The sequence below is a fragment of the Leisingera sp. ANG-M7 genome (genome assembly GCF_000813965.1).
In the GTDB taxonomy this organism is placed as follows: Bacteria; Pseudomonadota; Alphaproteobacteria; order Rhodobacterales; family Rhodobacteraceae; genus Leisingera.
This window is the reverse complement of record NZ_JWLI01000007.1, coordinates 280199-393924: the sequence shown is the minus strand read 5'-3', so window position 1 is coordinate 393924 and position 113726 is coordinate 280199. Positions and strand designations below refer to the sequence as shown.

The window sequence follows — 113726 nt, the reverse complement described above, 5'->3', positions numbered from 1 at the left end:
GTCATAGGACGGTTCGCTTATTGCGGGATGTCGCCTTCGATGCCTTCGACATAGAAGTTCATGCCGGCCAGGGTACCGTCATCAGCGACTTCGCCCTCTGCCAGCCAGGCGGAGCCGTCCTGCTTGTTAATCGGACCGGTGAAGGCGTGGTAGGAGCCGTCAGCCTGCGCGTCCTTGATTGCCAGTGCCGCGGCCTTGACGTCCGCCGGAACCGCATCCGAGATTTCGCCGATGCCAACCATGCCGGCCCCGATGCCGTCCCAGGTGTCTGCGCTCTCCCATGTGCCGTCCATCACGGCGCGGGTGCGGGCGATATAGTAGGGCGCCCAGTCGTCGATGATGGAGGAGACGCGCGGCTTCGGCGCATACTCCGACATATCGGAGGCCTGGCCGAAGGTGATCACGTTGCCTGCGGCCTGTGCAGCTGCCTGCGGCGCGGTGGAGTCGGTGTGCTGCAGGATCACGTCAGCGCCCTGTTCGATCAGCACCTTGGCGGCGTCAGCCTCTTTCGCCGGGTCGAACCAGGTGAAAGCCCAGACGATCTTGAACTGGACGTCGGGGTTTACCTTCTTGGCATGGAGATAGGCGGAGTTGATGCCGCGGATCACTTCCGGGATCGGGTAGGAGCCGATATAGCCGATGATGTTCGACTCAGTCATGTGGCCTGCGATGGTGCCCTGCACCGCGCGGCCCTCATAGAAGCGGGCGGAATAGGTCGAGACGTTGTCGGCGCGCTTGTAGCCGGTGGCGTGTTCGAACTTCACGTTCGGGAATTTCTTGGCGACGTTGATGGTCGGATCCATGTAGCCGAAGGAGGTGGTGAAGATCAGGTCAGCGCCTTCCAGTGCCATCTGGGTCATCACACGCTCGGCATCCGGACCCTCGGCGACGTTTTCCACATAGACGGTTTCGACCTTATCGCCGAACTCAGCTTCAACCGCCTTGCGGCCCTGGTCGTGCTCATAGGTCCAGCCGCCATCGCCGACGGGGCCGACATAGACAAAGCCCACCTTGGTGGTATCGGCCATCGCCGCGCCTGCGGCCAGGCCAAGCGCCACGGCGGCGCTGGTCAGAAGATTGGTCAGTTTCATCAGGTTCTCCCCAGTTTGATCTTTTGGCCCCGGCAGATGGGGCAGTGAAAAGCCCCCCGTCTAGCGGGAGGCGTGGAAGTTGCGGCCAAGCGAGGCAGGAGCGCTGCTTTTGTCCGCCGAAAGGATAACAAGCACAATGATTGTAATCAGATAGGGCGACATTGCCAGATACTCGACCGGAATGGCAACGCCTGCTGCCTGCAGATTGAGCTGCACCACGGTGACGCCGCCGAAGAGATAGGCACCCAGCAGCGCACGCCAGGGTTTCCAGCTGGCAAAAACCACCAGCGCCAGCGCAATCCAGCCGATGCCGGCGGTCATGCCTTCGGTCCATTGCGGCACGCGGATGAGGCTGATGTAGGCGCCGCCCAGGCCTGCGCAGGCGCCGCCGAACATGATCGCAGCCAAGCGGATTTTCAGCACCTTGTATCCCAGCGCATGGGCTGCGTCGTGGTTTTCGCCCACCGCGCGCAGCACCAGACCGAGCCGGGAGTATTTCAGCACCCACCAGACCGCGGCGGTCAGGGCGATGCCGAAGTAGAGGATGATGTCATGGCCGAACAAGATCGGGCCGACGACGGGCAGGTCGCTGAGGACCGGGATGTGGATATCGCCCATCTGCGGCGGCTTGATGCCGACATAGGACTGACCCATCAGTGCTGACAGGCCGAGGCCAAAGAGCGTCAGCGACAGGCCGGAGGCCACTTGGTTTGCCTGGGCAAACTGGGTGAGGATGGCAAACAGGATCGACAGCGCCGCGCCTGCGATGGCGGCAGCAACGAAGCCGAGGAGCGGCGAGCCGCTCTCCACCGCGGTGGCGAAACCGGCGATGGCGCCGACGATCATCATCCCCTCGACACCGAGGTTCAGGACGCCGGCCTTCTCGACCACCAGTTCGCCGATGGCCGCCAGCAGCAGCGGGGTTGCCGCCACCATCAGCGAGGCGATGAGCAGGACCGGATTGATTGCAGAAAGATCCATGTTACGCCACCTCCGGCTTGCCGATTGCGATGCGGAAATTGGTCAGAAGGTCGAAGGCCAAGAGGAAGAACAGCAGCATCCCCTGGAAGACCTGAATGGCGGCTGCGGGCAGCTGCAGGTTCGACTGGGCGATGTCGCCGCCGATGTAGGTCAGCGCCATCAGCCCGCCTGCCAACAGGATGCCGACCGGGTGCAGGCGGCCCAGGAAGGCGACGATGATTGCGGTGAAACCATAGCCCACGTTGAAGTCGATGGAGATCTGGCCGGAGGGGCCGGAGACCTCAAACAGGCCGGCAAGGCCTGCCAGCGCGCCGGAGGTGCCGAGGCAGAACAGCACCAGGCGGGTAGGGTTCACGCCGGCGAATTTGGCGGCGCGCGGCGCCTCGCCGGTCAGGCGGATGTGGTAGCCGGTCATGTGGCGGTTCAGCAGCACATAGGCAAAGATCACCGCAATCAGCGCCGCCACCACGCCCCAATGCATGCCGGTGCCGGTGAGCAGCTCAGCATTATGGGCGGCGTCCCAGGACTGCAGGTTGCGGGAACCGGGGAAGCCGAAGCCCTCGGGGTTCTTCAAAAGGCCCAGCGAGACCGAGGCGAGGAACTGCTCGGCCACATAGACCAGCATCAGCGAGACCAGGATTTCGTTGGTGCCGAAGCGTGTCTTGAGGATCGCCGGGATCATCGCCCAGATCCAGCCGCCGAAGGCGCCTGCGAGGACCATGAAGGGGAAGATCAGGAAGGACTCGGAGGGGTAGAAGGCAAGGCCGGCGCCGGCGCCGAAGATGGCCCCCATGATGTACTGGCCCTCGGCGCCGATGTTCCAGATGCCGGCACGGAAGCCAAGGCTGAGGCCGATGGCGATCAGCACCAGCGGCGCGCCTTTGACCAACAGTTGCGGCCGGTAGTAGAAGGAGAACTCGCCAAACAGCGGTTCCCAGAAAATGGTGCGGATCGCCTCAACCGGCGGTTTGCCAAGCGCCGCGAACAGCAGCCCGCCGACGATCATGGTGGCAATCACCGCCACCAGCGGCGTGGCCATCGACCAGGCGCGCGACGGCTGCGGCCGTTTCTCAAGCCGGATCATGAAGCGGCTCCCTGTTTCATCTTTTGTTTTCTGTTGCGGAGGTCAGACATGCGCCACCTCCATGCCGTGGGCGCCGCCCATCATCAGGCCGATTTCGTCCACCGTCAGGCCTGCCGCTTCGCGCGGTGCGCTGAGGCGGCCTTCGTTCAGGGCGGCAAAGCTGTCGGAGATTTCCATCAGCTCATCCAGATCCTGGCTGATGCAAATGACCGCCGCACCCTTGGCCGCGAGATCCAGCAGCGACTGGCGGATGGACGCGGCGGCGGCGGCATCGACGCCCCAGGTCGGCTGGTTCACCACCAGCACATCCGGGTCCTGCAGCACCTCCCGCCCGATCACGAATTTCTGCAGGTTGCCGCCGGACAGCGACCGGGCTGCATTGCCGGGGCCCGGTGTGCGGACATCAAACGCCTTGATGATGCGTTCGGCAAAGTCCTTGGTGGCACCCCAGTCGAGGAAGCCGTTCTTCTCCAGCCCCTCGCGCACCGAACCGGTGAGCATTGCGTTCTCGGTCAGGCTCATGTCCGGCGCAGCGGCGTGGCCGAGGCGTTCTTCCGGTGCGGCCAGCACACCAAGCTTGCGCCGGGCGGTTGGGCCCAGTTTGCCGATTGGCTGCCCATGCAGTTTCACTGCGTCGGGTTCGGTCAGGGTTTCGCCGGACAGCACGCCCAGCAGTTCGTCCTGGCCGTTGCCGGCAACACCGCCGATGCCGAGGATCTCGCCCTTGCGCACGGTCAGATGCACGTTTTTGAGCGCGGTGCCAAAGGCGGAAGGCGCAGGCACCGACAGGCCGGAGATGTCCATTGCGACTTCGCCGAACTCACGGCTGCCGCGTTCAGGCGTTTGCAGGGTGCTGCCAACCATCATTTCGGCCATGTCCCGGGCGGAGGTCTCAGAGGGAGTACATTCGCCCACATTCTTGCCCAGCCGCAGGATGGTGGCGTGGTCGCACAGCGTGCGGATTTCTTCCAGCTTGTGGGAGATATAGAGGATCGAGGTGCCCTCGGACTGCAGCTTCTGCAGGGTCTTGAACAGGATCTCCACTTCCTGCGGCGTCAGCACCGAGGTCGGCTCATCCATGATCAGAAGCTTGGGGTCCTGCAGCAGGCAGCGGATGATCTCGACCCGCTGGCGCTCCCCTGCCGACAGGTCGCCGACGGTGCGGTAGGGATCGAGCGGCAGGCCGTAGGTTTCCGACACCTCTCGGATGCGGGCAGCAAGGTCACGCATTTCCGGCGGGTTTTCCATGCCCAGGGCGATGTTTTCGGCCACGTTGAGCGCGTCGAACAGCGAGAAGTGCTGGAACACCATGGCGATGCCGTCGGCGCGCGCCTGGCGCGGCTCAGCGGGCTCATAGGGCTGTCCGCGCAGCAGCATCTTGCCGCTGTCGGGTTTGACCAGCCCGTAGATCATCTTGACCAGGGTCGACTTGCCGGCGCCGTTTTCGCCCAGCAGGGCATGCACTTCGCCCTCGCCAATGTCAAAGGAGACAGTGTCATTTGCCACCACTCCGGGATAAGCCTTGGTCAGGCCCTGAAGGCTCAAAAGTGGTACAGTCACGTGCGCCGGTCCTCTTTCATTGTTCTGATCCCCCACTCAGCCGCCGCCGCGGCGGGCATCCCGGTCTCCGTTTCATTGCGGATGGCCGGATGCAGTGCCGCCAAGGGATACTGCTGGTTTCCCGCCATGGGAATAGTGTTTGGGCAAATGCCCTGCGATTTCAGGGGTATGGCCGCGGGGATACCATGGTGGAACGGCACCAGCGGTACGCGCGCCGGGCTGCATCGGCCCTGAGCACAGGTCAAGCTGACCCACATTGCATTGCGAGTTGCGCATCTTCCCGATACCGCCGCTTTACCCTGTTGACCCGGAATGCCGTCCCCTCGATGCGGCGCAGAAGGGAGGCGGGCTGTTTATTGCTTGCTGCCAGCAGCCTAGGGAGCGGTCCGTTGCCAAAGCAAGGAAAACCGGTGCTGCGCTGCAGTATTCTGCGGAGCAAGAAAATTGCGACACATACGGGTAGGTCGTTAATATTTATGCGTTTTATCTGCAGGTTTGCGGAGGCTTTACGCGCTGGATGCGAAAGAGTTTCAACAAAATGGATAAAATGCACTGCCCACCGCACCGGTTTTGGCGGGTGTTCATCGCACAGATCGCTCTTTCGCCTCTGCGTGTCAATAAGATAGCGTGGCGCCATGACAAGCTCTCCCCGATTCATTCACCTGCGCACCCATACCGAATACTCGCTGCTGGAAGGCGCCGTGCGGCTGAAAAAGCTGCCGGACCTGTGCAAGAAGCATGAGATGCCCGCAATTGCGGTCACGGACACCAACAACCTGTTTTCGGCGCTGGAGTTTTCGGTGTCGGCAAGTGGCGCCGGTGTGCAGCCGATCATCGGCTGCCAGGTGGATCTGCGGTTCACGGAACCGGCGCCGGGAGAGCGGCCCAAACCGCCCGCGCCGCTGGTGCTGCTGGCGCAGAGCGAGGCGGGCTATGAGCATCTGATGAAGCTGAACTCCTGCCTGTATCTGCGGCAGGGGGGCGAGCTGCCGCATGTGACGCTGGAGGAGCTGGAAGAGAACGCCGGTGACGTGATCTGCCTCAGCGGCGGCCCGGACGGGCCGGTCGGGCGGCTGCTGCAGATGGGCCAGCGCCCGGCGGCGGAAGCGCTGATGCAGCGGCTGAAGGCCATCTTCCCGAACCGTCTGTATGTGGAGCTGCAGCGCCATCCTGGCGAACACGGCCAGCCGGAGGCGGAGAAGCAGACCGAGCGCGGCCATGTGGAGATGGCCTATGCGATGGATTTGCCGCTGGTCGCCACCAATGACGTCTATTTCCCCAACACGGAAATGTTCGAGGCGCATGACGCCATGATCTGTATCGCCGAGGGCGCCTATGTCGATCAGGTGGAACCGCGCCGGCGGCTGACCGCGCAGCATTACTTCAAGAGCCAGGAGGAGATGGTTGCGCTGTTTGCTGACCTGCCCGAGGCAATTGAAAACACAGTGGAGATCGCCAAACGCTGCGCCTTCATGGCTTACCGGCGCGACCCGATTCTGCCGAAGTTCGCCGATGACGAGGTGGCCGAGCTGCGCCGCATCGCCAACGAGGGCCTGCAGCAGCGCCTGGCGGTGATTCCCCATGCGGTGAGCGTGGAGGAATACCAGGAGCGGCTAGATTTCGAGCTGGGCATCATCGAAGGGATGGGGTTCCCGGGCTACTTCCTGATCGTTGCCGACTTTATCCAATGGGCCAAGGACCACGACATTCCGGTCGGGCCGGGGCGGGGCTCCGGTGCGGGTTCGCTGGTGGCCTATGCGCTGACCATCACGGACCTTGATCCGCTTCGCTATTCCCTGCTGTTCGAACGCTTCCTGAACCCGGAACGGGTGTCGATGCCCGACTTCGACATCGACTTCTGCATGGACCGCCGCGAAGAGGTGATCAAATACGTGCAGGAGAAGTATGGGCGCGACAAGGTGGGGCAGATCATCACCTTCGGCGCGCTTTTGTCCAAGGCAGCGGTGCGCGACATGGGGCGGGTTCTGCAGATGCCCTACGGCCAGGTGGACCGGCTGTCCAAGCTGATCCCGGTCGAGGGCGTGAAGCCGATGTCCATCGCCGATGCGCTGAAGGAAGAGCCGCGTCTCAGCGAAGAAGCCCGCAACGAGCCGGTGGTGGACCGGCTCCTGACCTATGGCCAGCAGGTCGAGGGGCTCTTACGCTCTGCCGGCACCCACGCCGCGGGTGTGGTGATTGGCGACCGGCCGCTGGACGCGCTGGTGCCGCTCTACCGCGATCCGCGCTCCGACATGCCGGCAACCCAGTTCAACATGAAATGGGTGGAGCAGGCGGGGCTTGTGAAGTTCGACTTCCTTGGCCTCAAGACCCTGACGGTTATTCAGAACGCGATGGACCTGATCTTCCAGTCGGGCCGCGACCTGCATATCGCCGAGGACGGCACCCAGCTCTATGATCCGCCGGAGGGCGCCGAGAACCAGATCAACGCCATCCCGCTGGATGATAAGGTTACCTATGACCTATATTCTCGCGCCAAGACGGTGGCGGTGTTCCAGGTGGAATCCACCGGCATGATGGATGCGCTGAAGCGCATGAAGCCCACCTGTATCGAGGACATCGTGGCGCTGGTGGCGCTGTACCGTCCCGGCCCGATGGAAAACATCCCGGTCTATTGCGAGGTGAAGAACGGCCAGCGCGAGATCACCTCGGTGCACCCGCTGATCGACCATATCCTGGAAGAGACCCAGGGCATCATCGTCTATCAGGAGCAGGTGATGCAGATCGCCCAGGTGATGGCGAACTATACCCTTGGCGGTGCGGACCTGCTGCGCCGGGCGATGGGTAAGAAGATCAAGGAGGCGATGGACGCCGAGCGCCCGAAATTCGAGAAGGGCGCGGCAGAGAACGGCGTCGACAAGAAGAAAGCCAGCGAGGTTTTCGACCTCTTGGAGAAATTCGCCAACTACGGCTTCAACAAATCCCACGCCGCGGCCTATGCGGTGGTCAGCTACCAGACCGGCTGGCTGAAGGCGAACCACCCGGTGGAGTTCATGGCCGGTGTCATGAACTGCGATATCCATCTGACCGACAAGCTGGCGATCTACTTCGAGGAAGTGAAGAAGGGGCTGGGGCTGAAATACGTGCCGCCCTGCATCAACCGCTCGCTGGCGACCTTCAACGTGGTGAACGGCGAACTGGTCTATGCGTTAGGCGCGCTGAAAAACGTCGGCCTGGACGTGATGCGGCTGGTGGCCGAGGCGCGCAACGAAGACGGCCGCGAGCGGCCCTTTGTCAACGTCTACGACTTTGCCCGCCGGGTGAATCTCAAGAAAGTGGGCAAGCGGCCCTTGGAGATGCTGGCGCGGGCGGGGGCCTTTGATCAGCTGGACAGCAACCGCCGCCGGGTGTTTGAGAGCCTGGGCGCGCTGGTGGATTATTCCGCCGCGGTGCATGACCAGAGGAATTCCTGCCAGGTGTCGCTGTTCGGCGAGGCGGGCGAGGACCTGCCGGAGCCGCGGCTGCCCAATGTGCCGGACTGGCTGCCGGCCGAACGCCTGTCTGAGGAATTCAAGGCGATTGGCTTCTACCTCTCAGGCCATCCGCTGGACGATTACATGCCCGCGCTGAAGCGCAAGAAGGTGATGACGCTGGACGAGGTGACAGCCAAGGCCGAGCGCGGACCGTTCATGGCCAAGATGGGCGGCGTGGTCGCGGGGCGGCAGGAGAGGAAGTCGGCGCGCGGCAACCGCTTTGCCTTTGCCCAGTTGTCGGACCCCTCGGGGGCCTATGAGGTGACGCTGTTCTCCGAAGTGCTGGAGAAGAGCCGCGAGTTTCTGGAGACCGGCGCCAAGGTGGTGATCACGGCTGAGGCGACGATGGAAAGCGACCAGCTGAAACTGCTGGTGCGATCCGTCGGTCCGGTGGACAGCGCCATTGCTGATGCCGGGCGCAGTTCTTTGCGGGTGTACCTGAGCGATGCGGCAGCCGTGGGCACCGTGGCGCAGGTGCTGGAGGACGCCAAGGCGGCGGCCCGCAATGCGTCCCGCGGCGAGGTCTACATGTACCTGCAGGACCCCGGCCTGCCGGGGGATGTGGAGATGGACCTGGGGCAGGCGTTTCCGATCAACCCGCAGATCAAAGGTGCCCTGAAGTCGCTAGACGGGGTGATGGATGTGGAGGAGATTTGAGGGGTCGAATTTCTTTTCGAAGCTAGGCCCGTTCGAGGCGGGAGCGGGCTTAGGCCTCCTTGGGCACCGGTAGCTTGGCGACATCCTTCAGCAGGCGGATGGCATCCTTCATTTCCAGCCGCAGCGTTTTCACCACTTTCTTCAGCATCCCCTTTACCTTCTTCACGCCGGCCAGGATCGCGGTCAGCTCCTTGATCCAGCCAAAGACGATCTGCAGCACCGAGGCAAAGCGGTTCAGGATCATCAGGGCGGTGTCGAGCACGCCGATCTGCTCCCAGATCTCCTGCACCCAGCCCCAGACCTGGCGGAACATTTCGACGTATTTGCGGACCACGGTCTTCAGCACACGGACCAGGCGGGAACGGTCGGTGTTCTTGCGGATGGTGTCGAGGATGCGCTGGCCCAGTTTGATCATGGTCTTCAGCATCTGCTCCACCCGGTCCAGGAGGTTGAGCACCGCCTGCCCGGCGGATGTGACCTGCGCGACCGCTTTCTTGCCGGCGGTCTTGGCGATGGACTTGGCTGCCGAGAGCATTCTCTTCATGAATTTGCGCAGCGGCATTAGCAGCGAGCGGACGCGCTTCCAGACTTTTTTAAGGTAGAAGATCATCCGGGTGTGGAGTTTATCGATGCCTTTTTCGACGAATTCCACCGGGTCGTTGGATGGTGCCATGGCGCTGTCCCCCAATCACTTGTCACAAAATACCTGCGTGACAGCCTGCGCGGGGCAGGCGTTTGGATCAAGGAAAACCGTAGTTTGCAGGGTAGGGGTCAGTAGTGCGGCGGGCGTTCGTCGGCAAAAACCACACCGCCGCCGCCGTCCTGTTCGCGGGTGGCTTCGCGCTGCATCAGCATGGCGACACGGCGGGTTAGCACGTCGATCTCCTGCTGCTGGCGGGCGATCACGTCGCTCATTTCCTCCACGCTGCGGGTCAGGTGGGCGATTTGCTCTTCCAGATGCTGCATGGGTCAGGCCTTTGAGTGCGGATGTGCTTAGATAGGCGTGTTGGCGGTCAAGGTCCATGGCCTCTGCATCAGAACGAGGGCCGGGACTGCCTGGGCTGGCGCGAACGCGCCTGCCGGGGGGGGCAGGCAGGCGCGGCCCGGCCTATCGGCCGGGTGAACCATCGGAAATGCTTCCTGCGTCATTGCCTCCCGCGGCTCCTTCTTGCTGTTGCGGCCTGCTTCCGCTAGACCGCCGGGCGAGTGAAACCGCTACCCGTGAGGAGGCCTCAGATGGCCAAATTGAAGAAACAGCCCCGCCCCAAGGCGCAGACGCCGAAGGGGTTCCGTGACTATTTCGGTGCGGAGGTGACCCAGCGCAGCGAGATGCTGCGGGCCATCGCGGGTGTGTATCATCATTACGGGTTTGAGGCGTTGGAGTCTTCGGCGGTGGAAACCGTTGAGGCGCTGGGCAAATTCCTGCCCGATGTGGACCGCCCGAACGAGGGCGTGTTTGCCTGGCAGGAGACAGAAGAGGACGGGAACGGCGACTGGATGGCTCTGCGCTATGACCTGACGGCGCCCTTGGCGCGGGTTTACGCGCAGCACCGCAACGATTTGCCGACGCCCTACCGCCGCTATGCGATGGGGCCGGTCTGGCGCAACGAGAAACCGGGGCCAGGCCGGTTCCGCCAGTTCTACCAGTGCGATGCGGATACCGTCGGCACCGCCTCGATGGCCGCCGACGCGGAGATCTGCGCGATGCTGTCCGACACGCTGGAGACCGTCGGCATTCCGCGCGGCGATTACCTGGTTCGGGTCAACAACCGCAAGGTTCTGAACGGTGTTCTGGAGGCAATGGGCCTGGGTGACGGCGACACCAAGCGCGACGACGTGCTGCGCACCATCGACAAGTTCGACAAGGTGGGCGAGGCCGGGGTGTGTGAGCTGCTGACCAAAGGGCGGCTGGATGCCTCCGGCGCCTTCATCGACGGGGTTGGCCTCAGCGATGATCAGGCAGCGCCGGTGCTGGCGTTCCTGACCTCCAAGGCGGCGGATGCGGCGGGCACAATTGCCAACCTGCGCGCCGCGGTGGGCGACAGTAAGGTCGGCCAGGACGGTATCGCCGAGCTGGAGCAGATCGGCGAGTTGCTGGCCGCAGGCGGTTATGGCAAGGATCGGATTGAGATCGACCCTTCCGTTGTGCGCGGACTTGGCTATTACACCGGGCCAGTGTTTGAGGCAGAGCTGACCTTTGAAATCCTGGACGAGAAAGGCCGCAAGCGGCAGTTTGGCTCGGTCTCGGGCGGCGGCCGTTATGACGGGCTGGTCAAGCGGTTCACCGGGCAGGAAGTGCCGGCGGTGGGCGTGTCTGTTGGTGTCGACCGCCTGCTGGCGGCGCTGCACGCCAAGGGGCGGCTTTCGGCGGAGGCCACCGGGCCGGTTGTTGTCACCGTGATGGACCGCGATCGGATGGCGGATTACCAGGCGATGGTGGCAGAGTTGCGCAACGCGGGTATCCGGGCCGAGGTCTATCTGGGCAATCCCAAAAACTTTGGCAACCAGCTGAAATACGCGGACAAGCGGAACTCTCCGGTCGCCGTGATCGAAGGCGGCGACGAGAAGGCGAACGGCGTGGTGCAGATCAAGGACCTTATCCTGGGAGCCAAGATCGCTGAAAGCGCCACCTTGGAAGAGTGGAAGGAACGCCCCAGCCAGTTCGAGGTGCCGCGCACGGAATTGGTTGCCAAGGTGCGTGAAATCTTGGGCGGGCAGGGCTGATCATGGCATTGCGTTCTGACATTCAGGCCCGTGCCGCTCAGCTGCGGGTCCGGTTTGAGGCCGCTGGCGCGCAGGTGGTGGACACGCCGCTTCTGCAGCCTGCCGGCACTTTGCTGGACTTGTACGGCGAGGACGTCCGCGCCCGCGCCTATGTGACTTCTGACGCGCTGCGCGGCGAGCAGATGCTGCGCCCGGACTTTACCGTGCCGGTGGTGGAGGCGCATATGCGCCACGGCGCCGAGCCTGCGCGCTATACTTACTCCGGCGAGGTGTTCCGGCGTCAGGAGTTGGATCCGGACCGGCCCAACGAATATCTGCAGGTTGGTTATGAGGTGTTCGAGCGTGACGATGCCGCTGCCGCGGATGCGGAAGTCTTCTCGCTGTTTGCGCTGCAGGTGCGCGGGCTGCCCTTGCGGGCGGCGACTGGCGACATCGGCATTCTTATGGCAGCGGTCGAGGGGCTGAACACCACGGGCAAGCGCAAGACGGCCCTGATGCGCCATATCTGGCGGCCGCGCCGGTTCCGTTCCTTGCTGGACCGCTTTGCCGGCCGCTGCCCTGTGCCGGAGAGCCGCAGGAAACTGCTGTCGACGGAGGGCGACCTGACCGGTTCCGCCGTGGAGATCGGCAAGCGCCGCGCGGCAGAAGTGCAGGCGCGGGTGGAGGCGCTGCGTGCAGATGCCAAGGAGCCGCCGATTGCCGAAAACGAACTGCTGGCGCTGGAGGCCCTGATGGCTGTACGGGAAACCGTGCCCTTTGCCACCGAGCAGATGCGCGACATCGCGGTGGACCTGCCGCAGATCAACCCGGCGCTGGACCGGCTGGATGCGCGCACCGCAGCGATGAAGGCGCGCGGCGTGGATGTTGACAACCTCGATTTCGAAGCTTCCTACGGGCGCACCTCGATGGAGTATTACGACGGGTTTGTCTTTGGCTTTTATGCAGAAGCACGCCCCGATCTGCCGCCGGTTGCCAGCGGTGGACGCTATGATGCGCTGACCCGTCAGCTGGGTGAGGGCGAGGAGATCCCGGCCGTGGGCGGTGTGCTGCGCCCGGACCTGATGCTGCAACTTGAGGAGGCGCGCAAATGACCCTGAAGCTGGGTGTGCCGTCCAAGGGGCGGCTGATGGAAAAGACCTTTGACTGGTTTGCCAAACGCGGCGTGACGCTGTCGCGTACCGGGTCGGACCGAGAATACGCGGGCGCGGTCGAAGGTGTGTCGAATATGGAGCTGGTTCTGCTGTCGGCGGGAGAGGTCCCGCGCGAACTGGCTGCGGGGCGCATTCACCTGGGTGTGACCGGCACCGATCTGGTGCAGGAGAAGCTGCCGCGGTTCGAGCAGCAGGTGGAGGAGTTGGCGGAAATGGGCTTCGGCCATGCCGATCTGATCCTGGCCGTGCCGCAGTTCTGGATCGACGTGGACACCCTGGATGATCTGGACGCTGCCGCATCGGCGTTCCGCGCGGCGCATGGCCACCGGCTGCGGATCGCCACCAAATACCACCGGCTGGTGCGGGAGTTCCTGACCGATGCCGGAGTGGCGGATTACCAGCTGGTCGACAGCCAGGGCGCGACCGAAGGCACGGTGAAGAACGAGACCGCCGAGATGGTGGCCGACATCACCTCCACCGGCGAAACGCTGCGAGCCAATCACCTGAAGCTTCTGAACGACGGTCTCGTGCTGAAGTCGCAGGCGACGCTCTGGCGCAGCCGGGTAGCGAAATACGGGCCTGATGAGAAGGCTGCGCTGAACACGCTGCTGGACCTGCTGGAACACCGCAAGTAAGCGCTGCTGCCCGCGCGTCTGCGCGGGCTTGGCCCAACGCCTTCAAGGCATCAGTGATGCCTGCAAAGGGGGGCGGGAGCGCTTTTGTTTGTTCCGGATGTATGCTGTCCGCTGGGGTGCTCCCGCTCGGAGCTTGAAGCATCAAGAGTTGCTTCCGCCCCAGTAGGGCCGTGCGCCGGGCTGACGCCCGGCGCTGGCGAGGCTGCCGCGGGGGGAGCGGATAGCCTCAGATAACCCCGATTTCCGCCAGTGCCTGGGAAAGTTCCAGCGGCAGAGGCTCCTCCTGTTTTTTACCTGCGGGCAGGTCGGCAGGGGAGTCTTCAGTTTTCAGGTAGCGCCAGCCCTGAAACGGGCGTTTCGGTGCTGTGTGGGTGCGGTGCAGTTCAGGGTCCAGAATGATGGCGCAGCGGCGGATGCCGTCTTCGCCGGTGACTTCATCCAGCCGCAGGATGCGCTGGCGGCACTGGATCAGCCCCTTGATCACCCAGTAGATAGAACCGCCGTTCAAAATCTCCGCCTCGCGCTTGGGCCACATGCGGGTGACGTGGCGCGGCAGGCCCTCCGGCAGTTCCGCGCGGCGCATCTCCTGCCAGGCCATCAGGCTGTCGACGCTTTCAGTGCCGACCGAAAGCTTCAAAAGATTCACGCGCTTATCCACAGGTTCCCCACAGAGTCGTCCAGAGCTTTGACAGTATATAGTAGTTTACGGATCACTGACTTCAAGGTATTGTGTTTCTCCACGCTATTGCTGCAAGTAAGCCTTAACAAAAAATGGATTCGCCACGGTGCCCGGAAAGAGCTGCCGCAGCGGAGCCGTTTTCATGAAGCCCGAACGAGCCGAAGGACCGACACATGAGCCGCTTTGCCGCCCCCATCGCCGAGCAGATCTGGGATATGAAATACCGTTTCAAGCAGGCCGATGGCGCGCCGATCGACGTGACCGTCGAAGATACATGGCGGCGCATCGCGCGCGACCTGGCGCGGGCGGAAAAGAAACCGGACGTGTGGGAAGAGAAGTTCTTTGGCGCGCTGGAGGATTTCAAATACCTGCCCGCGGGCCGGATCACTGCAGGCGCCGGCACCGCGCGCCAGGTGACCCTGTTCAACTGCTTTGTGATGGGCACAGTGCCGGACAGCATGTCGGGGATTTTCGACATGCTGAAAGAAGCGGCGCTGACTATGCAGCAAGGCGGCGGCATCGGCTATGATTTCTCCACCATCCGGCCGCGCGGCGCCGACGTGAAGGGCGTGGCGGCAGATGCTTCCGGTCCGCTGTCGTTCATGGATGTGTGGGACGCGATGTGCCGCACCATCATGTCCGCCGGTTCCCGCCGTGGGGCGATGATGGCGACCATGCGCTGCGACCACCCGGATATCGAGCAGTTCATCACCGCAAAATCCGACTCTGCCCGCCTGCGCATGTTCAACATGTCGGTCTTGGTTACCGATGACTTTATGGATGCGGTGAAATCCGACGGCTCCTGGGAACTGCAGTTCGACGGCAAGGTCTATCACACCGTTGAGGCGCGCGACCTGTGGAACAAGATCATGCAGGCGACCTATGACTATGCCGAGCCGGGCGTGATCTTCATCGACCGCATCAACAAGGCCAACAACCTCAACTACATCGAGAACATCTGCGCCACCAACCCTTGCGGCGAGCAGCCGCTGCCGCCCTATGGCGCCTGCCTGCTGGGCTCGATCAACATGGCGCGGCTGGTGTCCAACCCGTTCGAGGGTGACGCGCAGCTGGATCAGGCCGCAATGCAGGAGCTGGTCGCCACCGCAGTCCGGATGATGGACAATGTGGTGGACGTCTCCAAGTTCCCGCTGGAGGCGCAGGCGCAGGAAGCGAAGAACAAGCGCCGGATCGGCCTGGGCGTCACCGGCCTGGCTGATGCGCTGCTGATGCTGGGACTGGAATACGGCTCCGACGAGGCGGCGCGTCAAACCGACGAATGGCTGCACGCGATTGCCCGCGCCGCCTATCTGGCGTCGGTGGACCTGGCCAAGGAAAAGGGCGCCTTCCCGCTGTTTGACGCTGAGGCGTACCTGAAATCCGGCAATATGCTGAACATGGACGAGGACGTGCGCGACGCGATCCGCGAGCATGGCATCCGCAATGCGCTGCTGACCTCGATCGCGCCGACCGGCACCATCTCGCTTTATGCAGGCAACGTGTCCTCAGGCATTGAGCCGGTGTTTGCCTATGCCTATACCCGAAAGGTGCTGCAGAAGGACGGCTCGCGCACCGAAGAGGAAGTGGTCGACTACGCAGTGCAGATGTACCGTGAGAAGTTTGGCGCGGACGCCAAGCTGCCGGACTATTTCGTGAACGCCCAGACATTGAGCCCTGCGGCCCATGTGAAAATGCAGGCGGCGGCGCAGAAGTGGATCGACTCTTCGATCTCCAAGACCATCAATTGCCCGGAAGATATCTCCTTTGATGACTTCAAGGACGTTTACATGCAGGCTTGGGACCAAGGCTGCAAGGGCTGCACCACATACCGTCCGAACGATGTGACCGGCTCGGTACTGTCGGTCAGCGAAAGCGCCGACACCGCGCCGGGCGAAACCGCGCAGGCACCGCACGAAAGCGACAGCGCCGAAGTGGTCTACATGTCCGAACCGCTGGACCGCCCGCAGTCGCTGGAAGGCCATACTTACAAGCTGAAGTGGCCAGACAGCGAGCACGCGATCTACCTCACCATCAACGACATCATCATCAACGGCCACCGCCGCCCGTTCGAAGTGTTCATCAACTCAAAGAACATGGAGCATTACGCCTGGACGCTGGCGCTGACCCGAATGATCTCTGCCGTGTTCCGCCGCGGCGGCGACGTGTCCTTTGTGGTTGAGGAGCTGAAAGCAGTGTTCGACCCGCGCGGCGGCGCCTGGGTGCAGGGCAAGTACATCCCCTCAATTCTGGCAGCCATCGGAGGTGTGATCGAGACCCACATGGTCAAGACCGGCTTCCTTGAAGGCGAGGGCATGGGGTTGAAATCCGACCCGCAGGCGCAAGTGGTGAACCTGAACGCCCCGCGCGGCAAGGCCTGCCCCAGCTGTGGCCAGTTTGACATGCAAATGGTCGAAGGCTGCATGACCTGCCGCAGCTGCGGCCATTCGAAGTGCGGCTGAGCCGGTTGGCCCACGTTGTTTGATGCACCAAGCAATTGAGACCCAAATCGGCGATTTTTTCGCCCAAAAACAAGGTCATTGCCGCCCAAGGTTCGAATAGACCTTGTTTTCATAGCGTTGGGAAAGCGTCTGAAGTTTCCTTCAGGCGCTTTCCGTCTTCTCAGCCTGTGGCGCGAGGGTATTGACGCGTTTATTCTTTTCGTGCTGTTTCATTCTATGACCTCAATGCAGCAAAACTTTCTCATACGGTTCTTCTGATCCGCCCCTCTTCGGGCCGACCGTTGGCTGCTTCTGCACCTCTTTCACGCACAAATTTCGGTCGGTTTGTCTCACTGGATAGATGAGGAAACTGCTGTGAAGACTATCAAACTCCTGCTCGCTGCTGACCCCAATTTTGAGAAAGATGCTCTCACGCGCCGGCTGACTGAATACCTGAAAAACCTGCGCAAGACCCGGCTTGCCAAGGAACTGATCGGTGATGATGAGCACGCGGTCGATCTTGGTGGAGATGATTTCGAAAAAATTGCCACCGAGCTGTCCGATGGGGTCGCGCTAACCTGGGACGACAAGCGGCGTATCAAGAAACGGGTTCAGAGGATCCTGCAACTTAGAACCGAAGCCTCCGGCCTTGGGCATCTGTCGGAAGAGGAAATCCAGCGACTGCGCCCGCTTATGAATGAGGTTCGCCTGGTCGAGCCGAGAGATGAGCATTGGGTGGACGAAACTGTGTCGGCCCTACATGAAGAGATGCCATGGATGGCAGCTGCAACCAATGAGGTTTGGAATGCATTGCGGCAAAGTTCCAGTGCCAAAGAGACAATCCGATTGCCGCCTCTTTTGCTGAGTGGACCACCTGGAATTGGTAAGTCGGTGTGGGCTAGACGTCTAGCCGAACTACTCGAAATTCCGAGATGCGAGATCGATGCCAGTTTAGGAGGCGTTGGCTTTAGTGTCGCAGGAACGGAAAGGGGCTGGTCTTCAGCACAGCCCGGAAGACCGCTTGAAACCATCCTCCAGCACCGTGTTGGCAATCCTCTGATTGTCGTCGATGAAATCTGTAAAGCTCAATCAGGTACTTCAGATAGGGGTGCCCGTCATGCCCTTTCGGGTACCTTGCTAAGCTTTCTGGAACCCGCAACGGCCGTTGCTTGGGAATGCCCGTGCTACCGGACCAAATTCGACATGTCTCACATTTCATGGATTCTGACTGCGAATGATGTTTCTCGTGCGCCAGAGCCTTTGATCAACCGATGTACCGTTATCGAGTTGCAAACACTCACTTGTAAGCAGCTAAGAGGATTTGCTCGCAGCCAAGCTGCCCGAATGGAGTTGTCAGAGGCTTCTGTAGACGCAATTGAGCGGGTAATCGAACATTCTATGGATGAACGAGGGCATTCATTGAGCCTTCGCAATGTCATCCGCATGTTGCACCGAGCTGTGGCTCTAGAGAACCGGGCAACTCATCACTAGATTGTGGTTGTGTAAAGCGGGTGTTTACCGGCGGTAGAGACCTCCAAAACAACTCGTTGTCCAAGGCTGTCCTCAAATGTCAGCTCCCACTTTCAAAATTTTGAAAAGTGGCTACATGGGCTGTATCAGGAAAGGATTTGAGAAAGGTTATCCGTCTAGTTCTCGTGCCAAGCTGGTCTCCATCGCAGATACCAGCTTGAATCACGTTCAGTGCTGCCTGTGAATCCCTTTTGTCAACACAACCTAGTAGACCTCTCCCTGAAGAACGGCCGTTTCTGCCTACGGCGAAGCTCTATCCACCGGGGGCGGGACGTTTTTGCCTCATGGTAAACGCGACGAGCCCAACAGTGGTTCGAGAAGCAGGTTGCAGAGCTTTCCAATCGCATTGGTGTGACCGTGAAGGAGGTCAAAGTCCAAGATCTTGGTTTCAGATGGGGGTCTTTCGGTACGGACGGTCGTGTTTCCTTTCACTGGAAGGCAATCCTTCTCCCTCCAAGAATTGCCCAATACGTTGTGGTGCATGAATTGGCACATGCTCATCACCCAGACCATTCAGCAAATTTCTGGATAAAAGTGGAACAACATCTGCCAGATTGGCGCTGGCGAAAGACTTGGTTGGCGGAAAACGGAATTCAGGTTGAAGGCCTTTGATGCCCCTGATTGTGAGGCGAGGGAACAGTGCCTCCGCGGTCGTGATCACCCTTGGGGCAGTGGAACTTTGGCTCGAACTGCAGCTCGCCTAGCACTGCAAAGTTCTTGGGGGGGGCGACACGGGGGTAATCCTATCGAAAAAGTTGAGTATCTGTATGTGCTTCTCCGGACCATGGTATCGCTACTCGACTTATATGTGGACAAGGTCGTGACGAAACATAAGAAGGTTTCTGCTCCATCGCCCCCTCACCCGTCCATTCCGTTGGCCTTGCGGCGCAAGGCGTCGCGTTCGGCGGCGTCGCGGTCGAGGAAGGCCTGGATCAGCCGCTCTGTGCGCCGCGGCCACCAGGCGGGCAGCAGAGACAGGTTGAAGGCGCCCATCAGGAAGCGGTCGAACCAGCTGTAGGGTGGCTGCTGTTCCAGAGCATCGCACCAGTCAGGCCGGTTGTGGCTGGTCAGGAAATCGCTGATCGCATAGGCGATCTGGCTGTTCTGGCCCTCGTGGCTGGGGGGGAAGACGCCAAGCGCCCAGCGTTCCTTCCAGCTTTGGCGGCGGTGGTGGCGCAGGCGGATCACCAGCGGGCCAAAGCCCATCAGTTGCGGGTTACGCATGTTTTCAAATGGGTCGATGGAGGTGCCGCGCAGGGCCATGTCCAGGTCGCGGGTGTTGTAACCGATCTTGGTCAGGAAAAAACGGCCCCAGGACCAAGTATAGGCGATGCCATGCTTGCGGTTGAACCGCAGCGGCCGGTAGCGCGGCCAGACAAAGGCGCAATAGAAGAAGAACGCCGGCAGGGAGAGGAAAATCAGGCCGCCGATCCAGCGGTTGCCGTGCATTTCCATCATGCCGACATACCAATCCGGAAATTCGCCTACGATCTGCGTGCCGCCATCGCGTAAGACCCAGCGATCATATTGCTCACGAAAATATTCCTGTGAATCCAGCCAAATCCGTACGTTGTCCCACAGCAGATTTTGCTCCCACCAGGACTGCACCACAAAATACGCAGTCAGCCAGAACATCCCCCACATGATGGCGCGGATGATGCCGTTATCCATGCGGGTGACTTCCAATGTGTCCTCATCCACCATGCGCAGAGAATAGCGCAGGCCGGGCAGATACAGCCCCTGCATGGAGGTTGGAGCGTCCTGCTCTCCAAGAGTTTCGAGACGGCGGAAAAGTGACATTAGAGTTTCCAGGCTTTGATGGTGAGGTCCCCTTACTCATCCATTCCGTTGGCCTTGCGGCGCAAGGCGTCGCGTTCGGCGGCGTCGCGGTCGAGGAAGGCCTGGATCAGCCGCTCTGTGCGCCGCGGCCACCATGCGGGCAGCAGCGACAAGTTGAAGGCGCCCATCAAGAAGCGGTCGAACCAGCTGTAGGGCGGCTGTTGTTCCAAGGCATCGCACCAGTCCGGGCGGTTGTGGCTGGTCAGGAAATCGCTGATCGCATAGGCGATCTGGCTGTTCTGCCCCTCGTGGCTGGGCGGGAAGACGCCAAGCGCCCAGCGTTCCTTCCAGCTTTGGCGGCGGTGGTGGCGCAGGCGGATCACCAGCGGGCCAAAGCCCATCAGCTCTGGTTTGCGCATGTTTTCAAATGGGTCGATGGAGGTGCCGCGCAGAGCCATGTCCAGGTCGCGGGTGTCGTGGGTGATCTTGGTCAGGAAAAAACGGCCCCAGGACCAAGTATAGGCGATGCGGTGTTTGCGGTTGAACCGCAGCGGCCGGTAGCGCGGCCAGATAAAGGCGCAATAGAAGAAGAATGTGGGCAGGGAGAGGAAGATCAGGCCGCCGATCCAGCGGGAGCCATGACCTTCCATCATACCAGAGTAAAATTCAGAAAACGATGTGCCTTTCATTCCTCCTGTTTCAACCCAGTAATCATACTGTTCTCGAAAATACTGCTCTGAGTTCAGCCAGATCTGAATATTGCCCCACAGCAGATTTTGCTCCCACCAGGATTGCGCCACAAAATACGCCGTCAGCCAAAACATCCCCCACATGATGGCGCGGATGATCCCATTGTCCATGCGGGTGACTTCCAGAGTGTCGTCATCCACCACTCGCAAAGAATAGCGTAGGCCGGGCAGGTACAACCCCTGCAGGGAGGTCGGTGCATCCTTCTCCCCCAGTGTTTCGAGACGGCGAAAAAGAGACATCAGAGCTTCCAGGCGTTGATGGTGAGACGATTGCTCACCCTTCCATTCCGTTGGCCTTGCGGCGCAGGGCTTCGCGTTCGGCGGCGTCGCGGTCGAGGAAGGCCTGGATCAGCCGCTCTGTGCGGCGCGGCCACCAGGCGGGCAGCAGAGACAGGTTGAAGGCGCCCATCAGGAAGCGGTCGAACCAGCTGTAGGGAACCTGCTGTTCCAGCGCATCGCACCAGACGGGGCGGTTGTGGCTGGTCAGGAAATCGCTGATCGCATAGGCGATCTGGCTGTTCTGCCCCTCGTGGCTGGGCGGGAAGACGCCAAGCGCCCAGCGTTCCTTCCAGCTTTGGCGGCGGTGGTGGCGCAGGCGGATCACCAGCGGGCCAAAGCCCATCAGCTCTGGTTTGCGCATGTTTTCAAAGGGGTCGATGGAGGTGCCGCGCAGGGCCATGTCGAGGTCGCGGGTGTCATGGCTGATTTTGGTCAGGAAAAAGCGGCCCCAGGACCAAGTATAGGCGATGCCATGCTTGCGGTTGAACCGCAACGGCCGGTAGCGCGGCCAGACAAGGGCGCAGGAGAAGAAGAACGTCGGCAGGGCGAGAAAGATCAGGCCGCCGATCCAGCGGGAGCCGTGCATTTCCATCATTCCAGCATACCACTGGTCAAATGGAGGCCTTAGTAAACCTCTTTCCAGTGCTCGATCATATTGAGCCCTCAGCAGCCCCTCGGAATCGAAAAGAAAGCGCACATCGTCCCACAGCGGATTCTGCTCCCACCAGGATTGCACCACGAAATACGCAGTCAGCCAGAACATCAGCCACATAATCGCGCGGATGATACCGTTATCCATGCGCGTGACTTCCAGCGTATCCTCATCCACCATGCGCAGGGAATAGCGCAGGCCGGGCAGGTAAAGCCCCTGCATGGAGGTTGGAGCGTCCTGCTCTCCAAGAGTTTCGAGACGGCGGAAAAGTGACATTAGAGCTTCCAGGCTTTGATGGTGAGGCGGTCAGAGAACTCCCCGCCAGTAAGTTTGGGAAAAGACGCATCCACACGCAGATCAGACATGCGGTCCTGTTCGGAAACTGGAGGAGCTTCCAGAACCAGATGCACCAGCCCCGGGTTGATGAAGTGTTTGGCTGCCGGGACGACCGGGCCGCTGAATCCTCCGCCGCCCATGCCAAACCCAGGGGTGATTTTACGCACCGTTGCGGTCAGGCGGTTCAGGTCGGCGATGCTGTCCACCGCCGGGCAGAAGATTTCAAAGCGCATATCGCCTTCTGTCTCATTCTTGATCTTAAGTGTCCCAGTCAGGTCCTTGTAGTCTTTAAGCTCTTGTTCAAAGGCAGATCTTTGAGGCTCTGCCCCATAAGCTAAGCGCCTTGCATCGCTGAGTCTCTCATCAATTTGTTCGCGTTGTTCTCCCCAGTAGTTCTTCGACCTCCCCCAGAACCCATGCCGGACCCAGTAATCCACATCGCTGTCGGTAAAGAAGGTGGAAACCGTGCCTGCAATGATCATCAGCCCGCCGATGATGGCGCCGGGGGCGGCCAGCGCGACGCTGCCGCCGGTGATCAGAAGGACCAGCCCGCCCGCAGCCACCAGGGAATTGCCGATGCCCGCGGCCATGTCATCGGCCTTGTAGCCCTCATATGCCTGGGCACCGGCAAGTGCAATGCCAGCTGCGCCGGCTATGTTGCCGATCGTGACATAGCGCATCAAACCGCCGGAGGTTGCGTTGATCCCGTTTTGCGCCTGGGCCGCGACGGATTGCGGGGTAAAGAACCCATCCGCCCCGGTGGCAAACATGCGGGAGAAAATCTTGGAACTGACCCCCTGGCTGAATGTCGCGGCATTGGAGGCCTTTTGCAATCCGCGGAGGCTTGCTGCCGAATCCAGCAGAGCGGAGGCAATCTGAATCCTCGGGTCGCGCGCAACCGCCCCTGCTCCGGTAAAGCTGGGTCGAACATTGTCCCAGTTCTGAAGTGTCTGGAAGGCAGCGTAGAAGGACAGAAACAGCCCGGCGCCTTCCGTGCCGATGGCACCTGCCCGGTAGTATTCACTCATTTTTTGGCCCTGTTCGGTCAGGGTGCCGGTGCCGGTGATTTCGAAGTACTGCACCCCGACCAATTTCTCTGGTACCGCCGTGCCGCCATCCATTGTTACTGTCAGCGCATTCTTGTCAAAGGAATAGGAACGAGGGGTGCTTCCCTTCAGTCTGGCGTCGGCGCTATCGAAGACTTCCCGAAGAGTATCGCCGATATTGTCCGGAGAAACATGAACAATACGCAGGTCCAGTCCTAGAATCTCGGGCACGGCTTCCTTGTAGAACACCCCGCCCGGGCTTTTGACCCAGGCCATTGCCAGCTCTTTGGACGCTACGGTAAACAGCATGTTTATATGGGTGCGGTATTTCTGCAGCAGATTTGGTGCAGCGGTTGCCGCTGCTCCGAGGGCTGTCTTGAAGATGGTGAGCCATTCTTTGGATCTGTCCGAGGCGGTGCCGCCAAGCATCGCAACCATAGACGCAGAGCCATAGGCGGATGTTCCGATGGTCTGAAACGCCTTGCTGAGCAGAAAGAAGACATAATCCACCCGCCGGGCCTCAGCCTCGCCGCTGACTTTCTCCAGTCCGTCCATGCAGGCTTTGATCTCGGCCATAACCGTGCCGGGACCGGTGCGCGTGCTGATGGCCCAGTAGCTGCGGACCAGCGCCTTGAGTTCAGCGTTCAGGACCTGCTGCCGCACCTCGATCGCGTCAAAAGCGCCCAGATAATCCCCGCTGAGCGGGGTGCCGTTAAAGTCGAGAAAGTCCCAGGTGCCACCGGCGTGGTCGATGTGTTCCCAAAGGTTCTTGACCCCTTTGCCGATCATTAGAGGGTACTGGTATTCAGCGCTGAAGGTTTTCAGGCTGTGCGACTTGGCCAGGTGCGCGGCCTGAATGTCCATCAGCTCGCCCAAGTGGTCTTGAATGGCCACCAGACGCCCGTTTTCCCGGCTGTTCTGGCAAATAACAACCTGGCTTTCGGCTTCCGGCTGAAAGGCGGTGTAGCGTATCGCGTTTCCTGGCGGATTTGCCTCGGCAGCGGAATTGAACTCCGCAACCTTGGCAGAAATCTGTGCCAGCGGGGCTGAGTGCTCCGTGCTTTCCTGGATTACGTTCACAGGGGTCATCAACTGGCTGCGCACGGAAGAATCCAGCTGCGCCATCAGGAAAAGATGTCCCGGCCACCGCTCCTCGCTATAGGCGATTTCGATCTCAGAGACCTGCTTGTTCACAAAGGCGTAGGGATAGCGGCGGGTGTCTTTGACTTCCCATTGCCCGTCGGCTCCGCCACCCGTCCATTCAAGCTTGTAGAACTGATAGCGCCCGTTTGGGTTGTTGACGTCCGCGCGAATGTGACTGGAACTGTCATCCAGATCCGGGCGGCTGACATAGCGAAAGACCAGCCAGGTACCGTCACTGTCTGAGCCAAGGTTTTCGGGATGCCCGTTTCGGGCATAGATGTAGATGTAGCCTTGACGGATCCGGCGCAACTCATGGTCGGACGAGGCGCCGATGTTCTTCGGGTTGCCCGGGGTGTGGCCATCCCGTGTGATATTGAAGAGAGCGTCTTCTGTCAGCGCATGGCGTACGGGAAAAATCGGCCTGATGTTCTCATCGCAGGGGCTTGCAATTTCATCAGCGTTGCGCGTCTCGGAAAGCGGGGCGGGTGAGGTGCTCATTCAGGTTCCTCGGGCGTTAATTCTAGTGTTTTCAAAAGCTCACGCGATCGGTCCAGCTCGCTCAGCATGGCCCATTTGGGGATTTTGTTTATTAAGTCTCTGATGCCGTCTTCCCGCCCGCCACAATGCATCCTCGCCACGACAAAATTGAAATTGGCTTTTTCGATTCGGAAGCCCATTGACCGGCCTTCGTCGCTCCAGCCCAAAAGCAGTTCGTTGCCTGCCTCCTGGGCTTTCCTGGGGTAGGCTTGGAGCAAATGCAGAAGGAGGTTTTCCTGAAACCGGCTCCAGCGGGCAGATGCATAGGCTGCCCGGTCTGCATTGGAGAACACGATTGCCGGCGGAGCAGCTTCTGCAGCAGGCGCACTCGATGCCGTCACACGTTTGGCACCGCCCCTCTCGACCCATAGAATCGAGAGAGGGGCACCCGAAACCGCCATGAACCTGCCAAGCGCGCGGGCATCCGAGGCATTTGACTGCAAATACCCCAGCAAAGCCATTGCCTCCCAGAACCGGAAGAAGAACCATTTTCCGTTTTCGTCGCGGATGCGAGTGAACTTTCTGAAGTGTTTCCAGACCGCGACAAAATCCGCGCTGGAACGGATGAAGATGCCGGGGTTCCTGTGCCACAGGTGCAGGGTCGACAGGCGGGCCGGGGCGTTCGGGATGTGGGTGAACAGAGCGCGGGTGAAGCGGGCATCAGATTCGAGCTGGATCAGATAGGGCGCGGCGTCTTTCAGCTCCTCTGCGGCCTCGCCCTGGAACAGGCAGCGGAACGGCAGCCCGCAATCTTGAATTTCGTCGAACCCGCCGTGCAATTTTGCGGCGTCGATCAGAGCATAGGTTTTCAGCAGCGCCGGTTCCTCTGCCCCGCCGTTGTCTGTGGCCCCGGCAGGACCGGCTTCCGGCTGGCCGAACAGCGGCTCAAGCAATGCGCCCGGCACGGTTTTCAGAGGCCAAGCGCCGAATTGAGCATCCAGCGGATCGACGCCTGGGATGTCCTCGATATGCAGGCGGGGGTCACGCGTCTCCGGGGCTGCGGGCGCCGCGTTGATGCCCAGCCAATAGTCATCTTCTGCCGGAATGCCCGGTTGCTTTAGCGGTTTGGTCATTGCAGGCTTCCAAGCTGGTTCATCAAGGTGCCGGATACGGTGGTGACAGAGGGGCGCCTCACGGCATGACCTTGTGGTTTGGCGATCCGCTGGCGATGGTGCCGCCTATGGAGGTCGGGGAGCCCACGTAGGCGATGGGGCGGCCGTCGTCCGTTGACATGGACGACCCGGCGGTGATCACTGCGCCGCAGCTGGTCTTGTCGCCCACGCGCGCGACGGGGCGGCCGTCGACGGTGGCGCTGCCGCCGCTGACGATCTTGCAGCTTCGGCATCTGGGGCAGGCATGGGTGTCTCCGATCCGGGCTACCGGCTGCATGGCACTGCCTCCTGCGGCGGACCGGAGATTGGGCGCGCCATCTGCCTCAATCCTTCTGTTTCACGCATTCTTCGACCAGCGGCAGCGCCTCGCGGGCGGCGTTCTGCAGGGCGGGCACCTGGGCGCCGCCGCTGCCGCCCATGCTGACCGCGCCTTTCAGGTTGATGCTGGCGGCCTCCAGCGTGATCCCGCTCGCATCGATGGTGATCTTGCCGCCCGGCCCCTTGATGGTGAACTTCTCAAACGCCATCAGCGTGTGGCTGCGGGTGTTGTTGGTGATCGCCTCGGTCACGTTGAGGGTGGATTTGCCGAACACCGTTTCCTCGTGGTTGCGGCCGATCTGCACCAGATGGTCGGCATAGATATCCTGCTTGTGGATATTGCCCACCACATGCACATGGTCCTTGCCGTATTCCTCCTGCTGGTTGCGGCCGACCTTGTAGAGCACGTCCTGGCCCACGGTTTCGCGCTGGTCGCGGCCCACCGACAGGGTTTCGTCCTGGCCGACGCTTTGGGTGCGGTCGCGGCCGATGGCGTTGTTCTCATCGCGGCCGATGGTCTTGGAGCGGTCATTCTCGATGACGATCTCCTGATCCTTCTGGCCGTGCATATAGATCTTTTCCTGATCCCGCTCGTCCTCGAAGGTCAGCTCGTTGAAGCCGCTGCCCTTGTGGGTGTCGGTCTTAAACACCGATTTGGTCTTGTTCTGCGGCAGCGGGTAAGGCGGCTTGTTGCGCCCGTTGTACACACATCCCGTCACCAGCGGTTTGTCGGGGTCGCCTTCTAGGAACTCGACCACCACCTCCATGCCGATGCGGGGGATCACCATGCCGCCCCAGCCCTGGCTGGCCCAGTTCTGGCTGACCCGGCAGCGCATGGAATGCGCCTTCTCCAGGTCCCAGTGGAAATGCACCAGGATGCGGCCGTGCTCATCGCAGTCGATCTCGCCCTCGCCAACCACCACGGCCGTTTGCGGGCCCTGCACCACCGGCACCGGCGTCACCCGCGGCGGCACCATCGGGGCGGTCACGGGCATCAGCCGGTAGTCGGCGGTGAAGGGGCGGTCCGCCAGGGCGCCTTCCCGGTTCGATCCATAGCTTTGGCTGACAAAAGAATAGCGGGCCCAGAGGCAAAGGTGTTTGGCGCCGTCGCCGGGCACTGCATCTCCGCCCCCCAGCGGCACCACGCCGCCTGGCCGCAAACCGGTGATGTCGCCGCTGGCGAACTGGCGCGCATCCTGGCCGCGCTCCTCTTCGCAGCGCAGCTGCGCCACCGTCTTGCCGCGTCCCAGATCCGGGTAATCGCCGGGATAATCATAAGCTTCCAGCTGACCCTCGGCATATTGCGCATCGCCGATGCGGTCGCTTTCCATCGCTGCCATCGGCGTCTTGAAGTTGTAATCGGTGAGCCGGGTTGCGCCCGTCGTCAGCCGCCGCTCCGGCCCCCAAGCCCAGAAATGCTCGCCCGTGGCACCCTGGTTCTGGGCCGCGCCGTAATAGGGGCGGGATGGGATTTCCGCATGGTTCAGCACGTCGTCCGTCAGCACCAGCGTGTGGCTGGCCTCCTGGTGGCGGATGTGAAAGGAGATCCCGAACCGCTCCATCAGGCGACGGGCGAAATCCAGGTCGCTTTCCCGGTACTGCACCGTGTATTCCAGCTCCGGGTAGTCGTTGCTCAGAGCGGTTTCCAGATGCGGATTGCCCAGATGGCCGTAGTCCGCCAGCAGCTCCTGCAGGATCTCAACCACGGTTTTATTGTGAAAGATCCGCTGGTTGCGCCGTTTTCCGGCCAGCCAGAACCAAGGCCGGAGCCGCAGATCATAGCGCCAGCCGTTCTCACCCGGGCCTTTCCAGCGGGCCTCGGTGATAATGCCGTCAAACAGCGCAGGCCCTTCCGCACCGGCGATCGTGACGGTGGCATGGGTGCCCAGGAGCACATCGAAATCCAGATCATCCCGTGTGGCCAGCGCCTCGACGGAATAGTCAAACAGCCCGTTCAGCGCCTCGGTTCCGTCAAAGCGCATCAGCACCAGCGCTTCCGGCCCCAAAACGGTTTTCAGACGCCCCAGCCGGGCGTCTTGCACAAATGCGTTCATCAAATAAAACCCTTAAAAGTTGTGCTGGACACTAAGGGTTTCCGCACAAGGGTCAAGAGACAGGCAAGCCGCAGCGAGGGGGAATTACCCGGCAACTGCGGCAGGAGGGAGCTCATTGCTTTAACCGCGTCAGGATCAGACCTCGGGAGGTCAATATTCAGTCCGTGCCGCCCGCAACAGCTGACGCCGCAAGGTCTGCCTGGCAAAGAGCGCTGAAATCAGCCGGAAGAAAATGCAGCTGGTCCTTTCCACTGTGTTTGGCGGCCGACTGCAGAGGGTCATGCGGTTCGAAAGTGAGCCCGGCTTCAGCTGCCTCCTGGTCGATCCGCGGGAGGTGAAATCCCTTACTCCGCGGCCGGCCCGGCATGAGCGCCGGTCTTGCGTTCATGATGCTGGGCATCGGATCGGCTGCTGGTAAGCGGCTGAACTCAGGCCAGTACAACGGGACAGTTCTGAAATCTGTCAGCGATCCTGGCGAAGAAGACGCGTGGGTCATGCCAGCCGCCATGGCCTGCTTCCGCAGCAGATATGCGACCTTCAAAAGCCTTCTGATAGAGGCGAAATGCAAGCATCCTCAGTTGAAACGGATGCTGGCTGCTCACGATGTTAAACCGGCTTTCGACCCGAAGACTCTGGGCGCGTTTCTTTGTCGAAGGGCGGACCTGCCGGACTCCTTTGAAATCTGACGTCCCAACGCATGCACCACCCAGATTGCTGCCTTCGGGCGGCTTTTTTGAACTTTCGATGGCAGATAATCCCGTGGAAAGTGGCAGAGAAGCCGCCCTGGCTAGTTTTGCGCAGATGCGGTCATTTAAAAACAATGACTTACATAGCGGCCGCTGGCACCAATGGCATTTTTCAGTGGTCCCGACATCGGTGATGACGCACTCGCTCCGACTAGTTCGCTCAGTTGACCAAAGCGTCCTTGTTCAGCAGGACTGAAGCGCAAACTTGGCCAGGTTCTTTCCTTCAATTCCCCGAACGCAAGATGTGCAATCGGGAGCCAAACGGCGCGGCGCACCGGGAAAGGAACAGTTATGTCTAAGATCAAATTCATCGAAGCAGAGTTCCACAATGCCGACAAAGACCGGCGGGCAATACGGCAGCGCCTGGAACGGTTCCTGAAGACGCGCCGCGCGCTCGAACGCGGTATCTTGCCTCCGCATTCCACGGGAACTTTGAAAACACGCCGGCCAAATCGAAGCTAAGGAAAGCGTTCTCAGATCCGTGCAGTTCACTCTCGGCACTCAAAAAACACTGCCCGCCGGTGAACTCCTTCACTGTGACGCAATGCCAGAGAGCAAGAACAGCGTTCTCCAACATCCGGAAAAATGACTTTCAAAGTTGTGAGTGTACCCTGGCCCGCGGGGTCTCGGCGGTGCTGCAAAAAGCTCTTCTAGTGCGCTTTGCCATGGTTTAATTCCTGCGCCGTCAACCAATACGGCTCCATGAGGTAAGTGATCCGTAAGCCCATCGACGTTGCTGACAAGCAGCCTGCGTCCTGCTGCCAGGGATTCAATCGCAACCAGCCCGTAGGCCTCCCATCGCGATGGCATCATCACCGCGTCAAGACTGGCCATGGCCCCAACCAGGTTAGAAGAAAAGCCTTCAAAATGTATTCGGGGATCCCCGGCGGCGAGGTCACGGAGTGGCTTCTCCTCCGCCCCCTGACCAAAGATATGAAGGGCAATGCCGGGGTCGCTGATTTCGCGGAAAGCCTTGATCAGGATATCAAACCCCTTCTGCGGTTCCAGCCGTCCAATGGCACCGATTGTCTTCACCGCGCCCTCTGGCGGTGCCAGTTTCCGGAAAGCAGACAGATCAACGCAGGAGGGAATGACATGCAGAGCGTCCGGCCGCACGAAGCCCTCATCCCTCAGCCACTTCCCCTGCGCTGCACTGACGGCAACGACATCGTGGAAAAGGGCATATGAAAGTTTGAGTAGAGCGCCGAACCGCCGTTTCCGTCTTACATTTATTACGGTGAAACACTTGGTGTAACTGTGCTCGACATGAACAAGCCGCGCTGCGGGGTTCAAGACACGTAATGCGGCCAGCAAGGGTAGAAGGCGCCAGCTTATTGCAAGATGCGAAATGATCACATCAGCTTCCACCCGCCCTATACAAAGACTGTTCCGTTTAACCTCCAGCAAACTGTGATCAGCCTCGCGCGTAAGATCAGGCGTTGTCATCATGTGGCCGACAACGCGCATCACACCGCCTGCCGTGGTGTCATCAACCAGATGGATTACGCGAATAGCATTCATGTCAAAGCCTCGGTCCGGTGTGCCCGTGCGGCCAGGTCCATTGTTTTCCGCAAAGCCTTCGGCCCAGTCACGGCAAGCAGCGCAGTCGCCGCCAGGGTTGCCACGGACTTCAACGGCTCCTCCCAAAGCGGCCGCAGGGAACAGGCAAGCCACACCCTGGCAAGATGTACAGCGCGGCTGCTGTCCAGATCACTGATGGCGCGACGGTTGAGGTAGCGGATCTGATATGCCCGCGCCACTTCTGTTTCTTCCGCAAAGAAACCGGAGTTAAACTTTGAGAGCTTTCGAACCATCCGCTCCCACGCGGCAAGCTGGCGGTCTGTCGCCGCCGAAAGCCCGCCTGAATTGATCCGGTAGCGTGTGAGCAGGCCCGGGATCCCTTCGAATGCCCAGTTGGTCGTTAAGGCAATCCGCAGCCAGCATTCGATGTCCTCGGATTGGCGGAAAGTCTCGTCGAAATACCAGTCGCGCTCGGTCTCGGACCGGGGCCGGAAGGCGATTTCGTCAAACACTGCCCGCCGGATCACGGCCGCAGATCCGTTTCCGACCGGGTTGCGCTTGAAAATGTGTTTGGCGTCGATGTTTTGCAGCCGCGGCCGCTGCGACTGGCCCGTAAGGGCGCCATCTTCTGAGATGAAAGCAGATCCGGCATAGCTTATGCCTACATGGGGCTTGGCCTCCAGATGGCTGATATGGCGGGCCAGCTTTCCCGGCTCCCACATGTCGTCTGCGTCGCAAAACGCCACTACATCGCCCTGTGCGCCAGCAATACCCGAGTTGCGCGCTCCAGCAAGGCCGCGGTTTTTCTGGTGAATCACGCGAAAGCGCGGGTCGCTGCAAAAGCCCGCAGCAATCGCGGCGGTTGTGTCTGTGGAGCCGTCATTGACCACAATGACCTCAAACTCCGTACAGGTTTGCCTCTGCAAGGAAAGAAGAGTGTCAACGAGCGTTTTCTCGGCATTGAAAGCTGGAACGACAATTGATGTGAAGGCCATGGTTGTGAACCTCGAAAAAGTTAACGGGAAAACAGGTTCCGGCGCAGCGGCCGGGGCAGGAACGGCGCCAGCAGTGAGCCGACCAATGTAAGGCCGCCCCTGCGGAACGGGGAGAAAAATCCGCGCGGGCTTTTGAGAATGCCGGACACAGCTTGTTTCAGCGCATAAGCCGGAGCCCCATTCAGACGAAGCGCCCGGCGGGCAAGGTAGCGGTGGTAAGTGGCATGAGAGGCGGCGCTTGGAACCACACCAAAACCGGCGGCGGTTGCAATTGCCTGTTCACGGCCTGCCCGCATTGCCTCAAGATCTGTCGACAATCCGCCAACGGAAGTTCGGTAGTAGGTATGCAGGCTGTCTATTCCGGTCACCCGCGCGCCGCCGCCGACCAGGCGGATCAGCCACTCCAGATCTTCGTTGTGGACCATTGCCTCGTCGAAGCCGCCGGTCGCAGCAAAGACGCTGCGCCGCACGGCAAAATTCGACATAGTGCAAATCGGGTTTTCTCCCAGCAGCATGCTGATTGTCACATCGTTCTCGGGCACGGTTGAAAACACATGAGCATCCGATGGTGTTGTGCGGAAAAAGCCGATCTGGCCAAAGACACCATGCACCGACCGGTCTTTGAAACAGCTCGAAAGCCCAGTGAGTTTTCCGGGATGCCAAATGTCGTCCGCATCGCAGAACGCAACCACGGCGCCACGGGCATGTTCCTTAACGCCGAAGTTGCGGGCCGCACTGGGGCCTTTTCCTGGGTTGCGGACCAGCCGGATCCGGGTATCCGACCGGCCCGCGTGCCGCACCAGGGTGCGGGTCTCATCCATTGATCCGTCATCAACCACGACCGCTTCCCAGTCGGTGCAGTGTTGGGCCTGGAGCCCAGCCAGGGTTTTCAGGATTGTGGCGGCAGCGTTGAAGCTGGGAATGATTACGGAGAAATACGGCATGTCTCAAACCTCAACGGTGCGGTGGCGGAAGGCCATGGAAAGGGTGGGCAGCGATGCCAGGGTCATCATCAGCGCGGCGACGGCGGCATAGCCGGCGGCAACGGCTGTCAAGCCGTAGGGTGCAAGCAGGCAGGTGTTCAGGATCAGCGCCCCAGTGGTGGCAAGCGTGACCCGGAATTCCTGGCCTGGCTTGCCGTTTGCCCGCAGCCAGCCAGCGGCTGCGGACCAAAGCGTGGTCGGGATCGCAACCAGGCAAAGGATCGACACAACACCCTCGATGCCTGCCCAGCCCGCCCCGAACAGGACTGGGACATAGAGCGGGGCCAGCAGCGACTGCGCGATGACAGCCGGTGCGATGATCCCGATTGCCAGCAGCACGCTTTGACGCAGCGCCTGCAGCTTGTCCGCGCTAGCACAGAGATGCGGGAACAGAACGGTGGAGAAAGCCACGGTGAAGGAGTTGGACAGGCTGAGACCGGCATTGAAGGCCATGAAATAAAGGCCAAGCGTCTCTGCCCCCATCAGGGCGCCCACGATAACCTTGTCGGCCTGCAGGCGCAGCGCCTTGACCAGTTCGACGCCCAGAACCGCCCATCCATAGGCTAAGAACGGGCGTAGCGGCGCATAGCCTTGGGACGGATCCGGGTTCCATGGGTGCAGGCGGCGCATGGCAATCAGCCAGAACGGCGCGGTCAGCAGGCGCGGCAGCACCAGCACCAGGGCAGAAGGCCAAATCAGCGCCAGCAACACCGACAACAGGTTTGACGCCACGATCTGCGTGCCCGAAATGGCGGCAGTCTGGCGCAGCTTTCCTGCCCGCATGGCGAGGCCTGCCTGCACCAGTCCGGCGGGCATGAACAGGTATTCACCTGCCAGAAGAAGCACCAGTGCCAGCAGCATGGCGCTGCCGCCGCTGGCAAAAAGCACAAGCCCAGCTAGCGACTGAAGCAAAAACAATCCGACGCACCAGACCCAGAAAATGCGGTGCGCGGTGGCACAGGTCTGCTGCAGCTGAGCCTGCGGGGCCGCGATGATCTTTTGAATGACGCCGTTTTCCGTCAGCGATTTGACAATATCAGCCGCCGCCAGTGCCGCCGCGGCAATGCCAATCTGATCCAGGTCGAGCGTGCGTGCCACCGCGACAACCACCAGAAGCCGCGATACCTTGGCTGCCGCCTCAGACGCGCCGTAGGCCAAGAGGTTCTTTGCGAAGGAGGGAATTTGCAAGGTACGGGGCATCGGGACCTGTCCAAAGGGCTGTTGGATCAAGTCATACCGGGTGTGCGAACCTGCTGTCCCTTGCCCCCTGGGACAGGGCAACGGTGCAACAGAACTGTCGCATATCCGAACGGATAGCACCGCAATATCAACGGGCTCTCGACCGCTGAGGCCGAATTCCGTATCACCGGTACAACCCGCAGTGATCGCGTGAGCAGTAGAATGATAAAGCCCCTCAAAAATGGAACGGCAATTCTGGCGGTCTTGTCCTTGAGCGGCTGTGCGCAAATCGATCCGCCGGACAACCTGGAGCCAATTGCCTCTGGTGACGGGTATCAGGCACAATACCGTGAACCGGTGGTGTCCCGCAGCGAAGCCGGTTTTCTGCAGTCTCAGACAATGAATGAGTCCAGGTGCCGCCCCGCTGCCGGCGGAACCGGCGGTAAGGGAGCCGGAACTGCGCAGGCTGCACTTGCGGGAGAACGGTTCACCCGCAATGATCTGGTGAACGTGCGTATCGGCGATGATGAAACTTTCAACGGCGACTATGTGATCTCGCGGGATGGCACGCTGAAGCTTCCCTTCCTTTCACCGATCCGCGCGCAGGGCCGAACGGCCATCCAGATTGAGAATGACATTGCCGCGAAACTGATCGCCGAAGACTTCTACTCTGACCGGCCGCGTCTGTCGGTCCGGGCCGCTGATTTTGCCTCAGTCACGGTGGGTGTTTCAGGAGCTGTTTTTGAGCCTAAAGCCGTGGAAATCGGCGGTGTGCCTGGTGACGAAGTGGATTCCCGCAGGCAGGGCGCGCTGGGGGCCTCGACCGAGGCGCGCAACCTGTCAGCGGCATTGCGTGCGGCAGGCGGGGTGCGCCCGGATGCGGATATCTCGGCAGTCGAGGTGCGGCGCGGCAGCAGCCTCTACCTGCTGGACATGCGTGGAGTGTTCGAAGGCCAGAACGCCGTCGACATCATGCTGCTCACAGGCGACCAGGTGCATGTGCCCAGCCGCGGGTGCTTCCAGGAAGACCTGATGCGGCCCAGCCCCATCAGCCCGCCGGGGGTGACACTTTTCTTGTCGAACCTCACCCAGCCGGCAGCAGGCAACGCGCTTTCTGCTATTGGCCGCGAGGTGCGTGAGTTTCCCTATGGCACGCGGTACCTGCAGGCGGTGGTGGACACCAACTGCGTAGGCGGCGCTCGCGCCACCAGCGCGCACCGCTCTTCCGTCCTTTTTTCCCGAAACCCGGTCACCCAAGTGTCGGTTGTGATCGAACGGAGGATCGAAGACCTGCTGCGCCGCGCTGACCGGGACGATTATGACCCCTTCCTCCTGCCCGGGGATGCCATTGCCTGCTATGACAGCACAATCACTAATCTGGGAGAGGTCGGCCGCCTCATCGGCGCCTTCAACTACTAAGTCAGGTTGAGCACCGGCTTGGTGGCGGTCCAGGCCTTCCTCAAAGGGCTCAGCGCGTATTCCGCCGCCTGAATGTCCTGGCTGAGCGCCGCTTTTTCGAGACGGATCAGAGCACTTCGCAACTCCGGAAGCCCAAAGGTCGCTGCACTGCCGGCAATCCGGTGGGCTTCGACTGCGGTTTCGTTCGCAGCCAAATCCTGCCCGTTCTCAAGACCTTTGAGGAAGGCTTCCATTTCAGCTGCAAAGCGGTTCAAGAGGGGGAGCAAAGCTTCTGCACCAACCGTTTCCTCCAGTTCAATAAGCTGCTGCGACCGCAGTGCAGCTCCTGCCGGTGCTGACGGAGCCGGGGAAGGGTGGTCTGCAATCAATTGCAACAGGCCTTCACGTGTCAAAGGTTTGGTCAGCACATCATTCATGCCATCCTTCAGAAAGGCTTCCTGCTCCTCGGCCATCGCGTTTGCTGTCACGGCAATAATCGGCGTGCGCGCTGACGCGCCGCCGCCGGTCCTGATCGCCCGTGCGGCACTGCGACCGTCCATGACCGGCATGCTGATATCCATTAGGATCAGGTCAAAGCCCGTTTCTTCTGCGATCTCGACCGCTTCCCGGCCATTGTGCGCTTCGGTCACAAAATGCCCCTGTGCTGTCAGCATCTCCCGGGCGACATGGCGATTGATCTCGTTGTCTTCCACCAGCAGGACATTTGCCCGCCTCCTGGCAGGTGCAGCAAACCGGGCCTTCGCCGTCGGCTCAGGTGCCGCAATGGCCTGAACAGGCAAGCTGACATTAAAGACACTGCCTTCACCCGGAGTGCTTTCGACAGTGATGCGGCCACCCAGCGCTTTCACAAACCGCTGGGCAATCCCCAGACCCAGTCCGGTTCCCCCGACTTCCCGGTCATAGGAGCTGTCTCCGGTCGCGAAATCATCGAAGATATGCGGCAGCAGGCCCGGGTCGATGCCTGTACCAGTATCCCGCACCGAAATTTGCAGAATGGTCTTCCCCTCGTCAGCGGCACTGGACTGAGCGGTGATGGATATCCGCCCGTCTTTCGTGAACTTGACTGCATTGCCGACGATGTTCATCAGAATGTGCTGAATGCGGTCCCGATCCGCGTGAACCCAGTTGAGTGGCGCCCCTGCCCAGCCCCACTCCAAAGTGCTGCCGTTGCCCGCCGCTGCACCGCTTAGGCTGTCCACAATGTCTTTCAGCAGTGTGCTGATATTCATGTCCACCATGTGCAGCCGCAGTTTGCCCGCGTCGAATTTGGTAATGTCCAGAACATCCGAAATATGGCTCATCAGCAGTTTGCCGGACGTCTGCATGTTTCTTATGTAGCGGGACTGCTTGGCACTAAGCCGGGTTTCCTCGAGAAGGGTCAGATTACCCAGCAGCCCATTCAACGGGGTTCGGATCTCATGGCTCATGGTGGCCAGAAAATCGGTTTTTGCTTTCTCGCCGGCCATTGCACGGTCGCGGGCCAGAACAAGCTCGGCCTCTGCCTGCACCTGACTGGAAATATCACGCAGGAATGCGATGAAGATTTCCCCATCCTTGGTGTCCGCCGCCTGTATGGCAAGCTCCACGGGAAAAACTTCTCCGTTCGCCCGTTTCGCTTCAAGCTTGAAGCGCCCGCTTCCCACAACACGCTTTTCGCCCGTTGCGCGCAGGCGGGCCATACCGGCCTGATGCGCAGCCCGGTGATGTTCAGGCACAATCAGCTCCCCCAGATCGCAACCCACTGCATCTTTCGCGGAATAGCCGAAAATCTGTTCGGCAGCGGCATTGAAATCCGTAATGCGCCCTGCCGTATCCGCCACGACCACCGCGTCAAGAGACGTGTTTGTCACGATGTTCATCCGCTCACTGGCTTCGGTGACCTGTGTCCTGCGCCGCACGTTCTGAGCGTTCAGCACAGCCAGGTAACAGGCAAGCACGGCGAGCGCTGCCACCAGCGCGGCAATGGCAATCGCCAAATGCATCAGCGTGCCCGAAAAAGCCTCGCGCCGGAAGTCGGACTCCACAGCAAAATAGTTGAGGCCGGAAACGGACAGCCGCCGCACATCCGGGCGGACAGCCCCGGTTTTTTGTTCCAGCGCAGGCAATAGGGCAAGCAAGGCACCTTCATCGCTGTCAATCACAGGGACGGCGCGGTCTAGGAAGGCTGCAACCGCCGCCAGATTGGCCGCGAACTTCGGCACTGCGCGCAAATCGCTGTAGATGGATGCCTGCTGCAGCGTGCGTATTCTGCTGAAAAAGACGTCGAACTTCCGCCGGAGGCTGCGAGTATCCGGGCTGTCGCCCTGCAGCGCCTGCGCCAGTTCAAGTTCGAACTGGAGAAACTCCACCTCGGTCTGAGACAGGTTCCATTGAATGTTGTCGGAACTGGCAGAGTTCAGCCGCGTGATATCGCGGGACACATTCAACGCCAGAAAGGCAATGGCTGCCAGGCCCAAAAGGGCTGGCAGCACAAAGGCAGTGACCTGTAACCACATCTTTCTGCGTTTTGTGCCGGCCATTGCCATCATCCTCAAATGCAGGCAGCCAAGCCAAAGGCGCTGGATTCAGCGCTCGCTACTCAATCACTTCGATGCGGTCGAGCTGCCAAATGCTGCGGGAATAAACCACCTCTGATTGATATTCGGTTTTGCTGTCATAAGGGTAAACAATCCAGAGCGGCCCCTTGTCACGCACCGACATTTCCTCGCCGTTGTGCTTGTAGGCAATGATCGGGCCCCCTTCGACAGCATCCGCCAGCGGGATGTCCACCGAATAGTCGTTGATGGCGGTGGCCCGAAGCGTGGTTCCGGTGATGCCCAGATGGTCAACCAGCTGATCCAGCGGCACGCCTTCAAAATGCTGCACTCCCTGCGTCCAGATTGTGGACGTTTCAAACTCCACGGCACCCAGTCCTTCCAGCATGGCCAGATCGAAATGCGCCGCTTCCCCGGCGTTTTCCGCTTTCGGCGCTCCAGATACCGTCAGCACTACCTCTCCGGCTGGCTGGCCCAGATGTTCCGCTGCCAGCGGCTGCGCGGCGAACACGGAAATTGCAACTATCTTGAGCGCTTTAAAAAGCATTGCGCGGCCTCCTTTGCTGGCTGAGCCAGATATGACACGGCGCGGCGCGGGCGCCAAAAGGTTAGACGGATACCCGCCTATCCTTTCGAATAGGTCCCGCATTCATGCCGCCCGCGGAACCGGGGCAACACGCCCGGCAAGAAAGCCGGACAATTCGTGGGCCAGTTCCGGCCGGTCCAGAGCAAAGGCCGCCGTCGCCTGCACAAATCCTTGTACACTGCCGCAGTCAAACCGTTCGCCGTCAAACCGGAACCCGGTTACGCCGGCTGTGGGAAGGTCCGCGTTGATGGCGTCCGTCAGTTGCAGCTCTCCGCCAGCGCCCGGGCAAATGGTGCATAGAGCCTCAAAAATCGAAGGCTCCAGAATGTACCGGCCAACGACGGCGTGTGTTGACGGCGCCAGCGCAGGATCCGGTTTTTCAACCATCCCCCGGGCGTGTGCGAGTTTTCCGTACTCCCTAGCGACATCCAGGATGCCGTAGGAAGAGGTCTGCTCGCGCGCAACTTTCATGGTTGCCACCATGTGGCCGCGGCTCACGGCATGCTCCTCCACCATCTGGCGCAGCGCCCCGCGCGGCGCGCGAATGACATCATCGGGCAACAGCACAGCAAAGGGTTCGTCCCCAACCAGACGTGCGGCCAATCCCACAGCGTGGCCAAGGCCCAGCGGCTTGCTTTGGCGCACAAAAGACAGGGCGCCTTCCGGCATCCGGGTCCGTGCGATGGCCGCCAAAGCCGCTGTTTTGCCGCGTGCTTCCAATGTGTTCTCCAGCGCGGCGGCAGTGTCGAAGTAGTCCTCCAATGCTCCTTTGCCTGCGGCAGTGACAAAGATGAACTCTTCGATTCCTGCTTCGCGAGCTTCGTCCACCGCGTATTGGATCAGCGGACGGTCCACCAGCGGCAGCATTTCCTTGGGGATGGATTTGGTGGCGGGAAGAAAACGGGTTCCCATGCCGGCTACGGGAAAAACAGCTTTGCGAATATGTGTCATTGTATATCTCCTGAAGTGAGGGATCAGTAAGCGCCGCGGCCGGAAATCACCGCGCCGAAGGTTCTGAGAATGAGCTGGAGGTTCAGCTTGAGCGAGCGCGCCTGAATGTAGCTGAGGTCCATCTCGATCATTTCCTTGAAGCCGACAGAGGCCCGGCCTGACACCTGCCACACCCCAGTGATGCCCGGTTTGACCCTCAGGCGGCCAAGCGCACGGGGCGGGTAATCTGCAACCTCGCACGGCAGTGCCGGGCGGGGGCCGACGATAGACATATCCCCGCGCAGCACGTTGAGCAGTTGCGGCAGCTCATCAATGGAGGTCCGGCGCAGCCAGCGGCCGACGCGGGTGATCCGCGGATCCTGGCGAGACTTGAAGCAAAGCCCGTCCCGGTCTGAGACGTTCAGAATCCCCGCCCGCCGGGATTCGGCATCAGCCGTCATCGAGCGGAACTTATACATGGTAAAGGTTTTGCCGTTCAGCCCGACTCTCGTCTGTTTGAAAATCGCCGCCCCCTTGCTGTCTGCCCTTACTGCCAGCGCTGCCAGCAGCAGCAAGGGTGACAGCAGCAGCAGCGCCGAAAGTGCAACTGTGATATCAAGCGCGCGCTGCTGGACGTCGGCGAGGCGCTTCTGCCGCAGCGCAGCCAGTCCGGCATGTGCCAGGAAGCTGACGTTACCGGTCAGGTAGCGGCGTGCCATCCGGCGCGGCTCCATCGCCAGCCGCCAGACCCACTCCATCCTTGCCGCCCTGACCGGTTCCGGCGCCCGTGCAACCGAGCCCGACAAAAAGTCGAACAGCGCACCCACTCCAAGGGTAAGATCGGCCTTAAGATCATCAGCATGGCGGTGCAGCCAAAGCTCCTGCATTGGCACGCCAAGCGCGACCAGAACGATGTCGGCACCGCTTTCGTTGATGTCAGCAACAACCGCCCTGGTGTCCTGCGCTCCGGTATATCCGTCGCGGGTGCCAGCAATACGTAGGCCGGGAATGTCGTAGACCAGCCGCGCCGCGGCTGCATCCGCAACTCCCGGCCGCCCGCCGAACAGGTAGACCGATTTGCCCATGCTGGCCGCACGCTGCAACAGCTGTGGAACAAAGTCGGTGCCGTTCAAATTGGCCGTCAGCGAATGACCGGTGAACTTGGCCGCCAGTTCAACTCCGATGCCATCAGGCAGAAGGGTATCCGCCCCGGCGACAGCCTCGGCATAGTGCGGGTCTCGGCGGCGGATATTGCAGCAATGCGCGTTCATGAAGAAAACGCGCCGGCGGCCAGGCGACAGCAGCTTGGCAACAGCCTGATCAGTGCTGCTGTCAAACAGATGGAGGTCCAGCGCAGGCAGGTAAGCCGTGTTCAGAATTTCGGCTTTGACCGCAGGCGCAGCACCGAAACTGGAAGAAGAATATGCAAGTGTCATCTGCTAAGTCCTTGAGCTGTCATTGGTTGCTCTCAGGCTGTTGCAGGCGGCCGCTCTTCTCAACGGAGCGGGAGGACAGGTCGCAGGTCCGTTGGAAACCCTGGCTTGCCTTGCGGCGTGCGAACCTATCCGCCCGGATCAGAAACTATCCAAATGCTTTCCAAGCTGCGGCGAATACGCGCGACTTTTGCCGTGCAAGCGCCGCATTCACGCGTTACGTGTAGATGTAGGGATCTAGGAGCATGTTATGAGAGTACTGATAGCCGACGACCACGACCTGCTGCGCGATACGCTTGTTTTGTTCCTGGAAGGCCAAGGTTCCATCAAGACCAGCACCGCGGCGGATCTGGATCAGGCTTGCAAGCTGATCGAGACCGAAGATCCCTTTGATCTCATCCTGCTGGATCTCAACATGCCTGGTATGAACGGTTTGGCTGGACTCAAGCGGGCGATGGCCATGAGAAACGGGCAGCGGGTTGCGCTGATGTCGGGTGCTGCCACCCGCCAGATCGCTGAACAGGCGCTTGAGGCCGGCGCCGCAGGGTTTGTGCCAAAGACCCTGCCGGCAAAATCAATGATCAATGCAGTCAAGTTCATGGCGATGGGGGAGCAGTATGCACCCATTGATTTCATGACAGCCGCAGATCCGGAATTGGACCACCCGCTGGCGGAAAAACTCTCGCCGCGCGAGCTTCAGGTTCTGAAAGGCCTGACCGAAGGCAAGTCCAACAAGGAAATCGCCCGCGATTTGGACATTACCGAACCGACCGTGAAGCTGCACATGAAAACGCTGTACCGAAAGCTGGAAGTTGCTAACCGCACTCAGGCAGCACTGGCCGCGCGCGAGGCCGGGCTGTTCTGACTACCTGCAAGGGGCGCAGTACAGAAACCTACTCCATCGGATAGCCGCGAATACGGATGCGCATCGGGATAACCTTGCGCGCAGGCGCAGCGGGCAGGTGGCCGGGATAGTCTCTGGTTGAAGGAGACTGACATGCTGCAAAAACTTGCCGGAAAATTTGATGCTCCGCGGCGGCTTTGGCACCGGATATCACTCCGCCGCATCATCGTCGGCGGGCGCTTGGGCGACACCAGCCGCATCCGCCGCTACCTGGCATTCTTGCTGCTTGGGCTGGCGCTGATATGGGCGCCGATCAACGGATATTTGCAAACCGCACCGCTTGCCTTCAAATCGCATGCCTCGCTCATCCTGCCGGGGTCAGGTGCCTCAGCCTCGATGAACCTCAATGGCATCGGGCAGGCGTCCTCCTACGCCAATTCGGCTTTTGCCAGCAACTCTGTCAGCCCGACAGAAACATTCAAGCGCCTGATCGGTGCCGACCGTATCCTCGCCGCGGCTGCTGGCACGATGGGGCTGACACGCATTGAGTTCGGCAAACCGCGGATCCGGCTGGTGGATCAGACCAGCCTGATCCATGTGGAGATGACCGGCACCAGTGCCGAAGATGCCCAGCAGCGCGGCGATGCCTTGCTCCAGGCGTTCTTCGAAGAACTGGACGCACTGCGTAAGGATGAGCAGGCCACCCGCGAAGACAGCGGATTGGCCGCGATTGGTGATTACCAGCGTTCTGTAGCGGTCACACGCTCTGACATCGGCAAACTTCAGAAGTCCTCCGGACTGCTGTCTGGCGCGGAGTTCGATGCAATGGTCGAAGACACTCGCCAACTGGAAGGCCGGGTTGAGGACATTGCCGGTATTCTTGAGGAAAAGACACAAAGCGTTGCCGCGCTTGAGCAAACCTTGGGCATCCAGGCCTCCGCCGCGGCCGCAACCCTGAAACTTTTTGCCGATGCAGACTTCCTCGCTCTTGAGGAAGAAAGCGCCATCCATGCTGCAAAACTGGCCGAAGCCCGTGCGTCTTACGGCGAAGGGCACCCCAAGGTGCAAGCCGCCCGTGCCGCTCAGGCAGCGGCGGAACTCAGTGCAAGCCAACAGGCAGCGGCAGTGACAGGTATCCAAATTGACGAGCTGAAGAGGCTTGATTTGGCCCCGGACGGAGCGCGGGCAGAGCTGCTGGCTCAGCTTGTGCGGATGGACGCAGAACGCATGGGCACAGCCCGGCAGTACCAGACTCTGTCACAGCGGCTAGTGTCGGAGCGGACCCGGCTGCAGCAGCTATCTGCCAGTGCGGCTCGGCTGAAGGATCTGCAGCGCGACTTTTCCGTCGCCGAAGCAGTTTTCGCTTCTGCAATCGCCCGCGCCCAATCGACGAAATCTGATGTTTATGCTTCCTACCCGCTGGTTCAGGTGCTTGAAAACCCGTCCCTTCCGGAACGTCCCTCGTCGCCCGACCGAAAAATCGCCTTGGCCGCGGGGGCCGCGGCCACCTTCATGCTGCTGATCGCGCTGATGCTGGGTTGGATCAGATCCGCGGTCATCGGCCGACTTTTGGCCGCCCCCAAGGCAGCCGAAGCATGACCCCGCAAAACCCGGCAGAGCGGATCATCTACCGCTCCATGGTTCTGACTTGGCCCTTCTACGCCGTTGGTGCGCTGTACGTCGTGGGTCCGGTTCTGGCTTGGGTTCTCGGCGCGCTAGCGGTACTGGCTCTCTACCTTGGCCCGGCGTTCCGGCCGGATCTGCGTGCAACCGGTCCGGTTCCGGTGCTGATCTGGGCCTGGATCATCGGCATGGCGATTATGCTGGTGGCCCTGTGGATCGGTCACCTCGACTGGGGGCTCGGTCTCAAGAAGACAATCAAGTCCTCGATCGGCTGGGCCAAGGGCTGGGCGCTGCTGGCGCTGTTCCCGCTGGTCGGCGCGGTGCTGCCGATCCGCCGCGAAGTTCTGATCCGCGGTCAGTGCGTGATCGGGGCGTGGACCCTGGCGCTGGCACCAGTCCTGCTGGCAGCGCCCTACCTTGGCCTTCCCGAACGTATCTTCACCTCACCGCTGAAGGCAGTTGGCGGGCCGGGGCCGGAGTATTTCAGCCTTTACCTGTTCACCTATGATCCGGCCAGCTGGACACCGCGCTGGCAATTCTATGCCCCCTGGTCGCCCTTCGCGGCCCTGCTGGGGGTCATCATGGTGCTGTTTGCGCTGGAAGAGAAAAACCGAAAGTGGATGCTGGCAGGCGCGGCTGCCGGGGTCCTGATGATTTTGGCGTCAAAGTCCCGAATGGGGCTGGTGGGGCTGGTGGCCTGTACAGTTGCGCCGCGCATGATGCCCCTGATCCTGCGCGGCTGGGCCTGGCATATAACGGCAGGGCTAACGGCCTCACTGGCGGTGACCGGCAGTACATTGGCGGCGCTGGCTGGCGATGCAGTGGCCGCATTCAAGGGTGCCAGGGCCGACAGCACCCGGGTCCGTGAAACACTGCAGCGGATCGCCAGCGAGCGCTGGCAGACCGAAGCCTTCTGGTTTGGTCACGGCACGGTACAGCCTGGCTCCCATGCCGTTGAATACATGCCCATCGGCAGCCATCACACCTGGTACGGACTGCTGTTCGTCAAAGGTGCTGCCGGTTTTGCCGCACTGCTTATTCCGCTGGTTTGGCACATCGGCTTTGTCATGGCGGATGCAGCAAAACACATGCGGGGCCGCCTGCCGCTGGGAATACTGATGACAATGGTGCTGCTCTCTTTCGGGGAGAACATTGAAATCGAAGCCTATATGCTTTGGCCAGGCCTGATCCTGCTGGGCGTGCATCTTCGCGAAGCCGGGGCGGCTTAGGCCAGCAGCGGTTTCCTGCCGGAAAATTCGCCCGGCCCGCTGATGTCGTCGCAACTTCAGCATCGATCGCGTGACTGTGGCGAAAGACCGGTTTGCCCCGCATTGTGTGAGCACGAGCTTCCGGGAAAATTGCGGCTGAGGCGAACGGCTGGTTCGACGGGTTGCACTGCAGCATCAGGGACCCATATCGAGTGGCTGGTCCGGGGCGGCTATGTCGTTCGTGAGTGCTAGCAGTGAGCCCAGCCTGTCTGTGGGAGTATCACCAACAGTCGGTAAAGGAGCAAACCCTGAACAGAGCAAACTAATAAACGCGAGCCCATAGGGGAGCACGTTAATGTCACTCGCGAGCTCTTCGGCTTCTGTGGCCGGGGCGCCCTGGTCCAGCTCAAGGTCTTCAGCCTCCGCTGCTTCCTTTTCTGCGATGTCCAGACCAGTGCCGCTCGTTTGCCAATTTTTCAAGTCCGGGAGCGGCGGGTTACTCCGCAGCCATCGCGCGGGGGGGCTCGGAGCGCTCGTTGAAGCGTACCCATTTCAGGCCGGGGCGGTAGCGCCAAGCCATTTTTCCTTCGCCGTCCATTGCGATCAGGTGCAGCCAGCCGTTGTCAAACAGTTCGCGTACTCCGGGGTGGCGTTTCAGGATTTCCGACATCGCCTCGCGCGGCGCTTCGATGACTACGGTCAGGCGCAGCGGGTCGTGCTGCAGACCGGTGCCGTCGTGGACGGATTGCCACGGCAGCCCCGGACGCGGCGCGCCGGTGTTGCCCTCAAGAACGCCGATCCCGCCGACCACGTTGTGAAGCAGTTTGTTGCCGCCGCCGAACACGGACGGCGCCACGGTTGAGCCGTAGTATTGGAGGCTGATCCAACTGGCGACCACCACGGGCGCTGTCATGATCAGCTCAAGCACACCGAACCTTTCGTCCCGCTGCCAGTCGTAGTTGTGCAGGAAGGCCTGTCCGGACAGGTCCGCGCTGCCGGTCCGGTGGCGCGGCGCCGCGACAAAGGCACGGCAGCCCGCCAGTCCCCATTCGGGGCGTGTCTCAGCCCAATCACGGGCCCGGCGGGCAATTGCAGCGGCGTGGTCCGCGCGCGGCAGGTGCGTTGCGCGCTCGGCACGTGCCAGGCTGCCGGCTGCGGCGACCCATGTCTTCAGCTGTTTCAGGTCTTGCCGCGGCATCCCATCCGGCAGGTCCTGTTCAAACAGGATCAGATCGTCAGTTGTTGTATGATGAAGCGCCGGCACGAAGACGGTATCGGAGGGGATGCTGATCCCCTTGTCCCGCAGGCCGGCCTGTACGCTCGGGTCGTTCAAAAGGCTGGCCAGCAGGCGGGCATTCACATCTCCGGCGTAACCGCCGCAGGCACCGCAATGCAGCGCGCTTTCATGCGGATTGTTGGTCACCCGGGCGCCGTGGCCTGCCAGCAGCACGATCCGTGCGAAATTCTCCGTCAGCGACATGGCTGTCAGCACCGACCGGGCCATGCCCACGCGGCTCTCCAGATCGATTTCCGGGTCCATCACGGGGGCGGGATCTGCGGCCGGCTGGCCATTCAGCCCCAGTGCATCCCGGAGCAGTTTGCCCACATAGATCGGGCCAGCGGCCTCCACAAAGGCAAAGGAGGAGACAGCGGCAAGCTTGAACCGGCCCCAGGCGCGTTTGGCCCGTGCCGAGTAACGGCGGTTGAGGTCGGCTTGCCCTGTTTCGCCTGCCTGGGAGGCCATGCCGGGCTGGAGCAGCACCGGGTTGCGCCTTTCGGTCACATCCGAGCCTGCGGCCTTATGGGCGCTGGCCAGGCCGAAGAAGCCGGCAAAACCGATGGTCTGGATGCTGCTGCTTTGCGCCTCCAGCGCGCGGCGGAAGACTTCGGAGCGCACGTCGATGCAGAAGGCAGCTTGCACCTCCGGGCGCCCTTCGGTTTGCAGCGGTTTGCCTTGCAGCAGCTTGGCTTCCAGGGCGCGTTGTCCGGCCCGTTCTGCGGCCTCCTGCAGAACAGCGTCGATGACCAGGTCCGCAGACGGGGTGACCGGGGCCTGATGGGCCGCAACAGCCTCTGCCCAGCGAGCCTGGATTTGGTCTTTGTAAAGCTCGAACAGGGCTTCATCAAAGACCATCCGGATGGCCAGAAGCTCTGTCACCGTGCTGTCCTGCTTGCCCTCCAGTTCCGCTTGCCACAGGAGGTAGCGGCTGTACTGTGCCCAGCCGCCCAGCGTCATCAGCCAGCGGTGGAATGCAGTTGTGGCGGCGCTAGAGTTCACGCCAAGGGTTTCCGACGCCCGGCCGATGGCCCGCCAATGCGACCTGTTGGTGTCCGCAGCAAAGGCGCAGAAACCCGTCAGGCCGTGGATCTCCGGTGTCAGGTCACGCGCGGCAAAGTCCCGCCAGGCACTGAAAGCACCGCCGGTGCCGTCCTGCTGCCACAGGGCCTGCCCCTGATCGAAATGACTGGCGGCCCATACGCTGACGCGGTCTTCGACCAGTCCGGGCCAGTCGATGCCTGAAACCTCTGCGGCTAGTTCGGCCACAGTGGGAAGGGCTTTGGGTTCAGCGGTCTCACTGGCCAGGGCGGCCTTGATGTTTTGCAGGTTTGGCGCATTGAAGCGGCCTTCGACCGCAGCCAGAGCGTCCTGCAGGTCGGCTTCAGTGATGCTGCCTGCCTCCAGCTTCTGCCGCCAATACGTGCGCGGCGGTGTAATCCGTGCACCTCCCGCGCGCTCAAGACGCGCAGCAGTGACGGCCAGGGGTTCGCCCGTCTGGCCAAGGAACGGGTTCACCGCAACATTGGCAGAGAGCGGGAAGAGCGGCGGGATCGCCTTGGCAGCAGTGTTGGCTTTGGCAACAAGTTCCAGCAGGGCGGCGGGGTAGGACTCGAGTTTCGCAAACATGAGCGGGTTTCCTTTCAGGCAGCAGCGCGCTTGGACCATCCGTCCAGCAGCTTGTCGAAGATCGCATTGGCGTAGAGACCGTTGGTCAGGTGGACGCGCAGTCCGGCGGCCGCTGGGTGAGATGCCCAGAGCGGGAAGGTTGCCTGCGCCACGGCCACCAGGCCAAAGCTTACGAGGGCAAGGAGGATGAGCGCCCATTCCAGTGGCCCGGGGTTTGGGACCGGCGGCAGGCTGCCGGCGGTCAGATGCTGGGTGATGACCTGCAGGGCAAAGTAGCTGACCGAAGCTGCCAGGGCATAGGCTGCGGTCCGCTGCATCAGTGCCCGTGGCGCCGCATCGGCAAAGCCCTGTGCCAGCAGGTAGGCGACACCGAAGATCAGGATCACACCCAAGGCTATGGCCTGGACCGACTTGCCGTCAAATCCCAGAACCGCACCCGCGCCGCAGTAGATCACGATGGCGATGGCAAAGGCCTGCAGCACGTTGCGCGCGCTTGCGACCGCAACCGGGCCGGGGCGGCGGATCGCGGCGACATTGCGCACCGCTTCGCCTGAGCTGAGGAAGGCATGCGCCTTGTAGAGCGAGTGCGCCACGATGTGCAGCAGGGCAAGCGGGAACAGCGCCAGGCCGCATTGCATGATCATGAAGGCCATCTGCGCGATAGTAGACCAGGCCAGCGACGTTTTAACTGCGGGCTGGGTCAGCATCACCAGGCCGCCGAACAGCGCGGTGAACCCGCCGAGCATGACCAGCAGCGCCATCACGCCCGGTGCCAGCAGCATCACGTCGGCAAAGCGGATCAGCAGGAACCCGCCCGCGTTGATCACACCTGCGTGCAGCAGGGCGGAAACCGGTGTGGGCGCCTCCATCACCTCGGTCAGCCAGCCGTGCAGCGGGAACTGCGCCGAAGCCAGAACCGCCGCCGCGGCGATCAACAGGGCGGCCGCGGCCATCAGCCAGCCTGCCCCGGCCGTGGACAGGATCGTTTCGATATCCGTCGTCCCGGTTGCGGCGATCAGCAAAACAACGGCACCGGCTAGGGCGCCCTCGCTCAGACGTGCAACCACGGCCTTCTTACGGGCAGCCCGCCGGGCTGTCGCGCGTTCGGGATAAAACAGCAGCAGCTGGTTCAGCGCCAGGCTGGTCACTGTCCAGGCCGCAATGAGCTGAATGAGGTTGCCGGACATCACCAGCAGCAGAACAGAGGCCAACGCAGTGCTGACCCAGCCCGTGAAGGCGCCCTGCCGGTCTTCGCCGTCCAGGTAGGTCCTGGAAAAGCGCAGGACGATCCAGCCGATGAAGCTTACTAGAACCAGCATCACCGCACTTACCGCGTCCAGCCGGACCGAAAGCCCGGCCCCTAAAAGCCCGATCAATGCCGAGGTGCCGGAGCCATTCAAAATCAGCAGCGCGGCAGCCGCCGCCGCGATGGCAAAGGCGGCAAAGGCAGCGGCCTCGGCCAACTCCGGCACCCGCCCGGGGCGTTTGCCGGGATGGCGGAACGCATAGAAGGCTGCAGCCAGCAGGACCAGCGGGCTGAGGAGGGGCAGAAGAAGATAGGTCATGATCGGAACCCTTCAGTTTTCTTAGTCAGAGACATTTGGAAATGCATAAGGCAGAGCTTCACTTGATAAAAATTCATTGTTTTAGAGATATTGTTCTAATAAATAGAACGAATGCCATTGAACTATCATCATCTCCGGTACTTCTGGGCGGTTGCGCATGACGGCAATCTGACCCGTACCGCGCAACGGCTGAACCTGTCGCAGTCGGCGCTGTCAGTTCAGATCAAGCAATTGGAAGAGCGCTTGGGGCACGACCTGTTCGAGCGCCGCGGGCGGCAGCTTCATCTGACTGAGGCCGGACGTATCGCGCTGGGCCACGCGGATGCGATATTTTCAACCGGACAGGAGCTTGTCGCCACTCTGTCGGGGACGGTTCAAAGCCGGAAGGCCTTGCGTGTGGGAGCGCTCGCGACTCTGTCCCGTAACTTTCAGATCGGGTTTCTGAGGCCGATCCTGTCCCGCAGCGATGTTGAGGTTGTCCTGCGCTCAGGCAGTCCGGCGGAATTGCTCGAAGGCCTGGGAACGCTCAACGTTGACCTGGTGCTGATGAACCAGCCGCCGCCGGACGACAGCCTGACACCCTATGAGGCACACAAGATCGGCGAGCAGGACGTCAGCATTGTCGGCAGCCCCACGCGGCTGGACCCGGACCGCCCGCTGCGTGAGCTTCTCCTTGAGCAGCCCTTCATCCTGCCCACCGCCGGCAGCAGCGTGCGCACGGCTTTTGATGCCTTAGCCAGCAGGTTGTCGGTCCGCCCGCAGATCGCCGCAGAGGTGGATGACATGGCAATGATGCGGCTTTTGGCACGGGAAGATATCGGGCTGGCCCTTGTCGCGCCCATTGTCGTGACGGATGAGTTGAACTCCGGCCGACTCAGAGAGGCCAGCGAGCACCCCCGGATTCAGGAAACATTCTATGCGGTCACGCTCCGCCGCCGGTTCCCGAACCCTTTGGTCCAGGATCTGCTCGAGCGGCATGCCGCTTCGGCGTTCCTGTCCTGACGACTGCACTGAAACGCGTCCCCGGGGCCGGATGCAGGGCAGGCCATGGCTGATCCGGTACTTGCACCAAGGGTTGCCAGGCCGTCACACCCGTTGCGAGGGAGGATGCAGGACCTCGTGCGTTGCCTTGATGGCCGGGCAGCAGAGATGGTCCGGGCTGAGCTGGCAAATGCTCGGCCGTGTACAGGCAACGATCACGGGGCGGAAAGGAAATTTTGACTATCGCAACTTAAGGTGTCGTTCGTGTGAGTTTATGCTCCTTATGAGGGTTGTTGAATGTCTGAAGCTGATGCCATCTGGATCCTGCTCTCTGCGCTGCTGGTGCTTGTTCTGCAATCCGGGTTCCTATGCCTGGAATCTGGTACTGTACGGGCCAAGAATGCTGCCAATGTGGCCCTCAAGAACCTGTCGGATGTTTGTGTCGTCAGTACAGCCTTCTGGCTGACCGGTTTCGGTCTGATGTTCGGCCCCAGCTTTGGCGGGCTGTTCGGTGCCGGCGGTTTTTGGCCCCGGCTCGACAATTCCGCAGGCCATTCGGCCGCCGTTTTCCTGTTTCAGATGGCCTTTGCCTCCACTGCAGCCACAATTGTGTCCGGCGCTGTGGCAGAGCGCGAAAGGTTCCTCGGTTACATGGTCATGTCGGTTATGCTGGGGGCTTTCATTTACCCGGTTGCGGGCCATTGGGTCTGGAACGAGGCGGGCTGGCTGCGGCAGGCCGGCTTCATCGATTTTGCCGGCGCGACGGTAGTGCACAGCGTCGGCGGCTGGACCGCGCTGGTGGTTGTGGTCTTCTTGGGGCCGCGGCTGGGCCGCTACGGCCCGAAAAAACGGTTCTTCGAGGAGAACTCCATTTCCCTTGTGACCCTGGGCGGGCTGCTGCTGTGGGTCGGCTGGGGCGCCTTCAACGGCGGATCTGCCCTTGCTTTCAGCGCGGATGTCGGGCCAGTGATTGCCCGCACCATGCTGTCGGCCGCCGGGGCGGGCGTCGCCAGTATTGCCATCGGCCTCGGGCTGTTCCGCTGTGTCCGGGCGGAGATTCTGGTCAACGGCTTTTTGGGCGGGCTGGTTGCGGGCACGGCGGGGATTCATCTGGTGACGGGGCCGATGGCCTTTCTGGTCGGGATTGCGGGATCGGTAACTGTGATCGTCGCCCGGGACATTCTCGATGCATTGAAGATCGATGACGTGGTGGGCGCGGTTCCGGTGCATCTGGCCGCGGGGCTCATGGGGACATTGGCAGTTGCGTTCACGGTCCCGCTGGACCTGTTGCCGGCGGGCAGCAGGCTGGGCCAGCTGGGGGTTCAGGCGATGGGAGTTGCTGCCGTTGCTGCCTGGGTTACTTGCTGCACCGTGCCGCTGGCAATTTTCCTCAAGGCGGCGGGGCTGCTGCGGGCGCGCCCCAGGGACGAAGTGCGGGGGCTGAATCTTGCGGAAAACAACCAGCGAAATGCATTGCTGGAACTGCTTGAGGAAATGAAGCGGCACCAGCGGTCCGGATCTTTCAGCAGCCGCGTGCGTGTCGAACGGTCATCAGAGCTGGGCGCGCTGGCGTTCCGCTACAACCGGGTTCTCGACCGGGTGGAGGATGAGATCAGTTTGCGGATGGACTCGATCCGCAAGGAGCGGATGAGCCGGGAACTGGCGGAGGAAGCGTTTGAAGCCATGCGCGAAGCTCAAGAGGAGAGCGCCTGGTCAGCCCGGCACGACAAGCTCACCGGACTTGGCAACCGCAAGCACCTTGAAGAAATCGCGGCGGCGCCTGCAGCGGAGCAGCAAGCCGGGACGCTGGTCATCGCGCTGGATCTGGACCGGTTCAAGGAAATTAATGATACCTACGGCCACGAGGCCGGAGATCTGGTTCTCGAACATGCTGCCAAGCGGATTTCATCCCATATCAAGAACGGACGGGATTTTGCCTTCCGCATTGGCGGCGATGAGTTCGCCGTGCTGATGGAGTTTTCCGGCAGTGAGGCAGAGGCCTATGAATTCTGTTCCGACCTGTTGTTCGCGCTGCTTCAGCCGGTCACTTACAAGGATGCCGGCCTTCAAGTTGGCGCCTCCATCGGGTTTGCGCTTTGCGCGCCGGAGGAACCCCTGCAATCAGCGCTGCGCCGCGCCGATCTGGCGCTTTATGCCTCCAAGGCGGACGGGCGGTCCTGTGTTAACGCCTATTCCGACTCCATCGGTTCCGCTCATGACGAGAAGATGGACCTGATCCGTGATTTCAAGCAGGCGTTCGAGAGAAACGAGATTGAGGTCACCTTCCAGCCCCAGATTGACGGTGAAACAGGGGTGCTGGCGGGATGTGAGGCGCTGGCCCGCTGGCACCATCCCCGCCGCGGTATTGTCGGTCCGGATGTCTTTGTGCCGATCGCCAAGGAGGTGAACATGCTAGCGGATCTGGATCGTCGGGTTCTGGATATTGCCCTGTCGGCCTATTGGGAATTTGCGCGCCAGGGGACTACCCTGCCCAGCATCTCGGTGAATGTCTCAGCTGAGCGGCTGGGCCATCCGGGTCTGATCGAAGAGCTGCGGCAGCGGACCGACATCCCGCCCAGCGGACTGGCGTTTGAGCTTCTGGAGACTGTCTTTCTGGATCACGTGAACGATGACTACTCCAAGCAGATCGACGCGATCAAGGCAATGGGCATCGGTATCGAGATTGATGACTTCGGCACCGGCCACGCCAGTATCGCAGGTGTGCTGGCGCTCAAGCCGGACAGGCTCAAGATCGACCGCATGTTCACCACCGGAATCGACAAGAAGCCGGCGCGCCGCGACCTGATGCGGGGGCTGATCGAAATGGCTGCCAGCGCTGGTGCAGCGGCGGTTGTGGAAGGAGTTGAAACCGCCGGTGAGGCGGAAGTCCTGTCCGGGCTTGGTGCTGCCATCCTGCAGGGCTATGCCTTCGGGCGCCCGATGAGCAGCACAAAGTTCCTGGCCTGGGCCCGCGAGTGGCAGGCTGAAAACAGGCCGCTTCAAGCCGGGTAGGCAAGGGGGCTGGCAGGCTTCGCAGTTGCTTCGCACCGTGGCAGCAGTGCTGGGCTGCGCTGTGCGGTGGTACCGGACAGGCATAGCAGTTACAGTGGCTGGCACAGGTCCCAGGCCCCATTGCGGCCAAACCGCGAAAAGCCGGAAGTCTGTCATTGCCACCTTCCGGCGACTCTGCTAAACGCCATCCATCCTGCAGACCCCGGATTCGTTTCCGGGGTCGTTATGTTTGTCAGGACACTCGAACTCGGGGACCTTCGGGGCCCTATATCTCAGGCACCTACGGGGGCCTTCAACATAGCTGGGCCAAAGACAAGAACCTAAGGCCTGGCACGCTAAACGGAAGACAGAAAGCATGGCACTCAAGTCGTATAAACCGACGACGCCGGGCCAGCGTGGGCTGGTTCTGATCGACCGTTCGGAGCTTTGGAAAGGGCGTCCGGTCAAGTCTCTCACTGAGGGTCTGACCAAATCGGGCGGCCGGAACAACACCGGACGGATCACTGCACGCCGCCGTGGCGGCGGCGCAAAGCGCCTCTACCGGATCGTTGACTTCAAACGGAACAAATTTGATGTAGCGGCCACCGTTGAGCGGATCGAATACGACCCGAACCGGACCGCATTCATCGCGCTGATCAAATACGAAGACGGCGAGCAAGCCTACATCCTGGCGCCGCAGCGTCTGGCAGTTGGCGACAAGGTCATCGCATCCGCGAAGGCCGACATCAAGCCGGGCAACGCAATGCCGTTCTCGGGCATGCCGATCGGTACCATCGTTCACAACATCGAAATGAAGCCCGGCAAAGGCGGCCAGATCGCCCGTGCAGCCGGTACCTACGCTCAGTTCGTTGGCCGTGACGGCGGTTACGCTCAGATCCGCCTGTCGTCGGGCGAACTGCGCCTGGTCCGCCAGGAATGCATGGCCACCGTCGGTGCCGTGTCGAACCCGGACAACTCGAACCAGAACTTCGGTAAAGCCGGCCGTATGCGCCACAAGGGCAAGCGTCCTTCCGTGCGTGGTGTCGTCATGAACCCGATCGACCACCCCCACGGCGGTGGTGAAGGCCGGACCTCCGGTGGCCGCCACCCGGTGACCCCCTGGGGCAAACCGACCAAGGGCAAACGGACCCGCAACAAAAACAAGGCGTCGCAAAAGCTCATCGTTCGCTCGCGCCACGCCAAGAAGAAAGGCCGCTAATCCATGGCACGTTCCGTATGGAAGGGCCCCTTCGTTGATGCTTACGTCCTGAAAAAGGCCGAAGCAGCGCGTGAATCGGGCCGCAATGAAGTGATCAAGATCTGGTCGCGCCGTTCCACCATCCTGCCGCAGTTCGTCGGCCTGACCTTTGGTGTGTACAACGGCCAGAAGCATATCCCCGTCAACGTCTCGGAAGACATGATCGGTCAGAAGTTCGGTGAATACTCGCCGACCCGCACCTATTATGGCCACGCCGCAGACAAAAAAGCGAAGCGGAAGTAAGTCATGGGCAAGGAAAAGAACCCCCGCCGCGTGGCAGACAACGAAGCAATGGCAAAACTGCGCATGCTCCGTACCTCCCCGCAGAAACTGAACCTGGTGGCTCAGATGATCCGCGGCAAGAAAGTCGAGAAGGCCCTGACCGACCTGACTTTCTCCAACAAGCGGATCGCGCAGGACGTGAAGAAATGCCTTCAGTCCGCCATCGCGAATGCTGAAAACAACCACAACCTGGACGTCGATGAACTGATCGTCGCCGAGGCATGGGTTGGCAAGAACCTGACCATGAAGCGCGGCCGTCCGCGTGCCCGTGGCCGGTTCGGCAAAATCCTGAAGCCGTTCGCGGAGATCACCATCAAGGTGCGTCAAGTTGAGGAGCAAGCCTAATGGGTCAGAAAGTCAATCCGATCGGCATGCGCCTTCAGGTGAACCGCACCTGGGACAGCCGCTGGTACGCCGACACCAAAGACTACGGTGATCTGCTGCTCGAGGACCTGAAAATCCGCGAGTTCATCAAGGAAGAATGCAAGCAGGCTGGCATTGCGCGCGTCATCATTGAACGCCCGCACAAGAAATGCCGCGTGACCATTCACACCGCCCGTCCGGGCGTCATCATCGGCAAGAAAGGCGCGGACATCGAAGTCCTGCGCAAGAAAATCGCCAAGATGACCGACTCCGAGCTGCACCTCAACATCGTTGAAGTGCGCAAGCCGGAACTGGACGCTCAGCTGGTCGGCGAGTCCATCGCTCAGCAGCTGGAGCGCCGTGTGTCCTTCCGCCGTGCCATGAAACGGGCCGTGCAGAACGCCATGCGCATGGGCGCCCTGGGTATCCGGGTGAACGTCGCTGGCCGTCTGGGCGGTGCGGAAATCGCGCGTACCGAATGGTACCGTGAGGGCCGCGTGCCGCTGCACACCCTGCGTGCCGACATCGATTACGCACACTCCGAAGCGATGACCCCCTACGGGATCATCGGGATCAAGGTCTGGATCTTCAAAGGCGAGATCATGGAGCACGATCCTTCGGCGCGTGACCGTAAAGCACAAGAAATCCAGGACGGCCCTGCACCCCGTGGTGCTGGTGGCGGCCGTCGCTAAGGAGGATTTGAGATGCTTCAGCCAAAGCGCACTAAATTCCGCAAAATGCACAAAGGCCGGATCCACGGCCTGGCAAAAGGCGGCTCCGACCTGAACTTCGGCACCTATGGCCTGAAGGCAACCCAGCCTGAGCGTGTGACTGCACGCCAGATCGAAGCTGCCCGCCGCGCCATGACCCGCCACATGAAGCGTCAGGGCCGTGTCTGGATCCGTATCTTCCCGGACACTCCGGTGACCTCGAAGCCGACCGAAGTCCGTATGGGTAAAGGTAAAGGCTCCGTGGACTACTGGGCAGCCAAGGTTAAGCCTGGCCGCGTGATGTTCGAGATCGACGGCGTCAGCGATGAAATCGCTCGCGAGGCCCTGCGCCTAGCCGCGATGAAGCTGCCGGTCAAGACCCGCGTCGTGGTCCGCGAAGACTGGTAAACGGCGGCTCTGCTGCCGTGTGTGCCAGCCGCTCTTGCCTGCAAAGGCGGCAGGGGCGCACCCGGTCTGTACAAATTAAAGGCCCCCGCTGAGTGATCAGCGGGGGCTTTTCTTGTCAGCAGTATGGGGGGCTTACAGCCGTACCGTCCTGTCAGGGGTGAGCTGGTAGACCTCGGAGGCCAGGTTCTTGGACCGCAAATAACGTGCCAAAGAGCCGAAGGTCACGGTTGCGACGCCCTTGCCATGGTCGGATGTTGTCAGCGCAGCAGAGGCGGCGGGGGCCAGAAACCGTTTCAGCCCGTTGATGCGGATCGGCTGGGGGTGAAACTCGGCGGCGATCCGGGCCTTGATCCCGGATTTGTCCGTCGTGCCATAAATACTGGCAATCAGCAGGTCCAGGGTCAGCTCGTTGCAGTTCTGGAACTGCGTCGTGTTGGGATTGGACAGCACCGAATAGCTGGGGTTGTGCAATGCGGGATAGACCGGGCTGGCGATGGCCTTCAGAAGTTTGCGCTGCAAGTGCGGGGCAGGGATGATGATGCCCGTATCCAGCGTATGGGCGCTTCTGAAGAAGTCTGCGGGCGCCTCTTGCACCAGGGAGCTGCGGGTCAGGTCATCCTGATCTTGATAGAGATTGTACACCCGGTACCCTTTGGCGCTGCTGCCGTCCGGGGTTTTGATCGTTGAATAAACCCACAAGGCGGTATGCGTATAGTTTACCCCCTGCGGCAGCGTGTGCGGCGGCCGCCCGGTCCGTGCGACAATTGCGATACCGGCGCCGCGGGCTGCCAGGTCCAGCTGCACCTGATTGGAAAAGGCGGCGGTATCAGAAATAAGCAAATGCGTCTTGCCGGTTTCGCTGCTGCCAGCTGCAGCAGGGGCGGCATGGAGGGCGGCCGCAGCAGCCATCGCGATGAATATCCTGCGGATCATCGGTTGCCTCCTTGTGCCGGCTGCGGGATTTGTCCCGGGGCAGGGTGGCTTTGGGCATGGCTGTGCGGATGGGGGGAGGCCAGCGCGTCTGCGGACACCACGAGCCCGGCGCCCACGGCCAGAACAGGAATGGCAACAATTGCCACAGCGGTGGTAGCCGCAGCTTCACTGCTGGCGGCGGCGCTGTGGCCGGAATGCTGAAGACTTTGTGCCGAATGCTGGGTGCTGGGGCCTGCTGCGGCCTGGGATGCGGCGCAAAACGCCGCAACTGCTAGCAGGGTTTTGGGAATAGGCATGATCTGAACTCCGTTCATGAACGACGTTCAAATCATGTCGCGACCCGCATGGCTTTGTCAAACGTTTTTTGAACGCCGTTCAAGCTCCCTCGGCCGACTTGATGGCCTCATCCGGTTAGTCAGCGCCTGTCAGGCCGGAGCTGCTGGCAAGGCCGGGCAGGGCAGCCTGGCCGCCAGCGGAACCAAATGGCTGGGGGCGGCGGCAGGGCTAAGCCGTTCGCAGGCCTGCGAAAAGCTGAGCATCGTGTCCCCGGCAAGGCTGGACTGAATGCAGTTGTCCAGTTCGCCCCGCTCCTTGAGATCTGCCGCCAGCGAATGGACGGCGCCGGAAAAGACCCAGTGGTGAATATTGGCACCTTTGGGAAACAGCTGGGCGTGCTGGCCGTCCATTCCCGTGCCGCTGGAGAAGATGAAATACTCGGTCTCCGGCACAAAGTAGTGGCCCGCAGGCTTCATCGGAAAGCTCTTGATGCTCTTGGAATACACGCGCCACCTCCTGTCCCCGGGCGCGGCTTCCGGATCGACGCTGAACTGCGGCACAAAGGCGACCGACCTGGCGATTGGCAGGAAGGCGCTTGCAACGATGGCCAGGTAACCGCCCATGCTGTTGCCGATCGAAAACAGGGTGCAGCCCGCTGCCGCCTCCAGAACGGCTCTGGTCAGCGCGTCCCAGTCCAGCCGGTTCCCCCAGGACCGGGTCTTGTCGTAGCAAAAGATGACATTGCTGCAGTTGCGCCCCGACCCGGCAAATTCAGGCTGCTGGACATCGATCAGCTCCACCGCCTGACCAATGCCGGGAAAAGACAGCAGCACTGTTCCTCCTGCCGGTGCGGGGCCCGGTTTCAGGGTTTCCAGCCGCAACGTATCGTCTTCATAAATAATGTGCATGACCCAATGCCTTCGCTTCTGCGGTTCCCGATGGATCTTGCATAGGGTTGGTTAAATTGCGGTAAGTCCGGGGAGCGGAAAGCCTGGCTTCCTGCATGTTGCGCAGTGGCACATTTGCGGCTGGTTACGCAGGATCAGGTCTCCGTACAACAGCCGGGTGCTGGCATGACTGGTGCCGCGCTCCAGTTTCGCACATCGCTTGAACTTGAAGCTAAGGCATATGCCGTGTCCAAGCGTCAATTAACGATATGTACAGCTTTTGTTCCCATACTCTTCCTGTGATTGATTGCTGCCTTAAATGCCGACTCTTCTGGGTGTTTTGCAGCAGCGTGAGTAACGAGGAAAGGGAAGCTCCATAATGCGAATGATCGTTCCTGCAGCCCTGTGTTTCGGCCTGTCCGCTTGCGGCGGGATGGAATTTGACCGCAATGATTTGTCCAATATGTATGGCCCTGCGACGAACTACCGGAATCCGGTGGCGACACGCCAGATATCCAACAGTTTTGTTTCCCAGGAAACCGTATCCCCCGGCGGCAATGCCACGCATTGGACGTCGCCTGACGGGTGCACGTATTCCCGCACCCAAGCTCCGGGGTATGCGCCGGTCTGGTACCTGGTGCAAAATCCCTTTCACATAGGAATGCCAAACGCGCACCGTGACTGCCCGATTTCCGTGGTGGACGGGTAGGGGCGGCAAAACCTCGGGAGCGGAGTGGAATCCTTGGCCTCATGCAGGAGGTGTCTCGCCTCTTGCCCGGTGCTGCGCTAAGACGGCGCCATGGCCCAGATTGAATCGCTCTTCGTGACCCGCCTCTACCGCGCGCAACTGTCCGAATACGGACCATCGGTTGACGCGCATGAACTGGAAAACTCCTGCCTTGTCATCGCTGGCGATGATGATGCCGGCCAGGACTGGTGCGAGGATAACGGCTATCCCGGATATACCTCCTATGCGTCGCTCACCGATCTGCCCTGGCGGTTCCCGGTCTTTGCCGATCTGGTGAAATCGCTGGACCAGCACGTCGCAGCGTTCGCAAAGGATCTGGAGTTCGATCTGGACGGGCGCGCGCTGAAGCTGGAAGATCTCTGGATCAACATCCTGCCCGAGGGCGGCACCCATTCCAGCCACCTGCACCCCCATTCGGTGATCTCCGGCACCACCTATGTGTCGATGCCCGACGGCGCGAGCGCGCTCAAGCTGGAGGATCCGCGCTCTGCCCGGATGATGGCCGCACCCACCCGCACCAAAGAAGCCCGGCGCGAGCTGCAGCCTTTCATCTACATGAAGCCAGACGTGGGCGACGTGCTCTTGTGGGAAAGCTGGCTGCGCCACGAGGTGCCGATGAACATGGCTGAGGACGAGCGGATTTCGGTGAGCTTCAACTACAAGTGGGAATGATTTGCGTTTCCCTGCGGTTCACCGGCAAACCGGGCATTGCCGATGTATGACCACGCGCCGATTGAGCTTCATGAGGGTGAGCAACTGGTGCATGCCGTCCATGCGCGCATTGCACCCACACTGTCCGAAATTCTGGCCATCGTTCTTTTTGCGCCGGTTGCTCTGGTGATCTGGCTGGCTGTTCACCGCGCTTTCCGCTCCACCACCTACGTGATCACTACGCAGCGTGTGCTGGCGGTGGAAAAGCAGGGGCAGTGCGGTGAGGTCTCCATTAAAGACATCCAGCGTCTCAGGACTTTCCGTGGCGCCATGATGATCCATGCAGCAGAGACGCGCCTTTGGCTCCCCCGCCTCCCGGACGGCTGGCAGTTCGAAACCATCCTCAACAGGGTACGGCAATTGTAAAAGCCCCCAAACCCGCTTAGCTTCCCGGAACAGCTCTGCGGGAGGTATAGATGGCGCGGCGTTCCCCTTTTGAAATCGGCGGCTTCCACATCCCGCCCGGCACCCGCCGCACGGTGGATATGCCGGTCAGCGTGCTGTCGGACCACACGCCGGTCACCATGTCCGCCCATGTGATCCACGGCGCGGAAGAGGGGCCTGCGCTGTTTGTCTCGGCTGCCATTCACGGCGACGAGGTGATCGGGGTGGAAATCGCCCGCCGCCTGCTGCGCAGCCGCCAGTTCTCGCGCCTCAAGGGCACGCTGATCGTGGTGCCGATCGTCAACACCTTCGGCTTCCTGAACCACTCCCGCTACCTGCCGGACCGGCGCGATCTGAACCGCTCATTTCCAGGCAGCGAGGGCGGCTCGCTGGCCAGCCGCCTGGCGCATCTGTTCATGATAGAGGTGGTGGCGCGCTGCGACCTGGGCATCGACCTGCACTCCGCCGCGATCCACCGCACCAACATGCCGCAGATCCGGGTGTCGCCCAAGGCCAAGGAGACGCTGGAATATGCCGATGCCTTCGGCGCGCCGGTGGTGATCCGGTCTTCCCTGCGCGACGGCAGCTTGCGCAAGGAGGCGCAAAAGGCGGGCGTTGATATCCTGCTTTATGAGGCGGGGGAGGGGCTGCGGTTCGACGAGCAGTCTGCCCGCGTCGGCGTGGCCGGCATCCTGCGGGTGATGCACGCGCTGGGCATGATCCCTGACGACGGCGTGCCGCTGGCCGAGGCGGTGCCGGTCAAGGCCAGCGACAGCAGCTGGGAGCGTGCGCCTGCCGGAGGGCTGTTGCGCGCTTACAAAACCACCGGCGAGATGGTGGAGGAGGGCGACGTGCTGGGCATCGTCGCCGACCCCTTCGGCGAGGAGGAGGTGGAACTGACCGCCAGCCAGCCGGGCCTGATCATCGGCCGCGCCAACATGCCCATCGTCAACGAAGGCGACGCGCTGTTCCACATTGCCAAAGTCTCCGCGCCGGAGGAGGCCGAAGGCCGCATCGAAAGCCTGAACGCCCAGCTGGACGGGGCTGCCATGTTCGATGAGGATGAGATTATTTGAAGGAAACCGGACAGTCGGCAAAACAGGACGTTACGGCGTGTTTAGTTGAGTTCGCGAAAGTCCGGCAATCTATTGTTGAGGGAAAGTTGTTCTGCTACGTCGTTGCGCCCAACGCTGCGTTGCATTGGGTTAGCTTGAATAATCTCAAAGGACTCCAGTTTTGAAGACCAAACTCATTCTATTGGCCGCAGCCATTGCTTCGGTGGCAGCCTGTTCCAAAGATTTGGGCAAAGTACATGAGCGGCGCGCTGCCCTTGTTGCCCGTGTTTTCCCTGCGGAAGCCGACCGCACTGGTATCTCTCTGGCCTTCCCCGTCGAAAGCCACCTCGAAATCATCTATTTCCCGGACGAAGTTTCTCATGCGGCTATCCAGTCAAGAGCAGCTGCTTATTGCAAACGTATCGGTCATCCGACGCTGAAGGTCGCCAGACCGCTGAAGGATACGCAAACCACCTTGGCGGACGGTACAGTGCGGGCGTCCAAGGGTATCCTCTACGATTGCGATTAATGGTTCGACGGCAGCAGGGCAGAAGAGGGGCAAACTCACCCTTGCCCCTCACCCCCGTCTCCTCTATAGGGACCCATCGCTTGAACCCAATCCGTCTTGGATCCGGGTCAGGTGATTCTTTTTTGCCGCGTCTTCGGCGCGGTTGACATAACCCACCAGGTAACAAGGTGACCCTCGGGGCCTTCTGGTGCTTTGGACAAGGAACAAAGGCGATGAACGCCAATGATCTGCGCGAGAAGACCGTGGATGAACTCCGCGATATGCTCGCATCCCTGAAAAAAGAGAGCTTCAACCTGCGCTTTCAGCAGGCAACCGGTCAGTTGGAATCGACCTCCGGCATCAAAGCGGCCCGCCGCAACGCTGCCCGCGTCAAGACCATCCTGAACGAAAAAGCTGCAGCAGCAGCCGAATAAGGAGCGACACAATGCCCAAACGTATCCTGCAAGGCGTTGTGACCAGCGACGCAAACGCCCAGACCGTCACCGTCTCGGTTGAACGCCGCTTCACGCACCCGGTTCTGAAGAAAACCATCCGTAAGTCCAAGAAGTACCGGGCTCACGATGAAAAGAACGCTTTCAAGGTCGGCGATTCCGTACGCATCATCGAATGCGCGCCGAAATCGAAAACGAAACGCTGGGAAGTTCTGGAAGCCTAAGAGTCTCATCCGAGACTCCTGGCGGCTAGACTTAACAGTCAGTCGAAACCCTGGGGGATACCAGCACGCATCGCTGCCCCATAGGTCGGGAGAAACCACATGATCCAGATGCAAACAAATCTGGATGTTGCTGACAACTCCGGCGCCCGCCGAGTTCAGTGCATCAAGGTTCTGGGTGGCTCCAAGCGTAAATACGCTTCCGTTGGCGACATCATCGTCGTCTCGGTTAAAGAAGCCATCCCGCGCGGCCGCGTGAAAAAAGGCGACGTCCGTAAGGCCGTTGTCGTGCGCACCGCCAAAGAAGTCCGCCGCGAAGACGGCACCGCGATCCGTTTTGACCGGAACGCAGCTGTCATCCTGAACAACAACAACGAGCCGGTCGGTACCCGTATCTTTGGCCCGGTTGTTCGTGAACTGCGCGCGAAGAACTTCATGAAGATCATCTCGCTGGCTCCGGAGGTGCTGTAATCATGGCTGCGAAACTCCGTAAAGGCGACAAGGTCGTCGTGCTGGCAGGCCGCGATAAGGGCAAGGAAGGCACCATTGCTTCCGTTGACCCGAAAGCCGGCAAAGCCGTCGTCGAAGGCGTGAACATGGCCATCCGCCACACCCGCCAGACTCAAAACAGCCAGGGCGGCCGTCTGCCCAAGGCACTGCCGATCGACCTGTCGAACCTGGCACTGCTGGACAGCAACGGCAAAGCAACCCGCGTCGGCTTCCGCGAGGAAGACGGCAAGAAGGTGCGCTTCGCCAAGACCACCGGGGAGACTGTCTGATGCTTGACGCTGCAACCTACACCCCGCGCCTGAAAACTCTCTACAAGGACACCATCCGTGGCGCCCTGAAAGAAGAGTTCGGCTACAAGAACGACATGATGCTCCCCAAGCTGGAGAAAATCGTTCTGAACATCGGCTGCGGCCGCGCTGCTGTCAAAGACAGCAAGAAAGCCAAATCCGCCCAGGCCGACCTGACCGCGATTGCGGGCCAGAAGGCTTTGACCACCGTGGCAAAGAACTCCATCGCCGGCTTCCGCGTTCGCGAAGGCATGCCGATGGGCGCCAAGGTGACCCTGCGCGGTGACCGGATGTACGAATTCCTCGACCGTCTGATCACCATTGCGATGCCCCGTATCCGCGACTTCCGCGGCGTTTCGGGCACCTCCTTCGACGGCCGCGGCAACTATGCCATGGGCCTGAAAGAGCACATCGTGTTCCCGGAAATCGATTTCGACAAGATCGACGAAGCCTGGGGCATGGACATCGTGATCGCCACCACCGCGAAAACCGACGCGGAAGCAAAGGCGCTGTTGAAAGCTTTCAACATGCCCTTCAACAGCTAAGCGCGGGAAGGATAGAGACCATGGCTAAGAAAAGCATGATCGAACGCGAGAAGAAGCGCGAGCGCCTGGTGGCTAAATACGCCGCAAAGCGTGCCGAGCTGAAAGAAATCGCAAACGACGAATCTCGCCCGATGGAAGAGCGCTTCAAGGCGCGTCTGAAACTGGCGAAACTGCCGCGCAACTCGTCGGCAACCCGTCTTCACAACCGTTGCCAGCTCACCGGCCGTCCGCACGCTTACTACCGTAAGCTGAAGGTCAGCCGTATTGCGCTGCGCGAGCTGGGTTCTGCTGGTCAGATCCCCGGCCTGGTGAAATCGAGCTGGTAAGGGAGAGACTGATATGAACGATCCTATCGGCGATATGCTCACCCGTATCCGTAACTCTCAGATGCGCGGCAAATCCACCGTCATGACCCCGGCTTCCAAGCTGCGGGCATGGGTGCTGGACGTGCTGGCGGACGAGGGCTACATCCGCGGTTATGAGAAGATGACTGGTGAAAATGGCCACCCGGCCATCGAAATCAGCCTCAAGTACTTCGACGGCGAACCTGTCATTCGCGAGCTCAAGCGGGTCTCCAAGCCCGGCCGCCGCGTTTACATGGGCGTCAATGACATCCCGTCGGTCCGCCAGGGCCTGGGCGTGTCGATTGTCTCCACCCCCAAAGGTGTGATGTCGGACGCAAACGCACGCGCAGCCAACGTTGGCGGCGAAGTGCTTTGCACCGTCTTCTAAGGAGGCCTCGCAATGTCCCGTATTGGTAAGAAACCGGTCGAACTGCCCAGCGGCGTTTCCGCTTCTGTGTCCGGCCAGACCATCGAAGTGAAAGGCCCGAAAGGCGCCCGCAGCTTCACCGCAACCGACGACGTCACCCTGACCGTGAACGACAACGTTGTCACCATCGAGCCGCGCGGCAAGTCCAAGCGTGCCCGTCAGCAGTGGGGCATGTCCCGCACTCAGGTGGCCAACCTCGTGACCGGCGTGACCCAGGGCTTCAAAAAAGAGCTGGAGATCCAGGGTGTGGGTTACCGGGCTCAGATGCAGGGCAACACCCTGAAGCTGAACCTGGGCTACAGCCACGACGTCGACTTCGTTGCACCCGATGGCATCACCATCACCGCACCGAAGCAGACCGAAATCGTTGTGGAAGGTATCGACCAGCAGCAGGTGGGCGAAGTGGCGGCGAAAATCCGCGACTGGCGCCGTCCCGAGCCGTACAAAGGCAAGGGCATCCGCTACAAGGGCGAGTTCATCTTCCGCAAGGAAGGCAAGAAGAAGTAAGGACCAGCAAAATGGCAAACAGCAAACGTACCCTGTTTCTGAAGCGCCGGCTGCGCGTCCGGAACAAGCTTCGCAAAGTGAACGCAGGCCGTCCGCGTCTGTCCGTGCACCGTTCGAACAAGAACATCTCTGTTCAGCTGATCGACGACCTGCGTGGCGTGACCCTGGCAGCAGCGTCGACCCTGGAAAAAGATCTCGGTGTTGTCGGCAAGAACAACATCGAAGCAGCGGCCAAAGTTGGCGCAGCAATCGCAGAGCGCGCGAAAGCGGCTGGCGTGAGCGAAGCCTACTTCGACCGCGGCGGCTTCCTGTTCCACGGCAAGGTGAAGGCTCTGGCCGACGCTGCGCGTGAAGGCGGCCTGAAGATCTAAATCCCATGCGGGCAGCCTCTTGGGGCTGCCCCGATGATCCGGGAGACCGGCCTTTGGGCCGGTTCTCACCAAGGATCGGAAAAACAGGCGCCTAGCGCCCTATGAAAGGAATGCCTGATGGCAGAACGTGAAAACCGCCGCGGCCCCCGCCGCGAGCGTGAAGAAGCACCGGAATTTGCAGATCGCCTGGTCGCGATCAACCGCGTGTCGAAAACCGTAAAAGGCGGTAAGCGCTTTGGCTTCGCAGCCCTGGTTGTCGTTGGCGACCAGAAAGGCCGCGTCGGCTTTGGCAAGGGCAAGGCGAAAGAAGTGCCCGAGGCGATCCGCAAGGCGACCGAGCAGGCGAAGCGCCAGATGATCCGCGTGCCGCTGAAAGAAGGCCGCACCCTGCACCACGACATGGCCGGCCGTCACGGCGCAGGCAAAGTTGTGATGCGGACCGCGCCTGAAGGTACCGGTATCATTGCCGGTGGTCCGATGCGTGCCGTGTTCGAGATGTTGGGCATCAAGGACGTGGTCTCCAAGTCGATCGGTTCGCAGAACCCCTACAACATGATCCGCGCTACCCTGAACGGCCTGCAGAAAGAGCAGAGCCCGCGTTCGGTGGCTCAGCGCCGCGGCAAAAAGGTCGCCGACATCCTGCCCAAGCGGGACGACGCACCGGCAGCTGCCGAAGCTGAAGCGTAAGGAGTAGAGAGACATGGCAAAAACCATCGTCGTCAAGCAGATCGGCTCGCCGATCCGCCGCCCCGCCAAACAGCGCGCAACCCTGGTTGGCCTGGGCCTGAACAAGATGCACAAGACCCGTGAGCTGGAGGATACTCCTTCGGTCCGCGGCATGGTCAACTCGATCCCGCACCTGGTTCAGATCATCGAAGAGCGCGGCTAAGCCCCTTTTCGAGCACTGACTTTGGAAAACGCCTCAGGGAGACCGGGGGCGTTTTTCGCGTTTGGAGCGCAGCCTCGCAGGACGGACGGGCCGGTAATCCGGCAGCAAGCCCCTTGCAGCGCGTGCATAGCGGCTTGCCGGTTGCGTCAGTTGTTCGACTCATTCCCCGGTCCTATCTCGGTGTCACATCGAAAGACTGAACAAAGACCGCCGGGAATAGGCCCGGCATCAGACACGAAGGACCTGAACGATGGCACATGTTATCTCCGCTGCACACACCGGCCACAGCCTGACCGCCCGCATCCGCGCAACCGTCGAAGGCCTGGTGGATTCCTGGACCAAAGCCCGCGAATTCCAGCGCACCTACAACGAGCTGGACGCGCTGTCCGACCACGAGCTCTCGGACATCGGCGTCCGCCGCAGCGACATCGCCGACATCGCGCGCCAGCACGTCTACGGCTAAGAGTTTCTTTTTCCCGGGCGCTCCTCTCCTCCTCCTCTTCATGCCCGGGCCAAAGCGCCTCTGCCCCTCGCGGGGCGGGGGCGTTTTCTATTGAGGGCTTTCAAGATATCTCACGCATTTGTGCTATGCGCCCGCCGCATAGCCGCCAGACCGAAGCAGCCGTTGCGGGCTTGCCGGACCATCCTTATCTCCCTGTCACTTCAGACGAACAGATCAAGCGACGCGCCGGAAGCACGTTCCGGCAGCGCAGCGAAGGAACAAGAACAATGGCTTATTCAACTCTCACCGCGCCGGTCTCTGCCGGCATCCCCGCCCGTTTTGCAGGCATCCTGTCCGGCCTGTACCGGAACTGGCAGCTGCGCCGCGAATACCGGCAGACTGTGCACGCTCTGCGCGCCCTCTCGGCCCGCGACCTGGCGGACATTGGCCTCAGCCGCTGCGCCATCCCCGGCGCCGCCCGCGAGCACGTCTACGGCAAGTGATCTCCCTGGCCGGCTGACGGATCCTCCTCCCTCTCCGAAAACCTGGCCCAAATGCGCCCCTGCCATCCCGGCGGGGGCGTTTTTGTTGGTTGTCCGGGCAAGAACAAAAAGTCACCGCCTGGCGGCACGCCGGGCAGCGCCCGAACCGCCCCGTCAAACCGAAGGTTTGCCTCCGGCAAAACGGGGCGGGCGCTCCTCGCCCCCCCCCACGGTTCGGGCACTGCACTCCGTGATCTTCAAAACCGGGGTCGCCAGCCCGTTGCGCACCCACCGTACGCACCGCCTACGGGGTTTTAACCCCGCTCTGCCAAAATCATCTCCGGTCATGATCAACCGCCGGGACTGACACCCCCGGCACCTGGAACTGGGCTCCGGTTTGGCAGCCGGAGCGCGCATACGCGTTTTCGCATGGGGGAAACCCCATCCCATCTCCACCCCGGCGGCGCCGCCACCCTTTAACGGACGGCCCTAAGCGGAACGGAAACAGAGACAGACGGCAGGACACGCAACCGGCAGGGCAGGGGCCTTGGCGGCCACTGGTGCCTTTCCCCTTGCCTGGCTCGCCCGCAGGGCTTGATCCCATCCCCCAACCCGTCTATAGGCACCCGGTGGCGTTCTGCGCCACGGAATCACCAATCAAGAAACGCCGTGTTTGGCCCATCACGCTTCGGGGGCCACATCCGGCAAGGAGAAGCGACATGAAACTTCACGAACTGCGCGACAATGCAGGCGCCGCCAAGAAACGCACCCGTGTGGCCCGTGGCCCGGGTTCCGGCAAAGGTAAAATGGGCGGCCGCGGCATCAAAGGCCAGAAATCCCGTTCGGGTGTCTCGATCAATGGCTACGAAGGCGGTCAGATGCCCTTGTACCAGCGTCTGCCCAAGCGCGGCTTCAACAAGCCGAACCGCAAGGCATACGCCGTTGTGAACCTGGGCCTGATCCAGAAGTTCATCGACGCAGGCAAGCTGGACGCAGCCTCCATCACCGAGGATTCGCTGGTTGCTTCCGGCCTGGTCCGCCGCAAACTGGACGGCGTCCGCATCCTGGCCAAAGGCGAAATCACCGCCAAAGCAACCATCGCAGTCACCGGCGCATCCGCTGCAGCTGTTGACGCTGTTGCAAAAGCTGGCGGCACTCTGACTGTGGCAGCCCCCGCCGCCGCAGAGTAACGGCTTGTGAGCGGCGCCAATGCCGCTTACATAGTCTCCGAGTTTTCCTAGAACGCCGCCCGAGCCGGAAAACGGTTCCGGGCGGCGTTTCGCTAAAGAAGAGACCTTTTCATGGTATCAGCAGCAGAACAAATGGCGGCAAACACCAGCTGGGCTGCCCTTGGCAAAGCTACGGATCTGCGCAACCGCATCCTGTTCACTATCGGCCTTTTGATCGTCTACCGCCTGGGCACCTTCATTCCGGTTCCCGGCATTGATGCAGCCGCCCTGCGCCAGTTCATGGAGCAGGCAGGCCAGGGCATCGGCGGCATGGTGTCGATGTTCACCGGCGGCGCGCTTGGCCGCATGGGGATCTTTGCCCTCGGCATTATGCCTTATATCTCCGCCTCCATTATCGTTCAGCTTCTGACCTCGATGGTGCCCTCGCTTGAGCAGCTCAAGAAAGAGGGCGAGCAGGGCCGCAAGAAGATCAACCAGTACACCCGCTACGGCACCGTGGCGCTGGCGACCGCGCAGGCCTATGGCCTCGCCGTGTCGCTGGAGCAGGGCGACCTGGCGACCGATCCGGGCATGTATTTCCGCATGGCCTGCATGATCACCCTGGTTGGCGGCACCATGTTCCTCATGTGGCTGGGCGAGCAGATCACCCAGCGCGGCATCGGCAACGGCATCTCGCTGATCATCTTCGTCGGCATCATCGCCGAGGTTCCGGCAGCGATTGCCCAGTTCTTCGCCTCCGGCCGTTCCGGCGCGATCAGCCCCGCCGTGATCATCGGCGTGATCCTGATGGTTGTAGCGGTGATCATGTTCGTGGTGTTCATGGAGCGCGCGCTGCGCAAGATCCATATCCAGTACCCGCGCCGCCAGGTCGGCATGAAGGTCTATGACGGCGGCTCCTCGCATCTGCCGGTCAAGGTGAACCCGGCGGGCGTGATCCCGGCGATCTTCGCCTCCTCGCTCCTGCTGCTGCCGACCACCATCTCGGCGTTCTCCTCGGGCGCGGCGACCGGTCCGGTGATGTCCTGGCTGCTGGCGAACTTCGGCCCCGGCCAGCCGCTGTACCTGTTGTTCTTCGTCGCGATGATCGTGTTCTTTGCCTATTTCTACACCTTCAACGTCTCCTTCAAACCGGAGGACGTGGCGAACAACCTGAAGAACCAGAACGGCTTTGTCCCCGGCGTCCGCCCCGGCAAGAAGACCGCTGAATACATCGAGTATGTGGTCAACCGAATCCTGGTTCTGGGCTCCGGCTACCTGGCCCTGGTCTGCCTCCTGCCGGAGGTCCTCCGCGGCCAATTCGCCATCCCGGTATATTTTGGCGGCACGTCCGTTCTGATTGTGGTATCCGTCACCATGGACACAATCCAGCAGGTGCAGAGCCACCTCCTCGCGCATCAGTATGAGGGCCTTATCGAGAAGAGCCAGCTGCGCGGGCGCAACAAGAAACGGACAAAACGGGGACCCTCTCGCCGATGACCAACATTATTCTCCTTGGCCCGCCTGGTGCGGGCAAAGGTACGCAAGCGCGCTACCTGGTTGAATCCCGCGGCATGGTGCAGCTCAGCACCGGCGATATGCTGCGGGAGGCCCAGACCTCCGGCACCGAAATGGGCAAGAAAGTTGCCGCCATCATGGCCGAAGGCAAGCTGGTCACCGACCAGATCGTCATTGGCCTGATCCGCGAAAAGCTGCAGGGCGGCGCTGAGGGCGGCTTCATCTTCGACGGCTTCCCGCGCACCCTGGCCCAGGCCGATGCGCTGGCCAAGCTGCTGGATGAAATGGATCTGAAACTCGACGCCGTGATCGAGATGCAGGTCGACGACGACGCGCTGGTCGCCCGCATCACCGGCCGCTCCACCTGCGGCGGCTGCGGCGAGGTCTACCACGACCAGACCAAACCCTGGCCTGCAGACGGTAAATGCGCCAACTGCGGCAGCGACAACGTGCAGCGCCGGGCGGACGACAATGAGGACAGCCTCAAAACCCGCCTGATGGAATACTACAAGAAGACCTCGCCCCTGATTGGCTACTACTACGCCAAGGGCAACCTCCAGCGCCTGGACGGCCTCGCCTCGATCGAGGAAGTCCGCAAGAGCATGGCCTGGATTATGGGCGAATAAGCCGCCCGTTTACCGGATCGAAGTGCCCCGTGCTGCATAAGCACGGGGCATTTTCATTTCCGGAGACCCCGATGCCCGCACTCCGCCTGCACTTGTCCGCCGCCTGCGCTGCGGTGATTGCCATATCCGGCCCGCTGTCTGCGCAGCAGCTCTATCTTGATGATGGTGCTGCCTGCGACCGGGTGCTGATCAGCGAGGACGGCATGCTGGATTATGCGGCCGGGGGCGGCTTGATCCTGAACAGCAGCGGCTTCAACTCGCTGGAGTACTTCTGCAGCTTCCAGCCTCCGATCCGCTTTGGCCAGCGCAGCTACAGCGCAACCGACCACACGGGCCGCTGCGAACTGCCCGGGCCGCAGTATTTTCCGCAGCTGTTCACGATTGTTCTGGATCCGGAGGAGCCCGGCACCGTATCCATCTGGATGGGCGAGCCGGAGCCGCTGCGCTTCTTTGCCTGCAGCAGCTGATGGGGCAGGGCACCCAGGCCCCGGGTTTTCGCAGATCACGGGTTGACCCTTGCGGCATTTCCACATAGGCAACCCCATCCCTTCTGGGAATGATTCCCGGCGGATGGATTCGTCTGTCTGCCTTACCACCTCGAAATGCTGGACCCTCTGGCCACACTGCCACGGTCAAGTGTTGTGAAAAAAGGTTCCGGCGTTACGGAACCGCAACGAAAAGGAAAGTGACACGTGGCACGTATTGCCGGCGTTAACATCCCGACTGCAAAGCGGGTTCCCATCGCCCTCACCTACATCACCGGTATCGGCAACACCTCGGCGAAAGCCATCTGTGAGGCTGTTGGCATCGACGCAACCCGTCGTGTGAACGAACTGTCCGACGCTGAAGTTCTGGCCGTGCGCGAGCACATCGACGCCAACTACACCGTCGAAGGCGACCTGCGCCGTGAAGTGACCATGAACATCAAACGCCTGATGGACCTGGGCTGCTACCGTGGCCTGCGCCACCGCCGCAACCTGCCGGTCCGCGGTCAGCGTACCCACACCAACGCCCGCACCCGCAAGGGCCCGGCCAAGCCGATCGCCGGCAAGAAGAAGTAAGGGAGGGTTTGATCAATGGCACGTGATAAGACTCGCGTTAAGCGCAAAGAGCGCAAGAACATCGCCACCGGCGTTGCTCATGTGAACTCCTCGTTCAACAACACCAAGATCCTGATCTCCGATGTGCAGGGCAACGCGATCTCCTGGTCGTCCGCCGGCACCATGGGCTTCAAAGGCTCCCGGAAATCCACTCCTTACGCGGCTCAGATGGCTGCTGAGGATGCGGGCAAGAAAGCCCAGGAACACGGTGTGAAGACCCTGGAAGTCGAAGTTCAGGGCCCCGGCTCTGGCCGTGAATCGGCTCTGCGCGCACTGGCCGCTGTCGGCTTCAACATCACTTCGATCCGTGATGTGACCCCGATCGCGCACAACGGCTGCCGCCCGCCGAAGCGCCGCCGCGTCTAATTCGAATTTTTTGCTGGGGCCCCGCTTGATTCGCAGGGCCCCAGTGCGTCATTTAAACCTCGGGCGTCCTTGGCCTTCCGGACATGGGGCAGGGACAGGAATGGAGGGAACGCATGATCCATAAGAACTGGGCAGAGCTGATCAAGCCGGCACAGCTGGAAGTGAAGCCGGGCAACGATCCTGCACGCCAGGCAACTGTCGTCGCAGAGCCGCTGGAACGCGGTTTCGGCCTGACCCTGGGCAACGCGCTGCGCCGCGTCCTGATGAGCTCGCTGCAAGGCGCGGCCATCACCAGCGTGCAGATCGACAACGTCCTGCACGAGTTTTCGTCCGTGGCCGGTGTCCGTGAAGACGTCACCGACATCATTCTGAACCTCAAGGGCGTGTCCTTGCGCATGGAAGTCGAAGGCCCCAAGCGCCTGTCGATCAATGCCAAGGGGCCGGCAGTTGTCACCGCTGGCGACATTGCTGAAACCGCAGGCATCGAGGTTCTGAACCGCGACCACGTGATCTGCCACCTGGACGACGGCGCCGACCTGTTCATGGAACTGACCGTGAACACCGGCAAAGGCTATGTGTCGGCAGACAAGAACAAGCCGGAAGACGCACCGATCGGCCTGATTCCGATCGACGCGATCTACTCGCCGGTCAAGAAGGTCTCCTATGACGTTCAGCCGACCCGTGAGGGCCAGGTTCTGGACTATGACAAGCTGACCATGAAGGTGGAAACCGACGGCTCCATCTCCCCTGACGATGCCGTGGCTTATGCCGCCCGCATCCTGCAGGACCAGCTGTCGATCTTCGTCAACTTCGACGAGCCGGAATCGGCTGGCCGCCAGGACGAGGACGATGGTCTGGAGTTCAACCCGCTTCTCTTGAAGAAAGTGGACGAACTGGAACTGTCTGTCCGTTCGGCAAACTGCCTGAAGAACGACAACATCGTCTATATCGGCGACCTGATCCAGAAGACCGAAGCCGAGATGCTGCGCACCCCGAACTTCGGCCGCAAGTCGCTGAACGAGATCAAAGAAGTGCTCTCGGGCATGGGCCTGCACCTTGGCATGGACGTCGAGGACTGGCCGCCGGACAACATCGAAGATCTGGCCAAGAAGTTCGAAGACAGCTTCTAAAGGTTTCGAGGAGGGCTCCGGCCCTCCTCTTCAATGCCCGGACTGCCGGGGACGACATGGGCACCCGCCCCAAGGTGAGCGGCTGACACGCATCAGCCGCCTGACAAAGCAAAACGCAAGATAAGGAATTGAAAAATGCGTCACGCACGTGGTTACCGCCGCCTGAACCGTACTCATGAGCACCGTAAGGCCCTGTTCTCCAACATGGCCGGTTCGCTGATCGAGCACGAGCAAATCAAGACCACCCTGCCCAAAGCAAAAGAACTGCGCCCGATCATTGAAAAACTGATCACTCTGGCGAAACGCGGCGACCTGCACGCCCGCCGTCAGGCAGCTTCCAAGCTGAAAGAGGACAAGGACGTCGCGAAGCTGTTCGAGGTTCTGGGCCCGCGCTACAAGGACCGTCAGGGCGGCTATGTCCGTGTTCTGAAGGCCGGCTTCCGTTACGGCGACATGGCTCCGATGGCGATCATCGAGTTCGTCGACCGCGACGTTTCCGCCAAAGGCGCTGCCGACAAGGCCCGCCTGGAAGCAGAAGAAGCAGCTGCTGAAGCAGACGAATAAGACGCACTGAACCTCTCAAGGTTCACTGTCTGGCCCCCGCTCCAACAGGAGCGGGGGTTTTTCTTTACGTCCCGGCACTTCCCGGGCGTTTAAGATTCACTTTTCAGGTGAAAGGGAATCGTAATTTTCTTCTGGCTTAACTCTGCCATCCGAAATTTCCGGGACAGATGTGATGGCAAAGAAGAAGACATCCGCGGCCAGGCGGTTTTCACTGGCAAATCTCAGTACCAAGGTGAAAATCGTTTCCGTTGCGGTGCTGCCGCTTCTTTTGGTGCTTGGGGTGGGGGTGCTTGCCGTCTTCAACCTGGGCCGGATGGATCAATCGGCCAAGGCGGTGGATCACACCCAGGAAATCCTGACCAGCTCGCAGACCCTGGCTGAGGCTGCCTCGCAGATGGAGGCTGGCCTGCGTGGCTACCTTCTGGCAGGCCGGGAGGAATACCTGGTCCCGTTCGAGGCGGGAAAGAGCCAGGTCGCTGAAACTCTCGCCAGCCTGCGCAGCCTGGCAGCAGGTGATGCAGAAATGCTTGCCACCCTGGACGAGGCGGAACAGACCCTGACTGGCTGGCAGGAAAACGTGGCTGCCGGCGCCATCGCGCTGCGCCAGGAAATCGGCGACGCCATGACCATGAATGACATGGCCGCCGAGGTGAAGAAATCCAAGGGCCGGGTCTATTTCGAGCAGTTCCGCACCGAGATGACCAATGTCATCGAGGAAGAGGAGGTCGAGCTCAACAACCGCCGCAATACCTTCATGTCGCTGGTCAATGCCGGCATTGCCGATGCGGACTATCTGAACACCTCTCTGCAGGCGGTGGAGCAGACCCACAAGGTGATCAGCCGGGCCAAGGACCTGCTGGCCGCCGCGGTCGACATGGAAACCGGTATGCGCGGCTTCCTTCTGGCGGGCGACCGGGAGTTTCTGGAACCCTACATGGAGGGCAACGGCCGCTTCAACGAGGTTCTGGCTGACCTCCGGCTGGCGCTTGCGGACAATCTGATGCAGTCAAACCGCCTGAACAAGGTGGCGGGGATCATTGACGAATGGCGCAATGAAGTGGTGGTGCCGATGCTGCAGCTGCGCCGGGTGATCGGCAGCGCCGCCACCATGGACAACATGGCCGACATGGTGGCCGAGGGCCGCGGCAAGGAATATTTTGACAGCTTCCGCGCCACCATGGAAACCCTGCAGGCCGCCGGCACCGCGGCCATGTCTGAACGCCGTGCCGCGAACGAGGAACTGGGCGCACAGACCCGCACCATGATCCCGGCGGCCATCGGCGGCGCCATCCTGATCGGCGGTATTCTGGCGCTTGTGATCGCCTCCGGCATTGCTTCCGGCATCCGCCGCATCGTGATGTCGATGCGCGGCCTGGCAGAGGGTAACAACGCGGTTGAGATCCAGGGCCAGACCCGCGGCGATGAGGTTGGCGACATGGCCCGCGCGCTGGAAAAATTCCGCGACGAGCTGGTGCGGATGCAGGAGGCGGAAGCGCAGAAGGCGGAGAGCAAGGACGCCGAACTGGCGGGCGTTGTGCGCGAGCTGAGCGAGCGTCTGTCGCGGCTGGCCCATGGCGATCTGACCATCCGCATTGCCGAGGAGTTCCCCGAGGAATACGAACAGCTGCGCGCCGATTTCAACGGCTCGATCGACAATCTGAACGCCACGGTCCAGCAGGTGATCGAGGCTTCGACGAGCATCCGCAGCGGGGCCGCCGAGATCAGCCAGGCCTCTGACGACCTGTCGCACCGCACCGAAAGCCAGGCGGCAACGCTGGAAGAAACCGCCGCTGCCATTGATGAACTGACGGCGAGCGTGAAATCGGCAGCCGAGGGCGCCCGCAACGTGGAAAACACCGTCCGCGAGGCCCGCCAGGAGGCCGAAACCAGCGGCGAGGTTGTGCAGGATGCGGTTGCCGCCATGGGCGGGATCGAGGAAAGCTCCAACAAGATCAGCCAGATCATCGGGGTGATCGACGACATTTCCTTCCAGACCAATCTCCTGGCGCTGAACGCCGGGGTGGAGGCCGCCCGTGCAGGCGAAGCCGGCCGCGGCTTTGCCGTGGTGGCGTCAGAGGTGCGGGCGCTGGCGCAACGCTCCTCAGACGCGGCGATGGAAATCAAGACGCTGATCTCCGACAGCTCCCGTCAGGTGGATCAGGGCGTTGATCTGGTCGGCCGCGCGGGCCAGGCGCTGCAGTCCATTGTGGGCCGCGTCAGCCATATCTCGCAACTGGTCTCGGAAATCGCCGAAGGCGCAGAAGAACAGTCCACCGGCCTGCATGAGATCAACACCGGCGTCACCCAGCTGGACCAGGTGACCCAGCAGAACGCTGCAATGGTGGAGGAAGCCACCGCCGCAGGACACATGCTGAACAGCGACGCGATGAAACTTGCCGACTTGGTGACGCGGTTCCAGGTGGACGGCAGCAGTGCCGCATTGGCAGCCCCGGCCGCGCCAGCAGCGCAGCCCTCGGCACATGGCGATGACGACTGGGGCAATGAGGATTGGGCGGCCGAGCCCAGCCCGGCGCCGGTTGCAGCCGCCGCCAGTGACGGCAATGCCGCCCGCGACATGTGGCAGGACTTCTGAGGTCTGCGCGCAGGAAACTGCCAAGGGCTCTCCCGCAGCGGAGGGCCCTTGCGCTTTATTGGGCGCGGGATTTTCAGGGGTGACAGCCCCGCGAATCTCCGCTAGCGTCCGGCCCATGACCCGTAGCTATGCCGCATTCTGGTATTTCTTTTATCCGCGCCACATGGCGGACGGAGGGGTCAGCGCGTTCTGAACACAGACAGGAAACGCACCAGGATACCACCAACCGCCCGCAGCCCGCAGGCGGTTTTTTTGTATCCGCCGCAGCGCCACGGGCCTCCCGCCAAGGAAGCTGAAAACATGACACCGCAAACCGAAAACCTCCGCATCACCGGCATACAGGAACTCATCTCGCCCGAGGACCTCGCCGCCCAGATGCCTTCCACGGCTGCCGCCACTGATACCGTGCTGGCCAGCCGCACCGCCATCCAGGACGTGCTGCACGGCCGCGACGGCCGCGTGGTGGCTGTGGTCGGCCCCTGTTCGATCCACGACCCCAAGGCGGCGATGGAATACGCCGAACGGCTGGCCCCGCTGCGCCAGAGGCTGGCAGGCGAACTTGAGATCGTGATGCGGGTCTACTTCGAGAAGCCCCGCACCATCTCTGGCTGGAAGGGGCTGATCAATGATCCTGGCCTCGACAACTCCTTCCGCATCAACGAGGGGCTGGGGCTGGCGCGCCGCCTTTGCCTCGACATCAACGCCCTGGGCCTGCCGGTCGGGACAGAGTTCCTGGATACTGCGGTGCCGCAATACATCTCCGACCTGGTCGCCTGGGCCGCCATCGGCGCCCGCACCACCGAAAGCCAGATCCACCGCGAGATGGCCTCCGGCCTCAGCTGCCCGGTGGGCTTCAAGAACGGCACCCGCGGCAATGTGCAGATCGCGGTGGATGCGGTGCGCTCTGCCGCCCATCCGCATCATTTCATGGCGCTGGCCAAATCGGGCCGTGCGGCAATTGCGGCCACCAGCGGCAACCCGGACTGCCACCTGATCCTGCGCGGCGGCGGCGGCACCAACTATGATGCGGCTTCCGTCGATGCGGCCTGCAAGCTGGCGGAAAAGGACGGCATCCGCGGCCATGTGATGATCGACGCCAGCCACGCCAACAGCGGCAAGGATCCGATGCAGCAGCCCGCGGTGCTGCGCGATGTGGCGGCGCAGATCGCCGGCGGCGACAGCCGCATCACCGGCGTGATGATCGAAAGCCATCTGGTGGCGGGCCGACAGGACCTGGGCAAGGGGGAGCTTACCTACGGCCAGTCCATCACTGACGGCTGCCTGGGATGGGAGGACACCGTGGCAGAACTGGAGCATCTGGCCGCAGCCGTTGCCAAACGCCGCACGCTCGCCGCGCAGAGGGACCTGGCCGACGCATAAAGCTGCCATCGGCGCGCGCCTTGCGGCGCATGCCTTCGGCATTGAGTATTTTGGCAAAGAAGAAGACCCTGCTTTAAATTGCCGCCTCTTCTTCTTTGCGGAAAATACTCCGGGGTGAATTGGCCGTCAGGCCAAGAGGGCCAGCGCCCCTCTGCTTCCGGACCTGCTGATGCCTTGCAATCCGGGCGCGCGCTCCGCATATCCTTCACGCAGCAACAAACGGGAGCCCCCATGATCCGCCCAGCCCTGACCGCCTTTGCCCTGTGCCTTGCCCTGCCTGCGCTGGCCTTGCCCGCCGCCGCTGAAACCAGGGTGCCGCAGTCCCAGGCAGAGATCGCGCTGGGGTTTGCGCCGCTGGTCAAAGAAGCCTCTCCGGCGGTGGTCAACATCTATGCCAAGGTGGTGCGCCAGGTGCAGCAGCGCCGGCGGTCGCCCTTCATGAACGATCCGTTCTTCGATGATTTCTTCCGCGGTTTCGCCAAGCCGCAGCCGCGGGTGGAGAATTCGCTGGGGTCGGGGGTGATCCTGTCGGCGGATGGCATCGTGGTTTCCAACTACCACGTTGTCGGCAGCGCCACGGAAATCCGCGTGGTGACCAATGACCGGCGCGAGTACAATGCGCGGGTAATCCTGGGCGACAAGGCCAGCGACCTGGCGATCCTGCAGCTGGATGAGGCCGAAGACCTGCCGCATCTGGACCTGCGCGACAGCGATGAGGTCGAGGTGGGCGAGCTGGCGCTGGCGATCGGCAACCCGTTCGGGGTCGGCCAGACTGTCAGCAGCGGCATCATCTCCGGGCTTGCGCGCACCGGCATGGGGGCGGGTGACGGTTTCGGCTACTACATCCAGACCGACGCGCCGATCAACCCGGGCAACTCCGGCGGCGCGCTGATCGACGTGAATGGCGATCTCATTGGCATCAACACTCGCATCCTGTCCCGCTCCGGCGGCTCCAACGGCATCGGCTTTGCGATCCCCGCCAACCTGGTCAAGCAGTTCGTGGAACAGGCGCAAAACGGCGCTGAGGAATTTCAGCGCCCCTGGGCCGGCATGGCCGGGCAGCCGGTGGATGCGGACCTTGCGGCCTCAATGGGTATGGACGTGCCGGAGGGCATGGTGGTCTCCGACCTGCACCGCGAAAGCCCCTTTGCCAAGGCGGGTTTCAAGGTGGGTGACGTGATCACCCATGTGGATGGCGAGGTGGTGAATTCGCCCTCCGAAATGGTGTTCCGCATGTCGGTCTCCGGCCTGGGCGGCACGGCGGAGATCACCCGCCTGCGCGGGGCGGAGCGCGATGTGGTGGCGGTGCCAATGATCACCGCGCCGGACCAGCCGCCCGCCAACCCGGTGCAGCTGGATGAAAAGACCGCGCTGCCCGGCCTGACCGTGGCGCAGATCAATCCGCAGGTTATCGCCCGCCTCGGCCTGCCGCTGTCGGCGGAGGGCGTGGTGGTGACCGATCCCGGCCCTTATGCGGGCCGCGGCGGGGTGCAGCCCGGCGACGCGCTGCTGGCAGTGAACGGCCAGCCCGTCACCGGCACTGAGGACGTCTATGCCATCCTTGCCAACAGCGGCCGCTGGATTCAGCTGGACCTGAACCGCCGCGGCCAGCGCGTCACCCTGCGGTTCCGCACCTGATGGCGGACCTGTTCGGCAGTCCAGAGCCTGCCAAGGGCGAGGCGCAGCAGGCCAGCAAGAACCGGCCGCTGGCCGATCGGCTGCGGCCGCAGTCGCTGGCGGATGTGATCGGCCAGGAACAGGTGCTGGGGCCGGAGGCGCCCTTGGGTGTGATGCTGGCTTCGGGGTCCTTGTCGTCGCTGATCTTCTGGGGGCCGCCGGGGGTGGGCAAGACCACCATTGCGCGGCTTTTGGCGCAGGAGACGGATCTGCATTTCGTGCAGATTTCGGCGATTTTCACCGGCGTGCCGGACCTGCGCAAAGTGTTCGAGGCCGCGAAAATCCGCCGCCAGAACGGGCAGGGGACACTGCTGTTCGTGGATGAGATCCACCGCTTCAACAAGGCCCAGCAGGACGGCTTCCTGCCGCATATGGAGGATGGCACCATCCTCCTGGTGGGGGCGACAACCGAGAACCCCTCGTTCGAGCTGAACGCCGCTGTTCTGTCGCGCAGCCAGGTGCTGGTGCTGGAGCGCCTGCAGCTTGCCGATCTGGAGCGCCTGACCCAGCGCGCGGAGAAGGAGCTGGGCCGCGCCCTGCCGCTGTCGGGCGATGCCCGCGACGCGCTGCATGAGATGGCCGATGGCGACGGGCGGGCGCTTTTGAACCTGATCGAACAAGTTGCCGCCTGGAAGGTGGAGGCCCCGCTGGGGCGCGAGGCGCTGTCCGGCCGGCTGATGCGCCGCGCGGCCAAATTCGACAAGTCCGGCGACGAGCACTACAACCTGATCTCCGCCCTGCACAAATCCATCCGCGGCTCTGATCCGGATGCGGCGCTTTACTGGCTGGCGCGGATGCTGGAGGGCGGCGAGGATCCGCGGTTTCTGGCCCGGCGGCTGACAATGATGTCGACCGAGGACATCGGAATGGCCGACCCGCAGGCCAATACGGTTTGCCTCAATGCCTGGCAGACTTATGAGCGCCTTGGCAGCCCGGAGGGCGAGCTGGCGCTGGCGAATGCCGCCGTCTACCTGGCGCTGGCGCCGAAATCCAATGCGGTCTATGTGGGCATCAAGGCCGCCCGGCGGCTGGCCAAGCAGACCGGCAGCGCACCGCCGCCCAAGCACATCCTGAACGCCCCGACCAAGCTGATGGCGGAGCAGGGATACGGTGACGGCTATGCCTATGACCACGACGCCGAGGACGGCTTTTCAGGCCAGAACTACTTTCCAGACGGTGTAAAGCGGCCGGTGCTTTATCAGCCGGTGGAGCGCGGGTTTGAGCGCGAGCTGAAGCGGCGCACGGATTATTTCGCGAACCTCAGGCTGAAGCGGAACAAGTGAAGCGGCTTTGCCGGCAAAGCCGCTGCCTCCGGCGGGAGTATTTGGGGAAAGATGAAAGGGCGGGAGCCTTTTGCTGGCAGCCCTGCGCGCCGTGCAATACGGGCAAAACTTGACATCCCTGCCTGCGCCGGCGACAGGACGGGGATGATTTCTTCGGTTTCCATGGTGGCCCTTGGCGGCGCAATCGGGGCGGTGTGCCGCTATCTGGCCGGGCTGGGCATCATCCGGCTGCTGGGGCATCACGATTTCCCGGTGGCGATCCTGACGGTGAACATCCTCGGCTCTTTTCTGATGGGGATGTTCGTGGTGGCGGCGGCGCTGCGGGACCTGACGTGGTTTAGCCCGCTGGTGATGACCGGGCTGCTGGGCGGGTTCACCACCTTCTCGGCGTTCTCGCTGGAGACCGCCAACCTGATCGAGCGCGGCGCCTTCGGGCAGGCGGCGCTCTATGTAGCTTTGTCCGTGGGCCTGTCGGTCGGCGGATTGTTTCTGGGCCTGATGGCCGCAAGAGGAGTGTTCGCATGAGCGGCGTTCAGATGATTACCGTCAGCGAAGACGATGGCGGCCAGCGCATTGACCGCTGGCTGCGGCGGCTGTTTCCGCATGTGAACCAGGGCCGCATCGAGAAGATGTGCCGCAAGGGCGAGCTGCGGCTGGACGGCACCCGCGTGAAGGCCAATACCCGCGTCGAGGCGGGGCAGGTGGTGCGGGTGCCGCCGCTGGCGGACAGCGACCTGAAACCTGCCGCCCCGCGCGAGATGCGGGTTTCCGATGCCGACGCCAAGATGATCCGCGACTGCGTCATTTACCGCGACGATGACGTGATCGTGCTGAACAAGCCCGCCGGGCTGGCGGTGCAGGGCGGGTCTGGCACCACCAAACATGTGGACGGTCTGGCAGAGGCGCTGAAGTTCGGGCTGGAGGATAAGCCCAAGCTGGTGCACCGGATCGACAAGGACACCTCCGGCGTGCTGGTGCTGGCGCGCAACCGCAAGGCGGCGCATGGGCTGACCGCTGCGTTCCGCCACAAGAACACCCGCAAAATTTACTGGGCCTTGGTGGCCGGCGTGCCGACGCCCTATCTGGGGGAGATCAAGAACGGGCTGGTGAAGGCGCCGGGGCATGGCAAATCCGGCGAGGGCGAGAAGATGATCAACGTGCATCCGCACGACATTGACGACACGCCCGGCGCCAAGCGGGCGCATACGCTTTATGCCACGCTTTACCGGGTGGCCAGCCGCGCCGCATGGGTGGCGATGGAGCCGATCACCGGGCGCACCCACCAGCTGCGGGCGCATATGTCCGGCATGGGCCATCCGATTGCGGGCGACGGTAAATACGGCGGCTCCGGGCAGGAGAACCTGGGCGACGGATGGGGGGCCTCGATCGGCGGCGTGATCTCCAAGAAGCTGCATCTGCACGCGCGCCGGATGGTGTTTGAGCACCCGGTGACGCACAAGCAGGTCTCGGTGGTGGCGCCGCTGCCGGAGCATATGAAGGAAAGCTGGGAAACCTTCGGCTGGACCGAGGACCTGGCAGCGGACGACCCGTTCGAGGATCTGAAGTGAGCGCGGACCTGCGGCTGATCCTGTTTGACGTGGACGGCACCCTGGTGGACAGCCAGGGCGCGATCACTGGCGCGATGGATGAGGCTTTTCAAGGGGTTGGGCTGGAAACACCGCCGCGCGAGATGATCCTGTCCATCGTTGGCTTGTCGCTGCCTTTGGCGATGGCGGAACTGGCGCCGGAGCAGGACGCCGCTACACTGGACGCGCTGGTGGAGGGCTACAAGTCCTCTTACATGCTGGCGCGCGAGGCGGCCGGCGCGGCGCATTCGCCGCTTTATCCCGGCACGCAGGAGATGCTGGCGGAGCTCAATGAGGTGCCGGAATACCTGCTGGGGGTCGCCACCGGCAAATCCCAGCGCGGCGTGGAGGCGCTGATCGCGGCGCATGGGCTGAATTGTTTCGTAACTCGCCAGGTGGCGGATCACCACCCGTCGAAACCGCATCCGTCGATGGTGCTGACGGCGATGGCGGAGACCGGTGTGGAGCGGGCAAGCACCGTGATGATCGGCGACACGCGGTTTGACATTGAAATGGGGCGCGCAGCGGGAGTCACCACCATCGCCGTGCCCTGGGGCTATCACCCGGCAGAGACATTGGGCGCCGACTACCTGATCCGCGATTTCGCGGAGCTGCGCCCGCTGCTGGCAGAGATCTGGAAGGGCTAGGATATGAGCGGCTGGGCACAAAAGCGGTTCTGGAAAGAGGTCACCGTGGCAGAAACCGTAGAAGGTTTCGCAGTGGAGCTGGACGGCCGCCGGGTCAAGACCCCGGCCAAGGCGGCGCTGGCGGTGCCAACACGGGAAATGGCAGAGGCGATTGCCGCGGAATGGGACGCCCAAACCGAATCAGTTGACCCGAAAACCATGCCCTGCACCCGCTCTGCAAATGCCGCAATCGACAAGGTGACACATCAGCACACCGAAGTTGCGGCGATGCTGTCTGAGTACGGCGACAGCGATTTGTTGTGCTACCGGGCGGACTCTCCGGTTGAGCTGGCGTCCCGGCAGGCCGCCGAATGGGACCCGGTTCTGGACTGGGCGGAAGCGGAACTGGGGGTGCGCCTGCAGCCCCGGACCGGGGTTCTGCACCAGCCGCAGGAGGCCGCCGCCCTGGCGGTTCTGGCAGAAAAAACCCGCGCCATGACGCCTTTCCAGCTGGCCGCATTTCACGACCTGGTAGGCATTTCAGGCTCTTTGATCCTTGGGTTTGCAGCTGCTTCCGGCTGGCGCAGTGCCGATGAAATCTGGCAGCTGTCGCGCCTGGATGAACGCTGGCAGGAAGAGCAGTGGGGCGAGGACGAGGAAGCCCAGGCTGCAGCCGAGGTGAAACGGCAGGAATTCCTGCACGCCAAGCGATTCTACGATTTCTCCTGACCGGATAAGAAATTACTTATCCACAGCCGGACCTGAAATAAAATTCCGCGCGGACCCCGTTCGTGCGGAATTCGTACATCGAAATTCCTGATACCGCACTTGACGTTTGCTGATGAATGCGCCCAAACTCAGCCACGAATTAGGGGCAAACCCTTCTTCAGTCTCATATCCGGCGGGGGATCGCCGGAAAATAAGAACCGCCGAATGGCGGGCTATCAGGAAGAGGTAAATATGAAAAAATCCGTTATTTTGGGCGCAATGACCTTTGCCGGTCTTGCGGCTGGCGCAGCATCTGCTGGCACGCTGGACGATGTGAAGGCCCGCGGCAAGCTGAACTGCGGCGTCACCACCGGCCTGGTCGGCTTTGCGGCCCCGAATGCAAACGGTGAATGGGAAGGCTTTGACGTTGCCGTCTGCCGTGCTGTGGCTGCAGCCGTGCTGGGCGACTCCAACGCTGTCGAATTCGTGCCGACCACCGGCAAGACCCGCTTTACCGCGCTGGCGTCTGGCGAAATCGACATGCTGGCCCGCAACACCACCTGGACCTTCAGCCGCGACGTTGACCTGAAATTCGAATTCGTGGGCGTCAACTACTATGACGGCCAGGGCTTCATGGTCCCGAAAGAGCTGGGCGTGTCCTCGGCCAAGGAACTGGACGGCGCAACCGTCTGCATCCAGACCGGCACCACCACCGAGCTGAACCTGGCGGACTTCTTCCGCTCCAACAACATCAGCTACGAGCCGGTTCCGATCGAAACCAACGCCGAAGCGCAGCAGCAGTACCTGGCAGGCGCCTGTGACGTCTACACCACTGACGCTTCCGGCCTGGCCGCAACCCGCGCCACCTTCGACGATCCGGCCGGCCACGTGATCCTGCCGGAAATCATCTCCAAGGAGCCGCTGGGCCCGCTGGTCCGCCATGGCGACCACGAGTGGGGCGACGTTGTGCGCTGGAGCCTGATGGCGCTGATCGCGGCAGAAGAGCTGGGCATCACCTCGGCCAACCTGGGCGAAATGGCAGCTGGCACCGAGAACCCGGAAATCAACCGCTTGCTGGGCAGCGAAGGCACCCTGGGCGAAATGCTGGGCCTGTCGGCTGACTGGGCCAAGAACGCAATCGCGTCGCAGGGCAACTACGGCGAGATCTTTGCCAAGAACATCGGCGAAGACACTCCGGTTGGCCTGGCCCGCGGCCTGAACGCTCAGTGGACCGAAGGCGGCCTGCTGTACGCTCCGCCGTTCCGCTAAACACACCACCGGGAGGGGCGCAGGATTTTCCTGCGCCCTTTTCCTATCATGAAAAAAGCTCTGGCAAGCTGCGGAGCGGGGACAACCCCGCCAGGATCAGAACGCCAGAGTCAGGGGATCACAATATATGTCAACGTTGACTGACCCGCCGAACGAAGGCTTTCGGCTGTCTATGCTCATCAACGATACCCGCTACCGTTCACTGACCTTCCAGGTGATCGCGGCTATCGTCCTTGCCCTGTGCATTTGGTATCTTGGAAACAACCTGATCCAGAACCTCCGCGCTGCCGGGCTCAACATTTCCTACACATTCCTGGGCGACCCGTCCGGCTATGACATCAACCAGCGCCTGGTTGAATACGACAGCCAGTCGAGCCACGCCAAGGCGGCTCTGGTCGGGCTGCTGAACACGCTGCTGGTGGCCTTCCTGGCCTGTATCACTGCGACTGTGTTCGGCGTGATCGCAGGTGTTCTGCGGCTGTCCAACAACTGGCTCGTCTCCAAGCTGATGGCGGTCTACGTTGAGATCTTCCGCAACATTCCGGTACTGATCTGGATCATCATCATCTTCACCATCATGACAGCCGTGCTGCCGGGACCGCGGGAATTCCGCGGCGACAACGCAACGGCAAGCATGGTGTTTGACTCTTTTGCCTTCACCAACCGCGGCATCTATATCCCGATGCCCTGGTTCGAAAACGGCATCTTTGCCAGCACAGCAATGAACTGGCTTCTGGTGCTGGCCGGGTTTGCAGGCTCCTGGATTGCGGCGCATCAGATCAACGTCTGGGCCAACACCAAGCAGGAATCCACCGGCGTACGGCCCAAGACCACGGCACTGATCCTCGCCGCGTGGCTGGTGCCGTTTCTGGCGCTGATGCTGATCATGGGGCTGACCTGGGAATATCCTGAGCTGAAGGGCTTCAACTTCAGCGGCGGCATCAAGGTCGGCGGCCCGCTGATCGCGCTGTGGTTTGCGCTGTCGATCTACACCGGCGCCTTCATCGCGGAAAACGTCCGCGCGGGTATCCAGGCTGTGTCCAAGGGCCAGACCGAGGCCGCATCGGCCCTGGGGCTGCGTCCGCGCCGGGTGATGAACCTTGTGGTTCTGCCGCAGGCGCTGCGGGTGATCATCCCGCCGCTCATCTCCAACTTCCTCAACATCACCAAGAACTCCTCGCTGGCGATTGCCGTGGGCTATGCGGATATCACCGCAACTCTGGGCGGGATCACCCTGAACCAGACCGGCCGCGCCATTGAATGTGTTCTGCTTCTGATGCTGTTCTACCTGACCGCTTCGCTGACCATCTCGATGGTGATGAACGTCTACAACGCATCTGTTAAGTTGAAGGAGCGCTGAGACATGAGCGATACGCACGCACACTCCATCGCCTTTGTCCGCGATACCGAAATCCCGCCGTCGCCGCCGCCAGCCGGTGAAACCGGCGCTGTCAAATGGCTGCGGGAAAACCTGTTCTCCAATGCGGTGAACTCTGCCCTGACCATTGCATCGCTGCTGGTCATCTACATTCTGCTCAGCAAGACCCTGCCGTGGCTGCTGAACGGCGTGTGGACCACCAACTCGCTGGCGGAATGCCGCGAGGTTCTGCAGGGCAAGACCGGCGCCTGCTTCTCGGTGCTGACCGAACGCTGGAACCAGCTTCTGTATGGTTTCAAATACCCGTCAGACCAGTACTGGCGCCCGAACCTTGCCTTGGTGCTGCTGCTGTTTGCCATTGCGCCGGTTCTGTTCTTTGACCTGCCGCGCAAGCTCTTGGCCTTTACCGCGATCTACCCGTTTCTGGCCTTCTGGCTGATCTGGGGCGGCACCATCCTGGCGCCCATCGTGGCACTGGTGGGCTTTGCTGCAGGCGCATTTGTGTTCCAGACCTACGGCAAGAGCAGTTTTGCGGTCGGCTTCTTCGGGGCGATTGCCGCAGCCTTTGCTGTGTGGATCATCGGCGGAATGCTGATCCCCGACGGGGCGTCCGACAACGCCATGCTGCAGGCCGTGCCTTCGCGCGACCTGGGCGGCTTCATGCTGAACCTGATGCTGGGCGTGACCTGTGTGTCGCTGTCGCTGCCTTTGGGCATCGCGCTGGCGCTGGGCCGCCAGTCAGACATGCCGCTGATCAAGTGGATGTGCGTCGTCTTCATCGAGTTCGTGCGCGGCGTGCCGCTGATCACCCTGCTGTTCGTGGCATCGGTGATGCTGGCCTACTTCTTCCCACCGGAAAGCACCGTCGACCTGTTCCTGCGCGTGGTGATCATGATCACCATGTTCTCGGCAGCCTATATCGCCGAAGTGATCCGCGGCGGTCTCGCGGCCCTGCCGAAGGGACAGTACGAAGCGGCTGACAGCCTTGGCCTGGATTACCCCCAGGCGATGCGGCTGATCATCCTGCCGCAGGCGCTGAAGATCTCCATCCCGGGCATCGTGAACGTGGCCGTCGGCCTGTTCAAGGACACCACCCTGGTTTCGGTCATCTCGATGTTCGACCTGGTGGGCATGATCCGCGGCCCGATCCTCGCCTCCACTGAGTGGAACGGGGTCTATTGGGAGCTTCTGGGCTTTGCTGCGCTTCTGTTCTTCGTCGTCTGCTACGGCATTTCACAATACTCACAGTGGCTCGAGCGCCGTCTCGCCACCGACCACCGTTAAGGAGTTCAACATATGTCTGAACTTATGTCCGACCGCGCAATCGACCGCTCCAAAATGCAGGTGAGCGACGAGGTTGCCATTGAAATCACCAATATGAACAAGTGGTACGGGTCCTTCCACGTGCTGCGCGACATCAATCTGACCGTCAACCAGGGCGAGCGGATCGTGATCGCGGGTCCCTCGGGCTCCGGCAAATCCACCCTGATCCGCTGCCTCAATGCGCTGGAAGAGCACCAGCAGGGCAAGATCGTGGTGGATGGCACCGAGCTGTCCAACGACCTCAAGAACATCGACAAGATCCGGTCCGAGGTCGGGATGGTGTTCCAGCACTTCAACCTGTTTCCGCATCTGACCATTCTGGAAAACTGCACCCTGGCGCCGATCTGGGTCCGCAAGACCCCCAAGAAGGAAGCCGAAGAGCGGGCGATGCACTTCCTGGAGAAGGTGAAGATCCCCGAGCAGGCCCACAAGTACCCGGGCATGCTGTCCGGCGGCCAGCAGCAGCGTGTGGCGATCGCGCGCTCGCTCTGCATGATGCCGCGCATCATGCTGTTCGATGAACCCACGTCGGCGCTGGACCCGGAGATGATCAAGGAAGTCTTGGACACCATGATCGAACTGGCCGAGGAAGGTATGACCATGCTGTGCGTGACCCACGAGATGGGCTTTGCCCGTCAGGTGGCGAACCGGGTGATCTTCATGGATGCCGGCCAGATCGTCGAACAGAACGAGCCGGAAGAGTTCTTCAACAACCCGAAGAGCGACCGCACCAAGCTGTTCCTCAGCCAGATCCTGGGCCACTGAGGCGGCTGCACCACCAAACAGAAAGGCCGGGCAATGCGCCCGGCCTTTTTTGTTTCGGAACCTGTGTTCAGGAATGGCTGGCGAATACCTCAGTCGTGCCGTCCGCCAGGATCAGCAGGGTGTCAAACGCCTCGCGCTCGTCCCCCATCTCCATGCCCGGTGAGCCGATCGGCATTCCCGGTACGCTTAGCCCCAGCGCCTTGGGCTGTTCGGCCAGCAGCCGCTGGATGTCTCCGGCAGGCACATGGCCCTCGATCACGTAAGGCCCGGCCATCGCGGTGTGGCAGGAGGACAGATCACCGCTGACGCCAAGCCGGTCCTTCATCGCCCACAGATCCTCGTCTGCGACATTGCGCACCTCGGTCTGGAAACCGGCAGCGGCCAGATGATCGGCCCAGGCAGTGCAGCAGCCGCAGCTGGGCGACTTCATGATACGGATGGTCTCAGCTGCCGCGGCAAAACCGGGCAGGGAAGCGAGGGGGAGGGCAGCTGCGGCCAGCAGCAGGGAACGGCGGTGCATGACGGTCTCCAGTCCGGCAAATGTCTGGCAGGCAATCTAAACAGGCGCGCGCGGCTTTGCCAGTGGCCTCCTGCGCGGGATGCGCCAGCGTGCCGCAGGGGTTATTCGCCCAGCAGCTCCCTCGGTACCGCAAAGTCGATCACCTTGCCGCTGCTCCAGCTCAGCTCGCGCCAGCTGCCGATATCGAACTCAGCCACCAGCGTCGCGCCGGTGGGATAGTCGTCGAACCGGGCATGGTCGGGCGGGCTGGAGACGATGGTATGGGCAAAGGCGGCAATGCCGGGGTTGTGGCCGATCACCATGACCCGCTTCTGCTCGGCCTCGCTCAGCACCTTGAAGATCATGTCGGAATTGGCGTGATACAGCCGCTCTGTGAACGTGGCAGGAACCCCCAGGTCCATCAGTTCGCAGGTCTCGCGGGTGCGCTGCGACGAGGAGGAGATCACCTGATCCGGCAGGTAGCCGCATTCGCGCATCCAGGCGGCAATGGCCGGGGCTGAGCGGCGCCCGCGCTTGTTCAGGGGGCGGGCATGGTCGCTGGGGACATTGGTGTCCCAGGCGGATTTGGCGTGGCGGGTCAGGATCAGGGTGCAGGTCATTGCGGGTGAAAATGCCTCATGTGATGTGCGGTTTGTTCTGGGTCGCGGCCGGCGCTGCGGCTCAGCGGGCAGGCCCGCCGGGCAAGGCAGCCGCCGGACATGCAGCCGGCGCCTGCGCTGGTGTCGAGATACGCGTGGCAGGCCGCCAGATCGTAGGGGCCTCCGTCGGCCAATGCGCTGACGGGGCAGGCGGCAAGGCAAGGACGCGAGGGGCAGCTGTCGCAGGGGGACTGTGCCAAAGGTGCAGGGGGAATGTCAAATTCCTGTTCGAAATGAATAGCCCCCCGCAAGGATATCATCATACCGGCGCTATCATGCACCAGCATCTGTGACGGCGATGTGAAGAACCGTCCCGAGGCCAGCGCCCAGTTGATGAAAGGCGTGTAGGGCGGTCCGCCAAAGGGAAAATACGCGTTGCCGCCCAGATCCGCTGCCAGCGTGCCCACCACCCGTTCGGACCAGCTGTCAACCGGGTCCGGAAGGCCGTCCTGATATTCGGGGCTGCTCTTGAAAAGCGGCCAGAAACTGCTGCCCGTGCCCAAAAGGATCAGGGTGCCGCCGGTCAGCGCCTGAACCGGCTGTTGGGCCGGGTGCAGCGCGGCGCGGACCTCCAGTCCGGTGTTTTCGGCGGCAGCTTCTATGCCGGTGCAGGACGGCAGGCCGCGGGGGGCGGGGGCAGGCTGGTCTGTCAGGGTCATTTGCTGTGTCCTGTCGGCTGGCTTGGGGTGAGCCTAGCAGCGCGGGGTGCCTGGCCGGAGGGCAAAAAACGTCCCGCAATCGCCTGCCGGCGTCTTCCCGCCGTCCACCGCCGCAGCGGCCGGGCACATATGCGGAAAAGAGGATTTGTGGTACTCTTACGCCCGGGGGCATGCAGGCCGCAAAGTTCGGCATCCTGCCCAGCAGCGGCGTGCAATTTCCACCCCAGGGAGTGACCAAATGCCGAGATTTATCGTGACCGGGAACTACACGTCTTCTGCGATGAAGGCGATGATCGAAAACCCAAGCGACCGCGAGTCCGCAGCGCGGGCCCTTGTTGAGGCAGCGGGCGGCAAGCTGGAGGCATTCTATCTGACCACAGGGGACCAGGATTTCGCGATCAAGGTCACGATTGACGACATCAGCGGCCTGCTGGCGGGCCTCTTGGTAACCGGTGCCAGCGGCGCGGTCAGCAATCTCAAGACCGTGCGCGCCTTCACCTCGGATGAGTTCACCGAGATCCAGAAGAAGGCGGGCTCCATCGCCAGCACCTACAAGGCGCCGGGGAGCTGATCCCGGGATCCCCCGTTCATCTGGCTGAAAATATCCCGGGGTGAATTGGCCCGGGAGGGCCAAGAGGGGCGGCGCCCCTCTTGAGTACCGCTTACCTGATTGTCAGGCGCGGATCATCGAACCTGCGCCGTGGTCAGTGTAGAGCTCCAGCAGAACCGCGTTCTGCACCCGCCCGTCGACGATGATGCAGGCGCGCACGCCGCCGCGAACCGCATCCAGCGCGGTTTCGGTCTTGGGGATCATGCCGCCGGCAATGACGCCGCTGGCGGTCATCTCCTCGACGTCCGCGGCCTTCAGCTCGGTCACCACTTCACCGCCGGCGTTCTTGACGCCCGCAACATCGGTCAGCAGCAGCAGGCGGTCGGCCTGCAGCGCCTTGGCGATGGCGCCGGCCGCAGTGTCGCCGTTGATGTTGTAAGTCTCACCGTTCCTGCCCGACCCGATGGGGGCAATGACCGGGATCATGTTCTTCTCAAACAGCCCGTGCAGCACCTTAGGGTCCATTTCCGCCGGTGCGCCGACAAAGCCCAGGTCCGGATCCGCCTGATCGCACGTGATCAGGTTCGCGTCCTTGCCCGACAGGCCGACGGCGCGGCCGCCCTGGCTGTTGATCGCCTGCACGATGCGCTTGTTGACGACACCGGACAGCACCATTTCCACCACTTCCATGGTGGCGGCATCGGTCACCCGCTTGCCGTTCACGAATTCGGACTGGATCTGCAGCTTTTCCAGCATCGCGTTGATCATCGGCCCGCCGCCATGCACGATCACCGGGTTCACGCCCACCTGGCGCATCAGCACGATGTCGCGGGCAAAGGTCTCCATCGCCTCGTCGCTGCCCATGGCGTGGCCGCCCAGCTTGATGACGACAATCGCCCCCGCAAAGCGCTGGAAATACGGCAGCGCGCTGGAGAGGGTTTCGGCGGTGGCAATCCAATCGCGGTTCATGTCTTGTTTCTTCATTGCTGCATCATCCCTTGGTTAGAATGTGTTACGGGGTTCCGGCGCTGCTGCCAAGGGGAGGCTTTGGCGCACCCCGTTGCAGATGGCGGCGCGGATGCTAGGCTCAGCCCAGATTCTCTCATCAGGAGGGCGCCATGCGCCAGAAGACACTACTGCTGACAGGTGCCAGCCGCGGCATCGGCCATGCAACCGTGCGCCGGTTTAACGCCGAGGGCTGGCGGGTCATCACCTGTTCGCGCCAACCGTTCCCGCAGGAATGCCCCTGGGGCGGCGGCCAGGAGAACCATGTGCAGCTAGACCTGTCGGACCCGTCGGACACGATCAACGGGGTGGGCCGGATCCAGGAGCTGCTGGACGGGCAGCTGGATGCCCTGGTCAACAACGCCGGCATTTCGCCCAAAGGGCCGGAAGGCGAGCGGCTCAGCACGCTCAACACCGACCTGATGGACTGGGGCAAGGTGTTTCACGTGAACTTCTTCGCCTCGGTGGTGCTGGCCCGCGGCCTGAAGGATGAGCTTGCGGCGGCCAAGGGATCGGTGGTCAACGTGACCTCGATCGCGGGCAGCCGGGTGCATCCCTTTGCTGGGGCGGCCTATGCCACCTCCAAGGCTGCGCTGGCGGCGCTGACGCGGGAAATGGCGCATGATTTCGGTCCGATGGGTGTGCGGGTCAATGCGATTGCGCCGGGCGAGGTGGAAACCTCGATCCTGTCGCCCGGTACCGAGAAGATCGTCGAGAAGCTGCCGATGCAGCGGCTGGGCCAGCCGGAGGAAGTCGCCTCGGCGATCTATTTCCTGTGCTCGGAAGGGAGCTCCTATATCTCTGGCGCCGAGATCGAGGTGAACGGCGCGCAGCACGTGTAGTGGCAGGCATTCCGCCCGGCCGAAAGGCCGGGCGGCGCCCGTCTCGGCGGGGCGGGCGCTTCGCTTCCCCCCCCGCCGAGACGGGCGCTGCCCTCAGCTCATTGTCAGCTCACCGCGCGTTTTAGCATGGGCAGATTGCCGAGCAGCAGCACGTCAAAGGCAAGCGCAGCCAAGAGCGCGAGGCCGGTGAGCGGAAAGGCCAGCGAGACCAGCACTGCGATCAGCGCGGCACCTTTCCAGAACGGCATCTCTGCCGGTTCCGGCGGTGCGGCCAGGCGGGCGGCACCAGCGGGGCGGCGCTTCATCCACATCACCAGGCCGGAGACGCAGACAAAGATCACCGCGAGGCAGAACACCACGTTCAGCACGAAGCTCCAGGTGCCCATCAGCCCCATATGGAAGGGGATGCTGACGGCCATCGCCTTGCCGGCCCAGGAATAGTCCGCGTATTTCACATCGGCCAGGATCCTGCCGCTGTACTGGTCCACATGCACGGTACGGTCGATGAAGGGGCTGTCGCCGTCGCCGCTCATGCTGTCGCGGTTTATGGTCCAGACGCCTGTTTCGCCGCCGGGGTAGGCGAGGCGGAAGCGGCCCTCCATCCCCAGTTCACGTCCCAGCGCGATCAGGCTGGCGGCATCCACGGGCGCGCCCTCCGCCACGCCGGTGATGCCCGCGTCAGAGCCGGAGGCGGGCATCGAGGTCTGTTCCAGCGCCCAGGGCACGTCGTTGGTGGACCCGTGATTCATGCTGGCGTGGATGTCATCGGACAGGGGCACGTTGTCCCACTTGGCTGCCGGAAAGGTGCTCCAGGCCTGCATCATCTGGCCGCCCCAGACGCCGGTCCACGACAGACCGGAGATCAGGAAGATGACCAGCAGAGCTGAAATCCAAAAGCCGGTCACGGCGTGCAGGTTCTTCCACAGTGTACGGCCACGGGCGCGGAGGTTGGGGACAAAGGCGCTGATGGCGTTGCCGCGCGGCCACCACAGGTAGAGGCCGGTCAGCACCAGCACGATGCCCAAACCGGCGGCGATTTCGATCAGCCGGTCGCCGGTGTCGCCGATCAGCAGGGTAGAATGGATGTTGTCGGCAAGATCGTACCAGCCAGTGCGGCGGTCCCAGACCTGGATCACTTCGCCGGTGTATTGATCCAGCGCGACAAGGCGCTGGCCGTCATCTGTTTTCACCCGGAACACGGCGGCCAGATCCAGGGCCTTGGGGCCGATCCACTCGGCGATGGTGCCGGGCTGGGCGGCCAGAACAGCGGCCTCCTGCGCGGGGATGCTCAGCTCGGCGGCGCCCTGGATGACGGTGATCTTCTCGCCGTCGCGGCCGTCCACTTGGGTGATGAACATCATCATCAGGCCGGTCACCGCCAGCATGATCAAAAAGGGGATCACAAACAGGCCGGCATAGAAATGCCAGCGCCAGACGGCGAAGTAGAATTTCTCAGAAAGCGGGCGCGATTGGCCCGCGGAATGCGGTTGGCTGGTTGCCATTGGGTCTCTCCATACCGGAACAGGGCCGGACGCGCGGGGCGCCGGCGGAAATGTCAGTTGTGTTCAGAAAATCAGGAGAGCGCGGGCGGGCCGCGGGCGTCGTAGCGCCAGTGGAAACCGGCGGTGTGATGGGTAAAGGCCTCACGCGACCAGCGGTCGCTGAGAGGCGGTTCCAGGTTCAGGCTGATCAGGCTGTCCGGCAGCAGCGCCACGGCGCCAAGGGCTGCAAACGGACAGCTGCGGTCCTCCATCTGCTCGGCAGGTGCATGGGGTTCGCCGCTGTCCAGATCGACCCAGGTTTCCACCGGCCCGTGGCCGGTACAGATCACCAGAAGCACCTTGCCGTCCTGCGCCGAGGCCGGCATCCAGCCGGATGGGATCAGCCCGGCCACGGCCAGGGCGATCACAACCAGCAGGGAGGGCAGGCGGCTGAGCACGCCTGTCAGAGCCCGGCGATGATCGAGCGCAGGGTGGCGATCCCGTCACCCTTCTCTGACGAGGTCAGCACAATCTCCGGATAGGCGGCGGGGTGTTTGGCCAGCGCGCCCTTCACCTGCTCCAGCACCTTGGCGCGGTCCTTTTCCTTGACCTTGTCGGCCTTGGTCATCACGCATTGGAAGGTGACGGCGGAGCTGTCCAAGAGCTTCATGATCTCGTCGTCCACCGCCTTCACGCCGTGGCGGCTGTCGATCAGCACAAAGGCGCGGCGCAGGTTCTGGCGGCCCGACAGATAGCGTTTCAAGAGCTTCTGCCATTGCTCCACCACCTTCAGAGGCGCGTTGGCATAGCCATAGCCGGGCAGGTCGACCAGATAGAGCTCAGGCCCCTGGGTGAAGAAGTTGATCTCCTGGGTGCGGCCCGGCGTGTTGGAGGCGCGCGCGATGCCTTTGGTGCCGGTCAGCGCGTTGATCAGGCTCGACTTGCCGACGTTGGAACGGCCGGCAAAGCAGACCTCCACCCGGTCGGCGTCCGGCAGGCCGTTCATCGCGACCACGCCCTTGAGGAACTCGGTCTCACCCGCAAACAGCTTGCGGCCCGTCTCAGTGGAAATCTCATCTGGCGCTTCGGCCAGGGAAAATTGCATCTGCATCACAGCACCTTTACCGCGTCGCCCAGGCGGATCTCGCCGCCGCGCACCACCTCGGCGTAGACCGAGAAATCCTGGTGGCCCCAATTGTCCTTGAGGGTCTTGAGCGTATCGGCGTCGCGTTCGCCGGTTTCAGGGTTGGCGGTGGTCGCTTGGCAGCGCACCACCCGCTCGCGCACCGCAAAGACGGCTTCGCCGATCTGCACCTCTCGGCCCAGCCATTCGTTTTCGGCCCAGGCCTCGTCCAGATCGAACCAGATGTTGCCGCGCCAGCGCAGCGGCGACAGCTCGTGGCCGATGGCCTGCTCCACCGCGCGGTGGGAGGCGTGGTTGCACAGGGAGACCGAGGGGAAATCGGTGTCGGTCATGCCGCGGCCGGGCACCTTGATGATACGGGCTGAGGCGCGGGCGGTACTGGGCAGCAGCGGCTTTTCCCAATCGAGAAACCGTTGCAGGTCCGCCGGGTTCTCTGGATCAAAGGTGATTTCGGGCCGGGCCGGGTGGGTCAGCGTGAGACGTCCGGTGGCGTCGTCCAGCCGCGCGTCAATGGCCATCAGGGCAGGGGACTGCGACCCGCGGGAGAAGTTCCCGCAGACCACCCATTTGCTGCCGTCGGCCTTGGACTGTTCATTTGCAACCGCCCAAACGCGGTCGCCGGGCATGGTCTGCCCGGCGATCATGGTGACGCTTTCCAGTGCCTCCCGCCCATGGGATTTGAGCGGGTGGCGCCAGATGTCTGTGACCTTTGCGGTCATTCCTTCTCAGCCTTCGGCTTCTTCTTGAAGCTCGACTTGATGTTGCCGAACACGTCCGGCTTGTAGCCATGGCTGCGCATGATCAGGTACTGCTGGCTGAAGGTGATCGTGTTGTTGGCGATCCAGTAAACCACCAGGCCGGAGGCGAAGCCGCCGAGCATGAACATGAACACCCAGGGCATCCAGGCAAAGATCATCTGCTGGGTCGGGTCGGTGGGCGCCGGGTTCAGCTTTTGCTGCAGCCACATCGAGATGCCGAGCAGGATCGGCAGGATGCCGATGAAGACCAGGGCCAGCACGCTTTCCGGCGCCGGGGCCGCAAAGGGCAGCAGGCCGAACAGGTTCATGATCGAAGTCGGGTCCGGCGCGCTGAGATCCTGGAACGGACCAAAGAACGGGGCGTGGCGCAGTTCCAGGGTGACGAAGATCACCTTGTAGAGCGAGAAGAAGATCGGGATCTGAATCAGGATCGGCAGACAGCCCGCGGCGGGGTTCACCTTCTCCTTTTTATACAGCTCCATCATCTCCTTCTGCATCTTCTGGCGGTCGTCGCCGGCGCGCTCCTTGAGCTTCTCCATCTCCGGCTGAAGCTCTTTCATCTTCGCCATGGAGGCATAGGATTTATAGGCCAGCGGGAACACCAGGATCTTGATCACCACGGTCAGGCCGATGATAGCCCAGCCCATGTTGCCGATCAGGACGTTCAGGTTGTGCAGCAGCCAGAACATCGGCTTGGTCAGGAAGAAGAACCAGCCCCAGTCGATGACGTCCAGGAAGCCCTCGATGCCCGCTTTTTCATAGCCGCGGATGGCTTCCCATTCCTTCGCACCGGCAAACAGCTGGGTGGTGACTTCAGTGGACTGGCCCTCGGCCACGGTGACGGTCGGCAGCACAATGTCGGTCTGGTAGATATCGCGGCGCTCGTCGAATTTGGCGATCGAGCGGAAATCCTGGCCCGGTGCGGGCACCAGGGTGGACATCCAGTAGTGATCGGTGAAGCCGATCCAGCCGTTGGCCTCGACCTGCTTGACGCTGGATTTGGAGCCGTCGCGCGGGTCCGGATCGAAATCGGCCATGTCGTCATAGTCGGTCTCGGCCAGCTCGCCGTCGGTCATGCCGACCAGGCCTTCGTGCAGGATGAAGAAGTTCTTCAGCCCCTCGGGCTGGCCGTGGCGGGCCAGGGTGCCGTAAGGCGCCAGCGACACGGTGCCGCCGGAGGCGTTGGCGACCGACTGGGTGACCGAGAACATGTAATCCTCATCCACCGCGATGGTGCGCGAGAAAGTCAGGCCCTTGCCGTTGTCCCAGGTGAGCGTGACCGGGCTGCCGGCGGACAGGGTGGCGCCCGCCGGGGCGGACCAGATGGTGTTGGCGCCCGGCACGTCGTTCAAGGTCAGACCTGCGCCCGGTGCCCAGCCGTAAAGCGCGTAATAGGCGCCGGCCTCGCCTACCGGTTTCAGCAGTTTGACGATCGGGGAACCCTCGTCCAGGGTCTCGCGGTAGTCCTTCAGCGACAGATCGTCGATCCGGCCGCCCTGCAGCGAGATGCTGCCGGTGACGCGGGGCGTGTCGATGGCGACGCGCGGTGCATCCGGGGCGGAAGCTTCTTCCGGGGCGGTCTCGGCCACGGCATCGGCACCTGCGGCGCTGGGAGCAGCGGCGGTATTGCCTGCCGGGGCGGTTTCAGTGACCGCAGTTTCCGGCGCCTGTTCCGGTTCCGGCGGCGGGAAAAAGGTGTACCACCCGAGGATCACCAGAAAGCTGAGTACGGTTGCGAGAATTAGATTTTTGTTCTGATCGTCCATTGGGGACTGCCACCTCGTGTAGGGAAGGACACGTGGGGTTCAACAGAGGTGGGCCGCAAAGGTCAAGCAGAATCGCGGCGCAGCGGCGCGTCAAAGGGCACCGCTGCGGCAGAAAATCAAAGGAATTGAGTGTTCAGGGCGTTTGGCGGCCGATTGCGGGCGCATCCTGCAGCTTGGCCTCATGCGCGGTGATCCAGTCCAGGGTCTGGTCAAAGGGCATCGGGCGGCCGATGCCGAAGCCCTGAACGTGGCCGCAGCCCAGCTGCGCCAGCAGCGCGTGCTCACCTGCGGTTTCCACCCCTTCGGCCAGGGTCTCCAGCTCCAGCCGCTCCGCCATGGTCAGGATGGCGGAGATCAGTTTCTGCTGCTCCGGGTCCTGGTCCGCCTTCATCACAAAGGTGCGGTCGATCTTGATGCGGGAGATGTTGAAGCGGCGCACCGCTGAGATTGACGCATGGCCGGTGCCGAAGTCATCGAGGTCGATCGGGCAGCCCATTTCGCTGAGCGCGAGGATGTTGCGGGTGACCACATCGTCGGGCTGATCGGTCATCACGGTTTCCAGGATTTCCACGCACAGGCGCTCGGCGGGCATTCCAAAACGCTCCAGCTCCCACTTGATGCGGCCCGCCAGCCCCGGGTTGCGCAATTCCTGGGTGGCGAAGTTGACGCCGACGCAGGGTACCGACACTCCGGCGTCATCCCAAGCCTTGATGGCGACCAGCGCGTTATAGAGCATCACCTGGCTCAACCGTTCCATCAGCCCGGCCTCCTCCAGCGCGGGCAGGAAAGTGGAGGGCGGGATCAGTCCCTGCACCGGGTGCTGCCAGCGTGCCAGCGCCTCAAACCCCGAAACCCGGCCGGTGTCGGTGCAGATCTGCGGCTGGAACCAAGCCTGGATCTGGCCGCTTTCCAGTGCTGCTGCGGCTTCCTCGCGCAGCGTGGAACGGCTGCCGGTGCGGCCCGGCATGTCGGTAGAATAGGCCCGGATGCCGCCAGGCCCGTTGCCTTGCGCCTCAGACAGGGCGGCAGCGGCGGCGCTGATCCACTCGGCGCTTTCGGCGCCGGGGACGCGGCTGTGCTGGCAGAATCCCATCGAGGAGGTCATGTAGATGGTGGTGCCGTCCAGCGGCAGGGGTTCTTCGGTAGCGGCCTGCATACGTCCGGCCAGCTGGATGCACAGTTCCAGATCCAGTTGCAGGGTTGGCGCCAGGCAGACCGCAAACCGGCTGTCACTGATCCGGGCGACGATGTCGTCCTGACGAAGCGCTGATACGATTTGCGCGCCGCAATGCTGCACGAACCGGTCGCCGGCTTCCTTGCCGTGGCGGTCTGTCAGTTCGCGGTGGTCGTCCAGCTCCACAATGAAAATGGCAGAGCGCAGCCCGCCCTCGCTGCATTCGGTAAGAATCCGGGCGGCTTCCTGCTCAAACCCGTTGCGGAGCATCATGCCGGTGACCGGGTCGCGCGGCTGAGAGTTCCCGCCCAGATTGCTGAAGCCGCCTGCGGCCGCAATCAGGACCGGCAGCCCCAGGGCAACAGCCAGCAGCGCCGTTTCGCCGCCAATCCAAAAGGTGGCCAGGGTCAGAGCAGGCAGAAAGGCGAGCATCGCCGGCCCGGAAACTGCGGGGGCGAGGATTTGCCGGAGGCGTGCCAGGATGCCTGAACCCGTATGTGTCATTCCCAGACCTTTCGTCTGCAGCCGTTCGTTCGGCCCTGAGACTAAGGTGCTGATATAACCCGGGAGTTAACGCAGCTGGGGAATTTCCGGAATTTCGTCCGCGGAATCGGCAATCTTCAGCTCAAGTCCCGCGAAATCGAACAGTTTCGGGTCCAGAAGATGCGACGGGCGCGCATTCATCAGCGCCCGGAACATCACCTGGCGGCGACCGGGCGAATTTGATTCCCACTGGTCCAAGATCTGCTTCACCTGCTGGCGCTGAAGTCCGTCCTGGCTGCCGCAAAGGTCGCAGGGAATGATCGGATAGTTCATGGACCGCGCGAATTTCTCGCAGTCGGCCTCAGCCACATGGGCCAGCGGGCGGAACACAAACAGGTCGCCTTCCTCATTGACCAGCTTGGGCGGCATGGTCGCCAGCCGGCCGCCGTGAAACAGGTTCATGAAGAAGGTTTCCAGGATGTCGTCACGGTGATGGCCCAGCACGACCGCCGAGCAGCCCTCTTCGCGTGCGATGCGGTAGAGGTTGCCGCGGCGCAGGCGCGAGCACAGCGCGCAGTAGGTGCGCCCCTGCGGAACCTTGTCGACGACAATGGAATAGGTGTCCTGGTATTCGATCCGGTGCGGCACGCCCATCTTTTCGAGGAACTCCGGCAGCACTGTTGCGGGGAATCCGGGCTGGCCCTGATCGAGATTGCAGGCCAGAAGGTCCACCGGCAGCAGGCCGCGCCACTTCAGTTCATAAAGAACCGCCAGCAGGGTATAGCTGTCCTTGCCGCCCGACAGGCAGACCAGCCACTTGGGCGTGCTGCCGTCCTCGCGGCGCTCCACCATGCCGTATTGCTCGATCGCCTCGCGCGCGTACCGCACGATGCGCTTCCTGAGTTTCTTGAACTCAGTGGTCGAGGGGGCGCCGGCAAACAGCGGGTGGATTTCGTCCAGATCATCATCAAGCATGGCCGCGCCCTAGCCGAGGATGGGCGTTTTGCCAAGGAAAAAAGGCGGGCGGGGGTCAGTCCTTCCGGTCCGGCACCGGATCATAGCCGTCGCCGCCGAACGGGTGGCAGCGGCCGATGCGCCGCGCGGTCAGCCAGGCACCCTTTAATGCCCCGTGTTTTTGCAACGCTTCCAATGCATAAGCCGAGCAGGTGGGCTGGTAACGGCAGTTGAAGCCGACCCAGGGGCTGAACAGCAGCCTGTAGGCGCGCACGGGCAGGGCAAAGAGATGGGCCAGCGGGGTCATGGCGGATAGATAGGGGCAGGGCGGCCAAGTGGCAATGCGGCCAAAGGCCGGGGCGCTTACTGGCCGTGGATCTTTTTCAGCGCGTAAATCAGGTCGCGCTTCAGCTCCTCGAACGGACGCTGGGCGGTTTCCACGGCGCGGCCGATCAGCACGTAGTCCCAGCCGGGGCGGCCATGGGCCGGCAGAATCATCCGTGCGGCCTCGCGCAGCCTGCGTTTGGCGCGGTTCCGGGCGACTGCGTTGCCGACTTTCTTGGAACAGGTGAAGCCCATGCGGATGCCGCCGTCATCGCGGCGGTTCCGGCCCTGCACCATCATCGCCTTGGTGCCCTGCTTGCGGGCAGGCGGGCGGGCGCAGGCGAGAAAGTCACGGCGCTTGGCCATGATTTCGATCTTTTGGGTGTCAGGTGGACAAACGGACACCGCCGGAGGCGTGTCCCCGCGGGCAGCGTTGCCGTCCTTGGGGGCCTCCGGCGGTGTCATGTCCGTCAGAACAGGAACTGAGCTTATGCGCTCAGTTCTTTGCGGCCGCGGGCGCGGCGTGCGTTCAGGATCTTGCGGCCTGCCTTGGTGGCCATGCGCGCACGGAAGCCGTGGCGGCGTTTGCGAACCAGGTTCGAAGGCTGATAGGTGCGTTTCATCGCTCCGGTCTCCACATTTTGTCATCGGGTGCGCGGAATCGCCCGCCCGGGGTCTATCTCGAAGCCCGGTCTTTAGGAGGGAATGGCGGGTAAGTCAAACCCCGCAAGCCGCCTTTTCCGGGCAATATGCAACATTTCTGCCGAAAACTGCCCCGGAGCGGCCTGTCCGGACAGCGCGGCTGTAACACGGGGGCGGTGATTCTGCCATAAAGCTCACGGAATCCGGGGTTGTGATCAAGCGCCTGTGAGGCAAGCGGAACCACCCTCGCGGAAGAGCCATTTAATACGTAGCAACAGCAAGAACGCAATTGGAACGGACCAGATGAGCGGCATGACAGAGACACCGGAAACGAATCCCCAGTCCAAGGAACAGAACGGCGCCAAGCCGGGACTGGCGCGGCATCTTCCGCTGATTGCGGTGGTGGCGGTGGCGCTGATCGGGGCGGTGGTGCTGAAGGACTACCTGACCTTTGACACGCTGCGCGACAACCGGGAGGCGCTGATGGCGTTCCGGGACCAGAACTACCTTGGGCTGGTGGCGCTGTTCATGGGAATCTACATCGTGATCGTGGTGTTCTCGCTGCCCGGCGCGGCGGTGGCCTCTGTCACCGGCGGCTTTTTGTTCGGGCTGGCGGCGGGCACTGCCTTCAATGTCGTCTCTGCCACCATCGGCGCTGCGGGCATCTTTCTGGCGGCGCGCATGGGGCTGGGGGCGGTTCTGACCGCCAAGATCGAAGCGGCAGAGGGCCGGGTGCAGATGCTGAAACAGGCGCTGCGGGAAAACGAGGTGGAGGTGCTCTTGCTGCTGCGCCTGGTGCCGGCGGTGCCGTTCTTTGTTGCCAATCTGCTGCCTGCGCTGGTCGGGGTGAAGTTCCGCAACTTCCTGTGGTCCACCGCGGCGGGAATCATTCCGGGTGCCATCGTCTTTACCTGGATCGGTGTCGGCGTCGGCTCTGTCTTTGACCGCGGCGGCGATCCGGACCTTAGCCTGTTGTGGGAGCCGCATGTGATCGGGCCGATTCTGGGCCTGTGTGTGCTGGCAGCAATGCCGATCATCGTGAAATCCATCCGCGGCAAGAAGAGGGGAGGCTGAACATGACCCGTATCACCTGCGATCTTTTGGTCATCGGGGCCGGTTCAGGCGGTCTTTCGGTGGCAGCCGGGGCCAGCCAGATGGGGGCGGATGTGGTGCTGCTGGAAGGCCACAAGATGGGTGGCGACTGCCTGAACTATGGCTGTGTCCCCTCCAAGGCGCTGCTGGCGAGCGCCAAGGCGGCCTATGGCCAGGCGCATACGGCGGCGTTCGGCGTGGCGGATCTGCTGCCCCAGGCGGACTACGCCGCGGCCAAGGATCATGTGCATGGGGTCATTGAAACCATCGCCCCAGTGGACAGCCAGGAGCGGTTCGAAGGCTTCGGCGTGCGGGTGATCCGGGAGTTTGGCAGCTTCGTATCCCCAACAGAAGTCGAAGCGGGTGCGCATCGCATTACCGCACGGCGGGTGGTGATCGCCACCGGCTCCTCGCCGCTGGTGCCGCCGATCCCGGGATTGGACAAGGTGCCCTATGAAACCAACGAGACGCTGTTCGATCTGCGCGAGAAGCCGGAGCATCTCTTGATCATTGGCGGCGGTCCGATTGGCATGGAAATGGCGCAGGCCCATGTGCGGCTGGGCTGCAAGGTGACGGTGATCGAAGGCCTCAAGGCGCTGGGCAAGGATGATCCCGAGGCTACGGCGCTGGTGCTGGAAGCGCTGCGGGAGGAAGGCGTGGAGATCGCGGAAGGCGCCATGGTCTCCCGCATCACCGGACAGGCCGGGGCGATCGAGGTCGAAACCAAGGACGGCAGTACCTTCAAGGGCAGCCACCTGCTGATGGCGGTGGGGCGCAAGGCCAATATGGAGCGGCTGAACCTCGCCGCCGCCGGGATTGAAACGCAAGGCAACGGCATCAAGGTGGACGACAGCCTGCTGACCACCAACAAGCGTGTCTATGCCATCGGCGATGTGGCGGGCGGACTGCAATTCACCCATGTGGCGGGCTATCACGCCAGCGTCATCATCCGTTCCGCCCTGTTTGGCCTGCCGTCGAAGGCAAAGACCAGCCATATCCCCTGGGCCACCTATACCGACCCTGAGCTGGCGCAGGTGGGTCTGACTGAATTGCAGGCGCGCGACCGCTATGGCGTCAAGCTGGAGGTGGCGCGGTTTGACTATCACCACAACGATCGCGCCATTGCCGAGCGCAAGACCAAGGGGTTTATCAAGGTCATGGTGGTCAAGGGCCGCCCGGTGGGTGCCACTATTGCGGGCCATCAGGCCGGAGAGCTCATCGCCCTGTGGTCGATGGCGATTGCCAATGGCCTGAAGATGAGCCAAGTGGCGGCAATGGTTGCACCTTACCCCTCGATCAGCGAGATTAACAAACGGGCGGCAGGGGCCTATTTCTCCCCGCGGCTGTTTGAGAGTAAATTTGTTAAACGCGCAGTGCGCTTTGTTCAGCGCTGGATTTCATGAACTGAAGGCCGCTTCATGCTCAACACGCTCTCGGGCAGATTCCTGATCCTGACCACGGTCTTCGTGATGCTGGCCGAGGTGCTGATCTTCGTGCCGTCGATTGCGCGTTTCCGCGAGGACTATCTGGCCGACCGGCTGGAGCGGGCGCAGATTGCCTCGCTGGCGCTTCTGGCTGATGACATGCTGGAGACCGAGCTGGAAGCGGAGCTGCTGGAGAACGCGGGCGTCTATAACGTGGTGCTGCGCCGCGACGAGATCCGCCAGTTGATGCTGGCCTCGCCGATCCCGCAGGAAATCACCGCCACCTATGACCTGCGCAGGGCCGGAGCTATGACCCTGATCCGCGATGCGATGATGCGGCTGATCCGCCCGGAGAATGAGATCATCCGGGTGATCGGTGCGCCGGTGCGAGAAGCGGGCCTGCTGATAGAGGTGACCATGGAAACCGCGCCGCTGCGCGCGGCGATGATCGACTACGGGGTGCGGATCCTGATCCTGTCCGCCGTGATCTCCGTCTTCACCGCGGTGCTGCTGTTCGGGGCGGTGCGGATTGTGCTGGTGAAACCGATCAAGAGCGTCGTGGGGTACATGCAGCGCTATGCGGCGGCGCCGGAGGATGCGCGCGGTATCATCCACCCCAGTTCCAGCGTAGTAGAGCTGCGTGAGGCCGAAGAGGCGCTGATGCAGCTGCAGACCGAGCTGACCCATGCCCTGAAACAGCGCGAGCGGCTGGCTCAGCTGGGGGGCGCGGTGGCAAAGGTGAGCCACGACCTGCGCAATATCCTGACCTCGGCGCAGCTGTTCACCGACCGTATCGAGATGAGCGAGGATCCTCTGGTGCGCCGCTTGGCACCGAAACTGGTCAACTCGATCACCCGCGCAGTGTCCCTCTGCGAAGGCACCCTTGCCTTTGGCAAGGCAGAGGAGCCATCGCCCACCTTCGGTGTGGTCTGCCTGCATGAGATCACCGCCGACATCGCTGAGAGCGAACTGCTGGCGGCGGACAGCGGCAATGTCGAAATCATCAATGCAGTGGCCAAGCCGATGATGCTGCGCGCCGATCCGGAGCAGCTGTTCCGCATCGTGATGAACCTGGTGCGCAATGCCCGCCAGGCGATTGCCGCCACCGGCAAGCCGGGACAGGTAACGGTGGAGGCACGCGAGGAGGCGGACGCCTGGTACATCACCGTTTCGGATACCGGACCGGGCCTGCCCAAGAGGGCGAAGGACAACCTGTTCACACCGTTCCAGGGCGGTGCCCGCAAGGGGGGCACGGGCCTGGGGCTGGCAATTGCAGGCGAATTGGCCCGCGGCCATGGCGGCAGCGTCAAGCTGAATCAGACTGGTCCAGATGGCACCGTGTTCGAGATCTGCCTGCCAAAGGGCGACGGCACGCTCTGAGTTCTTCGGAGGGCATGGCTGGAAATTGGCCGCGGCCGGAACAATTTTTGTTTTTGGGGTTGCGCCCGTTCGATGCTATGAGTAAACCCCGCCGCAGTGGACCGATAGCTCAGCTGGATAGAGTACTTGACTACGAATCAAGGGGTCGGGGGTTCGAATCCTCCTCGGTCCGCCACTTCCTGAATTGCCGGGCGACACATAGTTTTGCCATTTGCGGCAGAACCCTTCCCTTTTCGTATCTCCAGCATCCCCGCTCGCGCCTCCTGTTCCGCCAGTGGCGAAGCCTTCGCTGATCTACTCTTCGGAAGACCTCCTGTCTTCCGGAGGGCAAAGCAGGGCGGGCGCAGAACTGGCTCTGACCGCAAAAGCCCCAGCGGATTCCGCTGGGGCTTTGATTTTCGGGATGCAGGAGGGATCAAGCGCCAGCCATCTCGCGTTTTTCCACGCCGCGGAAGAAGATCAGGTAGAAAACCGGCGCGGCCACCAGCGTCAGCACAGTGGCAAAGGCCAGCCCGCCCATAATGGTGATGGCCATCGACACGAAGAAGGCGTCGGTTAGCAATGGCGCCATGCCGAGGATGGTGGTCACCGCTGCCAGCATCACCGGGCGCAAACGCGAGACCGACGCTTCGACGATGGCTTCGCGCAACGGTTTTCCGGTCTCGCGTACCAGGTCGATTTCCTCGACCAGCACGATGCCGTTCTTGATCAGCATACCCGACAGGCTGAGCAGCCCCAGAAGAGCTGTGAAGGTGAACGGGAAGCCGGTGCCGAGAAGCCCGATCACCACCCCATTCACCGACATCGGCACCAGGAGCCAGATAATCACCGGCTGGCGGATCGCGTTGAACAGCAGGACCGAAATCAGCACCATGATCAGAAGGGTCACCGGCAGCTGCTTGCCAAGGCTTTCATTGGCGTCGCCGGAGCTTTCATGCTCACCGCCCCATTCCATGATGTAACCGGGCGGTATCTCCATCGCTTCGATCGTGCCCCGTATCTCGGCAAAAACGGTGGCGGCGGTCATGTCCGGCGGGATGTCCGCGCCGACAGTCAGCGTAGGCAGCCGGTCCCGGCGGTGCACCAGAGTGTTTTCCACCTCGACATCAATACCGTCGATCATCTGCTCCAGCGGCAAAAACTTTCCGGCTGAGGACGAAAACACCACCTGATCATAGATATTGTAGGTTTCTTCCGGTGCGCGGCGCACCACAATGGGGATCAGCCGGTCGCGTTCCCGGAAGACACCCATTTGCAGGCCGTCAGTGGAGAACTGCAGCGCGTCGGCAATGTTATCCCGGGTGACACCGGCGGTCTGAGCCCGGTCAGTGGCATAGACAGGTTTCAGCACCGGCTCTTGCTCGCGCCAGTTGTGACGCGGGAGCAGGATATTGGGGGAGGCTGTTTCCAGCCGCCGGATGGCTTCTTCGCCGAGGCTGCGCAGAACGCGCGGGTCGGGACCGGAGAAGCGCACCTGGACCGGATCGCCGCCGCCCGGGCCGAACACCAGCCGCTTGGTGCGGAACTCGCCCTCAGGGAAGCGGGATTGGCCAAACGCCTCCAGCTCAGCCTGCAGCGGCGGGATGGCGTCCAGGTTTGCGGTACGGATGATCAGGTGGCCGTAGCTGGGGTTCGGCTTTTCGGCAGAATAGGTCAGCATGAAGCGGGTTGCGCCCTGACCCGTGAAGGACGCCACCGAAACCACATCTTCGCGTGCGCCAAGCCATTCTTCGAATACTTGCAGATGCTCGGATGTGGTCTGTATCGAAGTGCCCTGCGGCAGTTTGTAATGGACGAAGAACAGCGGGGTGTTGGAATCCGGGAAGAATTGCTGCCGCACCTGTCCGAAACCGATAAAGCAGACCACGGTGACGGTAATCAGCCCAGCGACGACCATCCAGCGCAGCTTCAGAGATGCCCGCAGGATCGCGCCGTAGGTGCGGAACAGGACACCATCATAGGCGTCGCCATCCCCCTCCTTGCCCTGCTTGAAGAAATAGTGACCCAACAGCGGCGTAGCTGTCAGAGCCAGGAACCAGCTGAGCAGCAGCGAAATAGCAATCACCGCGAACAGAGAGAACAGGAACTCGCCAGTTGCATCCGGGCTGAGACCGATACCGGCAAAAGCCATGATGCCGATCACCGTGGCGCCGAGCAGCGGGATCTGGGTTTTCGAGGCCGCATCATGCGCCGCCTCGCGGGAGGTCTTGCCGCGCAGCATGGAGATTTGCATTCCCTCCGCCACAACAATGGCGTTGTCGACCAGCATCCCCATGGCGATGATCAGCGCACCAAGCGAAATCCGCTCCATTTCGATCGAGAACATGTTCATGAAGAACAGTGTGCCCACCACGGTCAGCAGCAGGGTGGTGCCCACCACCACCGCGGCCCGCCAGCCCATGAACAGGGCCAGCACCACAACAACGATGGACACCGACATGGCGAGGTTCACCAGGAAGTCGTTGGAGGCCTGCTCGACCACAACATGCTGCTGGTAGATCGGCTTCAGATCGACACCATAGGGGATTTGGCTGTCCAGCGCGGCGAGCTTGGCGTCAACGTTCTTGCCCACTTCAACGATGTTTTCGGTGGCAAGGCCCGCAATCCCGAGTGTGAAGGCTTCAACCCCGTCAAAGCGGATGATCAGGTCCGGGTTGTCGATGCGGCCGCGATGAACGTCGGCCATGTCGATCACATTGACCACGTCGCCCTGCCAGCCGATCGCAAGACCCTGAATTTCGGAGACCGAGTCCGAGCCTTCCGGCGCACGCATCAGGGTTTCGGCAGGACCGGCGTCCAGACTGCCTGCTGAACGGACCGAGTTGGACGTGGCCAGCGCGTTGCTGATCGCGTCAATCGGAACATTCTGATTGACCGAGACCGCCAGCGTGGGTTCGACAAAGATCGCCTCCTGCGGCAGCCCGGCGATTTCAACATCGGCCACCCCGTCCACCGTCAGCAGCTCGCGCCGCAAGTAGGTTGCCAGATCATGCTTTTCGGCGTCCGTGTAGCCTTCTGCCGTCACCGCATAGAATAGGCCGAACACATCGCCAAAGCCGTCGTTTACAACCGGCTGGCTGACGCCCTCCGGCAAAGCGCGGGCAGCATCGCGGACTTCCGCGCGCAGCTTGGTCCAAATGGCAGGCAGTTCGGTGCCGTCGTAAGTATCCTGCATCTCCACTTCGATCAGCGAGAAGCCGGGTTGGTTCACGGACGTGATCAGCTTGACCTCGCCCATTTTCTGGATCGCGGATTCAAGCGGCTCGGAGACTTCGCGCGCAACCTGTTCGCTGTTGGCGCCGGGGTATTGTGTCGCGATGACCGCGGATTTGATGGTGAAGGCCGGATCTTCGAGCCGGCCCAGGTTCAGAAACCCCCAGATGCCGCCAAGCAGGGCCGCCAGCATGATGATCCAGGTATAGAGCGGCCGGTTGATCGACCCGCGTGCAATGTCCATCTGCCTGCCCTCAGTTCCCGAAACCGGTAAAGCGTCTGACCTGCTGGCCATCCTTCAGCGCACCACCCCCGGTCAGCACCACCTCTTCGTCTCCGGCAAGGCCGTCCGCCACGCGGAAATCACCGTTCTGGGTGGCTTCGACCTTCACTTTGGTCCATGCAACGGTGCCTTCCTCAGCGCCGGGTGGGGAAAAGACCATCACGCCGGTGCTGCCGTCGGTTGCGGTTACCAGAGCCGTTGCGGGCACTCTGATGCCCGCATCGCCGGTGTTGACCCGCACTCTCACAGTTGCAGATGCGCCCGGCAGGATCTGGCGGTCTTCGGGCGGGGGCAGGCGGAATGTTACCTGGTAGGTCTGGCCGACGCTGCTGGCCTCTGCGTCATATTCCAGGATCTCCAGCGGATACTCGGTATTCTGGCCGGGGAAGTTGGCGGAGATCGTCAGCACGTCGCTTTCCTCGGCCCTTTGGAACAGGATTTCCGGCACATCAACCTTGATGTACAGTTCGGACATGTCGTGCAGCCGCACGATGGGAGTTCCTGAACTGACGGTGGTGAATTGCTCAACCTCGCGGCTGGACACCAGAGCATCAAAGGGCGCGCTCAGGGTGGCGTGCTCGAATTCATATTCTGCATCGCGCAGCGCAACGCGTGCCAGCCCCGCCTCAGTCTCGGCGTCGTCGATTGAGACCTGACTGACGGTGCCGGTCAGATTTTTCAAGCGCGCTACGGTGCGGTCAGCCTGTTCCTTACGCAGCTGCGCTTGCTCGAGCTTCAGCGCGAACGGTTCCAGGTCGAGCTCGGCAATCAGCCCGCCTTTCGCCACCGCACTTCCTTCGGTGACCGGAAACTTCAAGATTTGCCCCGAAACCTGAAATGCAAGGTCCACTGTCTGCTTGGCCGCCACCTGGCCGAAGAACTGCCGTTCCAGAAACAGGGCTTCCGTAGAAGTTTGCAGCAGCTTGACTGGTTTCAGCCCGCCTTGGGCAAGGGTAGCAGCGGGCAAGGCCGCAAGCCCCGCAGCAAAGGCTGCAGCAAATGCGAGTGAATTAGGCAAGCGCATGCTTATGACTCCTTTTGGGGCAGTTTCTTTGCTGTTCGCGTTGCGCAGCAGTTTCAGGCGGCGCAGCCATCGATGCAACACAAGATGCCGGGACCGGTGCGGCATAGTCCGGTTGCAGCGGCTTGCCTGTGAACAAGGTTACAAAGAACAGGAAATCTGCGGGCGGATCAGGCAAAAAGGTTTCGGCTGCCGGTGCCGGCTAAGAAGCACCCTTTAGATTTTCACATTCCCGCAATCACAGCGCGATTTTTAGTAAGAAGCCTGCCTGCATTAGAAGCTCAATGGCCGTGTGAGCTTCATCTGAGCTTAAACGCCAGGACAAGGATGCGCTTGCGGGGAGCACTTTCCTGTTTGAGGTCCTTCATCAACCCATCAGCCATGGGCTTGGGACTGCAGTGAAGTACTCGTATGCCGTGAGCCGGCCGGGCAGCCGCTCCTTAGCTTTGTCAACGCGTGCAAAATTGCCCTCATCAGAAAGGAGTGGGGAGTGCGTGAAGCTGTCACGCTCGGCCTCCTGTGCCCGCAGGTCAGTTTTCCGGCTCGGTCAAAAACGCGGTTTGGAACGGCGATGCTGTTAAAGCCCGATCTGCAGCAGCCTCCAGCGGCGGTCGAGCATCCGCTTTTCCTCACCATTTCGGGGTTTCACAACAAACAGGTTCTCTCGGATCTCTGGCGGGAGGGTCAGTGCAGGGATTGCATATCCGGTGTCGCGGATCTCCTGGCGTGCAGCGGGCAGGCTGTTCGTGGCGTTGGTGAAGATTGTTGCGCGCGCCATCTCCGACGGCTGCAAAACATGGTTCACCAGCCGGTGTGCACCCTCCGGATCGCCGGCATCGCTTGGAATAACAAAGAGATCGGCCCACAAGTTGGAGCCTTCCCTGGGAATGACATACTGATAGCTGCTGTTTTCATCTTCCATTTTTGGCGCCAGGCCCGCCGTGCTCCAGGCGATGGCAAGGCACACTTCGCCGTCCATCAGCGCATCATACTGGTAGGAATCAAACGACCGGACATAAGGCGCGATGGCGGACAGCAGGCCGAAGGCGGCCTCAATGTCCTGTTCTGATTGGGACTGCGGGTCCAGGCCAAGATAGGCCAGTGCAGCGGCCAGAACCTCCTCCACCGAGTTGACGATGGATATGCCGCAATCCGCAAGCTTGCTGGCATTTTCCGGGTCAAACACCAGCGCCCAACTGTCGAGCGGCGCGTCAGGCAGGCGCTCCTGCACCGCGGCGCGGTCATAGGCGAGGCCGGTTGTCCCCCAGAGGTAGGGCAAAGCGTAGCCTTCTGCTTGGGGAAGGGAGGCCAGCAGGATCTGCATCAGTTCTGTGTCGAGCGCTGCCGCGTTTGGAATATCCGGCAGGCTGAATTCCCTGATTGCGCCGGCCTCTGCCATGCGGCCGACCGTTTCAGAGGCCACGATCGCCAGATCATAACCGGTGCCGCGGGCAAGCAGCCGTGCTTCGGCTTCATCAGCATCGCCATAGGTGTCAAGCACGACCGCAGTGCCGGTAGAGTCCTGGAACCCGGCAAGGGTGTCCGGGTCGATGTAGCCGCTCCAGTTGTAGAGCCAAACCTGGCCGGGATCCGCTGCGGCTGGCGGGGACAGCAGGGAGGCAGATGTGATGGCAGCGGCAATCAACGGTTTCAGGCGCATTTCGAGCTTCCCTTGCTGCATGCGGCGGCCTCGTCCGGCCAAAGGCGGGTCAGGGCGGCAGCAATTGCCGCCTTGTTGACGGGTTTCGCGAGATAATCATTCATTCCTGCGGACAGGCCTTCCTGACGCTGCTCGCTCATCGCATTGGCGGACAGACCGATGACCGGGACCGGCGCCGATCCCTTCTCCTGCTCTGCGGCACGGATCGCCCGGGTGGCTTCGAGCCCGTCCATTTCCGGCATCCGGACATCCATCAGCACAAGGTCGGGCGCCCAGCTCTGTGTCAGCTCCACTGCCTCGAACCCGTTTCCTGCTGTTATGACGGTGCATCCCAGCCGCTCCAGCATCTTGCCCGCGACCATCTGGTTGACCCGGTTGTCATCAGCAACCAGCACCTTCTTGCTGAAAGTGGCATTGACGGGTTCGGGCCGGGAAACCGCAGCCGGCAGCGGCACATCCCCGGCAGGAAAATCCACCGTGAATTCGGCGCCCTGGCCTTCGGCGCTTTGGAGTGCGATCGTGCCGCCAATCGCCTGGGTAAGGTTCTTGACGATGGCGAGACCAAGGCCGGTGCCGCCAAACCGCGTGGTTGTGGTTGCATCGGCCTGGGCGAATTGCTCAAAAATATGTTCCTGGGCTTCCGGCGGTATCCCGATGCCGGTGTCGCGTACGGTAATGCGGATCATCCGGTCCCCGCCGGGGGCTGGCGGCAACTCCTGCAGCTTTACCTCTACAGTTCCGTTTTCGGTGAATTTCAACGCGTTGCTGATCAGATTGACAACGATCTGGCGGATCGCGGTGCCGTATCCCTGCACATGCCAGTTGCTGACCTCTGCGGCCGCTTCGAAACGCAGGTTGATCTTTGCGCTCTGTGCCCGTGCAGAAAACAGGTCAATCACCTCCAGGCAGGTGGCGCGGACGTTAAAGGCTTCGGCTTCCATTTCCAGCTTGCCGGCTTCGGCCTTGGACAGGTCCAGAACATCGTTGATGATGCTCAGCAGGGAATTGCCGCTCACGATCATCATACGGATCATATGCCGCTGCTGGTCATTCAGGTCAGTGTCGTTCAACAGCTCTGCTAAGCCGAGCACGCCGTTCAGCGGGGTGCGGATTTCGTGGCTCATCGTTGCCAGGAAAACGGACTTTGCCTCAGAGGCGGCTTCTGCTTTGCGGCGGCTGGCCTCGATTTCCGACTGCGCGCTGATGATGAAGCGCTCCATCGGCAGATGCACGAAACGGGCTGCAACAAATACGCCGATAGCGCCGATTATCACGGCCGCCAGCGCATAGAGCAGCTGAGTCTGCGCGGCAATGCGGCTGGTCTGGGCTTCGGCTTCCTTCACTTTCATGAGAATGGTCAGCAGCCGCCTGGACAGGTCCGAGGCCAGCGTCGCAGCTTTAATATCCGCGGCCGCCTCCCGGTTGGCGGCGGGATCCGTGAGCAGCCCTGTCAGCAGCAGGATGTCCTCCAGTTCGGAGATCGGATTCAGCGCCGGCTGGGATAGGATTTCCTGCGCCTGCGGCGAGAACGCTGAAAGCGCGTCTTCACCGGTGAGGCCGGCAAACGAGTCCGCTGCGGGCCTTGCGCTCCGCCGGATGCGCCCGCGCGCAATCAGCGCCTTCTGGCTGCCCGGGTCATTCTTCAGCTCGTCAAAGGCCAGCGACAATTCGGAGAGGGAAACAAGAAGCTGGTCGAGGACCCTGGTGTTCTCCGCCCGCCGGACCACGCTCCTTTGACCGGAGAGGGTGACGCAGAATGCGGCCACAGCGGCCGCCAGCAGGATTGCCAAGGCGATGCCGCTGCGCAGACGAAGGTATTTACGCGTAACACGCTGCTTGGTCATTGAGCGCCTGAATTGAAGTTCCGGGAAATCCTTGCGGTTTTCTGCAGACTAGAACCGAATGTCTATTCTGGAAAGCAAGCATTGAAAAACAATGAATCAGCTGAATGGAAAAGTTTAACCAGTGCTTGTTCCTGACCCTGCCATACTTGTGTCCGAACCGGCGGCGGCTAATCTTTTCACGCGACTTGCCCGCAGCGCGTTATTTTGCCTGAATACCTTTGGCAAAGTCCATGAAGGCGCGGATCACGCGGACGTCACGGCGCTGGGTGAGATAGATGATGCTTTCGCTCATCGTGAGGTCGGCATCGCGCAGGCTGTATTTAACCAGGCGGTCGTCGTGGCCGAACTCCGCCTCGGAGACAAAACCGATACCTGCGCCGGAGGCAACAAGCTCGCGCACGGCCTCGCGCCCTTCGGCGACAATTGCGGGCTTCAGCCGGATTCCCTGTTCCCGTGCGGCGGTCTCTACTTTCTCGCGGGTCTTTGAGCCCTCCTCGCGGAACACCAGGGGCAGCTGCGCCAGCTCCTGGAACGACAGGTCTGTCTGAGAGGCCATCAGCAGGCCGCGCGCGGCGAAGGCAACGATGCCGGTGGCACCGAGGTTCAACACACTCATATCCTTACCGGGGGACAGGCTGCCGGCGACCCCGATTTCGGCGTTGTAGTCGCGCAGTTCATCAATGATTTCGCCAGTGTTCCCGGCACGCAGCGAAATTACCACTTTCGGGTAGCGTTTCTGGAACGGTCCCAGGAAGCCGGTCATGTGCTGGGCGGAGTCGGCGATGATGCGCAACTCCCCTTCAACAGCGGCGCGGGTTGCCGACAGGTAGTCTCCGATCCGGCTTTCCACCTCGAAGTACTGCTTGGTCATGTGAAGCAGTTCCTCGCCTGCGGCTGTCAGGAACACCCGTTTCTTCTCGCGCCGGAACAGCAGCACATCGTGGTCCTGCTCCAGTTTGCGAACCTGTTCCGAAACCGCGGGCTGGGTCAGGTGCAGAGCCTCGGCGGCGCGGGAAAAGCCGCCCAGAAGGGCCACGTGGTGAAAGGCCTTGAGCTGAGAATGACGCATATTTTGACCCTGTAAACTTGTATAGGCTGGGCCTATCATTGAATTGTTTTTTGCAATTTTACATATGAACTGTGCTGGCGCAATCATGCTCTCGAACCATGCTTTGGAGACAGGCAATGACCGCTTCCGCACCGCAGATAGACCCGCCTTTTCTGGGCGAGCCTTACCTTCTGACACCCGGGCCGCTGACCACATCCTATGAGGTGAAACAGGCCATGCTTCGCGACTGGGGCAGCTGGGACGACGACTTCCGCGCCATGACCCGCGACATGC

The 113726-nt window shown here is 61.9% G+C and carries 108 protein-coding genes, 1 tRNA gene and 1 pseudogene (1 of these 110 cut by a window edge); 65 read left to right on the top strand and 45 right to left on the bottom strand.

Annotation, left to right across the window (positions count from 1 at the left end):
• Window positions 1-17 precede the first annotated feature (17 nt).
• Genes RA26_RS11915 through RA26_RS11900 form a run of 4 tightly spaced genes read right to left on the bottom strand, consistent with a single transcriptional unit; the run spans window position 18 to window position 4716 of the window.
• Complete coding sequence (locus RA26_RS11915) at window positions 18-1091, bottom strand: BMP family ABC transporter substrate-binding protein (protein WP_039183921.1); 1074 nt, start codon at window positions 1089-1091, stop codon at window positions 18-20.
• 60 nt (window positions 1092-1151) lie between these two features.
• The gene (locus tag RA26_RS11910; RefSeq protein ID WP_039183920.1) at window positions 1152-2072 is read right to left on the bottom strand and encodes an ABC transporter permease; all 921 of its coding nucleotides are present in this window, start codon (window positions 2070-2072) and stop codon (window positions 1152-1154) included.
• Window position 2073: 1 nt separating this feature from the next.
• Window positions 2074-3156 (bottom strand): ABC transporter permease, encoded by a 1083-nt coding sequence (locus tag RA26_RS11905; protein ID WP_039183918.1) that lies wholly within the window; start codon window positions 3154-3156, stop codon window positions 2074-2076.
• A gap of 42 nt (window positions 3157-3198) precedes the next feature.
• Window positions 3199-4716, bottom strand: coding sequence for an ABC transporter ATP-binding protein (locus RA26_RS11900; RefSeq protein ID WP_039183917.1), 1518 nt, complete (start codon window positions 4714-4716; stop codon window positions 3199-3201).
• Between the two features lie 635 nt (window positions 4717-5351).
• Between RA26_RS11900 and dnaE the strand changes: the two genes are divergently transcribed.
• A complete protein-coding gene (dnaE, locus tag RA26_RS11890) occupies window positions 5352-8864 on the top strand; it encodes a DNA polymerase III subunit alpha (RefSeq protein WP_039183913.1) in 3513 nt (1170 codons plus the stop codon).
• A gap of 49 nt (window positions 8865-8913) precedes the next feature.
• On the opposite strand, the gene RA26_RS11885 is transcribed toward dnaE, so the two are convergent.
• Together RA26_RS11885 and RA26_RS11880 are read right to left on the bottom strand one after the other, a co-directional pair.
• Entirely contained in the window at window positions 8914-9537 is a 624-nt protein-coding gene (locus RA26_RS11885; protein ID WP_039183912.1) for a hypothetical protein, read from the bottom strand.
• A 98-nt stretch (window positions 9538-9635) separates the two neighbouring features.
• Window positions 9636-9830, bottom strand: coding sequence for a SlyX family protein (locus RA26_RS11880; protein WP_039183910.1), 195 nt, complete (start codon window positions 9828-9830; stop codon window positions 9636-9638).
• 270 nt (window positions 9831-10100) lie between these two features.
• Between RA26_RS11880 and hisS the strand changes: the two genes are divergently transcribed.
• From hisS to hisG, 3 genes are read left to right on the top strand one after another with little or no spacing between them, the layout of a single operon-like run.
• The gene (hisS, locus tag RA26_RS11875) at window positions 10101-11588 is read left to right on the top strand and encodes a histidine--tRNA ligase (RefSeq protein ID WP_039183909.1); all 1488 of its coding nucleotides are present in this window, start codon (window positions 10101-10103) and stop codon (window positions 11586-11588) included.
• A gap of 2 nt (window positions 11589-11590) precedes the next feature.
• Window positions 11591-12679 carry an ATP phosphoribosyltransferase regulatory subunit gene (locus tag RA26_RS11870; RefSeq protein ID WP_039183908.1) on the top strand — a complete coding sequence of 363 codons (1089 nt, stop codon included), beginning with the start codon at window positions 11591-11593 and terminating at the stop codon, window positions 12677-12679.
• Complete coding sequence (hisG, locus tag RA26_RS11865; protein ID WP_039183907.1) at window positions 12676-13374, top strand: ATP phosphoribosyltransferase; 699 nt, start codon at window positions 12676-12678, stop codon at window positions 13372-13374. The genes RA26_RS11870 and hisG overlap by 4 nt, the downstream gene beginning before the upstream one ends.
• A 226-nt stretch (window positions 13375-13600) precedes the next feature.
• On the opposite strand, the gene RA26_RS11860 is transcribed toward hisG, so the two are convergent.
• Entirely contained in the window at window positions 13601-14032 is a 432-nt protein-coding gene (locus RA26_RS11860; RefSeq protein ID WP_039183906.1) for a DUF1489 family protein, read from the bottom strand.
• Between the two features lie 194 nt (window positions 14033-14226).
• Here RA26_RS11860 and RA26_RS11855 point away from each other — a divergent pair, with 194 nt between their 5' ends.
• The 3 genes and pseudogenes from RA26_RS11855 to RA26_RS22400 all read left to right on the top strand — a co-directional run.
• Window positions 14227-16512: an adenosylcobalamin-dependent ribonucleoside-diphosphate reductase gene (locus RA26_RS11855; RefSeq protein ID WP_039183905.1), complete on the top strand. Its 2286-nt coding sequence runs from the start codon at window positions 14227-14229 to the stop codon at window positions 16510-16512.
• Between the two features lie 354 nt (window positions 16513-16866).
• On the top strand, window positions 16867-17982 hold the full coding sequence (locus RA26_RS22405) for an AAA family ATPase (RefSeq protein ID WP_082015811.1): 1116 nt from the start codon (window positions 16867-16869) through the stop codon (window positions 17980-17982).
• Window positions 17983-18327: 345 nt separating this feature from the next.
• Window positions 18328-18633, top strand: a pseudogene (locus RA26_RS22400) (M48 metallopeptidase family protein); the annotation flags it as partial.
• A 246-nt stretch (window positions 18634-18879) separates the two neighbouring features.
• Here RA26_RS22400 and RA26_RS11845 read toward each other — a convergent pair.
• The 7 genes from RA26_RS11845 to RA26_RS11815 are packed head-to-tail and all read right to left on the bottom strand — an operon-like array spanning window position 18880 to window position 28026.
• The gene (locus RA26_RS11845; RefSeq protein WP_152612590.1) at window positions 18880-19821 is read right to left on the bottom strand and encodes a hypothetical protein; all 942 of its coding nucleotides are present in this window, start codon (window positions 19819-19821) and stop codon (window positions 18880-18882) included.
• A 32-nt stretch (window positions 19822-19853) separates the two neighbouring features.
• On the bottom strand, window positions 19854-20789 hold the full coding sequence (locus RA26_RS11840; protein WP_039183900.1) for a hypothetical protein: 936 nt from the start codon (window positions 20787-20789) through the stop codon (window positions 19854-19856).
• Window positions 20790-20823: 34 nt separating this feature from the next.
• A complete protein-coding gene (locus tag RA26_RS11835) occupies window positions 20824-21756 on the bottom strand; it encodes a hypothetical protein (protein WP_152612589.1) in 933 nt (310 codons plus the stop codon).
• Window positions 21756-24503: a toxin VasX gene (locus RA26_RS11830; RefSeq protein WP_039183897.1), complete on the bottom strand. Its 2748-nt coding sequence runs from the start codon at window positions 24501-24503 to the stop codon at window positions 21756-21758. Before RA26_RS11830 ends, RA26_RS11835 begins: the two co-directional genes overlap by 1 nt.
• Window positions 24500-25615: a DUF4123 domain-containing protein gene (locus RA26_RS11825; protein ID WP_039183896.1), complete on the bottom strand. Its 1116-nt coding sequence runs from the start codon at window positions 25613-25615 to the stop codon at window positions 24500-24502. The genes RA26_RS11830 and RA26_RS11825 overlap by 4 nt, the downstream gene beginning before the upstream one ends.
• A 58-nt stretch (window positions 25616-25673) precedes the next feature.
• The gene (locus RA26_RS11820; RefSeq protein ID WP_039183895.1) at window positions 25674-25931 is read right to left on the bottom strand and encodes a PAAR domain-containing protein; all 258 of its coding nucleotides are present in this window, start codon (window positions 25929-25931) and stop codon (window positions 25674-25676) included.
• Window positions 25932-25977: 46 nt separating this feature from the next.
• Window positions 25978-28026, bottom strand: coding sequence for a type VI secretion system Vgr family protein (locus RA26_RS11815; RefSeq protein WP_039183989.1), 2049 nt, complete (start codon window positions 28024-28026; stop codon window positions 25978-25980).
• A 386-nt stretch (window positions 28027-28412) separates the two neighbouring features.
• Between RA26_RS11815 and RA26_RS11805 the strand changes: the two genes are divergently transcribed.
• Together RA26_RS11805 and RA26_RS22965 are read left to right on the top strand one after the other, a co-directional pair.
• Window positions 28413-28712: a hypothetical protein gene (locus RA26_RS11805; RefSeq protein WP_152612588.1), complete on the top strand. Its 300-nt coding sequence runs from the start codon at window positions 28413-28415 to the stop codon at window positions 28710-28712.
• A 351-nt stretch (window positions 28713-29063) separates the two neighbouring features.
• Window positions 29064-29234, top strand: coding sequence for a hypothetical protein (locus RA26_RS22965; RefSeq protein WP_193747608.1), 171 nt, complete (start codon window positions 29064-29066; stop codon window positions 29232-29234).
• 69 nt (window positions 29235-29303) lie between these two features.
• Here RA26_RS22965 and RA26_RS11800 read toward each other — a convergent pair whose 3' ends face one another.
• The 4 genes from RA26_RS11800 to RA26_RS11785 are packed head-to-tail and all read right to left on the bottom strand — an operon-like array spanning window position 29304 to window position 33471.
• Window positions 29304-30293 (bottom strand): glycosyltransferase, encoded by a 990-nt coding sequence (locus RA26_RS11800; RefSeq protein WP_039183892.1) that lies wholly within the window; start codon window positions 30291-30293, stop codon window positions 29304-29306.
• Window positions 30290-31288 carry a glycosyltransferase family 2 protein gene (locus tag RA26_RS11795; RefSeq protein ID WP_039183891.1) on the bottom strand — a complete coding sequence of 333 codons (999 nt, stop codon included), beginning with the start codon at window positions 31286-31288 and terminating at the stop codon, window positions 30290-30292. The genes RA26_RS11800 and RA26_RS11795 overlap by 4 nt, the downstream gene beginning before the upstream one ends.
• A 20-nt stretch (window positions 31289-31308) precedes the next feature.
• The gene (locus RA26_RS11790) at window positions 31309-32232 is read right to left on the bottom strand and encodes a glycosyltransferase family 2 protein (RefSeq protein WP_039183890.1); all 924 of its coding nucleotides are present in this window, start codon (window positions 32230-32232) and stop codon (window positions 31309-31311) included.
• Between the two features lie 3 nt (window positions 32233-32235).
• Entirely contained in the window at window positions 32236-33471 is a 1236-nt protein-coding gene (locus RA26_RS11785) for an oligosaccharide flippase family protein (protein ID WP_039183888.1), read from the bottom strand.
• Between the two features lie 201 nt (window positions 33472-33672).
• Between RA26_RS11785 and RA26_RS11780 the strand changes: the two genes are divergently transcribed.
• Complete coding sequence (locus tag RA26_RS11780) at window positions 33673-34869, top strand: polysaccharide biosynthesis/export family protein (RefSeq protein ID WP_039183887.1); 1197 nt, start codon at window positions 33673-33675, stop codon at window positions 34867-34869.
• Here RA26_RS11780 and RA26_RS11775 read toward each other — a convergent pair.
• The 4 genes from RA26_RS11775 to RA26_RS11760 all read right to left on the bottom strand — a co-directional run bounded on the left by RA26_RS11775 (window position 34866) and on the right by RA26_RS11760 (window position 40355).
• Window positions 34866-36932, bottom strand: a complete 2067-nt coding sequence (locus tag RA26_RS11775; protein ID WP_241482635.1) for a PAS domain-containing hybrid sensor histidine kinase/response regulator — start codon at window positions 36930-36932, stop codon at window positions 34866-34868. The genes RA26_RS11780 and RA26_RS11775 overlap by 4 nt on opposite strands.
• A 511-nt stretch (window positions 36933-37443) precedes the next feature.
• Window positions 37444-37950 carry a molybdopterin-dependent oxidoreductase gene (locus RA26_RS11770; protein WP_039183885.1) on the bottom strand — a complete coding sequence of 169 codons (507 nt, stop codon included), beginning with the start codon at window positions 37948-37950 and terminating at the stop codon, window positions 37444-37446.
• A 102-nt stretch (window positions 37951-38052) separates the two neighbouring features.
• A complete protein-coding gene (locus RA26_RS11765; RefSeq protein ID WP_039183884.1) occupies window positions 38053-38940 on the bottom strand; it encodes a UTP--glucose-1-phosphate uridylyltransferase in 888 nt (295 codons plus the stop codon).
• Between the two features lie 23 nt (window positions 38941-38963).
• Window positions 38964-40355: a WecB/TagA/CpsF family glycosyltransferase gene (locus tag RA26_RS11760; protein WP_039183883.1), complete on the bottom strand. Its 1392-nt coding sequence runs from the start codon at window positions 40353-40355 to the stop codon at window positions 38964-38966.
• A 247-nt stretch (window positions 40356-40602) separates the two neighbouring features.
• Here RA26_RS11760 and RA26_RS11755 point away from each other — a divergent pair, with 247 nt between their 5' ends.
• The 3 genes from RA26_RS11755 to RA26_RS11745 all read left to right on the top strand — a co-directional run bounded on the left by RA26_RS11755 (window position 40603) and on the right by RA26_RS11745 (window position 44048).
• On the top strand, window positions 40603-41217 hold the full coding sequence (locus RA26_RS11755) for a response regulator transcription factor (protein WP_039183882.1): 615 nt from the start codon (window positions 40603-40605) through the stop codon (window positions 41215-41217).
• Window positions 41218-41349: 132 nt separating this feature from the next.
• Entirely contained in the window at window positions 41350-42795 is a 1446-nt protein-coding gene (locus RA26_RS11750) for a hypothetical protein (RefSeq protein WP_039183881.1), read from the top strand.
• On the top strand, window positions 42792-44048 hold the full coding sequence (locus tag RA26_RS11745) for a capsular biosynthesis protein (protein WP_039183880.1): 1257 nt from the start codon (window positions 42792-42794) through the stop codon (window positions 44046-44048). Before RA26_RS11750 ends, RA26_RS11745 begins: the two co-directional genes overlap by 4 nt.
• A 475-nt stretch (window positions 44049-44523) precedes the next feature.
• Here RA26_RS11745 and RA26_RS11735 read toward each other — a convergent pair whose 3' ends face one another.
• Window positions 44524-46932, bottom strand: coding sequence for a YbcC family protein (locus tag RA26_RS11735; protein WP_039183878.1), 2409 nt, complete (start codon window positions 46930-46932; stop codon window positions 44524-44526).
• Window positions 46933-46946: 14 nt separating this feature from the next.
• Window positions 46947-48497, bottom strand: coding sequence for a proton-conducting transporter transmembrane domain-containing protein (locus RA26_RS11730; RefSeq protein ID WP_039183877.1), 1551 nt, complete (start codon window positions 48495-48497; stop codon window positions 46947-46949).
• A gap of 111 nt (window positions 48498-48608) precedes the next feature.
• Between RA26_RS11730 and RA26_RS11725 the strand changes: the two genes are divergently transcribed.
• The 7 genes from RA26_RS11725 to rplP all read left to right on the top strand — a co-directional run bounded on the left by RA26_RS11725 (window position 48609) and on the right by rplP (window position 55490).
• A complete protein-coding gene (locus RA26_RS11725) occupies window positions 48609-49499 on the top strand; it encodes a LysR family transcriptional regulator (RefSeq protein WP_039183874.1) in 891 nt (296 codons plus the stop codon).
• Window positions 49500-49775: 276 nt separating this feature from the next.
• The gene (locus RA26_RS11720) at window positions 49776-52490 is read left to right on the top strand and encodes an EAL domain-containing protein (RefSeq protein ID WP_039183871.1); all 2715 of its coding nucleotides are present in this window, start codon (window positions 49776-49778) and stop codon (window positions 52488-52490) included.
• A 355-nt stretch (window positions 52491-52845) separates the two neighbouring features.
• The gene (gene rplB / locus RA26_RS11715) at window positions 52846-53688 is read left to right on the top strand and encodes a 50S ribosomal protein L2 (protein ID WP_024088538.1); all 843 of its coding nucleotides are present in this window, start codon (window positions 52846-52848) and stop codon (window positions 53686-53688) included.
• 3 nt (window positions 53689-53691) lie between these two features.
• The gene (rpsS, locus tag RA26_RS11710; protein ID WP_008554066.1) at window positions 53692-53970 is read left to right on the top strand and encodes a 30S ribosomal protein S19; all 279 of its coding nucleotides are present in this window, start codon (window positions 53692-53694) and stop codon (window positions 53968-53970) included.
• Window positions 53971-53973: 3 nt separating this feature from the next.
• A complete protein-coding gene (gene rplV / locus RA26_RS11705) occupies window positions 53974-54354 on the top strand; it encodes a 50S ribosomal protein L22 (protein ID WP_008557868.1) in 381 nt (126 codons plus the stop codon).
• Window positions 54354-55064, top strand: a complete 711-nt coding sequence (gene rpsC / locus RA26_RS11700) for a 30S ribosomal protein S3 (RefSeq protein WP_019297987.1) — start codon at window positions 54354-54356, stop codon at window positions 55062-55064. The genes rplV and rpsC overlap by 1 nt, the downstream gene beginning before the upstream one ends.
• 12 nt (window positions 55065-55076) lie before the next feature.
• Complete coding sequence (gene rplP / locus RA26_RS11695) at window positions 55077-55490, top strand: 50S ribosomal protein L16 (protein ID WP_019297988.1); 414 nt, start codon at window positions 55077-55079, stop codon at window positions 55488-55490.
• Between the two features lie 132 nt (window positions 55491-55622).
• Here rplP and RA26_RS11690 read toward each other — a convergent pair whose 3' ends face one another.
• A complete protein-coding gene (locus tag RA26_RS11690) occupies window positions 55623-56423 on the bottom strand; it encodes a DUF2145 domain-containing protein (RefSeq protein ID WP_039183869.1) in 801 nt (266 codons plus the stop codon).
• Between the two features lie 425 nt (window positions 56424-56848).
• Window positions 56849-57607 carry a hypothetical protein gene (locus RA26_RS11680; RefSeq protein WP_039183867.1) on the bottom strand — a complete coding sequence of 253 codons (759 nt, stop codon included), beginning with the start codon at window positions 57605-57607 and terminating at the stop codon, window positions 56849-56851.
• A gap of 358 nt (window positions 57608-57965) precedes the next feature.
• Between RA26_RS11680 and RA26_RS22630 the strand changes: the two genes are divergently transcribed.
• The 38 genes from RA26_RS22630 (at window position 57966) to RA26_RS11495 (ending at window position 87527) form a co-directional block, all read left to right on the top strand.
• Window positions 57966-58295: a hypothetical protein gene (locus tag RA26_RS22630; protein ID WP_152612587.1), complete on the top strand. Its 330-nt coding sequence runs from the start codon at window positions 57966-57968 to the stop codon at window positions 58293-58295.
• Window positions 58296-58385: 90 nt separating this feature from the next.
• A complete protein-coding gene (locus RA26_RS11675; RefSeq protein ID WP_039183865.1) occupies window positions 58386-59006 on the top strand; it encodes a 2OG-Fe(II) oxygenase family protein in 621 nt (206 codons plus the stop codon).
• A 42-nt stretch (window positions 59007-59048) separates the two neighbouring features.
• Entirely contained in the window at window positions 59049-59411 is a 363-nt protein-coding gene (locus RA26_RS11670) for a hypothetical protein (RefSeq protein ID WP_039183863.1), read from the top strand.
• Between the two features lie 50 nt (window positions 59412-59461).
• Entirely contained in the window at window positions 59462-60505 is a 1044-nt protein-coding gene (locus RA26_RS11665) for a succinylglutamate desuccinylase/aspartoacylase family protein (RefSeq protein WP_039183860.1), read from the top strand.
• Window positions 60506-60665: 160 nt separating this feature from the next.
• On the top strand, window positions 60666-61013 hold the full coding sequence (locus RA26_RS11660) for a hypothetical protein (protein WP_152612586.1): 348 nt from the start codon (window positions 60666-60668) through the stop codon (window positions 61011-61013).
• 212 nt (window positions 61014-61225) lie between these two features.
• On the top strand, window positions 61226-61426 hold the full coding sequence (gene rpmC / locus RA26_RS11655; RefSeq protein WP_019297994.1) for a 50S ribosomal protein L29: 201 nt from the start codon (window positions 61226-61228) through the stop codon (window positions 61424-61426).
• 11 nt (window positions 61427-61437) lie between these two features.
• Window positions 61438-61668: a 30S ribosomal protein S17 gene (gene rpsQ, locus RA26_RS11650; protein WP_005621877.1), complete on the top strand. Its 231-nt coding sequence runs from the start codon at window positions 61438-61440 to the stop codon at window positions 61666-61668.
• A gap of 99 nt (window positions 61669-61767) precedes the next feature.
• Window positions 61768-62136: a 50S ribosomal protein L14 gene (gene rplN, locus RA26_RS11645; RefSeq protein WP_005621870.1), complete on the top strand. Its 369-nt coding sequence runs from the start codon at window positions 61768-61770 to the stop codon at window positions 62134-62136.
• Between the two features lie 2 nt (window positions 62137-62138).
• Window positions 62139-62444, top strand: coding sequence for a 50S ribosomal protein L24 (gene rplX, locus RA26_RS11640; protein WP_019297995.1), 306 nt, complete (start codon window positions 62139-62141; stop codon window positions 62442-62444).
• On the top strand, window positions 62444-63007 hold the full coding sequence (gene rplE, locus RA26_RS11635) for a 50S ribosomal protein L5 (RefSeq protein ID WP_039152141.1): 564 nt from the start codon (window positions 62444-62446) through the stop codon (window positions 63005-63007). Before rplX ends, rplE begins: the two co-directional genes overlap by 1 nt.
• A 20-nt stretch (window positions 63008-63027) precedes the next feature.
• Complete coding sequence (gene rpsN / locus RA26_RS11630) at window positions 63028-63333, top strand: 30S ribosomal protein S14 (RefSeq protein ID WP_019297997.1); 306 nt, start codon at window positions 63028-63030, stop codon at window positions 63331-63333.
• Between the two features lie 13 nt (window positions 63334-63346).
• Window positions 63347-63739, top strand: a complete 393-nt coding sequence (gene rpsH / locus RA26_RS11625; protein ID WP_019297998.1) for a 30S ribosomal protein S8 — start codon at window positions 63347-63349, stop codon at window positions 63737-63739.
• 12 nt (window positions 63740-63751) lie between these two features.
• The gene (rplF, locus tag RA26_RS11620) at window positions 63752-64285 is read left to right on the top strand and encodes a 50S ribosomal protein L6 (protein WP_039183854.1); all 534 of its coding nucleotides are present in this window, start codon (window positions 63752-63754) and stop codon (window positions 64283-64285) included.
• 11 nt (window positions 64286-64296) lie between these two features.
• On the top strand, window positions 64297-64656 hold the full coding sequence (rplR, locus tag RA26_RS11615; protein WP_039183852.1) for a 50S ribosomal protein L18: 360 nt from the start codon (window positions 64297-64299) through the stop codon (window positions 64654-64656).
• 117 nt (window positions 64657-64773) lie between these two features.
• Window positions 64774-65343 (top strand): 30S ribosomal protein S5, encoded by a 570-nt coding sequence (gene rpsE / locus RA26_RS11610; protein WP_039174353.1) that lies wholly within the window; start codon window positions 64774-64776, stop codon window positions 65341-65343.
• A gap of 13 nt (window positions 65344-65356) precedes the next feature.
• Window positions 65357-65545: a 50S ribosomal protein L30 gene (gene rpmD, locus RA26_RS11605; protein ID WP_019298002.1), complete on the top strand. Its 189-nt coding sequence runs from the start codon at window positions 65357-65359 to the stop codon at window positions 65543-65545.
• A 250-nt stretch (window positions 65546-65795) separates the two neighbouring features.
• Window positions 65796-66008 (top strand): DUF1127 domain-containing protein, encoded by a 213-nt coding sequence (locus RA26_RS11600; protein WP_039183850.1) that lies wholly within the window; start codon window positions 65796-65798, stop codon window positions 66006-66008.
• A 266-nt stretch (window positions 66009-66274) separates the two neighbouring features.
• On the top strand, window positions 66275-66490 hold the full coding sequence (locus RA26_RS11595; protein ID WP_039183849.1) for a DUF1127 domain-containing protein: 216 nt from the start codon (window positions 66275-66277) through the stop codon (window positions 66488-66490).
• A gap of 698 nt (window positions 66491-67188) precedes the next feature.
• Complete coding sequence (rplO, locus tag RA26_RS11590; RefSeq protein ID WP_019298008.1) at window positions 67189-67659, top strand: 50S ribosomal protein L15; 471 nt, start codon at window positions 67189-67191, stop codon at window positions 67657-67659.
• Between the two features lie 111 nt (window positions 67660-67770).
• Window positions 67771-69135 (top strand): preprotein translocase subunit SecY, encoded by a 1365-nt coding sequence (gene secY / locus RA26_RS11585; protein WP_039183847.1) that lies wholly within the window; start codon window positions 67771-67773, stop codon window positions 69133-69135.
• Entirely contained in the window at window positions 69132-69779 is a 648-nt protein-coding gene (locus tag RA26_RS11580) for an adenylate kinase (RefSeq protein ID WP_019298010.1), read from the top strand. The genes secY and RA26_RS11580 overlap by 4 nt, the downstream gene beginning before the upstream one ends.
• Window positions 69780-69850: 71 nt before the next feature.
• Window positions 69851-70246 (top strand): hypothetical protein, encoded by a 396-nt coding sequence (locus RA26_RS11575; protein WP_039183845.1) that lies wholly within the window; start codon window positions 69851-69853, stop codon window positions 70244-70246.
• 225 nt (window positions 70247-70471) lie between these two features.
• The gene (rpsM, locus tag RA26_RS11570) at window positions 70472-70840 is read left to right on the top strand and encodes a 30S ribosomal protein S13 (RefSeq protein WP_019298012.1); all 369 of its coding nucleotides are present in this window, start codon (window positions 70472-70474) and stop codon (window positions 70838-70840) included.
• 15 nt (window positions 70841-70855) lie between these two features.
• Window positions 70856-71245, top strand: a complete 390-nt coding sequence (rpsK, locus tag RA26_RS11565) for a 30S ribosomal protein S11 (RefSeq protein WP_039183843.1) — start codon at window positions 70856-70858, stop codon at window positions 71243-71245.
• 113 nt (window positions 71246-71358) lie between these two features.
• Window positions 71359-72375, top strand: coding sequence for a DNA-directed RNA polymerase subunit alpha (locus RA26_RS11560; RefSeq protein ID WP_019298014.1), 1017 nt, complete (start codon window positions 71359-71361; stop codon window positions 72373-72375).
• A gap of 135 nt (window positions 72376-72510) precedes the next feature.
• The gene (rplQ, locus tag RA26_RS11555) at window positions 72511-72939 is read left to right on the top strand and encodes a 50S ribosomal protein L17 (RefSeq protein ID WP_019298015.1); all 429 of its coding nucleotides are present in this window, start codon (window positions 72511-72513) and stop codon (window positions 72937-72939) included.
• A gap of 172 nt (window positions 72940-73111) precedes the next feature.
• Entirely contained in the window at window positions 73112-75532 is a 2421-nt protein-coding gene (locus tag RA26_RS11550) for a CHASE3 domain-containing protein (protein WP_039183840.1), read from the top strand.
• Between the two features lie 300 nt (window positions 75533-75832).
• Window positions 75833-76912, top strand: coding sequence for a 3-deoxy-7-phosphoheptulonate synthase (locus RA26_RS11545; protein WP_039183838.1), 1080 nt, complete (start codon window positions 75833-75835; stop codon window positions 76910-76912).
• A gap of 231 nt (window positions 76913-77143) precedes the next feature.
• Window positions 77144-78550 carry a trypsin-like peptidase domain-containing protein gene (locus RA26_RS11540; protein ID WP_039183834.1) on the top strand — a complete coding sequence of 469 codons (1407 nt, stop codon included), beginning with the start codon at window positions 77144-77146 and terminating at the stop codon, window positions 78548-78550.
• A complete protein-coding gene (locus RA26_RS11535; RefSeq protein ID WP_039183833.1) occupies window positions 78550-79872 on the top strand; it encodes a replication-associated recombination protein A in 1323 nt (440 codons plus the stop codon). The genes RA26_RS11540 and RA26_RS11535 overlap by 1 nt, the downstream gene beginning before the upstream one ends.
• 144 nt (window positions 79873-80016) lie before the next feature.
• Window positions 80017-80397 (top strand): fluoride efflux transporter CrcB, encoded by a 381-nt coding sequence (crcB, locus tag RA26_RS11530; RefSeq protein WP_039183988.1) that lies wholly within the window; start codon window positions 80017-80019, stop codon window positions 80395-80397.
• A complete protein-coding gene (locus tag RA26_RS11525; protein WP_039183832.1) occupies window positions 80394-81440 on the top strand; it encodes an RluA family pseudouridine synthase in 1047 nt (348 codons plus the stop codon). Before crcB ends, RA26_RS11525 begins: the two co-directional genes overlap by 4 nt.
• Window positions 81437-82105 carry an HAD family hydrolase gene (locus RA26_RS11520; protein WP_039183831.1) on the top strand — a complete coding sequence of 223 codons (669 nt, stop codon included), beginning with the start codon at window positions 81437-81439 and terminating at the stop codon, window positions 82103-82105. Before RA26_RS11525 ends, RA26_RS11520 begins: the two co-directional genes overlap by 4 nt.
• 3 nt (window positions 82106-82108) lie before the next feature.
• The gene (locus RA26_RS11515) at window positions 82109-82813 is read left to right on the top strand and encodes an ATP12 family chaperone protein (RefSeq protein WP_039183830.1); all 705 of its coding nucleotides are present in this window, start codon (window positions 82109-82111) and stop codon (window positions 82811-82813) included.
• A 231-nt stretch (window positions 82814-83044) separates the two neighbouring features.
• Window positions 83045-84061 (top strand): amino acid ABC transporter substrate-binding protein, encoded by a 1017-nt coding sequence (locus RA26_RS11510; RefSeq protein WP_039183987.1) that lies wholly within the window; start codon window positions 83045-83047, stop codon window positions 84059-84061.
• A gap of 127 nt (window positions 84062-84188) precedes the next feature.
• Window positions 84189-85421: an amino acid ABC transporter permease gene (locus tag RA26_RS11505; protein WP_039183829.1), complete on the top strand. Its 1233-nt coding sequence runs from the start codon at window positions 84189-84191 to the stop codon at window positions 85419-85421.
• A gap of 3 nt (window positions 85422-85424) precedes the next feature.
• A complete protein-coding gene (locus tag RA26_RS11500) occupies window positions 85425-86723 on the top strand; it encodes an amino acid ABC transporter permease (protein WP_039183828.1) in 1299 nt (432 codons plus the stop codon).
• Between the two features lie 12 nt (window positions 86724-86735).
• On the top strand, window positions 86736-87527 hold the full coding sequence (locus tag RA26_RS11495) for an amino acid ABC transporter ATP-binding protein (protein WP_039173494.1): 792 nt from the start codon (window positions 86736-86738) through the stop codon (window positions 87525-87527).
• 67 nt (window positions 87528-87594) lie between these two features.
• Here RA26_RS11495 and RA26_RS11490 read toward each other — a convergent pair whose 3' ends face one another.
• The 3 genes from RA26_RS11490 to RA26_RS11480 form a co-directional block, all read right to left on the bottom strand.
• The gene (locus RA26_RS11490; RefSeq protein WP_039183826.1) at window positions 87595-88047 is read right to left on the bottom strand and encodes a DUF411 domain-containing protein; all 453 of its coding nucleotides are present in this window, start codon (window positions 88045-88047) and stop codon (window positions 87595-87597) included.
• A gap of 101 nt (window positions 88048-88148) precedes the next feature.
• Entirely contained in the window at window positions 88149-88646 is a 498-nt protein-coding gene (locus RA26_RS11485; RefSeq protein WP_039183824.1) for a SixA phosphatase family protein, read from the bottom strand.
• Window positions 88643-89344, bottom strand: a complete 702-nt coding sequence (locus RA26_RS11480; protein ID WP_052272391.1) for a hypothetical protein — start codon at window positions 89342-89344, stop codon at window positions 88643-88645. Before RA26_RS11480 ends, RA26_RS11485 begins: the two co-directional genes overlap by 4 nt.
• 238 nt (window positions 89345-89582) lie before the next feature.
• On the opposite strand from RA26_RS11480, the gene RA26_RS11475 reads away from it, so the two are divergent.
• Window positions 89583-89915: a GYD domain-containing protein gene (locus RA26_RS11475; protein ID WP_039183822.1), complete on the top strand. Its 333-nt coding sequence runs from the start codon at window positions 89583-89585 to the stop codon at window positions 89913-89915.
• A 102-nt stretch (window positions 89916-90017) separates the two neighbouring features.
• Here RA26_RS11475 and argB read toward each other — a convergent pair whose 3' ends face one another.
• On the bottom strand, window positions 90018-90878 hold the full coding sequence (gene argB / locus RA26_RS11470; RefSeq protein ID WP_039183819.1) for an acetylglutamate kinase: 861 nt from the start codon (window positions 90876-90878) through the stop codon (window positions 90018-90020).
• 134 nt (window positions 90879-91012) lie between these two features.
• Between argB and RA26_RS11465 the strand changes: the two genes are divergently transcribed.
• Window positions 91013-91741 carry an SDR family NAD(P)-dependent oxidoreductase gene (locus tag RA26_RS11465; RefSeq protein ID WP_039183817.1) on the top strand — a complete coding sequence of 243 codons (729 nt, stop codon included), beginning with the start codon at window positions 91013-91015 and terminating at the stop codon, window positions 91739-91741.
• Between the two features lie 104 nt (window positions 91742-91845).
• Here the strand turns inward: RA26_RS11465 and RA26_RS11460 are convergent, their stop codons facing one another.
• The 10 genes from RA26_RS11460 to rpmH all read right to left on the bottom strand — a co-directional run bounded on the left by RA26_RS11460 (window position 91846) and on the right by rpmH (window position 100448).
• Entirely contained in the window at window positions 91846-93243 is a 1398-nt protein-coding gene (locus RA26_RS11460) for a PepSY-associated TM helix domain-containing protein (RefSeq protein ID WP_039183816.1), read from the bottom strand.
• A 71-nt stretch (window positions 93244-93314) separates the two neighbouring features.
• The gene (locus tag RA26_RS11455) at window positions 93315-93680 is read right to left on the bottom strand and encodes a DUF2946 family protein (RefSeq protein ID WP_193747607.1); all 366 of its coding nucleotides are present in this window, start codon (window positions 93678-93680) and stop codon (window positions 93315-93317) included.
• A 5-nt stretch (window positions 93681-93685) separates the two neighbouring features.
• Window positions 93686-94333: a ribosome biogenesis GTP-binding protein YihA/YsxC gene (yihA, locus tag RA26_RS11450; protein ID WP_039183813.1), complete on the bottom strand. Its 648-nt coding sequence runs from the start codon at window positions 94331-94333 to the stop codon at window positions 93686-93688.
• Window positions 94333-95085: an MOSC domain-containing protein gene (locus RA26_RS11445; RefSeq protein ID WP_039183811.1), complete on the bottom strand. Its 753-nt coding sequence runs from the start codon at window positions 95083-95085 to the stop codon at window positions 94333-94335. Before RA26_RS11445 ends, yihA begins: the two co-directional genes overlap by 1 nt.
• Window positions 95082-96890, bottom strand: coding sequence for a membrane protein insertase YidC (gene yidC, locus RA26_RS11440; RefSeq protein WP_039183809.1), 1809 nt, complete (start codon window positions 96888-96890; stop codon window positions 95082-95084). Before yidC ends, RA26_RS11445 begins: the two co-directional genes overlap by 4 nt.
• Window positions 96891-97023: 133 nt before the next feature.
• A complete protein-coding gene (locus tag RA26_RS11435; RefSeq protein ID WP_039183807.1) occupies window positions 97024-98568 on the bottom strand; it encodes a putative bifunctional diguanylate cyclase/phosphodiesterase in 1545 nt (514 codons plus the stop codon).
• A 66-nt stretch (window positions 98569-98634) separates the two neighbouring features.
• Entirely contained in the window at window positions 98635-99522 is an 888-nt protein-coding gene (gene ttcA / locus RA26_RS11430; protein WP_039183806.1) for a tRNA 2-thiocytidine(32) synthetase TtcA, read from the bottom strand.
• A gap of 55 nt (window positions 99523-99577) precedes the next feature.
• Window positions 99578-99808 (bottom strand): membrane protein insertion efficiency factor YidD, encoded by a 231-nt coding sequence (yidD, locus tag RA26_RS11425; protein WP_039183805.1) that lies wholly within the window; start codon window positions 99806-99808, stop codon window positions 99578-99580.
• A gap of 56 nt (window positions 99809-99864) precedes the next feature.
• The gene (gene rnpA / locus RA26_RS11420; RefSeq protein ID WP_039183804.1) at window positions 99865-100290 is read right to left on the bottom strand and encodes a ribonuclease P protein component; all 426 of its coding nucleotides are present in this window, start codon (window positions 100288-100290) and stop codon (window positions 99865-99867) included.
• 23 nt (window positions 100291-100313) lie between these two features.
• Window positions 100314-100448 (bottom strand): 50S ribosomal protein L34, encoded by a 135-nt coding sequence (rpmH, locus tag RA26_RS11415; protein ID WP_008554144.1) that lies wholly within the window; start codon window positions 100446-100448, stop codon window positions 100314-100316.
• Window positions 100449-100779: 331 nt separating this feature from the next.
• Between rpmH and RA26_RS11410 the strand changes: the two genes are divergently transcribed.
• From RA26_RS11410 to RA26_RS11395, 4 genes are all read left to right on the top strand, one after another.
• A complete protein-coding gene (locus RA26_RS11410) occupies window positions 100780-101541 on the top strand; it encodes a TVP38/TMEM64 family protein (RefSeq protein WP_052272398.1) in 762 nt (253 codons plus the stop codon).
• Window positions 101542-101543: 2 nt separating this feature from the next.
• Complete coding sequence (locus RA26_RS11405; protein WP_039183801.1) at window positions 101544-102962, top strand: dihydrolipoyl dehydrogenase family protein; 1419 nt, start codon at window positions 101544-101546, stop codon at window positions 102960-102962.
• Between the two features lie 15 nt (window positions 102963-102977).
• Window positions 102978-104363, top strand: coding sequence for a sensor histidine kinase (locus tag RA26_RS11400; RefSeq protein ID WP_039183800.1), 1386 nt, complete (start codon window positions 102978-102980; stop codon window positions 104361-104363).
• Between the two features lie 98 nt (window positions 104364-104461).
• Window positions 104462-104538 (top strand) — tRNA-Arg (locus RA26_RS11395).
• Window positions 104539-104778: 240 nt separating this feature from the next.
• Here RA26_RS11395 and RA26_RS11390 read toward each other — a convergent pair.
• The 5 genes from RA26_RS11390 to RA26_RS11370 form a co-directional block, all read right to left on the bottom strand.
• Window positions 104779-107820, bottom strand: coding sequence for an efflux RND transporter permease subunit (locus RA26_RS11390; protein WP_039183798.1), 3042 nt, complete (start codon window positions 107818-107820; stop codon window positions 104779-104781).
• A 10-nt stretch (window positions 107821-107830) separates the two neighbouring features.
• Complete coding sequence (locus tag RA26_RS11385; protein ID WP_039183984.1) at window positions 107831-108883, bottom strand: efflux RND transporter periplasmic adaptor subunit; 1053 nt, start codon at window positions 108881-108883, stop codon at window positions 107831-107833.
• 574 nt (window positions 108884-109457) lie between these two features.
• Window positions 109458-110540: an extracellular solute-binding protein gene (locus RA26_RS11380; protein ID WP_039183797.1), complete on the bottom strand. Its 1083-nt coding sequence runs from the start codon at window positions 110538-110540 to the stop codon at window positions 109458-109460.
• The gene (locus tag RA26_RS22090) at window positions 110531-112384 is read right to left on the bottom strand and encodes an ATP-binding protein (RefSeq protein WP_052272390.1); all 1854 of its coding nucleotides are present in this window, start codon (window positions 112382-112384) and stop codon (window positions 110531-110533) included. Before RA26_RS22090 ends, RA26_RS11380 begins: the two co-directional genes overlap by 10 nt.
• Window positions 112385-112583: 199 nt before the next feature.
• Window positions 112584-113453 (bottom strand): LysR substrate-binding domain-containing protein, encoded by an 870-nt coding sequence (locus RA26_RS11370; protein ID WP_039183795.1) that lies wholly within the window; start codon window positions 113451-113453, stop codon window positions 112584-112586.
• 116 nt (window positions 113454-113569) lie between these two features.
• Here RA26_RS11370 and RA26_RS11365 point away from each other — a divergent pair, with 116 nt between their 5' ends.
• Window positions 113570-113726, top strand: the 5' portion of a protein-coding gene (locus RA26_RS11365; RefSeq protein ID WP_039183793.1) for a 2-aminoethylphosphonate--pyruvate transaminase. It continues 1031 nt past the right edge of the window; 157 of the gene's 1188 nt are visible here — the first part of the coding sequence; the start codon lies at window positions 113570-113572; its stop codon lies off the right edge, out of view.

Bases quoted from the DNA above. Each gene is read 5' to 3' on its own strand.
- RA26_RS11730 (WP_039183877.1), bottom strand. From the start codon at position 48,497: ATGACCTATCTTCTTCTGCCCCTCCTCAGCCCGCTGGTCCTGCTGGCT.
- RA26_RS11435 (WP_039183807.1), bottom strand. From the start codon at position 98,568: ATGACACATACGGGTTCAGGCATCCTGGCACGCCTCCGGCAAATCCTC.
- RA26_RS11460 (WP_039183816.1), bottom strand. From the start codon at position 93,243: ATGGCAACCAGCCAACCGCATTCCGCGGGCCAATCGCGCCCGCTTTCT.
- RA26_RS11580 (WP_019298010.1), top strand. From the start codon at position 69,132: ATGACCAACATTATTCTCCTTGGCCCGCCTGGTGCGGGCAAAGGTACG.
- RA26_RS11770 (WP_039183885.1), bottom strand. From the start codon at position 37,950: ATGCTTTTTAAAGCGCTCAAGATAGTTGCAATTTCCGTGTTCGCCGCG.
- RA26_RS11445 (WP_039183811.1), bottom strand. From the start codon at position 95,085: ATGACCGCAAAGGTCACAGACATCTGGCGCCACCCGCTCAAATCCCAT.
- RA26_RS11885 (WP_039183912.1), bottom strand. From the start codon at position 9,537: ATGGCACCATCCAACGACCCGGTGGAATTCGTCGAAAAAGGCATCGAT.
- hisS (WP_039183909.1), top strand. From the start codon at position 10,101: ATGGCCAAATTGAAGAAACAGCCCCGCCCCAAGGCGCAGACGCCGAAG.
- RA26_RS11515 (WP_039183830.1), top strand. From the start codon at position 82,109: ATGAGCGGCTGGGCACAAAAGCGGTTCTGGAAAGAGGTCACCGTGGCA.
- rplR (WP_039183852.1), top strand. From the start codon at position 64,297: ATGGCAAACAGCAAACGTACCCTGTTTCTGAAGCGCCGGCTGCGCGTC.
- rpmD (WP_019298002.1), top strand. From the start codon at position 65,357: ATGGCAAAAACCATCGTCGTCAAGCAGATCGGCTCGCCGATCCGCCGC.
- RA26_RS11765 (WP_039183884.1), bottom strand. From the start codon at position 38,940: ATGACACATATTCGCAAAGCTGTTTTTCCCGTAGCCGGCATGGGAACC.
- RA26_RS11410 (WP_052272398.1), top strand. From the start codon at position 100,780: ATGACAGAGACACCGGAAACGAATCCCCAGTCCAAGGAACAGAACGGC.
- RA26_RS11525 (WP_039183832.1), top strand. From the start codon at position 80,394: ATGAGCGGCGTTCAGATGATTACCGTCAGCGAAGACGATGGCGGCCAG.
- RA26_RS11720 (WP_039183871.1), top strand. From the start codon at position 49,776: ATGTCTGAAGCTGATGCCATCTGGATCCTGCTCTCTGCGCTGCTGGTG.
- RA26_RS11855 (WP_039183905.1), top strand. From the start codon at position 14,227: ATGAGCCGCTTTGCCGCCCCCATCGCCGAGCAGATCTGGGATATGAAA.
- RA26_RS11725 (WP_039183874.1), top strand. From the start codon at position 48,609: ATGCCATTGAACTATCATCATCTCCGGTACTTCTGGGCGGTTGCGCAT.
- RA26_RS11475 (WP_039183822.1), top strand. From the start codon at position 89,583: ATGCCGAGATTTATCGTGACCGGGAACTACACGTCTTCTGCGATGAAG.
- RA26_RS11480 (WP_052272391.1), bottom strand. From the start codon at position 89,344: ATGACCCTGACAGACCAGCCTGCCCCCGCCCCCCGCGGCCTGCCGTCC.
- dnaE (WP_039183913.1), top strand. From the start codon at position 5,352: ATGACAAGCTCTCCCCGATTCATTCACCTGCGCACCCATACCGAATAC.
- RA26_RS11510 (WP_039183987.1), top strand. From the start codon at position 83,045: ATGAAAAAATCCGTTATTTTGGGCGCAATGACCTTTGCCGGTCTTGCG.
- RA26_RS11405 (WP_039183801.1), top strand. From the start codon at position 101,544: ATGACCCGTATCACCTGCGATCTTTTGGTCATCGGGGCCGGTTCAGGC.
- RA26_RS11370 (WP_039183795.1), bottom strand. From the start codon at position 113,453: ATGCGTCATTCTCAGCTCAAGGCCTTTCACCACGTGGCCCTTCTGGGC.
- yidC (WP_039183809.1), bottom strand. From the start codon at position 96,890: ATGGACGATCAGAACAAAAATCTAATTCTCGCAACCGTACTCAGCTTT.
- RA26_RS11910 (WP_039183920.1), bottom strand. From the start codon at position 2,072: ATGGATCTTTCTGCAATCAATCCGGTCCTGCTCATCGCCTCGCTGATG.
- secY (WP_039183847.1), top strand. From the start codon at position 67,771: ATGGTATCAGCAGCAGAACAAATGGCGGCAAACACCAGCTGGGCTGCC.
- rplV (WP_008557868.1), top strand. From the start codon at position 53,974: ATGGGCAAGGAAAAGAACCCCCGCCGCGTGGCAGACAACGAAGCAATG.
- crcB (WP_039183988.1), top strand. From the start codon at position 80,017: ATGATTTCTTCGGTTTCCATGGTGGCCCTTGGCGGCGCAATCGGGGCG.
- RA26_RS11880 (WP_039183910.1), bottom strand. From the start codon at position 9,830: ATGCAGCATCTGGAAGAGCAAATCGCCCACCTGACCCGCAGCGTGGAG.
- RA26_RS11745 (WP_039183880.1), top strand. From the start codon at position 42,792: ATGACCCCGCAAAACCCGGCAGAGCGGATCATCTACCGCTCCATGGTT.
- yihA (WP_039183813.1), bottom strand. From the start codon at position 94,333: ATGCAGATGCAATTTTCCCTGGCCGAAGCGCCAGATGAGATTTCCACT.
- RA26_RS11560 (WP_019298014.1), top strand. From the start codon at position 71,359: ATGATCCATAAGAACTGGGCAGAGCTGATCAAGCCGGCACAGCTGGAA.
- RA26_RS11670 (WP_039183863.1), top strand. From the start codon at position 59,049: ATGTATGACCACGCGCCGATTGAGCTTCATGAGGGTGAGCAACTGGTG.
- hisG (WP_039183907.1), top strand. From the start codon at position 12,676: ATGACCCTGAAGCTGGGTGTGCCGTCCAAGGGGCGGCTGATGGAAAAG.
- RA26_RS11505 (WP_039183829.1), top strand. From the start codon at position 84,189: ATGTCAACGTTGACTGACCCGCCGAACGAAGGCTTTCGGCTGTCTATG.
- RA26_RS22965 (WP_193747608.1), top strand. From the start codon at position 29,064: ATGTCTAAGATCAAATTCATCGAAGCAGAGTTCCACAATGCCGACAAA.
- rpmH (WP_008554144.1), bottom strand. From the start codon at position 100,448: ATGAAACGCACCTATCAGCCTTCGAACCTGGTTCGCAAACGCCGCCAC.
- RA26_RS11795 (WP_039183891.1), bottom strand. From the start codon at position 31,288: ATGGCCTTCACATCAATTGTCGTTCCAGCTTTCAATGCCGAGAAAACG.
- RA26_RS11840 (WP_039183900.1), bottom strand. From the start codon at position 20,789: ATGTCTCTTTTTCGCCGTCTCGAAACACTGGGGGAGAAGGATGCACCG.
- RA26_RS11750 (WP_039183881.1), top strand. From the start codon at position 41,350: ATGCTGCAAAAACTTGCCGGAAAATTTGATGCTCCGCGGCGGCTTTGG.
- RA26_RS11680 (WP_039183867.1), bottom strand. From the start codon at position 57,607: ATGCACATTATTTATGAAGACGATACGTTGCGGCTGGAAACCCTGAAA.
- RA26_RS11780 (WP_039183887.1), top strand. From the start codon at position 33,673: ATGATAAAGCCCCTCAAAAATGGAACGGCAATTCTGGCGGTCTTGTCC.
- argB (WP_039183819.1), bottom strand. From the start codon at position 90,878: ATGAAGAAACAAGACATGAACCGCGATTGGATTGCCACCGCCGAAACC.
- rpsN (WP_019297997.1), top strand. From the start codon at position 63,028: ATGGCTAAGAAAAGCATGATCGAACGCGAGAAGAAGCGCGAGCGCCTG.
- RA26_RS11600 (WP_039183850.1), top strand. From the start codon at position 65,796: ATGGCACATGTTATCTCCGCTGCACACACCGGCCACAGCCTGACCGCC.
- RA26_RS11500 (WP_039183828.1), top strand. From the start codon at position 85,425: ATGAGCGATACGCACGCACACTCCATCGCCTTTGTCCGCGATACCGAA.
- RA26_RS11380 (WP_039183797.1), bottom strand. From the start codon at position 110,540: ATGCGCCTGAAACCGTTGATTGCCGCTGCCATCACATCTGCCTCCCTG.
- RA26_RS11915 (WP_039183921.1), bottom strand. From the start codon at position 1,091: ATGAAACTGACCAATCTTCTGACCAGCGCCGCCGTGGCGCTTGGCCTG.
- RA26_RS11550 (WP_039183840.1), top strand. From the start codon at position 73,112: ATGGCAAAGAAGAAGACATCCGCGGCCAGGCGGTTTTCACTGGCAAAT.
- rplE (WP_039152141.1), top strand. From the start codon at position 62,444: ATGCTTGACGCTGCAACCTACACCCCGCGCCTGAAAACTCTCTACAAG.
- RA26_RS11835 (WP_152612589.1), bottom strand. From the start codon at position 21,756: ATGTCACTTTTCCGCCGTCTCGAAACTCTTGGAGAGCAGGACGCTCCA.
- rpsH (WP_019297998.1), top strand. From the start codon at position 63,347: ATGAACGATCCTATCGGCGATATGCTCACCCGTATCCGTAACTCTCAG.
- RA26_RS11535 (WP_039183833.1), top strand. From the start codon at position 78,550: ATGGCGGACCTGTTCGGCAGTCCAGAGCCTGCCAAGGGCGAGGCGCAG.
- RA26_RS11465 (WP_039183817.1), top strand. From the start codon at position 91,013: ATGCGCCAGAAGACACTACTGCTGACAGGTGCCAGCCGCGGCATCGGC.
- RA26_RS22630 (WP_152612587.1), top strand. From the start codon at position 57,966: ATGCGAATGATCGTTCCTGCAGCCCTGTGTTTCGGCCTGTCCGCTTGC.
- RA26_RS11800 (WP_039183892.1), bottom strand. From the start codon at position 30,293: ATGAATGCTATTCGCGTAATCCATCTGGTTGATGACACCACGGCAGGC.
- rpsS (WP_008554066.1), top strand. From the start codon at position 53,692: ATGGCACGTTCCGTATGGAAGGGCCCCTTCGTTGATGCTTACGTCCTG.
- RA26_RS11490 (WP_039183826.1), bottom strand. From the start codon at position 88,047: ATGCACCGCCGTTCCCTGCTGCTGGCCGCAGCTGCCCTCCCCCTCGCT.
- RA26_RS11575 (WP_039183845.1), top strand. From the start codon at position 69,851: ATGCCCGCACTCCGCCTGCACTTGTCCGCCGCCTGCGCTGCGGTGATT.
- RA26_RS11390 (WP_039183798.1), bottom strand. From the start codon at position 107,820: ATGGACATTGCACGCGGGTCGATCAACCGGCCGCTCTATACCTGGATC.
- RA26_RS11845 (WP_152612590.1), bottom strand. From the start codon at position 19,821: ATGTCACTTTTCCGCCGTCTCGAAACTCTTGGAGAGCAGGACGCTCCA.
- RA26_RS11905 (WP_039183918.1), bottom strand. From the start codon at position 3,156: ATGATCCGGCTTGAGAAACGGCCGCAGCCGTCGCGCGCCTGGTCGATG.
- RA26_RS11385 (WP_039183984.1), bottom strand. From the start codon at position 108,883: ATGCGCTTGCCTAATTCACTCGCATTTGCTGCAGCCTTTGCTGCGGGG.
- yidD (WP_039183805.1), bottom strand. From the start codon at position 99,808: ATGACCCCGCTGGCCCATCTCTTTGCCCTGCCCGTGCGCGCCTACAGG.
- RA26_RS11830 (WP_039183897.1), bottom strand. From the start codon at position 24,503: ATGAGCACCTCACCCGCCCCGCTTTCCGAGACGCGCAACGCTGATGAA.
- rplX (WP_019297995.1), top strand. From the start codon at position 62,139: ATGGCTGCGAAACTCCGTAAAGGCGACAAGGTCGTCGTGCTGGCAGGC.
- RA26_RS11545 (WP_039183838.1), top strand. From the start codon at position 75,833: ATGACACCGCAAACCGAAAACCTCCGCATCACCGGCATACAGGAACTC.
- rpsE (WP_039174353.1), top strand. From the start codon at position 64,774: ATGGCAGAACGTGAAAACCGCCGCGGCCCCCGCCGCGAGCGTGAAGAA.
- RA26_RS11820 (WP_039183895.1), bottom strand. From the start codon at position 25,931: ATGCAGCCGGTAGCCCGGATCGGAGACACCCATGCCTGCCCCAGATGC.
- RA26_RS11760 (WP_039183883.1), bottom strand. From the start codon at position 40,355: ATGACACTTGCATATTCTTCTTCCAGTTTCGGTGCTGCGCCTGCGGTC.
- rplB (WP_024088538.1), top strand. From the start codon at position 52,846: ATGGCACTCAAGTCGTATAAACCGACGACGCCGGGCCAGCGTGGGCTG.
- RA26_RS11815 (WP_039183989.1), bottom strand. From the start codon at position 28,026: ATGAACGCATTTGTGCAAGACGCCCGGCTGGGGCGTCTGAAAACCGTT.
- rpsK (WP_039183843.1), top strand. From the start codon at position 70,856: ATGGCACGTGATAAGACTCGCGTTAAGCGCAAAGAGCGCAAGAACATC.
- RA26_RS11495 (WP_039173494.1), top strand. From the start codon at position 86,736: ATGTCTGAACTTATGTCCGACCGCGCAATCGACCGCTCCAAAATGCAG.
- RA26_RS11785 (WP_039183888.1), bottom strand. From the start codon at position 33,471: ATGCCCCGTACCTTGCAAATTCCCTCCTTCGCAAAGAACCTCTTGGCC.
- rpsC (WP_019297987.1), top strand. From the start codon at position 54,354: ATGGGTCAGAAAGTCAATCCGATCGGCATGCGCCTTCAGGTGAACCGC.
- RA26_RS11665 (WP_039183860.1), top strand. From the start codon at position 59,462: ATGGCGCGGCGTTCCCCTTTTGAAATCGGCGGCTTCCACATCCCGCCC.
- RA26_RS11755 (WP_039183882.1), top strand. From the start codon at position 40,603: ATGAGAGTACTGATAGCCGACGACCACGACCTGCTGCGCGATACGCTT.
- RA26_RS11540 (WP_039183834.1), top strand. From the start codon at position 77,144: ATGATCCGCCCAGCCCTGACCGCCTTTGCCCTGTGCCTTGCCCTGCCT.
- RA26_RS11675 (WP_039183865.1), top strand. From the start codon at position 58,386: ATGGCCCAGATTGAATCGCTCTTCGTGACCCGCCTCTACCGCGCGCAA.
- rplN (WP_005621870.1), top strand. From the start codon at position 61,768: ATGATCCAGATGCAAACAAATCTGGATGTTGCTGACAACTCCGGCGCC.
- RA26_RS11870 (WP_039183908.1), top strand. From the start codon at position 11,591: ATGGCATTGCGTTCTGACATTCAGGCCCGTGCCGCTCAGCTGCGGGTC.
- RA26_RS11400 (WP_039183800.1), top strand. From the start codon at position 102,978: ATGCTCAACACGCTCTCGGGCAGATTCCTGATCCTGACCACGGTCTTC.
- RA26_RS22090 (WP_052272390.1), bottom strand. From the start codon at position 112,384: ATGACCAAGCAGCGTGTTACGCGTAAATACCTTCGTCTGCGCAGCGGC.
- rpsQ (WP_005621877.1), top strand. From the start codon at position 61,438: ATGCCCAAACGTATCCTGCAAGGCGTTGTGACCAGCGACGCAAACGCC.
- rpmC (WP_019297994.1), top strand. From the start codon at position 61,226: ATGAACGCCAATGATCTGCGCGAGAAGACCGTGGATGAACTCCGCGAT.
- RA26_RS11485 (WP_039183824.1), bottom strand. From the start codon at position 88,646: ATGACCTGCACCCTGATCCTGACCCGCCACGCCAAATCCGCCTGGGAC.
- RA26_RS11690 (WP_039183869.1), bottom strand. From the start codon at position 56,423: ATGATCCGCAGGATATTCATCGCGATGGCTGCTGCGGCCGCCCTCCAT.
- RA26_RS11790 (WP_039183890.1), bottom strand. From the start codon at position 32,232: ATGCCGTATTTCTCCGTAATCATTCCCAGCTTCAACGCTGCCGCCACA.
- rplQ (WP_019298015.1), top strand. From the start codon at position 72,511: ATGCGTCACGCACGTGGTTACCGCCGCCTGAACCGTACTCATGAGCAC.
- RA26_RS11825 (WP_039183896.1), bottom strand. From the start codon at position 25,615: ATGACCAAACCGCTAAAGCAACCGGGCATTCCGGCAGAAGATGACTAT.
- rnpA (WP_039183804.1), bottom strand. From the start codon at position 100,290: ATGACACCGCCGGAGGCCCCCAAGGACGGCAACGCTGCCCGCGGGGAC.
- ttcA (WP_039183806.1), bottom strand. From the start codon at position 99,522: ATGCTTGATGATGATCTGGACGAAATCCACCCGCTGTTTGCCGGCGCC.
- rplO (WP_019298008.1), top strand. From the start codon at position 67,189: ATGAAACTTCACGAACTGCGCGACAATGCAGGCGCCGCCAAGAAACGC.
- rplP (WP_019297988.1), top strand. From the start codon at position 55,077: ATGCTTCAGCCAAAGCGCACTAAATTCCGCAAAATGCACAAAGGCCGG.
- rplF (WP_039183854.1), top strand. From the start codon at position 63,752: ATGTCCCGTATTGGTAAGAAACCGGTCGAACTGCCCAGCGGCGTTTCC.
- RA26_RS11805 (WP_152612588.1), top strand. From the start codon at position 28,413: ATGATGCTGGGCATCGGATCGGCTGCTGGTAAGCGGCTGAACTCAGGC.
- RA26_RS11735 (WP_039183878.1), bottom strand. From the start codon at position 46,932: ATGTTTGCGAAACTCGAGTCCTACCCCGCCGCCCTGCTGGAACTTGTT.
- RA26_RS11595 (WP_039183849.1), top strand. From the start codon at position 66,275: ATGGCTTATTCAACTCTCACCGCGCCGGTCTCTGCCGGCATCCCCGCC.